Annotated in this window: 100 protein-coding genes, 1 tRNA gene and 2 pseudogenes (1 of these 103 cut by a window edge); 63 read left to right on the top strand and 40 right to left on the bottom strand. The window is 66.9% G+C overall.

Translation table 11 applies throughout. The features are described from left to right. The first annotated feature begins 48 nt into the window (after nt 1-48). Nucleotides 49-897 carry a TrmH family RNA methyltransferase gene (locus ACVT6V_RS11635; RefSeq protein ID WP_489899891.1) on the top strand — a complete coding sequence of 283 codons (849 nt, stop codon included), beginning with the start codon at nt 49-51 and terminating at the stop codon, nt 895-897. A gap of 13 nt (nt 898-910) precedes the next feature. Here the strand turns inward: ACVT6V_RS11635 and ACVT6V_RS11640 are convergent, their stop codons facing one another. Further along, nucleotides 911-1789, bottom strand: coding sequence for a universal stress protein (locus tag ACVT6V_RS11640; protein ID WP_489899892.1), 879 nt, complete (start codon nt 1787-1789; stop codon nt 911-913). 189 nt (nt 1790-1978) lie between these two features. On the opposite strand from ACVT6V_RS11640, the gene ACVT6V_RS11645 reads away from it, so the two are divergent. Both ACVT6V_RS11645 and ACVT6V_RS11650 read left to right on the top strand, forming a co-directional pair. Next, nucleotides 1979-2863, top strand: a complete 885-nt coding sequence (locus ACVT6V_RS11645) for a universal stress protein (protein WP_489899893.1) — start codon at nt 1979-1981, stop codon at nt 2861-2863. A gap of 90 nt (nt 2864-2953) precedes the next feature. Continuing rightward, nucleotides 2954-3544, top strand: a complete 591-nt coding sequence (locus tag ACVT6V_RS11650) for an Rv1733c family protein (RefSeq protein WP_489899894.1) — start codon at nt 2954-2956, stop codon at nt 3542-3544. An 81-nt stretch (nt 3545-3625) separates the two neighbouring features. Here ACVT6V_RS11650 and ACVT6V_RS11655 read toward each other — a convergent pair whose 3' ends face one another. After that, nucleotides 3626-4633 carry an Acg family FMN-binding oxidoreductase gene (locus ACVT6V_RS11655; RefSeq protein ID WP_489899895.1) on the bottom strand — a complete coding sequence of 336 codons (1008 nt, stop codon included), beginning with the start codon at nt 4631-4633 and terminating at the stop codon, nt 3626-3628. Between the two features lie 172 nt (nt 4634-4805). On the opposite strand from ACVT6V_RS11655, the gene ACVT6V_RS11660 reads away from it, so the two are divergent. Next, the gene (locus ACVT6V_RS11660; protein ID WP_489900781.1) at nt 4806-5105 is read left to right on the top strand and encodes a DUF2537 domain-containing protein; all 300 of its coding nucleotides are present in this window, start codon (nt 4806-4808) and stop codon (nt 5103-5105) included. A gap of 22 nt (nt 5106-5127) precedes the next feature. Here the strand turns inward: ACVT6V_RS11660 and ACVT6V_RS11665 are convergent, their stop codons facing one another. The 3 genes from ACVT6V_RS11665 to serC form a co-directional block, all read right to left on the bottom strand. Beyond that, nucleotides 5128-5919, bottom strand: coding sequence for a DUF6928 family protein (locus ACVT6V_RS11665; RefSeq protein ID WP_489899896.1), 792 nt, complete (start codon nt 5917-5919; stop codon nt 5128-5130). Between the two features lie 11 nt (nt 5920-5930). Next, nucleotides 5931-6917 carry a septation protein SepH gene (sepH, locus tag ACVT6V_RS11670; protein ID WP_489899897.1) on the bottom strand — a complete coding sequence of 329 codons (987 nt, stop codon included), beginning with the start codon at nt 6915-6917 and terminating at the stop codon, nt 5931-5933. 520 nt (nt 6918-7437) lie between these two features. After that, nucleotides 7438-8583 carry a phosphoserine transaminase gene (gene serC, locus ACVT6V_RS11675; protein ID WP_489899898.1) on the bottom strand — a complete coding sequence of 382 codons (1146 nt, stop codon included), beginning with the start codon at nt 8581-8583 and terminating at the stop codon, nt 7438-7440. 207 nt (nt 8584-8790) lie between these two features. Here serC and ACVT6V_RS11680 point away from each other — a divergent pair, with 207 nt between their 5' ends. From ACVT6V_RS11680 to ACVT6V_RS11690, 3 genes are read left to right on the top strand one after another with little or no spacing between them, the layout of a single operon-like run. After that, nucleotides 8791-9456: a TetR/AcrR family transcriptional regulator gene (locus ACVT6V_RS11680; protein WP_489899899.1), complete on the top strand. Its 666-nt coding sequence runs from the start codon at nt 8791-8793 to the stop codon at nt 9454-9456. After that, a complete protein-coding gene (locus tag ACVT6V_RS11685; RefSeq protein WP_489899900.1) occupies nt 9449-10357 on the top strand; it encodes an ABC transporter ATP-binding protein in 909 nt (302 codons plus the stop codon). The genes ACVT6V_RS11680 and ACVT6V_RS11685 overlap by 8 nt, the downstream gene beginning before the upstream one ends. Further along, nucleotides 10354-12000 (top strand): ABC transporter permease, encoded by a 1647-nt coding sequence (locus ACVT6V_RS11690; protein ID WP_489899901.1) that lies wholly within the window; start codon nt 10354-10356, stop codon nt 11998-12000. The genes ACVT6V_RS11685 and ACVT6V_RS11690 overlap by 4 nt, the downstream gene beginning before the upstream one ends. Here the strand turns inward: ACVT6V_RS11690 and ACVT6V_RS11695 are convergent. Then, the gene (locus ACVT6V_RS11695) at nt 11957-13816 is read right to left on the bottom strand and encodes a BCCT family transporter (RefSeq protein WP_489899902.1); all 1860 of its coding nucleotides are present in this window, start codon (nt 13814-13816) and stop codon (nt 11957-11959) included. The genes ACVT6V_RS11690 and ACVT6V_RS11695 overlap by 44 nt on opposite strands. Nucleotides 13817-14028: 212 nt before the next feature. Beyond that, nucleotides 14029-15159, bottom strand: coding sequence for a citrate synthase 2 (locus ACVT6V_RS11700; RefSeq protein WP_489899903.1), 1131 nt, complete (start codon nt 15157-15159; stop codon nt 14029-14031). 125 nt (nt 15160-15284) lie between these two features. Between ACVT6V_RS11700 and pdxH the strand changes: the two genes are divergently transcribed. From pdxH to ACVT6V_RS11715, 3 genes are all read left to right on the top strand, one after another. Next, entirely contained in the window at nt 15285-16010 is a 726-nt protein-coding gene (pdxH, locus tag ACVT6V_RS11705) for a pyridoxamine 5'-phosphate oxidase (protein WP_489899904.1), read from the top strand. A gap of 175 nt (nt 16011-16185) precedes the next feature. After that, nucleotides 16186-17460 (top strand): MFS transporter, encoded by a 1275-nt coding sequence (locus ACVT6V_RS11710; RefSeq protein ID WP_489899905.1) that lies wholly within the window; start codon nt 16186-16188, stop codon nt 17458-17460. A 68-nt stretch (nt 17461-17528) separates the two neighbouring features. Next, nucleotides 17529-18614, top strand: coding sequence for an isopenicillin N synthase family dioxygenase (locus ACVT6V_RS11715; RefSeq protein WP_489899906.1), 1086 nt, complete (start codon nt 17529-17531; stop codon nt 18612-18614). Nucleotides 18615-18963: 349 nt separating this feature from the next. Here ACVT6V_RS11715 and ACVT6V_RS11720 read toward each other — a convergent pair whose 3' ends face one another. The 3 genes from ACVT6V_RS11720 to ACVT6V_RS11730 are packed head-to-tail and all read right to left on the bottom strand — an operon-like array spanning nt 18964 to nt 21589. Next, nucleotides 18964-20004 carry an oxygenase MpaB family protein gene (locus ACVT6V_RS11720; RefSeq protein WP_489899907.1) on the bottom strand — a complete coding sequence of 347 codons (1041 nt, stop codon included), beginning with the start codon at nt 20002-20004 and terminating at the stop codon, nt 18964-18966. 56 nt (nt 20005-20060) lie between these two features. Continuing rightward, a complete protein-coding gene (locus ACVT6V_RS11725) occupies nt 20061-20948 on the bottom strand; it encodes a 5-oxoprolinase subunit C family protein (RefSeq protein ID WP_489899908.1) in 888 nt (295 codons plus the stop codon). Next, a complete protein-coding gene (locus ACVT6V_RS11730; protein ID WP_489899909.1) occupies nt 20945-21589 on the bottom strand; it encodes a 5-oxoprolinase subunit B family protein in 645 nt (214 codons plus the stop codon). The genes ACVT6V_RS11725 and ACVT6V_RS11730 overlap by 4 nt, the downstream gene beginning before the upstream one ends. Before the next feature lie 65 nt (nt 21590-21654). On the opposite strand from ACVT6V_RS11730, the gene ACVT6V_RS11735 reads away from it, so the two are divergent. The 5 genes from ACVT6V_RS11735 (at nt 21655) to ACVT6V_RS11755 (ending at nt 26907) form a co-directional block, all read left to right on the top strand. Next, nucleotides 21655-22599 carry a carbohydrate kinase family protein gene (locus tag ACVT6V_RS11735; RefSeq protein WP_489899910.1) on the top strand — a complete coding sequence of 315 codons (945 nt, stop codon included), beginning with the start codon at nt 21655-21657 and terminating at the stop codon, nt 22597-22599. 71 nt (nt 22600-22670) lie between these two features. Next, nucleotides 22671-23993, top strand: a complete 1323-nt coding sequence (locus ACVT6V_RS11740; RefSeq protein WP_489899911.1) for a citrate synthase — start codon at nt 22671-22673, stop codon at nt 23991-23993. A gap of 48 nt (nt 23994-24041) precedes the next feature. Next, nucleotides 24042-24410, top strand: coding sequence for an FKBP-type peptidyl-prolyl cis-trans isomerase (locus ACVT6V_RS11745; RefSeq protein WP_489899912.1), 369 nt, complete (start codon nt 24042-24044; stop codon nt 24408-24410). 20 nt (nt 24411-24430) lie between these two features. Continuing rightward, nucleotides 24431-25714, top strand: a complete 1284-nt coding sequence (locus ACVT6V_RS11750) for a cryptochrome/photolyase family protein (RefSeq protein ID WP_489900782.1) — start codon at nt 24431-24433, stop codon at nt 25712-25714. Between the two features lie 191 nt (nt 25715-25905). After that, nucleotides 25906-26907, top strand: coding sequence for an enoyl-CoA hydratase/isomerase family protein (locus tag ACVT6V_RS11755; protein WP_489899913.1), 1002 nt, complete (start codon nt 25906-25908; stop codon nt 26905-26907). Here ACVT6V_RS11755 and ACVT6V_RS11760 read toward each other — a convergent pair. The 5 genes from ACVT6V_RS11760 to ACVT6V_RS11780 all read right to left on the bottom strand — a co-directional run bounded on the left by ACVT6V_RS11760 (nt 26893) and on the right by ACVT6V_RS11780 (nt 31066). After that, a complete protein-coding gene (locus ACVT6V_RS11760) occupies nt 26893-28065 on the bottom strand; it encodes an ABC transporter permease (RefSeq protein WP_489899914.1) in 1173 nt (390 codons plus the stop codon). The two genes, ACVT6V_RS11755 and ACVT6V_RS11760, sit on opposite strands and share 15 nt — an antisense overlap. Next, nucleotides 28062-28967: an ABC transporter ATP-binding protein gene (locus ACVT6V_RS11765; protein ID WP_489899915.1), complete on the bottom strand. Its 906-nt coding sequence runs from the start codon at nt 28965-28967 to the stop codon at nt 28062-28064. The genes ACVT6V_RS11760 and ACVT6V_RS11765 overlap by 4 nt, the downstream gene beginning before the upstream one ends. Continuing rightward, entirely contained in the window at nt 28964-29554 is a 591-nt protein-coding gene (locus tag ACVT6V_RS11770; protein ID WP_489899916.1) for a hypothetical protein, read from the bottom strand. The genes ACVT6V_RS11765 and ACVT6V_RS11770 overlap by 4 nt, the downstream gene beginning before the upstream one ends. Further along, entirely contained in the window at nt 29551-29844 is a 294-nt protein-coding gene (locus ACVT6V_RS11775; RefSeq protein ID WP_489899918.1) for a helix-turn-helix transcriptional regulator, read from the bottom strand. The genes ACVT6V_RS11770 and ACVT6V_RS11775 overlap by 4 nt, the downstream gene beginning before the upstream one ends. A 94-nt stretch (nt 29845-29938) precedes the next feature. Then, complete coding sequence (locus tag ACVT6V_RS11780) at nt 29939-31066, bottom strand: NAD(P)-binding domain-containing protein (RefSeq protein ID WP_489899919.1); 1128 nt, start codon at nt 31064-31066, stop codon at nt 29939-29941. 43 nt (nt 31067-31109) lie between these two features. On the opposite strand from ACVT6V_RS11780, the gene ACVT6V_RS11785 reads away from it, so the two are divergent. Continuing rightward, nucleotides 31110-31841, top strand: a complete 732-nt coding sequence (locus ACVT6V_RS11785; RefSeq protein ID WP_489899920.1) for an enoyl-CoA hydratase — start codon at nt 31110-31112, stop codon at nt 31839-31841. Between the two features lie 268 nt (nt 31842-32109). Next, nucleotides 32110-33828, top strand: a complete 1719-nt coding sequence (locus ACVT6V_RS11790; protein WP_489899921.1) for a purine-cytosine permease family protein — start codon at nt 32110-32112, stop codon at nt 33826-33828. 112 nt (nt 33829-33940) lie between these two features. Here the strand turns inward: ACVT6V_RS11790 and ACVT6V_RS11795 are convergent, their stop codons facing one another. Beyond that, a complete protein-coding gene (locus ACVT6V_RS11795; protein WP_489899922.1) occupies nt 33941-34564 on the bottom strand; it encodes a TetR/AcrR family transcriptional regulator in 624 nt (207 codons plus the stop codon). A gap of 184 nt (nt 34565-34748) precedes the next feature. On the opposite strand from ACVT6V_RS11795, the gene ACVT6V_RS11800 reads away from it, so the two are divergent. The 3 genes from ACVT6V_RS11800 to ACVT6V_RS11810 are packed head-to-tail and all read left to right on the top strand — an operon-like array spanning nt 34749 to nt 38734. Beyond that, nucleotides 34749-35930: an MBL fold metallo-hydrolase gene (locus ACVT6V_RS11800; RefSeq protein WP_489899923.1), complete on the top strand. Its 1182-nt coding sequence runs from the start codon at nt 34749-34751 to the stop codon at nt 35928-35930. Nucleotides 35931-35935: 5 nt separating this feature from the next. Then, a complete protein-coding gene (locus tag ACVT6V_RS11805; RefSeq protein WP_489900783.1) occupies nt 35936-38398 on the top strand; it encodes an HAD-IC family P-type ATPase in 2463 nt (820 codons plus the stop codon). 57 nt (nt 38399-38455) lie between these two features. After that, nucleotides 38456-38734 carry an antitoxin gene (locus ACVT6V_RS11810; protein WP_489899924.1) on the top strand — a complete coding sequence of 93 codons (279 nt, stop codon included), beginning with the start codon at nt 38456-38458 and terminating at the stop codon, nt 38732-38734. A 25-nt stretch (nt 38735-38759) separates the two neighbouring features. On the opposite strand, the pseudogene ACVT6V_RS11815 reads toward ACVT6V_RS11810, so the two are convergent. Beyond that, nucleotides 38760-39347, bottom strand: a pseudogene (locus ACVT6V_RS11815) (DNA-3-methyladenine glycosylase); the annotation flags it as partial. Here ACVT6V_RS11815 and ACVT6V_RS11820 point away from each other — a divergent pair. Both ACVT6V_RS11820 and ACVT6V_RS11825 read left to right on the top strand, forming a co-directional pair. Continuing rightward, complete coding sequence (locus ACVT6V_RS11820) at nt 39325-39762, top strand: type II toxin-antitoxin system Rv0910 family toxin (protein ID WP_489899925.1); 438 nt, start codon at nt 39325-39327, stop codon at nt 39760-39762. The pseudogene ACVT6V_RS11815 and the gene ACVT6V_RS11820 sit on opposite strands and share 23 nt — an antisense overlap. 17 nt (nt 39763-39779) lie before the next feature. Then, nucleotides 39780-41720, top strand: coding sequence for a substrate-binding domain-containing protein (locus tag ACVT6V_RS11825; RefSeq protein WP_489899926.1), 1941 nt, complete (start codon nt 39780-39782; stop codon nt 41718-41720). Between the two features lie 54 nt (nt 41721-41774). Here ACVT6V_RS11825 and ACVT6V_RS11830 read toward each other — a convergent pair whose 3' ends face one another. Beyond that, entirely contained in the window at nt 41775-42668 is an 894-nt protein-coding gene (locus ACVT6V_RS11830) for a LysR substrate-binding domain-containing protein (protein WP_489899928.1), read from the bottom strand. Nucleotides 42669-42744: 76 nt separating this feature from the next. Between ACVT6V_RS11830 and ACVT6V_RS11835 the strand changes: the two genes are divergently transcribed. The 4 genes from ACVT6V_RS11835 to ACVT6V_RS11850 are packed head-to-tail and all read left to right on the top strand — an operon-like array spanning nt 42745 to nt 46200. After that, nucleotides 42745-43971 (top strand): acetyl-CoA C-acetyltransferase, encoded by a 1227-nt coding sequence (locus ACVT6V_RS11835; RefSeq protein WP_489899929.1) that lies wholly within the window; start codon nt 42745-42747, stop codon nt 43969-43971. After that, complete coding sequence (gene pcaD / locus ACVT6V_RS11840; protein WP_489899930.1) at nt 43968-44738, top strand: 3-oxoadipate enol-lactonase; 771 nt, start codon at nt 43968-43970, stop codon at nt 44736-44738. Before ACVT6V_RS11835 ends, pcaD begins: the two co-directional genes overlap by 4 nt. After that, nucleotides 44735-45517 carry a CoA transferase subunit A gene (locus ACVT6V_RS11845; RefSeq protein ID WP_489899931.1) on the top strand — a complete coding sequence of 261 codons (783 nt, stop codon included), beginning with the start codon at nt 44735-44737 and terminating at the stop codon, nt 45515-45517. Before pcaD ends, ACVT6V_RS11845 begins: the two co-directional genes overlap by 4 nt. Before the next feature lie 26 nt (nt 45518-45543). Continuing rightward, complete coding sequence (locus tag ACVT6V_RS11850) at nt 45544-46200, top strand: 3-oxoacid CoA-transferase subunit B (protein WP_489899932.1); 657 nt, start codon at nt 45544-45546, stop codon at nt 46198-46200. Between the two features lie 128 nt (nt 46201-46328). Here the strand turns inward: ACVT6V_RS11850 and ACVT6V_RS11855 are convergent, their stop codons facing one another. From ACVT6V_RS11855 to benA, 4 genes are all read right to left on the bottom strand, one after another. Further along, entirely contained in the window at nt 46329-48995 is a 2667-nt protein-coding gene (locus tag ACVT6V_RS11855) for a helix-turn-helix transcriptional regulator (RefSeq protein WP_489899933.1), read from the bottom strand. A gap of 52 nt (nt 48996-49047) precedes the next feature. Next, nucleotides 49048-51837, bottom strand: coding sequence for a benzoate 1,2-dioxygenase electron transfer component BenC (gene benC / locus ACVT6V_RS11860; protein WP_489899934.1), 2790 nt, complete (start codon nt 51835-51837; stop codon nt 49048-49050). 11 nt (nt 51838-51848) lie between these two features. After that, nucleotides 51849-52382, bottom strand: coding sequence for a benzoate 1,2-dioxygenase small subunit (gene benB, locus ACVT6V_RS11865; protein WP_489899936.1), 534 nt, complete (start codon nt 52380-52382; stop codon nt 51849-51851). A gap of 293 nt (nt 52383-52675) precedes the next feature. Further along, complete coding sequence (gene benA / locus ACVT6V_RS11870; RefSeq protein WP_489899937.1) at nt 52676-54061, bottom strand: benzoate 1,2-dioxygenase large subunit; 1386 nt, start codon at nt 54059-54061, stop codon at nt 52676-52678. Nucleotides 54062-54331: 270 nt separating this feature from the next. On the opposite strand from benA, the gene ACVT6V_RS11875 reads away from it, so the two are divergent. From ACVT6V_RS11875 to ACVT6V_RS11900, 6 genes are all read left to right on the top strand, one after another. Then, complete coding sequence (locus ACVT6V_RS11875) at nt 54332-55303, top strand: LysR substrate-binding domain-containing protein (RefSeq protein WP_489899938.1); 972 nt, start codon at nt 54332-54334, stop codon at nt 55301-55303. Continuing rightward, entirely contained in the window at nt 55300-56406 is a 1107-nt protein-coding gene (locus ACVT6V_RS11880) for a mandelate racemase/muconate lactonizing enzyme family protein (protein WP_489899939.1), read from the top strand. The genes ACVT6V_RS11875 and ACVT6V_RS11880 overlap by 4 nt, the downstream gene beginning before the upstream one ends. A 2-nt stretch (nt 56407-56408) precedes the next feature. Continuing rightward, on the top strand, nt 56409-56693 hold the full coding sequence (catC, locus tag ACVT6V_RS11885; RefSeq protein ID WP_489899940.1) for a muconolactone Delta-isomerase: 285 nt from the start codon (nt 56409-56411) through the stop codon (nt 56691-56693). Between the two features lie 54 nt (nt 56694-56747). Further along, on the top strand, nt 56748-57623 hold the full coding sequence (gene catA / locus ACVT6V_RS11890; protein ID WP_489899941.1) for a catechol 1,2-dioxygenase: 876 nt from the start codon (nt 56748-56750) through the stop codon (nt 57621-57623). Between the two features lie 121 nt (nt 57624-57744). Further along, nucleotides 57745-59328, top strand: coding sequence for an AAA family ATPase (locus ACVT6V_RS11895; RefSeq protein WP_489899942.1), 1584 nt, complete (start codon nt 57745-57747; stop codon nt 59326-59328). A gap of 19 nt (nt 59329-59347) precedes the next feature. Continuing rightward, nucleotides 59348-59890, top strand: coding sequence for a molybdenum cofactor biosysynthesis protein (locus tag ACVT6V_RS11900; RefSeq protein WP_489899943.1), 543 nt, complete (start codon nt 59348-59350; stop codon nt 59888-59890). A 230-nt stretch (nt 59891-60120) separates the two neighbouring features. On the opposite strand, the gene ACVT6V_RS11905 is transcribed toward ACVT6V_RS11900, so the two are convergent. Continuing rightward, nucleotides 60121-61071: a proline dehydrogenase family protein gene (locus tag ACVT6V_RS11905; RefSeq protein WP_489899944.1), complete on the bottom strand. Its 951-nt coding sequence runs from the start codon at nt 61069-61071 to the stop codon at nt 60121-60123. A gap of 8 nt (nt 61072-61079) precedes the next feature. Continuing rightward, the gene (gene pruA, locus ACVT6V_RS11910; protein ID WP_489899945.1) at nt 61080-62714 is read right to left on the bottom strand and encodes an L-glutamate gamma-semialdehyde dehydrogenase; all 1635 of its coding nucleotides are present in this window, start codon (nt 62712-62714) and stop codon (nt 61080-61082) included. 74 nt (nt 62715-62788) lie between these two features. On the opposite strand from pruA, the gene ACVT6V_RS11915 reads away from it, so the two are divergent. Then, nucleotides 62789-64426, top strand: coding sequence for a PucR family transcriptional regulator (locus ACVT6V_RS11915; RefSeq protein ID WP_489899947.1), 1638 nt, complete (start codon nt 62789-62791; stop codon nt 64424-64426). Here the strand turns inward: ACVT6V_RS11915 and ACVT6V_RS11920 are convergent. Then, complete coding sequence (locus ACVT6V_RS11920) at nt 64409-65062, bottom strand: PadR family transcriptional regulator (protein WP_489899949.1); 654 nt, start codon at nt 65060-65062, stop codon at nt 64409-64411. The genes ACVT6V_RS11915 and ACVT6V_RS11920 overlap by 18 nt on opposite strands. A gap of 90 nt (nt 65063-65152) precedes the next feature. On the opposite strand from ACVT6V_RS11920, the gene ACVT6V_RS11925 reads away from it, so the two are divergent. Together ACVT6V_RS11925 and ACVT6V_RS11930 are read left to right on the top strand one after the other, a co-directional pair. Then, complete coding sequence (locus tag ACVT6V_RS11925; RefSeq protein ID WP_489899950.1) at nt 65153-65551, top strand: VOC family protein; 399 nt, start codon at nt 65153-65155, stop codon at nt 65549-65551. Nucleotides 65552-65610: 59 nt separating this feature from the next. Further along, nucleotides 65611-65919 (top strand): TraR/DksA family transcriptional regulator, encoded by a 309-nt coding sequence (locus tag ACVT6V_RS11930; RefSeq protein WP_489900784.1) that lies wholly within the window; start codon nt 65611-65613, stop codon nt 65917-65919. 186 nt (nt 65920-66105) lie between these two features. Here the strand turns inward: ACVT6V_RS11930 and ACVT6V_RS11935 are convergent, their stop codons facing one another. After that, entirely contained in the window at nt 66106-68277 is a 2172-nt protein-coding gene (locus ACVT6V_RS11935; RefSeq protein ID WP_489899952.1) for a glutamine synthetase III family protein, read from the bottom strand. Nucleotides 68278-68585: 308 nt separating this feature from the next. Beyond that, nucleotides 68586-69893, bottom strand: coding sequence for an acyltransferase (locus tag ACVT6V_RS11940; RefSeq protein WP_489899954.1), 1308 nt, complete (start codon nt 69891-69893; stop codon nt 68586-68588). A 330-nt stretch (nt 69894-70223) separates the two neighbouring features. Between ACVT6V_RS11940 and ACVT6V_RS11945 the strand changes: the two genes are divergently transcribed. Next, nucleotides 70224-70296, top strand: a tRNA-Arg gene (locus ACVT6V_RS11945). A 146-nt stretch (nt 70297-70442) separates the two neighbouring features. Here ACVT6V_RS11945 and ACVT6V_RS11950 read toward each other — a convergent pair. Beyond that, complete coding sequence (locus ACVT6V_RS11950; RefSeq protein WP_489899956.1) at nt 70443-71609, bottom strand: FUSC family protein; 1167 nt, start codon at nt 71607-71609, stop codon at nt 70443-70445. A 60-nt stretch (nt 71610-71669) separates the two neighbouring features. Between ACVT6V_RS11950 and ACVT6V_RS11955 the strand changes: the two genes are divergently transcribed. Next, nucleotides 71670-72167, top strand: coding sequence for a MarR family winged helix-turn-helix transcriptional regulator (locus ACVT6V_RS11955; protein ID WP_489899958.1), 498 nt, complete (start codon nt 71670-71672; stop codon nt 72165-72167). A gap of 42 nt (nt 72168-72209) precedes the next feature. Continuing rightward, nucleotides 72210-72902, top strand: coding sequence for a nitroreductase family protein (locus ACVT6V_RS11960; protein ID WP_489899960.1), 693 nt, complete (start codon nt 72210-72212; stop codon nt 72900-72902). On the opposite strand, the gene ACVT6V_RS11965 is transcribed toward ACVT6V_RS11960, so the two are convergent. Then, nucleotides 72886-73572, bottom strand: coding sequence for an ArsR/SmtB family transcription factor (locus ACVT6V_RS11965; RefSeq protein ID WP_489899962.1), 687 nt, complete (start codon nt 73570-73572; stop codon nt 72886-72888). The two genes, ACVT6V_RS11960 and ACVT6V_RS11965, sit on opposite strands and share 17 nt — an antisense overlap. Next, nucleotides 73565-74998 (bottom strand): MFS transporter, encoded by a 1434-nt coding sequence (locus ACVT6V_RS11970; protein WP_489899963.1) that lies wholly within the window; start codon nt 74996-74998, stop codon nt 73565-73567. Before ACVT6V_RS11970 ends, ACVT6V_RS11965 begins: the two co-directional genes overlap by 8 nt. A gap of 238 nt (nt 74999-75236) precedes the next feature. Between ACVT6V_RS11970 and ACVT6V_RS11975 the strand changes: the two genes are divergently transcribed. From ACVT6V_RS11975 to cobF, 4 genes are all read left to right on the top strand, one after another. Beyond that, entirely contained in the window at nt 75237-75362 is a 126-nt protein-coding gene (locus ACVT6V_RS11975) for a hypothetical protein (RefSeq protein ID WP_489899964.1), read from the top strand. Between the two features lie 82 nt (nt 75363-75444). After that, nucleotides 75445-76305 carry a sunset domain-containing protein gene (locus tag ACVT6V_RS11980; protein ID WP_489899966.1) on the top strand — a complete coding sequence of 287 codons (861 nt, stop codon included), beginning with the start codon at nt 75445-75447 and terminating at the stop codon, nt 76303-76305. A gap of 35 nt (nt 76306-76340) precedes the next feature. Further along, the gene (locus ACVT6V_RS11985) at nt 76341-77162 is read left to right on the top strand and encodes an SDR family oxidoreductase (RefSeq protein ID WP_489899967.1); all 822 of its coding nucleotides are present in this window, start codon (nt 76341-76343) and stop codon (nt 77160-77162) included. Between the two features lie 8 nt (nt 77163-77170). Further along, a complete protein-coding gene (gene cobF, locus ACVT6V_RS11990; protein WP_489899968.1) occupies nt 77171-77926 on the top strand; it encodes a precorrin-6A synthase (deacetylating) in 756 nt (251 codons plus the stop codon). A 381-nt stretch (nt 77927-78307) separates the two neighbouring features. Here the strand turns inward: cobF and ACVT6V_RS11995 are convergent, their stop codons facing one another. Both ACVT6V_RS11995 and ACVT6V_RS12000 read right to left on the bottom strand, forming a co-directional pair. Then, nucleotides 78308-79177, bottom strand: a complete 870-nt coding sequence (locus ACVT6V_RS11995; protein ID WP_489896485.1) for an IS5 family transposase — start codon at nt 79175-79177, stop codon at nt 78308-78310. Between the two features lie 290 nt (nt 79178-79467). Continuing rightward, complete coding sequence (locus ACVT6V_RS12000; protein WP_489899969.1) at nt 79468-80208, bottom strand: 3'(2'),5'-bisphosphate nucleotidase CysQ; 741 nt, start codon at nt 80206-80208, stop codon at nt 79468-79470. A gap of 25 nt (nt 80209-80233) precedes the next feature. Between ACVT6V_RS12000 and ACVT6V_RS12005 the strand changes: the two genes are divergently transcribed. After that, nucleotides 80234-81133, top strand: coding sequence for an Fpg/Nei family DNA glycosylase (locus ACVT6V_RS12005; protein ID WP_489899970.1), 900 nt, complete (start codon nt 80234-80236; stop codon nt 81131-81133). Nucleotides 81134-81139: 6 nt separating this feature from the next. After that, on the top strand, nt 81140-81805 hold the full coding sequence (locus tag ACVT6V_RS12010) for a response regulator transcription factor (RefSeq protein ID WP_489899971.1): 666 nt from the start codon (nt 81140-81142) through the stop codon (nt 81803-81805). Between the two features lie 10 nt (nt 81806-81815). Here ACVT6V_RS12010 and ACVT6V_RS12015 read toward each other — a convergent pair whose 3' ends face one another. Then, the gene (locus ACVT6V_RS12015; protein WP_489899972.1) at nt 81816-83270 is read right to left on the bottom strand and encodes a sensor histidine kinase; all 1455 of its coding nucleotides are present in this window, start codon (nt 83268-83270) and stop codon (nt 81816-81818) included. Between the two features lie 155 nt (nt 83271-83425). Between ACVT6V_RS12015 and ACVT6V_RS12020 the strand changes: the two genes are divergently transcribed. The 5 genes from ACVT6V_RS12020 to ACVT6V_RS12040 are packed head-to-tail and all read left to right on the top strand — an operon-like array spanning nt 83426 to nt 88680. Next, complete coding sequence (locus tag ACVT6V_RS12020) at nt 83426-85159, top strand: thiamine pyrophosphate-binding protein (RefSeq protein WP_489899973.1); 1734 nt, start codon at nt 83426-83428, stop codon at nt 85157-85159. Next, the gene (locus ACVT6V_RS12025) at nt 85156-85821 is read left to right on the top strand and encodes an SRPBCC family protein (protein ID WP_489899974.1); all 666 of its coding nucleotides are present in this window, start codon (nt 85156-85158) and stop codon (nt 85819-85821) included. Before ACVT6V_RS12020 ends, ACVT6V_RS12025 begins: the two co-directional genes overlap by 4 nt. Continuing rightward, the gene (locus tag ACVT6V_RS12030) at nt 85818-86849 is read left to right on the top strand and encodes a 3-oxoacyl-ACP synthase III family protein (RefSeq protein WP_489899976.1); all 1032 of its coding nucleotides are present in this window, start codon (nt 85818-85820) and stop codon (nt 86847-86849) included. Before ACVT6V_RS12025 ends, ACVT6V_RS12030 begins: the two co-directional genes overlap by 4 nt. Next, the gene (locus ACVT6V_RS12035; protein ID WP_489899977.1) at nt 86846-87886 is read left to right on the top strand and encodes a pyridoxal phosphate-dependent aminotransferase; all 1041 of its coding nucleotides are present in this window, start codon (nt 86846-86848) and stop codon (nt 87884-87886) included. The genes ACVT6V_RS12030 and ACVT6V_RS12035 overlap by 4 nt, the downstream gene beginning before the upstream one ends. Before the next feature lie 44 nt (nt 87887-87930). Beyond that, entirely contained in the window at nt 87931-88680 is a 750-nt protein-coding gene (locus ACVT6V_RS12040; protein WP_489899978.1) for an SDR family oxidoreductase, read from the top strand. A gap of 189 nt (nt 88681-88869) precedes the next feature. Here the strand turns inward: ACVT6V_RS12040 and ACVT6V_RS12045 are convergent, their stop codons facing one another. Further along, nucleotides 88870-89541, bottom strand: coding sequence for a hypothetical protein (locus ACVT6V_RS12045; protein ID WP_489899979.1), 672 nt, complete (start codon nt 89539-89541; stop codon nt 88870-88872). 22 nt (nt 89542-89563) lie between these two features. Between ACVT6V_RS12045 and ACVT6V_RS12050 the strand changes: the two genes are divergently transcribed. Both ACVT6V_RS12050 and ACVT6V_RS12055 read left to right on the top strand, forming a co-directional pair. Continuing rightward, nucleotides 89564-90094, top strand: a complete 531-nt coding sequence (locus ACVT6V_RS12050) for a hypothetical protein (protein ID WP_489899981.1) — start codon at nt 89564-89566, stop codon at nt 90092-90094. 150 nt (nt 90095-90244) lie between these two features. Next, the gene (locus ACVT6V_RS12055) at nt 90245-91114 is read left to right on the top strand and encodes an IS5 family transposase (RefSeq protein WP_489896485.1); all 870 of its coding nucleotides are present in this window, start codon (nt 90245-90247) and stop codon (nt 91112-91114) included. A 254-nt stretch (nt 91115-91368) separates the two neighbouring features. On the opposite strand, the gene pgi is transcribed toward ACVT6V_RS12055, so the two are convergent. Together pgi and ACVT6V_RS12065 are read right to left on the bottom strand one after the other, a co-directional pair. Then, entirely contained in the window at nt 91369-93060 is a 1692-nt protein-coding gene (gene pgi / locus ACVT6V_RS12060) for a glucose-6-phosphate isomerase (protein WP_489899982.1), read from the bottom strand. Between the two features lie 74 nt (nt 93061-93134). Then, the gene (locus ACVT6V_RS12065; protein ID WP_489900785.1) at nt 93135-93428 is read right to left on the bottom strand and encodes a chorismate mutase; all 294 of its coding nucleotides are present in this window, start codon (nt 93426-93428) and stop codon (nt 93135-93137) included. Between the two features lie 88 nt (nt 93429-93516). Here ACVT6V_RS12065 and ACVT6V_RS12070 point away from each other — a divergent pair, with 88 nt between their 5' ends. After that, nucleotides 93517-95445 carry a hypothetical protein gene (locus tag ACVT6V_RS12070; protein ID WP_489899984.1) on the top strand — a complete coding sequence of 643 codons (1929 nt, stop codon included), beginning with the start codon at nt 93517-93519 and terminating at the stop codon, nt 95443-95445. A gap of 18 nt (nt 95446-95463) precedes the next feature. Here ACVT6V_RS12070 and ACVT6V_RS12075 read toward each other — a convergent pair whose 3' ends face one another. Further along, nucleotides 95464-97065 (bottom strand): hypothetical protein, encoded by a 1602-nt coding sequence (locus ACVT6V_RS12075; RefSeq protein ID WP_489899986.1) that lies wholly within the window; start codon nt 97063-97065, stop codon nt 95464-95466. Nucleotides 97066-97253: 188 nt separating this feature from the next. Here ACVT6V_RS12075 and ACVT6V_RS12080 point away from each other — a divergent pair, with 188 nt between their 5' ends. After that, the gene (locus ACVT6V_RS12080; RefSeq protein WP_489899988.1) at nt 97254-99782 is read left to right on the top strand and encodes a UvrD-helicase domain-containing protein; all 2529 of its coding nucleotides are present in this window, start codon (nt 97254-97256) and stop codon (nt 99780-99782) included. A 266-nt stretch (nt 99783-100048) separates the two neighbouring features. Here ACVT6V_RS12080 and ACVT6V_RS12085 read toward each other — a convergent pair whose 3' ends face one another. Then, nucleotides 100049-101164 (bottom strand): M23 family metallopeptidase, encoded by a 1116-nt coding sequence (locus ACVT6V_RS12085; protein ID WP_489899990.1) that lies wholly within the window; start codon nt 101162-101164, stop codon nt 100049-100051. 425 nt (nt 101165-101589) lie between these two features. On the opposite strand from ACVT6V_RS12085, the gene sucC reads away from it, so the two are divergent. The 4 genes from sucC (at nt 101590) to ACVT6V_RS12105 (ending at nt 104966) form a co-directional block, all read left to right on the top strand. After that, nucleotides 101590-102753 carry an ADP-forming succinate--CoA ligase subunit beta gene (gene sucC / locus ACVT6V_RS12090; protein ID WP_489899992.1) on the top strand — a complete coding sequence of 388 codons (1164 nt, stop codon included), beginning with the start codon at nt 101590-101592 and terminating at the stop codon, nt 102751-102753. Between the two features lie 13 nt (nt 102754-102766). Next, on the top strand, nt 102767-103657 hold the full coding sequence (gene sucD / locus ACVT6V_RS12095) for a succinate--CoA ligase subunit alpha (protein WP_489899993.1): 891 nt from the start codon (nt 102767-102769) through the stop codon (nt 103655-103657). Nucleotides 103658-103771: 114 nt separating this feature from the next. Further along, nucleotides 103772-104482 carry a hypothetical protein gene (locus tag ACVT6V_RS12100; protein WP_489899995.1) on the top strand — a complete coding sequence of 237 codons (711 nt, stop codon included), beginning with the start codon at nt 103772-103774 and terminating at the stop codon, nt 104480-104482. Further along, nucleotides 104475-104966 carry an RDD family protein gene (locus tag ACVT6V_RS12105; RefSeq protein ID WP_489899996.1) on the top strand — a complete coding sequence of 164 codons (492 nt, stop codon included), beginning with the start codon at nt 104475-104477 and terminating at the stop codon, nt 104964-104966. Before ACVT6V_RS12100 ends, ACVT6V_RS12105 begins: the two co-directional genes overlap by 8 nt. Before the next feature lie 27 nt (nt 104967-104993). Here ACVT6V_RS12105 and ACVT6V_RS12110 read toward each other — a convergent pair whose 3' ends face one another. Further along, entirely contained in the window at nt 104994-105452 is a 459-nt protein-coding gene (locus tag ACVT6V_RS12110; protein WP_489900786.1) for an SRPBCC family protein, read from the bottom strand. A gap of 77 nt (nt 105453-105529) precedes the next feature. On the opposite strand from ACVT6V_RS12110, the gene ACVT6V_RS12115 reads away from it, so the two are divergent. The 4 genes and pseudogenes from ACVT6V_RS12115 to ACVT6V_RS12130 all read left to right on the top strand — a co-directional run bounded on the left by ACVT6V_RS12115 (nt 105530) and on the right by ACVT6V_RS12130 (nt 108739). Beyond that, entirely contained in the window at nt 105530-106960 is a 1431-nt protein-coding gene (locus ACVT6V_RS12115) for a carboxyl transferase domain-containing protein (protein ID WP_489899998.1), read from the top strand. A gap of 59 nt (nt 106961-107019) precedes the next feature. Continuing rightward, nucleotides 107020-107253: pseudogene (locus ACVT6V_RS12120) on the top strand (NUDIX domain-containing protein); the annotation flags it as partial. A gap of 192 nt (nt 107254-107445) precedes the next feature. After that, a complete protein-coding gene (locus ACVT6V_RS12125) occupies nt 107446-108066 on the top strand; it encodes a nitroreductase family protein (protein ID WP_489900787.1) in 621 nt (206 codons plus the stop codon). Nucleotides 108067-108112: 46 nt separating this feature from the next. After that, on the top strand, nt 108113-108739 hold the full coding sequence (locus ACVT6V_RS12130) for a TetR/AcrR family transcriptional regulator (protein ID WP_489900788.1): 627 nt from the start codon (nt 108113-108115) through the stop codon (nt 108737-108739). 129 nt (nt 108740-108868) lie between these two features. On the opposite strand, the gene ACVT6V_RS12135 is transcribed toward ACVT6V_RS12130, so the two are convergent. After that, on the bottom strand, nt 108869-112432 hold the full coding sequence (locus tag ACVT6V_RS12135; RefSeq protein ID WP_489900000.1) for an indolepyruvate ferredoxin oxidoreductase family protein: 3564 nt from the start codon (nt 112430-112432) through the stop codon (nt 108869-108871). A gap of 231 nt (nt 112433-112663) precedes the next feature. Between ACVT6V_RS12135 and ACVT6V_RS12140 the strand changes: the two genes are divergently transcribed. Further along, the gene (locus ACVT6V_RS12140) at nt 112664-114277 is read left to right on the top strand and encodes a carboxyl transferase domain-containing protein (RefSeq protein ID WP_489900001.1); all 1614 of its coding nucleotides are present in this window, start codon (nt 112664-112666) and stop codon (nt 114275-114277) included. Nucleotides 114278-114282: 5 nt separating this feature from the next. Beyond that, nucleotides 114283-115343, top strand: partial view of an acetyl/propionyl/methylcrotonyl-CoA carboxylase subunit alpha gene (locus tag ACVT6V_RS12145; RefSeq protein WP_489900003.1) — the 5' portion only. It continues 994 nt past the right edge of the window; the window shows 1061 of its 2055 coding nt (coding positions 1-1061); the start codon lies at nt 114283-114285; its stop codon lies off the right edge, out of view.

The raw sequence follows: 115343 nt of genomic DNA on the forward strand, positions 1-115343 counted from the left end.
GGTCGGGGCGGTCACATCCGGACGGGTGATCCTTGGCAGACTGTCGAGGTGCCCAGCAAGCGTGTCGACGTCATCGACATCGACGACCCCGACGATCCGCGGGTCGACGACTTCCGAGATCTCAACTCCGTGGATCGGCGTCCGGATCTGCCCGCACTGCCCGGAGGCCGGATCGGCAAGGGCCTGGTCATCGCCGAAGGCGTTCTCGTCGCGCAGCGGATGATCGCGTCCCGCTTCGCCCCGCACGCGTTCCTCGGTGTCGACAAGCGGCTGGCCGAACTCGCCGACGACCTCGCCGACCCGTCGCTGGACGGCGTGCCGTTCTACCGGATGACCGCCGGCGCGATGGCCGACGTGGTCGGATTCCATCTCAATCGCGGCGTGCTCGGGGCAGCGCGCCGACCCGATCCTCTCGGGGTGGACGACGCCATCGCCGGTGCGCGCACGGTGGCGATTCTCGAGGGCGTCAACGACCACGAGAACATCGGCAGCATCTTTCGCAACGCGGCCGGCCTCGGCGTGGACGCGGTCCTGTTCGGCGCAGGGTGTGCCGACCCGCTGTACCGGCGGTGTGTACGCGTCTCGATGGGTCACGCACTGCTCGTTCCGTTCGCCCGGTTCGACGAGTGGCCGCAAGGTCTGGCGGCGCTGCGTGACAACGACTTCCGGCTCGTCTCCTTGACGCCGGGTGAGGGATCGGTGCCGCTCGCGCAGGCTGTGGACGCGGACCGGGTGGCGTTTCTGGTCGGCGCCGAGGGGCCGGGCCTCTCCGAAACCGTGATGCGCGCCAGCCATGTTCGGGCCCGCATCCCGATGAGTCGGGGCACCGATTCGCTCAATGTCGCGACCGCGGCGGCGATCGCGTTTTACGAACGTGCGAGAGCAGAGCCGGTATAGAGGCGAGGGACGATCAGCGGCCATCCGGCACGATCACGACCACACACTGTGCCGAGTAGAGGACATTTCGGCTGGTCGACCCCAACAACATCCCGCTGAAGCCGCCCCGCCCACGGTTTCCGACGACCAACATCTGGGCCCCCTGCCCGTGGTCGAGCAGGGCGCGTGCCGGACGGTCACGGACCACGACGGGCCTGATCGGCACGTCGGGGTATTTGGCACACAGATCGACCAGTTCGCTGTCGAGTCGGGACTTCTCCTCGGTGCGCTGAGTTGCCCAATCCCAGACTGGCAGTCCCTGACTCGCGTGAATCGCTGCGAGGTCCGCATCCGACCATGCGTGCAGCACGGTCAGGCCGACACCACGGGCACCGGCTTCTTCGAAGGCGAACTCCAGCGCCGGCCGACTCCCCGCCGAGCCGTCGGTGCCGACGACGATCGGTGCTTCGGCCGGCACGTCGCGTGAGTCCCGCACCACCGCCAGGGGGCAGTGGCTGTGCGCGGCGAGCGCGGCGCTGACCGAGCCGAGCAGTGCTCGACTCATCGTGCCTAGTCCACGGCTTCCGACGACGAGCATCCTGGCGGCCTCGGACCGGCGGAGGAGCTCGGGAATAGGCGCGCCCGCGATGATCTCGGAGGTGATCTCGACGGCGTCGGGCTGCGCGAGCGCAGCGCGGGCAATTGTTCGCGCATCGGCCACGTCACGCTCTGCCGCGGCCCGCAGAGCTTCGCCGTAGGACTGCGGTACCCGCGCACTCACCGGTGACGAGTACGACGACACCAGTCGGAGGCGATTCGAGTGCAGCGCTGCATGATGCGCTGCCCACGCCACGGCACGCTGGGCAGCCGGGGAACCATCCACTCCCACCACGATCTCGCCGGTTGTCGACATTGCCATCTCCTATCCACGTACCTGTGGCTATCAGTCAACGCTTCGCCGGCGGGTGGTACAGCGGCCTGAGATCACCGCACCGAGTGACCAAAGACCCCCGATGCGGGGCCGGATTACGGCAGCGATGGGGAGGGCGTCGGATCTACCGTCAAGGCGCGGGTAGCGGGATGATCCCGGAAGGGGATGGTCATGAATGACGGCGAAGCGGCACCGGTGATCGTGGGCGTCGACGGATCGGATACCTCGCTCGGCGCGCTGCGCTGGGCGGTCGCGGAATGTGTGCGCACAGGCTCACCGCTGCACCTCGTCCACGCCGTTCCCGAGTCGGCCTGGTACGCCGCATATGAAGGCGCGCTGTTCGGCGAAGAGAACGGTCGGAAACGTATGCATGACCTCGGCGAGGCCGCGATCGCCGGAGCGCGCGACGTCGTGCGGGAGCTCGCGCCGCAGGTCGACGTCGCCACATCACTGGTCGATGGATCGATCGTTGCACACCTGCACAATCTCTCCGCCCGATCGCGCATGGTGGCCATCGGATCGCAACACTCGGGACCGATACGTGACCTGGTGCTGGGCAGTCACGTGATGGCGATCGTCCATGCGGCGCAATGTGCTGTGCTCGTGTGGCGTGAGCGTCCGTCCCCCTCGGCCGACCGCAGACGGATCGTCGTCGGATTCGACGGCTCCGCCGCCTCCGAGGCTGCCTTGCTGACGGCACTCGACCACGCGCAGTCGAGCGAAACGCCGCTCACCGTCGCATCGTTCTGGCCGGTATCGGCGCTGGTCGGTGTCGGGTACGCCACGACCTTGGTCGACTGGGAAGCGATCCGACGCGACGGCCTGAGATGGCTCGAAACGCGGTGCGCCGACGCATGCGCGAAGTTTCCCGACGTCACAGTGGCTTTCGAGTATGGCGACAGCGCGGCGGCACGAGGTCTCGTCGACCTCTCCGCGAGAGCAGGGCTGATCGTCGTCGGCTCCCGAGGTCTGGGTGAGGTCAGTGGAGTCGTTCGTGGTTCGGTGAGTCAGAACGTGGTGCACCACTCCAGATGTCCCGTTCTGGTGGTGCGATGACAACCCTCACCGCCGGGAAGCCGATGCGGGGCGCACAGACCTCGGACTCCTCTCCGACGCGGATGTCCCAGCCCGTGTGAACGGAGGCCGATGATGCTCGATTCGCTTGCCCGGGAACTGCGTTGGTGGCGGGTGATGCATCTGTCGACGAACGGACTCGTCCGGCAGGTGGACCGTGTGGAGACGCTGACGTTGACCGTGCTGGGCATGATCGCGGCCCTGGGCATCATCGGCGGACTGATGATCGGGAGCAACGCGTTCGCCGAGGTGCAGCATGCCGTCAAAGTCGAACAGCAGGAACGACATCCGGTGACCGCGACCGTACTACCGCGGACCCCGGGGGCGCCGGTGACGGCCCGATGGACCGATACCGACGGTCGTGTCGTGACCGGGCGGATCGACCTCGCCGATCCGCGACCACTGTCGAGCCCCTCCGAATCGCAAGCTGCACCGGGAAGCACACAGACGATCTGGCTCGACCGGAGCGGAACGGTGGTGTCCGAGCCTCGGTCGGAAACCGACGCGCTGACCACCGGCCTCGTCGCCACGAGCTTGTCGATCGCCGTGGTGGCAGGTATCTGGTACTCGTTGGCCTGGTGGGTGCGACGGCTCGTGGACCGCCACCGCTTCCGCTTGTGGGAACAGGACTGGGCGGCACTGGACTCACCGACTCGGCGGTGATGGTCCCCGCCGGACGAGCGGCGAAACGTCGGTGCTGTCGGCCTTGCGCGTCGGCACCAGATCATCCTGGTCGGCACCAGATCATCCTGTAGCGAACACCTCGTCGACCGGCCGTCGCGGAGTGGACGGCGGCCGATGGCCTTCGCCGATGCCGACCCGGACCAGGAGCTGAGCGTGCTCGGCGCCGGCGCCGACCAGTCTGTCGACCATCGCCCTGCTGGCAGGTACCTCGAGCACATGGGACACCACGCAGGTGCCGAGTCCGGCGACGGTGGACTCCAAGAGGAGGTCCGAGAGTGCCTCACCGCAGGCGAGATGGTCGGCCACCGTGTCGTCCGGACCGGTGACAACCAGAACGTTCGCCCGGTCGACGGCCACGTCCGCGCGACGCGAACCGACTGTGGCAACGCTCGGGAAGTCTCGGGCAACCTCTACGCGCTCGATTTCGACCGGTGACGTCAGAGACGAAGCGGGTATCCCGTCGTCCCGGTCCTCGTCGTCCGACGTCCACCATCGCAACTCGTCCTGGTAGGACGCATCGTAGCGTCGGTTGAAGGCGCTGATCCGCGACGCGTGCGCCAGCGTGGGATGCACTTCGGCGGTGACGGCCACCAACCGGATATCCCACCGGCTCGAGACGTCGCCGATCACATCACGCAGGCGAGACTGCGGTGGCGCCTGCATCGGCAAGCGGTCGGTGAACCGGTCAGTGATCGCGGCTGCCCGCGCGCGATCTGCCGCCGAGGGTGGATGCCGGCTGACGAACTCGACCGTGGCGAGGTGCTCGGGGTGCGGCGGGCTGGGCAGTCGGGTGACCTCCGCGACCCACCCCTGTGCTGCAGCGGCGACACACAGATGGTGCAGCGCGGCGCCGACGCTGATGATCAGTTGCCTGCCGTGCGGATCGGCTACCGGAACCGCTCGCGCGTAGTCGGCGAACAGACGCAGCTCCGGACCGACCTGCCGCCAGGACCACGGCTGGCTGTTGTGTATCGACGGTGCCCGGCAGGCGAGCTCGATGATCTCGCGCAACGTCTGATCAGTGGGCATCTCACCGGACATCGGATTCTCCCGTCGGTCAAGTGCCATCCTTGTCGACGTTCGTGGACGGCCCAAGGGTCGCCCGCACCACCCACGAAGGCCTTTCGCCTCTCACTGTCGACCCCTGATCTCGGGAGATGGTCCGCGTGCCCGCGATTCACCCATCGGGGATGATGACAGGATGATCTCCGCCGACGACCGCGGTGCGTCCACGAGGCTAATGCTGCCCCCACCGGACGACGCGAGGACCGACGAACCCACGCCCTGGGTGCTCGGTCTGATCGTCACGCTCTTCTGCGCCCTCTTCGCGACGTTCCTCCTCGTGGGCATCTACGAACTGATCGGCGGTCTCGTCCGATGGCTCGGTCTCATCGCGGTACTGGTCGTCACCGTCGGGTTGGGATGGACGCTATGGGATCTGCGCGAACGCCCTGTCTGGCGGTGGATCGTGTGGGGTTTCATCATCGGCCTGTTGGCGGGGCTGGGTTCGTCGGTTGCGCTGTTGGCCCTCGGCCGGTGACGATGTCTCGCGTGTCGGTGGATCAACCGAACCCGAAATAGCGGGCGATCCGTCCCCGCCGCTTCGGCGTCGCGGCGGCCGCTTCCTCGGTGGGGGCGTCGTCGGGTCGCGACGGGTGGCCGCTGTTCTGGTATCGGAGCCAGTCCGATTCCGCAGGCTCGTAATCCGCCGGATGAATGGCGAACGCGGTCACCGGGATTCGTGTCGGATCGAGGTCCGTCTCGGCAAGCGGTGTGGTGAATCGGAAGCCGAGCCACTCGCGATTGGCCTGCTCGGCGAGTTCCTGGGGATGGAACGGCAACGCCAATGGTTCCGCGGCGACGCCGGGTGCATACCGCAAGGGGTGCTCGCCGGCCCAGAACGGGCGCTCGAATGGGTAGGGCAGTCCGGTGTCCTCGAGGATCGTGACGGGTTCGGCGGAGAACGACCGGCGCAGCTCACCGTTCTCCCAACGTGCGAATGCGCCGAGGGCCCGCTCGGGATCGGTGTGCAGCAAGGTGGCGGCCGCGCTGCGACGGATCGAGTTGATCGTCCGGGTCAGCGTCGAGGGTTCGGTCGCTGCGAACAACGAGCAACAGATGACGGAGATCGGTCCATACCAGCCCGCGTACACATGCGGGTCCTGCGCTGCCGCGGCCGTCGCGAGGTCGGTGTCGTGCATCGGAACGAGGACCCGGTCTCCGTATATCGCCCCGGCGAGCTTGTGGGCTGCGACGACGTCGGTGGCGGGGCCGTTGGTGGCCGGGAGATCACGGAGCAGCGCGACCGGGTCGTCGCTGTCGATGAACCAGAGGGTGACTGCGCGTGCCGACACGTCGTGCGGCTCTAGCTGTTGCCGTTACTGCGGACACCGAGCAACACGTCCTCCCAGGCCGGGACGGCCGGCTTGCGTGACCGGCGTCGCGGCTTCGGAGAGGAATCGGCCGCGGGGCCGTCGGGCGCGTGCTCGCCGGATGCGGTGGTGGCCGCCGGTTCCTCCCGGGTGTCGGCAGACGGCTTCGGGTCGTCGGTCGGTTCCGTCCACGACGAATCGTCGGGGGTTCCGAAATCGATCGCCACGGTGCCGTGTTCGTCGTGAGTCGGGGGCACCGAACCGTTGCGGGTGCGCTGAGCATCGATGAGGCGGTCGGCGTCGAAGGTGACCTCGTCGTGGCCGTCGTCCTGATGGGAGAGCTCGGGTTCGGGTGCCAGCTCGGGTGTCGCCACCGGTGTGAGCCGACGGCGTGGAGCGATGGATTCGGGGTGTGTCAGCTCGTCGGCGAGGTCGTCGAGCGGGTCGGCAGTTCCGCCGTGTGAGCCGGGCTGGAACCTCCAGTGCGCGTGGTTGTCGGTGCGTCCGATGTGCCAGGAGATCTGTACGACCCAGTAGCCGTCGTCGCCCTTCCACGCGTCCCACTCGACGTCCTGCTGGTGGTGGCCCAGCGCGGTCATCGCCTCGGACACGGTCTCGCCGAGCGTCGACACCGACGGCCCGTCTTCACGGATGGGGTGGGCCATCGACGCCAGTTCGGTGGCCCGGGTACGTTCGAGCAGCACGGGATGGGCGAATCGTTCGACCTTGTCGACCGGAACCCCGGCCGCAGCCGCGACCTCCGCGACCGTTGCGCCGGCCCGGATGCGGGCCTGAATCTCTCGTGGCCGTAGTGAGCTTTCCATTTCGATCTCGATCTGCCCCAATCGTGAGATGTCACCGCGAGCCGCGGCCCGGAGCCGTTCATCGGCAGCGATCCGGTACTTCTCACCCGACTCGGCGTCTCGACAGATCACATGGGTGCCGTCGGTCTCGACGCCGACGACGCGAAGCTCACGCATTCTGCTCCTCCTCCGGTGACCACGAGTGCGGGCATTGGGGTCAGGTTAATCCACGCTGTCGCCGCGGCCGTGCGGGACACGCGGCAAAACCGCAGATCAGCAAGGTTGTGGCGGGCGTGGCCACAGGGTCGGAAGTGGCCCATGGGATCCACGCTACCTGCTGGGTGGCGATGATCGGGCAGTCGTCGAGCTTGCTGATCCCCTTCGCTGGTCGAGTAGCTGTCGAGCCGCTTGTTTTCGCTGGTCGAGTAGCTGTCGAGCCGCTAGGCGAGGCGGTGTATCGAGACCTGGTGGGGTGTGCGGTGATCTCGATACGCGCGCTCGCCTGGCGGCTCGCGGGCTACTCGTCAGCAGGGGGTTGCTTTTTCGGTGGTCGAGTAGCTGTCGAGCCGCTAGGCGAGGCGGTGTATCGAGACCTGGTGGGGTGTGCGGTGATCTCGATACGCGCGCTCGCCTGGCGGCTCGCGGGCTACTCGATCGGCGGGGGGTTGCTCGCGGGCTACTCGATCAGCGGGGACTATCAGAGCTTCTCGACGACGAAGTCGATGCACTGGGTCAGCCGCGAGATGTCGTCGGGCTCGATTGCCGGGAACATCCCGATGCGCAGCTGGTTGCGGCCGAGCTTTCGGTACGGCTCGGTGTCGACGACACCGTTGGCCCGGAGCGTCTTGGCCACGGCGGCGGCGTCCACCTCGTCGTCGAAATCGATGGTGCCCACCACCTGGCTGCGCTGCGACGGATCGGCGACGAATGGTGTCGCGTAGTCGCTGGCCTCGGCCCAGGAGTACAGCCGTGAACTCGAGTCGGCGGTCCGTGAGACGCACCAGTCCAGGCCGCCCTGTCCGAGCATCCACTGGATCTGGTTGTCGAGCAGGAGCAGCGAGGCTACTGCCGGGGTGTTGTAGGTCTGGTTCTTGCTGCTGTTGTCGACGGCGGTCGGCAGTGACAGGAACTCCGGGCACCAACGGTCGGTCTCGGCGATCTGCGCGATCCGCTCGAGCGCACGAGGGCTCATCAACGCGATCCAGATCCCGCCATCGGAGGCGAAGCACTTCTGCGGCGCGAAGTAGTAGACATCGGCGTCGGCGACATTGACCGGGAGACCGCCCGCACCGGAGGTCGCGTCGATCGCGACGAGTGCGTCATCCGAGCCTGCGGGGCGTGTCACCGGCACTGCGACACCGGTCGAGGTCTCGTTCTGGGCCCAGCCGATCAGGTCGATACCGCCGAAGTCCTCGGAGGTCAGCGCGGCCGGGTCAGGGGCGGTGCCGGGATCGGTGGAGATCACCGACGGCGAATCCAGGAAGGGGGCCTTCTTGGCGACCGTCGCGAACTTGGACGAGAACTCTCCGTAGGTCAGATGCAGCGACCGCTGCTTGATCAGCCCGAAGGCGGCGGCGTCCCAGAACGCGGTGGTGCCGCCGTTGGAGAGGACGACCTCGTAGCCGTCGGGGAGCGCGAACAGTTCTGACATGCCGGCGCGGATGGACCCGACGACGTTCTTGACCGGTGCCTGCCGATGACTGGTGCCGAACACCGACGCGCCGGTGTCGACCAGGGACTGGAGCTGTTCGGGGCGCACCTTCGACGGCCCGCAGCCGAAGCGGCCGTCCGACGGCAGGAGGTCGGCGGGGATCGTGATCGGTGCGGTTGCGGTGTCACTCATGCTGGCAATTCTAAGGTTGTGGCGCCGACCACCCGGGCTGCGGCCCCTTGTGGGCGGATTCTCCTGGTCCCGGCGGCATGAGCTGTCGGCACCCGCGCACCCGCTGTGGTCGCGCACGCCTCGCGACGTGCGTGGACACGTGCCGGGTGCGCGGATGGTGCGAACGCGCTCTTGACCCGGGCTGAACGCGTGTTTAATGTGTTGAACATGCGTTTAGTCGACGCGGATGACCGCTCCACCCGGGCACGTCTACGCGACACCGCCGTCGAAGTGTTCGCTCGCGACGGGTTCTCCGCGACCGTGCGGACCATCGCCGACTCTGCGGGGGTCAGTCCCGGTCTGGTCATCCACCACTTCGGCAGCAAGGAGAAGCTGCGCGCCGAGTGTGATGCGCACGTGTTGCGCCAGACGCGGGAGGCCAACGAACGGGGTCTCGAGTCGCAGCCGGGTGCTTCGGCATTTTCCGGATTCCTGGCGAAGATGGATTCGATCGACACCGACGGTCCTCGCATCGTTTATCTGATCCGCAGTCTGCAGGCCGGTGGCGAGATGGCACGCCAACTGCTCGAGCACCTGGCGCAGGATGCCGAGGCAACGTTCCGTGGCGGTGTCGCGGCAGGCACGATACGGCCCTCGCGTGACGAGGCGGCCAGGGCGCGCTACATGGTCGCGCAGTCGATGGGTGCGCTGCTGGTCGATGTGGTGATGAATCCGCCGGACGACTGGTCCGACGCGGGGGCGATCCTGCGGTCCTACGTCGATCGGGTCGTGGTGCCGGCGACCGAACTGGCGGTGCACGGGGTCATGGCCGATGACTCCCTGCTCGACGCGGTGTTGACCTACCGGGAGGAACATGATGCTGAACATGGCTGATGTGGTGATCGAGGTATCCGGTCTCCGAAAGAGATTCGGTACATTCGTCGCGCTCGACGGGCTGGATCTGACCGTGCGGCGCGGCGAGATCGCCGGCTTCCTCGGGCCCAACGGCGCGGGCAAGTCCACCACGATCCGAACGCTGCTGGGGATGTACCGGCCCGACGGTGGGCACGTCGAGGTGTTCGGAATGAACCCGATGGTCGATGCGGTGACGATCCATCGACGGCTCGCCTACGTTCCGGGCGACGTCAACCTGTGGCCGCAGCTTTCCGGCGGCGAATGTATCGACCTGCTCCTGTCCCTGCGAGGCGTGCGTCGCGAATCTGCCGCGCGCAAAGCGGAACTCATCGATCGGTTCGACCTCGACCCGACGAAGAAGGCGTCCACGTACTCGAAAGGCAACCGGCAGAAGGTCGCTCTGGTTGCTGCGCTGTCCGCTGAGTGTGAGTTGCTCGTGCTCGACGAGCCGACCTCGGGACTCGACCCGCTGATGACCCGTGAGTTCACCGATTGTGTCCGCGACGTCGCGGCCCGCGGTGCCGCGGTGCTCATGTCGAGCCATCTGCTCGACGAGGTCGAGCAACTCTGCGAGTCGGTCACCATCATCCGTGCCGGGAAGACCATCCAGTCCGGTCCGCTGGTCGAGTTGCGGCATCTGCGCCGGTCCCGGGTCACCGCGACGATCCGTTCGGGCGCCACCGATCTGGAATCGGTCGACGGCGTGCACGATTTCGTCGTCGACGGCCAGGCGGTCACCTTCACGGTCGAGGACTCAGGGCTGGGCGGCGTCACCCGGGTTCTCGCACAACACGACGTCACGAGCCTTGCCGTGGAGCCACCCAGCCTCGAGGAGTTGTTCCTACACGTCTACGACGACCGGACGGACATGCCGGCATGACCGCGACCACCACACCGACCCCGGTGGGGGTCGGGACCGACGCCGGAGTGACGCGCGAGTTCGCGCGCTTCGGGACGTTGTTTCGACTCGGGCTGCGGCGCGAGCGGATCATCGCTCCGGTCACCATCGCCCTCTTCGTCATCATCGACCTGTCCACCGCGAGGGCGATCACCGCGATGTACGGAACCACAGGGCAGCGTGCCGATCTCCAGCTCGGCCCCGGGTCCAACGCCGCATTCCGGTTCCTGCTGGGCGAACTGGATCATCTCGAGCCCACCGCAGCGCTGGTCTCGTGGCGTGCGGGTCTCTTCCTGATCGCGGCCCTCGGCGTCTGCGCGGCGTTGATGACGGTCCGCCAGACCCGCAAGGAGGAGGAGCTCGGACGAACCGAGCTCATCCGGGCCGGCGCGGTCGGCGGGCTCGCTCCCGCGGCGGCAGCGGTCTGTGTCGCGGCCGGCTTCACCGTGATCGTGTCGCTGGCGATGTCGCTGATCCTGGTCCCGATGGGAGCCGGGCCGGCCGATGTGGCGGCCGTGTTCGCCCAGTACGCGGCCACCGGTTTCGCCGCCATCGCCGTGGCATTGGTCGCTGCCCAGATCGCGACCACGTCGCACATCGCCAATCTCGCCGCGAGTTCGGTTGTGCTCGTGGGATATCTGCTGCGTGGTGCCGCCGACGCGACTGACGGGTGGGGGTGGCTGCGATGGTCGAATCCGATTGGTTGGGCAGAGGAGATCGATCCGTTCGGTGCGGACAACCTGCTTCCCGCCCTCCTGTCGCTGGCGGTCTTCGTGTTCGGACTCGTCGTGGCGGGATGGGTGGCGGTGCGGCGTGACCTGGGGGCAGGCCTGATCGCCCCGAGGGCGGGTCCGGCCGAGAGTGCCGGACTGACCAGCATCGAGGCCCTCGGCGTGCGCCTGTCCCGACCGCTGCTCATCTCCTGGATGGGCGGGCTGTTCGTCTATTCGCTGATCGTCGGTTTCATGCAGCCCTCCGTTGAGGATCTGACGAAGGGCAACCAGCAGTTCGATCAGATCCTGCGCGCGGCCCTCGGGGATGCCACCTTGAGCACCTTGTTCGGCATGACGATGATGGGATTCCTCGCGGTCGCATCGAGCGCCTGGGGAGTGAATCTCGCCGAACGGCTGCGGGCCGAAGAGACCGGTGCCCGCACCGAGGTGTTGCTCGCCACGCCGACCTCGCGCACCCGCTACTACCGGACGTATGTCGCCATCGCGGCGGGAGGCGCGGTCATCCTGATGGTCACCGTCGGGCTGGGCATGGTGATCGGGTCCGGAGTCGCCGGTGGCGGGTGGAGTACACCGGCGGTCAACGCGGTGCAGACGGGTGCCGCACAGCTCCCGGCAATCCTGGTCGTCGTCACACTCGCGCTCGCGCTGTATGCGATCCGGCCGGTGTTGGCGCATGTCGGCTGGATCGTCGTGGTCGTCTCGCTGTTCCTCGGCCCGCTGTCGGGCATGTTCGATCTACCGCAGTGGGTCGATGACCTGTCGCCCTTCACTCATTCACCGTTGGTGCCGGTGGAGTCGATGAACTGGACGCCCGTCGTGGTGATGCTCTGTGTGTCAGCGGTTTTCGCTACGGTTGGCTGGGTGAGCTTTCGACGTCGTCAGATTGGTTGATCAGTTCGTCCTCCACCGGGCCGGCGAGGTCGACATGCTCACCGAGGGGATCCTCGGGCTCGTCGTAGGAGCCCATCGAGAACGAACCGGTGTCCGGGTCGACGGTCACGGCGTGATGGGGAACCTCGTGGACGGCGACGATCAGACCGTCGTGCTCGGGCTGGTCGGCCTCCTCGGGCAACCCGGCGAACGTCGCGGAGATGGGTACCCGGTGTCGCTCGTGCCGATGCGCGCCCGGCGCGGGCTCGGTCTGCGCGAGTGTCCCGGTCCCGTCGCCGAGACTGAGATGCAGATACCTCGGACGCACCGCGAGGTCGTAGTGGAACGCGCGTAGCAGGGAGATGCAGGCGAGCACCATGACGATGGAGAACGGGACGGCGGTGGCGATGGACATCGTCTGCAACGCGGTCAGTGAATCGGTGCCACCGACCAGCAAGAGGACGGCGGCACACACACCTTCCAGCGCCGCCCAGTAGACCCGCGTCACCCACGGGGTCTCCATCTTTCCGCCGGTGGCGAGCATGTCGACCACCAGTGACCCGGAGTCCGACGAGGTCACGAAGAACATCACCACGACGATGATGGCGATCACGCTGGTGACCGCGGCCAGCGGAAAACCGTCGAGCAATTGGAACAACGAGGTGCTCGCGTTGACACTCCCGTCGTCGAGCATGTTGCCTTCCTGTTGCTGACGGAGAATGCCGGAGTCACCGAAGATCGTGAACCAGATGGCGCTGATGAACGTCGGCAGTAGCAGCACGCCGCTCACGAACTGACGGATGGTGCGGCCTCGCGAGATGCGCGCGATGAACATGCCCACGAAAGGCGCCCAGCTGATCCACCATCCCCAGTAGAAGATGGTCCACGAGCCCATCCACCCGTCGTCGGCGAACGGGGCGGTCCGCAGCATCAGCTCGGGCAGGCTGGCGATGTAGTTGCCCATGTTCTGTACCCAGGACTGCAGCAAGAACAGGGTCGAGCCGAGGATCAGGACGAAAGCGGCCAGGATTGCCGCCACCGCCATGTTGATGTTGGACAGCCAGCGCAGACCTTTGGTGACCCCGGTGACGACGGAGAAGATCGCCAGCCCGGTGATCGCGGTGATCATGATCACGACGACCCAGTTGTTGACGGTCAGCCAGCCCAGATACTCCAGGCCCGCGGAGATCTGCTGGATGCCGAAGCCCAACGAGGTGGCGACGCCGAACAGGGTGCCGACGATCGCGACGACGTCGACGAGATGTCCGATCCAGCCCTCGACCCGCTCGCGCCCGATGAGCGGCTCGAGCAGCCAGCGCACCGCCAGCGGACGCCCCTTGCGGAAGGTCATGTACGCGAGACCGAGTCCGACCACGACGTAGATGCCCCAGGCGTGCAGCCCCCAGTGGAACAGGGTCAGTTCCATCGCCTGGTTGGCCGCGGCATCCGTGGAGCCCTCGATGCCGCCGGCCTCCGGCGGGGTGACGTAGTGCGACAGTGGCTCGGCCACGCCGTAGAAGACCAGGCCGATGCCCATACCGGCGGCGAAGAGCATCGCAAACCACGACAGCACACCGAACTCGGGTTCCTCGTCGTCCTTACCGAGCTTGATGCTGCCGATGCGGCTGATCGCGCAGTACAGCGCGAAAATGACGAAGCCGGTGACGATCAGGATGTACCACCAGCCGACGCCGGAGGTGATCCAGTCGTTGAGCTGTTGGAAGGCGTCGGCCGCCGTGCTCGCGTAGATCACCGCGAAGGTCAGCAACGCGAAGATGATCAGTGATGCGGTCACGAACACCGGTTTGTGTTGTTCCCGCCAGGCATGGGCAAACATGTTCCGCTCCCTCTAAGAGCACTGCGCGGTCCTCATTCGGCGCGTCACGTTCGACCGTACTGCGGCGAATGCGTGGTCAGGCGGTGGAAGACGGACAATCGTTACGTTTGCTTTACCGTTTCCACGGTCGCTCTTTACCGACCCTACGACATCGCCTGCCCTGACGCGCGGCGCGGGAGCACAGGCGTGTGCGGCGGCGACAAGGCCCCGGATCAGAGGCCGGGCGCGGGTTTCACGTCGTTCCAGCCGGTGACGTCCTCCGGGCGGCGCGGTCCGGGACCGGTGTAGATGGCCGCAGGCCGGACCAGTTTGCCGAGCCGTTTCTGCTCCAGGACATGCGCGCACCATCCGGCGGTTCGGCCGCAGGTGAACATCGCCGGCATCATGTGCGGCGGCACCTCCGCGAAGTCGAGGATCACCGCCGCCCAGAACTCGACGTTCGTCTCGATCGCGCGGTCAGGTCGCCGCTCGCGGAGCTCGGTCAGGGCAGCCTGTTCGAGTGCGGCGGCCACCTCGTAGCGCGGGACGCCGAGCTCCTGCGCGGTGCGACGCAGCACCCGGGCGCGCGGGTCCTCGGCCCGGTAGACCCGGTGGCCGAAGCCCATCAACTTCTCCTTGCGGTCGAGCACACCCTTCACCAGACCACGTGCGTCGCCGGTGGTCTCCACCTCTTCGATCATGGGCAGCACCCGCGCCGGCGCGCCACCGTGCAGCGGGCCCGACATCGCGCCGATCGCACCCGACAACGCGGCCGCGACATCGGCGCCGGTCGACGCGATGACCCGCGCGGTGAACGTCGACGCATTGAGTCCGTGCTCGGCCGCGCTGACCCAATAGGCGTCGATGGCGCGGATGTGCTTGGGGTCCGGATCGCCCTTCCATCGGGTCATGAAGCGAGCCGTCACCGTGTCGCATTCGTCGATGACGTGCTGCGGCACGGCTGGTTGATGAATGCCGCGCGCCGACTGGGCGACGTAGGAGAGCGCCATGACCGAGGCCCGGGCGAGATTGGCACGCGCGGTGGCGTCGTCGATGTCGAGCAGCGGCTGGTAACCCCAGATGGGGGCCAGCATCGCGAGCGCGGCCTGGACATCGACCCGGACGTCGCCGGTGTGGATGGGCAGCGGGAACGGTTCGGCCGGTGGGAGCCCGTTGCCGAACCTGCCGTCGACCAACAGCGCCCACACGTCGGCAAAGGTGACGTTGTTCTCCACGAGGTCTTCGATGTCGACGCCGCGATACCGCAGGTTTCCGCCGTCCTTGTCGGGTTCGGCGATCTCGGTGGTGAACGCGACCACACCTTCCAGGCCGGGTACGAAGTCGTCGGGAACTGTGTTGGACATCGATACCGCCTAACGTCGACGCTGTGCCGTGGTGGAGCGCGTGGGAAACACTGAGGACTCTAAATCAGGTGCCATGAGCCGTCATACCGGAGAGTAACAATGCCTCGCGGAGTAGCCTCTCGAAAATGGCGGATCAACCGATAGACCTGCCGAACATGCGTGTCGGCTATGGCGGTGGCATACCGCCGAACGTCGGGGAGGGGGACCGCGCCGCGGGTGCGGACGGTGTCCGTGAGAATCTCGATCCGTCCTGGCTGCGTGGTGATCCGCCCTGGCTCGACCTGTTCACCGTCTGGCTGCGCGAGGCGATCGACTCGCGGATCGCCGAACCCAACGCCATGGTGCTCGGGACCGCCGACGCCGGGGGCAGGCCGTCGACGCGCGCGGTCCTCTGCAAGGGTGCCGATGCCGGCGGGATCGTCTTCTACACCGGTTACGATTCCGACAAGGGCCAGGATCTCGCGGCCAATCCGTATGCCGCGGTGACATTTCCGTGGATCGCCCTGGAGCGCCAGGTGCACTTCCGGGGGCCGGTGGAACATGTCACACCCGAGGAGACCCAGGAGTACTGGTACATGCGGCCCCGGGGGTCGCAGCTGTCCGCGTTCGCGTCCGAGCAGTCGCAGCCGATCGGCAGCCGCGCCGAACTCGAGGCCCGTGCCGCCGCGGTGGCCGACCGGTTCGGCGGCTTCGATTCCGTCGACGAGGTGCCCGTACCGCCGACCTGGGGTGGGTACCGCCTGGTGCCACAGGTCGTCGAGTTCTGGCAGGGCAGGGCGAACCGGTTGCACAACCGGGTCCGGCTGACGTGGGTCGACGATGGTTGGCGGGTGCAGCGGCTGCAGCCGTGAGGTGCGCCCAGGCGACGTCGGGGTCCGCACTGACCTCCGCACCCAACTTCCCACTGAACTCCGCCCGGCACGGCGCCGCCGCCGGCGAAATGCCGACCGCCGCACTGTCTGGGGCGGTTTTGGGTAGGGGAGCCGTGCCGACCGCGGCAATCGTTACCTCCACTAAACTTCGCTGGTGCCCCGCTTGCTCGCCGACACCAGCCCGCTCGCCAACGCATATTTCCGTCGGCTGTGGACGGCGAACATCATCACCGTCATCGGTGCACAGCTCACGGTCGTGGCCGTACCCGCGCAGATCTACCAGATCACCGGCAGCTCCGCGTATGTCGGTCTGACCGGCGTCTTCGGCCTGGTTCCGCTGATCGTGTTCGGACTCTGGGGCGGTGCGTTGTCCGATGTCTTCGACCGCCGGCTGATCCTGATCATCAGCACCTTCGGCCTCATCGGATGCAGTGCGGTGTTCTGGCTGCAGGCGGCGCTCGATGTCGGGAATGTCTGGCTCTTGTTGTGCGTCTTCGCCGTTCAGCAGGCGTTCTTCGCGGTGAACCAGCCGACGCGAACGGCGGTGCTGCCGCGCCTGCTGCCGTTGACCGAACTTCCGGCGGCCAACTCCTTGAACATGACCGTCATGCAGGCCGGCGCCATCGCAGGACCGCTCGCCGGTGGTGCGCTGATCCCGGTCCTCGGCTACTCCACGCTCTACCTGGTGGACACGATCGGCCTGTTCGCCACGCTGTGGGCGGTGATCCGGTTGCCGTCGCTCAAGCCCGAACACACACCCGGTGAGCGTCGGCCCGTCGCCGGATTACGTTCGGTCCTCGACGGTTTCATCTACCTGCGCGATCATCGCGTGCTGTTGGCCAGCTTCCTCGTCGACCTGATCGCGATGATCTTCGGCATGCCGCGTGCCCTGTTCCCGCAGATGGCGAACGAGAACTTCGGCGGGCCGGAGGGTGGCGGATGGGCTTTCGCCCTGCTCTTCGCGGCGATTCCGCTGGGTGCGGTGATCGGCGGAGTGTTCTCCGGCTGGGTCGGGCGGGTGCGTCGGCAGGGGCTCGCGGTCATCGTGTGCATCCTGATCTGGGGTGCAGCGATCACCGTGGCCGGGTGTGCCCTGTTCTTCGCCCACGGAACCGCGTTGCCGATCCTGCCCGTGGTGGTCGTCGCGCTGATGGTGGGAGGGGCCGCGGACATGGCCTCGGCGGCGTTTCGCCAGACCATGTTGCAGGCGGCCGCGACCGACGAGGTGCGCGGCCGGTTGCAGGGCGTGTTCATCGTGGTGGTCGCCGGCGGCCCGCGAATCGCGGACGTCACACACGGGGCGGCGGCCGCGGTCGTCGGCACCGCGGTGGCGACCGCGGGCGGCGGTATCGGTGTGATCGTCTTGACCATCGTTGCCGCGCTGGCCATTCCGGCGTTCGTCCGGTACCGCGCCGGACAGCTCGCGTGACCTCGCAAGTCGTGACCGGCGTGCGCGGCGACCTGCCTGATCAGCGAGATCGCTGATTCGGTGCCACTATGGGAGCCATGAGCGCGGTAGTCGACCACCCCGCGGGGACCTTTTCGGTGCCGGTCATCGACATCACCCCGTACACGGCCAACGGGAGCGCGGCCGAGCGTGCGGTGGTGGCCACTCAGCTCGATGACGCGGCGAGTACCGTCGGCTTCATCCAGATCGTCGGCCACGAGATCCCGCCGGCCGTCATCGACGAGTTCACGGCGGTGATGGACGACTTCTTCGCGCTGCCACTCGACGCCAAGAAGGCCTATCGCACGCCGCCCGAGATCAATCGCGGTTATTCGCCGCCGAAGTCGGAGTCGCTGTCGTTGAGCCTCGGCGTCGAGCCGGCCGATCGTATGAACGATTTCTTCGAGGCGTTCAACGTCGGTGTGGAGGCGACGGCCTATCCCGACCTCGACCTCCCCGACGATCAGTACGCCGGCAACACCTGGCCATCGGTCGACCACTTCGAGGCGGCGGTGTCGGCCTATTTCGCCGAGGCCTCTCGCGTGGCCCACGCGCTGACCCGCATCTTCGCCGACGCACTCGACCTTCCGCCCGACTTCTTCGACAGCTACACCGATCATTCGCTCGACGTCCTGCGGATGAACAACTACGCGCTCCCGCCCGGCGAGGTGAAACTGGACGGGGACCTCACGGGTATGGGCGAGCACACCGACTATGGCATCGTCACGGTGTTGTGGGCCGACCAGGTGAAGGGCCTGCAGGTGCTCGACCGGCACGGTGATTGGCACGATGTGGAGCCGGTCGATGGCGCTCTGCTGATCAACCTGGGCGACCTGATGGCGCGCTGGACCAACGAGCGCTGGATGTCGACGTTGCACCGGGTCAAGCCGCCGGTCGTCGACGGGTCCATCGAGCGACGTCGTTCGGCGGCGTTCTTCCACGACGGCAACATCGACGCGACGATCTCGACCCTGCCGTCCTGTGTGGGTGCCGGCAGCCGATACTCGCCGATCACCGTCGGCGAGCACATCGGCGCCAAGCTTGCGGGTTCACGTGCCGGACAATCGAATCCATACGCCCGGCGGGAGGCGCAGCGGGTCCGTCAGGCGATGCAACGAGGGTTGGGCCAGCAGTAGGGGCAGGTGTGTGGGCGGGATCTCGATACGGCTCCTCGCTGCGCTCGTCGCCTACTCGATCAGCGGGGGAGGGCGTGATCTCGATAAGGCTGTCGCCTACTCGATCAGCGGGGAGGGTGGGATCTCGATAAGGCTGTCGCCTACTCGATCAGCGGGGAGGGCGTGATCTCGATACGGCTCCTCGCTGCGCTCGTCGCCTACTCGATCAGCGGAGAGAGGGGCGCTCGTCGCCTACTCGATCAGCGGAGAGGGGCGCTCCTCGCTTATCGATCAGCGGAGAGAGGCGCTCGTCGCCTACTCGATCAGCGGAGGATGGCTCAGCGGGGGAGGGAATCACAGGGCGGGACGCTCAACTGGTGCTGACCCGGCCCGGGTAGGTGGCCCGGCGCGCGGCGTGCACGGGGCAGTAGTGCATCGGGTTGTCGTGCTCGGCCTCCGGCGGGAGGTTACGGGTGGGGGTCTGCACCAGCGGCGCATCCGTGGCGACACGGCCGGTCACCCGATCCCAGGCGTCACGTGGTCGCGGATGGCGCAGGAGGCGTTTCGGCAGCGCACGGTGCATCACGAGATTGATCGCGCGGCCCAGCAGTCGGAACCGGCGTTCATCGCGTTCGGTCCAGGACAGGCCCATCATCTCGCGGACCGGCTCGTCGTAGAACCCGGTGGTGAGCCAGGTGAAGAAGCGCTGATTGGTCGGTGCCATGCGCCGGAACCAGATCGACTCCGGGATGAACCGGAGGAACGGGGGCGGCGGCAGCTGACCGATGTCGAGCACCGTGCGCACCGCTGGATGATCGCGAAGAACGTTGCGACACATGTGGTCCCAGTAGTCGAGGAAATCCTCGTAGGTCTCTGGGACGGGACGCATCGACACGCCGTACATCGCGTACCAGGCCTTGGACTCCTCGAACAGTTGACGCTTCTGATCGTCGCTGAGCCACGGGCCGAATCGTTCACACAAGCGGACGTTGCCGTACCAGAAGGTGGCGTGCGCCCAGTAGAAGACGTCCGGATCGAGCGCGTGATAGCGCGAGCCGTCCTCCATGGTCCCCTTGATGTCACGGTGATAGTCCCGGACCTCGCGTCCGGTCGTGTTGCCCACCGCAACGCTGTCGAACACCACGCCGCTGATGGGATAGAGCGAGCGCATCAGGCGCTGCCACCGCTCGCCGAAGAAGTCCGAGTGATCCCAGACGGCGGCGCCCAACTTCGGGTGCATGTTCTGCATCGAGCCCGCCCACAGCCCCTGGAACATGCCCGTCCAGGTGCCCCAGATCTGCCACGTCAGCGAGTCGGGGCCCAACGGCTCGTAGTCCTCGGCGCGTGGACCGCGCACGTCACGCGGGTCGTCGGTCGCGCCATCGGGAGTGGTCGTCAGCACCTCGGTCATGAGACGAAAGACTAGAATCGTCTCAGCGGGGTGTCAATCGGGAGGATGCCGGCGCGTCACCGTTCCCGGAATCGGACCAGCCGGCCGGCGACGAGCTGGGCGGTGAGGTCGATCGCGCCGGATGTCAGGACGGCGACCACCGGATAGCCGCCGGTCACCGGATGGTCGGCGAGGAACAGGACGGGACGGCCGCTGGGCGGGATCTGCACCGCACCGTGCGGCACGCCCTCCGAGGCCAACTCGTCACTATCGGATCGATGTGTCACGAGCGGCTCCTCCGAGCCGGTCGGACGATCGAGACGCACGCCGACCCGGTTGCTGTCGACGCTGACCTCCCACAACCCGCGCAGCAGGTCGCGGGGCGACGCCACCTGGTCGCGGCGGGGTCCGGCGGTGATCTCGAGCTCCGCGACGTCGGAATCGTCGTTGGCCACCGGCGCGGAGGACACCGTCGGCCACGCGCCGGCCACCACACCCACCAACAGTCGCGAGCCGGCGCGCAACGGCTCCGGTCCGAGGCCGGAGAGCGTATCGGTGGATCGTGACCCCAAGACCTGGGCGACGTCGATGCCCCCGCGCACGGCGACGTAGTTGCGACAGCCCGACCTCGGGATACCGACGGCGAGCTCGGACCCGTGGGGCACCGTGATCGCGGCGTCGGTACCGACCGGTGAGCCGTCGACGAGCACGTCGGCACGTGCCCCGGTCACCGCGGTCACGAGCACGCCGGTCGCGCGAATGCGTAAGCCGCCCATGGTCGTCTCGATGACGGCGGCGGATTCCGGATTGCCGACGAGACGATTCGCGAGGGTCATGGAGGTTCGGTCGGCGCCGCCCGACACGGGTACCCCGAGGTGGGAGTAGCCCGGCCGTCCCAGGTCCTGGACCGTGGCAAGCGGTCCGGGCTCGGCGACGATGAGCGCCTTCGTCTGTGCCTCGGTCATCCGTCGACGAACCTCACCAGTGATCCCGGCTCCAGCAGAGCTGGGGGAGTGGCGGTCTCGTCCCACAGGGTGATCGTGGTCGAGCCCAGCAGATGCCATCCGCCGGGGCTGACGCGGGGATAGACCGCACTGTAGCCGGCGGCGAGGGCGACCGAGCCCGCCGGAACCCGGGTCCTTGCCTCGTCGCGCCGGCCGACGTGCTCAAACGGATGGTCCGGAACATCGTGCGGCACAAGGTAACCGAACCCCGGAGCGAAACCCATGAACTGCACCCGCCACACCGTGGACCGGTGGATCTCGATGACGTCGTCGACGGTGATGCCGAGAATGTCGGCGACGCCGGCGAGGTCGGGGCCGTCGTAGGTCACCGGGATGCGGACCTCACGCGGCGTCGAATCCTCGTCCGCGATGTCGGCCAGACCGCGAAGAGCCCGATGAATACCGAGGATGTCGACACCGCTGCCGCGTTCGGACTGCACGAGGAGGGTCTGTCCACTCGGGATCAGGTCAGCGACCTGCAAGGCGCCGGACTCGACGGCGCGGCGCAGTGCCGACGCCGCACGGCCGACGGCAGCCTGTGGGGCCGGTTCGGCGGAGAAATCGAGCAACACCGCATCGAATCCGGCGGGCAACTCTCGCATATGCCCAACCTACCGGCGCCGATGCGCACAAGTGGCACCATGACACCAGCAACAGGAGGTCGTTGATGCGTGAGATCGTGGTCTGCGGAGAAGCTCTGGTCGACGTCGTCCAGGCCGAATCGGCCGCGGGCAACACCGGCAGGCTCCCGGCGCTGCAGCCTGCGCTCGGTGGCGGTCCGTTCAACGTCGCGGTGACGCTCGGCCGGCTCGGCAGCGCGGTCTCGTTGTGCTCCGCGGTGTCCACGGACACCTACGGCGACGCGATCATCGCGGCTCTGCATGCCGCGGGAGTCGGGACCACGCTGGTCCAGCGTCGGTCCGAGCCGACCTCGCTGGCACTGGCCACCATCGGAGCCGACGGTGCGGCCCAGTACTCGTTTTATGTGGAAGGCACCGCCGATCGGCTGGTCGAGCCGCCCCGAACACTGCCGTCGACGGTGGCCGCCGTCTGTTTCGGCACCTTGTCGATGGTGCTGGAACCCGGTGCGTCGGTGTATGAATCACTGCTGCACAAGTGTCACGAGGAGGGCCGTCTGGTGGCGATCGATCCCAACATCCGGACGGCGGTGATCGACGACGCGGACGCCTATCGTCGGCGGTTCGCGTCCTGGATGGATGCGGTCGACCTGGTGAAACTGTCCGATGAGGACGCCGACTGGCTGGGTGTCGGCCCGGACGGGACCGGGCCGCAGGATTGGCTCGCGGCAGGTGTGAGCGCGATCATAACGACCGCCGGCGCCGAGGGGATCACAGTCGCCACCAAGGCCGGAACGGTACGTTCGCCGGCCTCCGCGACCACCGTGGTCGACACGATCGGTGCAGGTGACAGCGTTATGGGTGGAGTGCTCCGACATCTGGACCGCACCGGCGCACTGTCTCCGCGGGCTCTCGCCGAGCTCGGTCCCGACCAGTGGCGGCAGACCGCTGAATATGCAGGTCAGGTGGCTGCGATCACCGTTTCACGTCCGGGCGCGGACCCTCCGTGGGCGAGCGAGCTGGCAAGCGACTAGGTTGATACCCAACAGCTTCCTTATCCGGATCTGCGTAGAACATAAACTCTCACCTGAGTAAAGGGGTTCGAGTGTCCGCTGAAACAGTCCCAGCTGACCAGGCGTCCGATACGGCATCAGCGACCTTTACCTACCCCGGTGGTCAGCTGGAGCTTCCGATCCTGAAGGCGACCGAGGGTTCCGACTCCGTCGGCCTCGGCAAGTTCCTCGCCGAGACCGGGTTGACCACCTTCGACGGTGGCTTCGTCAACACGGCGTCGACGAAGTCCGCGATCACCTACATCGACGGTGACGCCGGCATCCTCCGCTACCGGGGCATCCCGATCGATCAGCTCGCCGAGAAGTCGACCTTCATCGAGGTGAGCTACCTGCTGATCTACGGGGAACTGCCCACCCCGGCTCAGCTCGAGGAGTTCACCGACAAGATCCGTCGGCACACGCTGCTGCACGAGGATCTCAAGCGCTTCTTCGACGGCTTCCCGCGCAATGCGCACCCGATGCCCGTGCTGTCCTCCGCGGTCAACGCACTGTCGGCGTACTACCAGGACTCGCTGGATCCCAAGGACCCCGAGCAGGTGGAGCTGTCCACGATCCGTCTGTTGGCGAAGCTGCCCACCATCGCGGCCTATGCCTACAAGAAGTCGGTGGGGCAGCCGTTCCTCTACCCGGACAACTCGCTGAGCCTCGTGGAGAACTTCCTGCGGATGACCTTCGGCTTCCCGGCCGAGCCCTACGAGGTGAACCCCGAGGTCGCCAAGGCCCTCGACATGCTGTTCATCCTGCACGCCGACCACGAGCAGAACTGCTCCACCTCGACCGTGCGCCTCGTCGGCTCGTCGCAGGCCAACCTGTTCACCTCGATCTCCGGCGGCATCAACGCACTCTGGGGTCCGCTCCACGGTGGCGCCAACCAGGCGGTGCTCGAGATGCTCGACGAGATCCGTGAGTCCGGCGGCGACACCCAGGCCTTCATGAACAAGGTGAAGAACAAAGAAGACGGTGTGAAGCTCATGGGCTTCGGTCACCGCGTGTACAAGAATTACGATCCGCGCGCCGCCATCGTCAAGAAGACCGCCGACACGATCCTGGAATCGCTTGGCGTGCAGGACGACCTGCTCGACATCGCCAAGGGCCTCGAAGAAGTGGCGCTGTCCGACGACTACTTCATCGAGCGCAAGCTTTACCCGAATGTGGACTTCTACACCGGCGTCATCTACCGTGCGATGGGCTTCCCGACACGGATGTTCACCGTGCTATTCGCCCTCGGCCGGCTGCCCGGTTGGATCGCCCACTGGCGCGAGATGCACGAGGATCCGTCCGGGAAGATCGGTCGTCCGCGCCAGCTGTACACCGGCTACACCGAGCGTGACTACGTGGCCATGCAGCAGCGCTGACGCTCTGCTCGATCCGACCCTGATCCGACGACTCAAAGGAGAGTCCCGTTGACCAGTGCTGAGAAGCCAGAAGTCGATTTCCCCGAAGGCCCCGCCCCCAGTGAACTGCAGATCGCCGATCTCGTCGTCGGCGACGGCGCCGAGGCGCAGCGCGGCGGCGTCGTGGATGTGCATTACGTCGGCGTCGAATTCGAGTCGGGTGAAGAGTTCGACTCCTCGTGGGATCGCGGCCAGTCCGCCAATTTCCCGCTCGATCGGCTGATCCCCGGCTGGCAGGAGGGAATTCCCGGCATGAAGGTCGGTGGACGTCGACAGCTCACGGTTCCGCCCCAGCTCGCCTACGGTCCCGCCGGGGCCGGACATCGACTGTCGGGCAAGACCCTCGTGTTCGTGATCGATCTGCTGGGCGTGGGGTAGCGACGAGCGCACCGGCACTGCTGTGGCTCAGACGCGATCTGCGTCTGAGTGACCTTCCGCCGCTCATCGCCGCCGGTGAGGCAGGCGACGAGATACTGGTCTGCTTCGTCGTGGACCCGCGACTCGAACAGTCGTCGGGTCCACGACGTCTGAGTTTTCTGTTCGATTCGCTCCGCGACCTGGACGAGCAACTGTCCGGGCGGCTCCTCGTTGTACGCGGACGGCCGCAGGAGGAGATCCCTCGGCTGACGACAGCGGTGAACGCCACGTCGGTGCATGTGAGCGAGGACTTCTCGCCCTTCGGACGGCGCCGCGACGCTGCGGTGGCCGCGGCTCTCAAGGACGTTCCGCTCGAAGCCCTCGGGTCGCCGTACCTCGTATCGCCCGGCCGGGTCACCAAGCCGGACGGCGACCCGTACAAGGTTTTCACCCCGTACTTCAAGCAGTGGCGCGAGCATGGTTGGCGCAGCCCGGCGTCGTCGACGGTGAATCCGTCGGACCTGGTGAATCCCAGCGATATCCGACGTTCTGGGCGCATTCGTATTCCAGCAGCCCCGGTGACACTCGACCATCCGGCAGGGGAGAGCGCCGCGCTCGCGCGGTGGTCGGAGTTCGTCGAGGGCGGCCTCGCCGACTACGACACCGACCGTGACCGACCAGATCTCGATGCGAGCAGCCGGATGTCGGCCTACCTCAAGTTCGGCAACGTCCATCCCCGGACGATGGTCGCCGACCTCGGTCGCTCGAAAGGCGCCCAGGCATATCTCCGGGAACTGGCGTTCCGCGACTTCTACGCCTCGGTGCTGTTCCACTGGCCGGACAGTCTGTGGCACAACTGGAACAGCCAGTTCGACGACATCGATCTGGACACCGACTCCGATGCCCACCGACGTTTCGACGCATGGCGTTCGGGCCGCACCGGATTCCCCCTCGTCGACGCAGGCATGCGGCAGCTCGCCGAGACCGGGTTCATGCACAACCGTGTCCGCATGATCACCGCGTCGTTCCTGGTGAAAGACCTGCACCTACCGTGGTGGTGGGGTGCCCGGTGGTTTCTCGAGCAACTCGTCGACGGCGACATGGCCTCCAACCAGCACGGCTGGCAGTGGGCGGCGGGGACCGGAACCGATGCGGCACCGTACTTTCGGGTGTTCAACCCCGAGACCCAGCAAAAGAAGTTCGATCCCGACGGCGAGTACGTGCGACGGTGGGTCCCCGAGATCGATTCCGACGACTATCCGGAGAACATCGTCGACCACAAGGCCGAGCGCGAGGAGGCCCTGCGCCGCTTCCGGCAGATCTGACGGCACGGCTGGCTTCGCTGGTGGTGTGTCTCGGAAGGAGGTGGCCGGTATCCGGTGGAGCGATCGGCGTCTGGCAAGGCGGAGGAGGGAGTGATAGCGGCGCTATCTCGACCGACGACAACGCGGCCAGGCGTCGATCGAACGCCGGAGACCCGTCGCCTCCTTCCGAGACACACCACTAGGCTGACACGATGATCGGTTCACCTGCCCCGTTTCTCGCCGACGTCGCCGCTCATGCGGAGTGGGAACACGCGGAGTGGTCGCCGGATCGCTCCGCCGGAAACGTGCGGATCGGCTACCTCGGGGAGGCGGATCGCCCGGTTGACTGGGTCGAGGTCACGCAGCAGTGCGATGTCGTCTACGCGCACCCGGAGGTCGCCCTCACCCGACGAGCGATCGTCGGCGCCGACGACCCCCGCTCGGCGGCAGAGGAATTGGCTGATCACGTCGCACGCAACCCGCAGGCGGCCACGGTGCTGGCCGCGGTTCTGCGGGCCGGGGTCCGCGCCACGGTTCGCGAGGCGCTCGACATCGAGTCCTGGGCCTATTCGACCCTGCTCGGGGGTGCCGAGTTCGCTGCATGGCTCAGCGAGCGCGGCCCACGGCCCCTGCCACCGACACCGCTCGCCCCGCCGGTGCTCGCCGAGCGTGACGACCACCGGATGACCATCACCCTGAATCGGCCGGAACGCCGCAACGCGTTCGGCGCGGCGTTGCGGGATGCCCTCGTGGAAGCCCTCGATGTCGCGGTCCTCGACGATTCGATCACCGAGATCCATCTGCGCGGCACAGGCCCGGTGTTCTGTGCTGGCGGGGATCTCGACGAGTTCGGCACCACGCCCGACCCGGTGACGGCACACTTCATCCGCACGGTCGGCGGCGCCGGGGTGCGGATCGGCGAGACGGCCGATCGCACCACGGCATTTCTGCACGGCGCCTGTGTCGGTGCGGGCATAGAGCTGCCCAGCCTGGCCGGTCGGGTCGTCGTCGACCCCGGAGTCGCGATCCGCCTGCCCGAGGTCGGCATGGGGCTCATCCCGGGCGCCGGTGGCACCGTGGGGATTCCGCGGCGAATCGATCGCTGGCGTACCTTTCATCTCGCCGTGACGGGTACGACGATCGGTGCCGAGACCGCGCTCTCGTGGGGTCTCGCCGATGAGATCGCGACTGTCGAGCCATCATCGGGCCAGTGACACGACCTCCGACCACTTGACGCGCGTTCCGGTACGCAAGATCGTTCGTTCATAGATTCGGGAAGCAAACCAGGTGGCGGCCGCGCAGGCCGCCACCATCAGCGCAAATGTCACGATGACCTGCACGATCGTGGTGTCGCCGGTGGCGATCCGGATCGGCATGAGCGCCGCGCTGAACGGCGGAATCCAGGTCAGCACCTTGATGAAGGTGGAATCGAGCGCCTGGATCCCGAAGACCCCGGAGTACATCACCGCCATGGCCAGGATGGTGAGCGGCGCCGAACTGGCCGACAACTCCTCCTGTCGCGACACGAGCGCACCCGTTGCCGCATAGAGGGTGGCGAAGAACAGGAAGCCCAGGACGAACCAGGCGATCACCGCGGCGAACATGCTGATCGCGGCGGTCGGGATCGTCAGCAGACCGGTGATCCGACCGGCGATGAGCGCCGTCGCACCAAGAATCAGTACCTGCGCCAACGCGACGACGCCGATGCCGATGATCTTGCCCCACAACAGATGTAGCGGCTTGATGGTCGCGAGCAGCAGTTCGACGACCCGAGATGTCTTCTCTTCGACGACCCCCACGGCGACCATCGACCCGCCCATCATGATCGCGGTGATCAACAGAATCGTGCCGACCAGCGCGATCACGATCCGCTGACCTTCGTCCGGTTTGTCCGGGGTGGTCTGTTCGGTGGTGATCGAGGGGCGGGCCAGCGATGTCGCGTCGATGCCACGTTGCGTCAGAGAACTTTCGAGCTCGACCTGATTCACCGACGACCGCAGGACTCCGTCGACGGCGGGGCTCAGCCCGCTCTTGGAGATCGCCACATACGTGTGTGATGCCGGGCCCGCGACGAGTGCCGCCGCGAGGCCACCGGCGGCCACCTGGGCCCGGGCCTCCTCGGCCGACGAGACCGCGACCACGTCGACAGGGTTTCCGGTGGCCTCGCCGACCTGTTCGATGGTGCTCGTGAGTGCTGCATCGGTGCCGACCACACCGACCCGGTCGGGTTCGGAGTGCCCCGAGAACGCCGACCACACGACCGCGCCGACGATGATCACGACCATCAGCAAGCCGGTGCTGATCAGGAAAGATCGGGTTCTCGCGCGGGTCAGGATCTCGCGTTCCGCGACGAGTCGGATCGATGTCCTCATGCCGCGACCACCTCTCGGAACAGTTCGGTCAGCGATGGGGTCGACCGCGCGAAGCGGTGCACCGGGCCGATCCGCAGAGCAGCGGTCAGAATCGCCTGGTCGTCGGCGACGTCGGGGTCGATGCGCAGGGAGGTCGCGTCCCGCGACGTGTCGTAGTCGGCGTGCAGGACACCGGCGAGGCCGTCCGCCCACCGAGTCAGTGCGGGGGGCCCGTGAACCTCGAGGGTGACGCCGTCGCGTTCGCGCAGTTCGGCGACGGCACCGAGTGCACGCATCTGTCCGCGCACGACGATGCCGACGCGATCGCAGAGCCGTTGTACCAGGTCGAGTTGATGCGACGAAAAGATCACCGGAATACCCTCGGCTGCTTTCTCTTTGAGGACGTCGCTCATCACGTCGACGGCGACGGGATCCAGACCGGAGAAGGGCTCGTCGAGCACGAGGACCTGCGGGTCGTGGATCAGTGCGGCGGCGAGCTGGACGCGCTGCTGGTTGCCGAGGCTCAGATCGGCCACGTTGTCATCGACACGCTGCTCCACGCCGAGGCGGGTGGTCCAACGACGCATGCTCTCGCGGGCCTGGTCCGGGGACATCCCGTGCAAGCGGGCCAGGAACACCAGCTGCTCACCGACTTTCATCTTCGGATAGAGACCGCGTTCTTCGGGCATGTAGCCGATGCCCCGACGGGTCTGCAGATCGATCGCGTGATCACCCAGACGGACCCGCCCGCCGTCGGCGGCCAGTACGCCGAGGATGATGCGCATCGTGGTGGACTTGCCGGCGCCATTGCTCCCGACGAAGCCGAAGATCTCGCCGGGCTCGACGTGAAAGGTCATGTCCTGTAGAGCGATCAGATCTCCGTACCGCTTGTACAGGCCGTCGATGATCAACGGGTCGTTCATGGGGCACTCCGTTCGTCGTCGCGCGCGGCGAGGTCCTCGGGGTCGGGGTCGTTCATCCACCAGGCGGTGAGCATCGTCGGCAGGACCACCGCGGCCACGACGAGGGTGATGAGCAGAACGCCGGTGGCATAGACCAGGTCGCCGCTCACGCTGTCCTGGAAGCCGAGACCCAAGAGGATCACGTAGGGGATGAACATGAGTAGGTACAGGGCGACGAAGCCGATGGATCGGGCCGAATTCCGCTGGGCGAGTTGAATCTCGTCGAGGGCCGGGATCGGTGTGTCGGCGATCGAGCCGGTCACGATCCGCAGCGCGAACTGAGCAGCCAACGAGAGGACGACGCCGAGGATGAACGGAATCGCGAACCAGGGCGTGAAGTACGCCATCACCGCGCCCACCAGCGCCACGGCCACCGCGGCCGCCTGGAGCAGCACCAACCGTCGGGCTCCCCGGCGGTTGCGGAGTGCCGTCAACTTCCCGGAGTGCTTTTCGTTGAACCGCAGATGGCGCTCGGCGCGCCACTCGTCATAACGTCGCCACAGTGCCGGCGTCGCGTCCGCCGGGATGGCCGAATTCGGGTCGGTCATGGTTCACCTCCGGTTCGTTGAGCTTCGGTGGTTCCGCGATACAGCTCCGCCGACATGGCCCCGAACTCCGTGCGGGCGAACACCGCCTCGACCGGAAGGTCGAACACGGCGCAGATACGGAACGCCAGGTCCAGGCTGGGGTAGTTGTCACCGCGTTCGAGGGCGCCCACCGACTGGACATTGATGCCGACCAGGTCGGCGAGCTGTGCCCGTGACATCTTCCGCTCCGCGCGCAGTACGCCGATGCGGTTGAAAATCGGGAGCTTCTCTCCCCGTCGGACCGGACTCACCTAACCAAGTGTTGTGAAAACACAACATTCTGTCAAGGTTGGATCTCAGGAGAGGGGTCTCGATCCGTTCCCACTTCGTTCGTCGAGAGCGAGATCAGCCGCGATGATCGAGGTAGTCCGCGACGTTGCGCGCCGCCTCGCGTCCCGCACGGTTCGCCCCGATGGTGGAGGCCGACGGACCGTACCCGAGCAGCTGGATGCGCGGGTCGTCGGCGACGGTGGTGGCGAGTCGACCGGTCATGGTGATCCCGCCACCCGCGCCGCGAAGCCGCAGCGGGGCCAGATGATCGAGGGCGCTGCGAAATCCGGTGTTCCAGAAGATGACGTCGACGTCGAGGGCGTCGGCGCCCGAACTGTCGGCGACGCCGCAGTCCCAACAGACCCCGGTCTCGGTGATCCGGGTGAACATCGGCCGCCAGGCGAGGATGCCGTCGTCCTGAGCGGCCTTGATCGCCGGGGTCAGCGCGAGGCCGGTCACCGAGACCACCGACGTCGGTGGCAGCCCGGCGCGGACGCGCTCCTCGACCCGGGCAACGGCGCGCCGACCCTTCTCCGGGTCGAACGGAGTGGAGTCGAAGACGGGTTCGGATCGCGAGCACCAGAACGTCTGCACATCTGCGGCATTGCGCGCGATCTCGATGAGCAATTGGACCGCCGAGATGCCCGCGCCGACGACGAGTACCCGCTTGCCGGCGAACTCGTCGGGTCCGACGTAGTCATGGGTGTGCAGTTGCCGGCCGCGGAAGTCGCCGATGCCGGGGACATGTGGGACGAAAGGCCGTTCCCACGTACCGGTCGCGTTGATGATCGTCCGCGCGGCGACCTGCGCGCCGCTCGCGAGGGTGATGGCGAACCCGTCGTCGCTGCGCTGAACGGTCCGGACGTCCACGGGGCGGTATACCCGCAGCCCGAATTTCTGTTCGTATCTGCCAAAGTACTCGGGTACCGCGGTCGCGGCCGGAAAGGTGTTGCAGTCGCGGCCCAGCGCTTCGACCAGACCGTATCCGGGCAGGTCGTGCACCCGATTGGCGGCGGCCAGGGTCAGCGTCGGCCACCGAAACTGCCAGGCGCCGCCGGGGCCGGAGGCGTGATCGAGCACCTGGTAGCGGTCGTCGAGCCCGAATCGTTGAAGGAAGTAGGCGGCGGACAGACCCGCCTGGCCGCCTCCGATCACCGCGACGTCGCAGGAGGCTTCTGGTTCCGCATGGTCGGGGGCACCCACAATGGTTCAGTGTGTCATCACGACTCTGGGTAGGCTGCGGCACATGATTCACTCGTCTGCATCCGATGCCGTGATCACCATCGAGCTGGACCGTGTCGACAAACGCAATGCCCTCGACGAGGAGATGGTCGCAGGCCTGTCGAACGCCTTCGCGGCGGCGGTGGACGCCGAGGCCCGGGCGATCGTGATCACCGGGCGCGGGCCGGTGTTCTGTGCCGGGGCGGACCTCTCGGGGCCCGTCTACGACCCGGCTTTCCTCGACAAACTGGTGGCGACCTTGCAGCAGATCGAAGCCACACCCATCCCGGTGATCGCAGCCCTCAACGGATCTGCGCTCGGCGCCGGCCTGCAGTTGGCGATGGCCGCCGATCTGCGGGTGATGGCACCGGACGCGCTGGCCGGTATCCCGGCGGCAAGAATTGGTGTGGCCGTGGATGAATGGACGATCCGACGGCTGGTGTCGCTCGTCGGTTCCGGTCCTGCCCGTGGCATGCTGATCGGGTGCGACCCGCTGTCGGCCGACCGTGCGCACGCGCTCGGATTCGCCAATCGGATCGGTGATCTGACCGACGCGCAGCACTGGGCCGCGATGATCGCCGACCTGGCGCCGTTGACCCTCCAGCACTACAAGATGGTGCTCAACGACGACGGCGCCCGCGACCGACCCGCACCCGAACGGACTGCGGCGATGATGCGGGCATGGGAAAGCGACGACCTGGCCGAGGGTCGTGCCGCGCGCGCAGAGAAGCGTGCCCCGGTCTTCTCGGGACGCTGAATCCTCTCGGCGAAGCCTCGAACCGGCCATCGGCCTCGATGGGCGACACGGGAAGGCGAGGATGACCCCGTCGGTTGACCGGCGGCGAGCCGACGACGGCTGTGACCGGCGTCGGTGAAATCGGACATTCCGGCCATTGAAATGACTGCGGCGTCGCAGTTTTCGTGGTCGAAACATACCGGTCAACCGAACGAAACTGAGCATCCCTATCTTTCTGCAATGGCGTTCTCCACCCCGGGAGTGCGCCTGGAATCCTTCGAGGAGACGCATGTCGAAAGAGGCGGAATTCACCGCGGACATCGGTGAGATAGAGAACGCCGAACACAGCATCATCGCGACGGGCGCCCAGGCGGCGGCCGCCCGGGAGTCGCTCGAGGACTACACACTGCGGTTCGCGCCACGCAGCTACCGCAAGTGGGGTCCGGGCGTCGTCGCCATCTCGGCACTGGGTGGTATCGCTTACCTGGCCGACTTCGCGATCGGTGCGAACATCGGCATCGCGAACGGCACCGGAAACGCGCTGCTGGGCATCGGGTTCTTCGCGATCGTGATCGTGCTGACGGGGTATCCGCTCGCGTTCTACGCCGCCCGATACAACATCGACCTCGACTTGATCACGCGCGGTAGCGGATTCGGCTACTACGGTTCGGTTCTGACCAACGTGATCTTTGCGTCGTTCACGTTCATATTCTTTGCGCTCGAGGGCTCGATCATGGCCCAGGGCCTCGAACTCGGCCTGAGTATCCCGTTGTGGCTCGGGTACCTGTTGTCGTCGGTGTTGATCATCCCGCTGGTCATCTACGGCATGAACACGCTGGCGAAACTGCAGGTGTGGACCACGCCGCTGTGGCTGGTCATGATGGTTCTGCCGTTCGCGTACCTGGTGATCTCGCATCCTGACGCCATCGGCGATTTCTTCGCCTTCAGCGGTGCCAATCCCGACGGAAGCCCGGCCGGAAAGGGTGTCAGCTTTGCCGGCACGATGCTCGCCGCTGGTGTGTGCCTGTCGTTGATCGCGCAGATCGCCGAACAGATCGACTACCTCCGATTCATGCCTCCGCGGACCCCGGAGAACTCCCGCAAGTGGTGGATCGCGACCCTGACCGCCGGTCCGGGCTGGGTCTTCTTCGGCGCCATCAAGCAGATCGTCGGCCTGTTCCTGGCCGTGTACCTGATCGGTATCTCTGTCGACAACGCCGGCATCGCCAATCAGCCGGTGCACCAGTTTGTCGAGATCTACCAGGACTTCCTGCCGCACTGGCTCGCCCTTACGCTGGCCGTGATCCTGGTGGTCATCAGTCAGATCAAGATCAACGTCACCAACGCCTACTCGGGTTCGCTCGCATGGACCAATAGCTTCACCCGCGTCACCAAGACCTACCCGGGTCGCCTGGTCTTCCTGGTGTTCAACGTCGCCATCGCGATCGTGCTGATGGAGGCCGACATGTTCAGCTTCCTCAACAATCTGCTGAACTTCTACGCCAACTGCGGTATCGCCTGGATCGTCGCCGTGGCGTCGGACATCGCGATCAACAAGTACCTGCTGAAGATCTCGCCGAAGGAACCCGAGTTCCGTCGCGGTATGCTCTTCAACTTCAACCCGGTCGGATTCGTCTCCCTGATCGTGGCGGCCGGCGCGTCGATCCTGGTGTACTTCCACGCCTTCGGCGACACCATCCAGCCGTACTCGCCGCTGGTGGCGCTGATTCTCGCGTTGGTGCTGCCGCCGATCATCGCGTTGTCGACCAAGGGAAAGTACTACCTGCGACGCACCGACGACGGCATCGACATCCCGATGTACGACGACCACGGCAACCCGACCGATGTGCGGTTGACCTGCTGTGTGACCGGCATCGACTTCGAGCGCCCGGACATGATCGCCTCCGCGGTTCCAGGGCCGAACGGTGAGAAGCAGTACATCAGCTCGCTCGCACTGTCCTGTGACAAGACCGGCGAGCACGTGCTGCCCGCCCAGCCGGCGACGTAGCAGCTACGAGTTGGTCTCGGCGCGCCCCGGCGAAGCGATATGTCTCGTTTCGCCGGGCGCTGTCGATTCGGGCGGTCGCCGTCGTCGATGCGGCAGTCTGGGGTGGCGCCGCTCAGTCCTCGACGAGGTAGGTCATCAGGCCGGTCACCGTGACTTCGATGATCTTCCCGATGGCCACGTCGTCGGACGTACTCAGATAGGTGAGGGTGATCGTGTTCGTCGCCGCGATGATCACCGGACTGAGATTGGCGACCGGTTCGGTCCACCGCACATTCGCCTGCTCGGCGGTCACCTCGAGGCCGAGACCGGCCACCTCGTAGAGCCGTTCATACATCTGCTTGCCGACGGCCTGCAGTTCCGCGTGATTGTGCGCATAGATGCCGAGTGAGATGGTGGCCTGCATCCGCCCGGGATCAGCCTTGAGCAACGTGTAGAAGGCCTCGAGATGGCCCTGCATGTTCTTCCGCATCGCTTCCAGGCCACGAGCCTCGGTGCCGCCCGCCATCGGCAGGATCGTCTCGAGCATCCGGCTGATGTCGGATGGGACGGCGGTCTCCATCACCGCGCACAGCAGCGCCGTGCGGCTGTCGAACGCGTAGTGAAAGCTCGCCAGCGGCATGTTCGCATGGGCGCAGATACGACGCGTGGTCGCGCCTTCGACGCCGTGATCGGCGATCACGCGGTATGCGGCTTCGATCAGGGCCGCGCGCCGCTGTTCGACTGACATTCGTGCCAACGAGGCCTACCCCCATGAGCACACACGGCCTGCGCATGTGCGTGAATCTGTTCGCCGAAGAATATCAGTGCAGATCGGACACCGTGCGCGAGATGGCGGGGGCGAACCCGCCAAACGGGTCATCGGGCGGTGAACACGGACCCAACGGTCCCTCTCGCGCGCCCGACCGCACTAGGCTGACCTCGTGACCACGACGACCGGATTTGGGAGTGCGGGCCTGGCCCGGCGCGCGGTGTCGACGCTGTCGACGGCCGGCCGATCCGCAACGGAGTCGGCCACCGCCATGCTGGCCCGCCGCGGGGTGACCTCGGCGCGTGCATTCGGCGCCGACGCCGACGAGATCTTGACGCACACGGTCGGATCTCCCCAGCTGCGTGACGGCGCGTTCCGCAATCTGCACGACATCGAATCCGCGGTCGACGCCGACCTGCGGGTGATTCTGGACATGGCCCGTCGGCCCGGGCGCCCGAAACGGGCGATCCAGGTGCTCACACCCGGGTTCGGCGACGAACCCGGCGACCTGCGCGTCACATGGCTCGGGCATGCGTCGGTTCTCGTCGAACTCGACGGGACCCGGATTCTCACCGACCCGGTCCTGAGTCGCCGGTGTTCGCCTTCTCAGCTGGTCGGTCCGGCCCGGATGCACCCGTCGCCCGTGACCGTCGACGACCTCCCGCCCATCGATGTGGTCTTGATCAGCCACGACCACTACGACCATCTCGACATGGAGACCGTCGTCGAGCTCGCCACCCGGCAACCCCAGGCCAGATTCGTCATGCCGCTGGGTGTCGGTGCGCACCTGATGCGGTGGGGGATCGCGCCCGAACGCATCGACCAGGCCGACTGGTGGGACGACCTGGCGGTGGGCGTCGGGGACACCGACCTCACGTTCAGCTGCTATCCGGCACGGCATTTCTCCGGACGCTCCCTGACGCGCAATCTCACACAGTGGTCGAGCTGGGTGGTGGCCGGTCCGACGCATCGAATGTTCTTCTCCGGTGACACCGGATTCTCGGAGCACTTCGACGAGGTCGGTGCCCGTGCCGGTTCGGTCGACCTGACGCTGGTGGCGGTCGGCGCGTACGACCCGGTGTGGCCGGATGTGCACGTGAATCCCGAAGAGGCCGTCACCGTGCATCGCATGATGACCCGGGGCCACCACCGTGACTCGGTGATGCTGCCGATCCACTGGGGCACGTTCAACCTCGCCCGCCACTCGTGGGCCGATCCGATCGCGCGTCTGCTTCCGGCGGCCGCGGCGAACGCGACCACGGTGATGGTTCCACCACCGGGCGGCGCCATCGACCTCGTCTCCCGCGTCGGGACCGGACTCGATCACCCGGCGTGGTGGGAGGCGTCGGCGTGACCCAGGTGTCCGCCGCGACCACCGGTGACCCCGGCCTCACCGCCGACGAGGTCGCTGCACGGGTGGCCGACGGCCGGGTCAACCATCGCCCCGACCGCTCGGGCCGCACCGTTGGCGACATCGTCCGTGCCAACGTCTTCACCCGCATCAACGCGCTGCTCGGTGTGCTGTTCGCCGTCGTCGCCGCCACGGGATCATTCATCAACGGTCTTTTCGGGCTGCTGATCATCGCCAACAGTGGGATCGGCATCATCCAGGAGGTCCGTGCCAAACGAACCCTCGACAAACTCGCCATCGTCGGACAGGCCACCCCGATCGTGCGCCGCGATGGCACGGCGGCCGCACTCCCACCGGAGGAGGTGGTCCTCGACGACATCATCGAGATCGGTCCGGGTGACCAGGTCGTCGTCGACGGCGAGCTGGTCGAATCCCTGGCGCTCGACGTGGACGAATCACTGCTCACCGGCGAGGCCGATCCGGTGGACAAATCGCCGGGGGATCAGATCCTGTCCGGCAGCTTCGTCGTCGCCGGGACGGGTGCGTACCGGGCGACGAAGGTCGGTGCCGACGCCTACGCCGCCCAACTCGCCGCGGAGGCCTCGAAGTTCACCTTGGTGTCCTCCGAACTTCGCTCGGGAATCGATCAGATCCTCAAGGTGATCACCTGGCTGCTGATCCCCGCCGGCATCCTCACGATCGTCAATCAGCTGTTCATCAGCAACAGCGGTATCCGGGCGTCCCTGCTCGGCATGGTCGCCGCGTTGGTGCCGATGGTTCCCGAAGGTCTGGTGCTGATGACGTCGATCGCCTTTGCGGTCGGCGTGATCCGGCTCGGACAGCGGCAGTGCCTGGTCAACGAGTTGCCGGCGATCGAGGGCCTGGCCCGGGTCAACGTGGTCTGTGCGGACAAGACGGGCACCCTCACCGAGAACGGGATGCGTCTCGCCGAGGTCCGCCCGGTCGACGGCCCGGCGTCGGACCGGCTCGCCGACGTGTTGGCCGCCCTGGCTGCACACGATCCGCGGCCCAACGCCAGCGTGCAGGCACTCGCCGAGGCATACCCCGATCCGCCCGCTTGGACGATGAGCGCCATCGAACCGTTCACCTCGGCCAAGAAGTGGAGCGGCATGTCGTTCCGGGACGAGGCCGACCGGGACGTGGGCAACTGGTTGATAGGCGCCCCCGACGTTCTCCTGGACCCGGCGAGCGAGACCGCCTCGGTCGCCGGTGAGCTGGGCGCACATGGTCTGCGAGTCCTGCTGTTGGCGCAGACCGACGTCGTCGTGGACACCGAGCCGCCCAGCGGTGTCCCGGCACCCGGAAACGTCGCACCCGTCGCCCTCGTGGTGCTGGAGCAGCGGGTACGTCCGGATGCCCAGGAGACCTTGGAGTACTTCGGGAGCCAAGGAGTGGACGTCAAGGTGATCTCGGGCGACAACGCCCTGTCGGTCGGAGCGGTCGCGGCGTCGCTGGGCCTCGGATCGCCGGCGACGTCGGTGGATGCCCGCACCCTGCCCACTGACACCGGAGCGCTCGCCGACGTCGTCCGGCGATCCATCACCTTCGGCAGGGTGCGACCGGACCAGAAGCGGTCGATGGTCAAGGCCTTGCAGTCGGTCGGCGACACGGTCGCAATGACCGGCGACGGAGTCAACGACGTGCTCGCGCTCAAGGATGCCGACATCGGTGTGGCGATGGGGTCAGGCAGTTCGGCGGCTCGTTCGGTCGCGCAGATCGTGTTGCTGGACAACAAGTTCGCCACCCTTCCCTATGTGGTGGGCGAGGGTCGGCGGGTGATCGGCAACATCGAGCGGGTATCGAATCTGTTCCTGACCAAGACCGTCTACGCGGTCTTGCTGGCCTTGTTCGTCGGTCTCGGCGGCGTCTGCGGCAAGCTGTTCGGGTTCGGTTCGCTCAGCTATCCCTTCCAGCCGATCCACGTGACGATCTCGGCGTGGTTCACGATCGGCATCCCCGCCTTCGTCCTGTCGCTGGCGCCCAACAACGAACGCGCCCGCACCGGGTTCGTGCGGCGCGTGCTGTCACAGGCGGTACCGAACGGGATCATCGTCGGTCTGGCCACCTTCGCCACCTATGTGATCGTCAATCCGGGCGGTGATGGGATGAGCATCGGATCGCACGAATCGGTGGACTTCAGCCCTGCGCAGACCCAGGCCGCCACCGCGGCGCTGATCACGCTGCTCGCCGTCGCCCTGTACGTCCTTGCTGTGGTGGCCCGGCCGTACAACTGGTGGAAGGTGCTGTTGCTGGCGGTGTCCGTGGGTGCCTACGTCATCATCTTCACCTGGCCATGGACGCAGCACCTCTTCAAGCTCGACTCGTCGAATCTGCAGATGATCTCGGTGGCGTTCGTCTCCGCTGCGGTGGGTATCGCCGCGGTGGAGGCGGTGTCCCGCATCGTCCCGCGGATCATCGCGCGACGGGATGTGCAGCGGGCGGCTGTCTGACCGGGGTGTTTGCGCGCAGGAGCGAGCGCCCCGGCTCGTGTCTCTACACTTGGCCCCATGGATCTCAAGGGACTGGTGGACAAGGCGAAGGCCGCGATCAAAGGCAACCCGAGTTTGATCGACAAGGGCGGCGAGGCCGTCAACAAGGCGACCGGCGGCAAGTACACCGGACACGTGGACAAGGCGCAGGATGCGGTCAAGAAGGCGGTCGGCGTCGACGAGACGCCGGCGCCGAACGCGGCACCGCAGCCGTCTGCCGATCCGGTGAAACCTGAACCGCCGAAACAGGATTCGCCGACGCACGAGCCGCCGACGCAGGATCGGCCGCAGCCGTAGGAGGGGTCGGCTCGTTCGTGGCGTCGTCGGCGCGGGGATGTCGACGATAGGCCGACACGGTCGGATCGTCGAGCACCCAGAACCGCCAGGGGACGTCGGCGGCGAGACGAACGCCGACGCGCGGTCCGACACCGATGTCCGCCGGCACCGTCCGGTCGCCCCGATCTACGTAGACGGGTGAACCGTCGTCGAGGTGACTGTCGAGATCGTCCATCGTGATGCCGAGCGCCCGGGTGAGGTTTCCTGGTCCGCGCGCGAGGGCGTGGGTGTGCTTCGCGGTCGGACGCCGTCGGCGCGCCAGGTCCAGGCCGTCGACGATCTCTCCGGCACGGATCAACACCGCGGAACCCTGCTCGGTGGGACCCGTCACCACATTGGCGCAGAAGTGTCCGTGAATCCGGTAGACATACAGCCGCCCGGCGGGGCCGTACATGATCTCGGACCTGGCTGTCCGCTTGAATCCGTGCGACGCGGGATCGTCACGTCCGCCGTACGCTTCGACCTCGGTGATGCGTGCGGCGACCCCGTGCCCGATCAGAACGGTGCCCAGGAGGGCTCGGGCGTGGTCGCTGACGCTAGGCTCACTGACCATGGCCAAGACAAGTGACTCCATCGACGTGGACTTGTCCGTCGAGGATACCTGGGCGGCCGCGTCCGATCTGACGCGCTATTCGGAATGGCTCGTGCTGCACGACGGGTGGCGCTGCGCATTGCCGGCCCCGAACGAACTGGGCGAGGGCGTTGCGCTCGCATCGGTGGTCATTGTCAAGGGAACCCGGATACGGTTCGACTGGACGATCGAGAAGTACCGCCCGTGCGAGCAGGTCCGGCTCAAGGGGAACGGCAAGGGCGGCGTCAAGGCCAAGCTCGATCTCGGCATCCTTCCGACGGAGGCCGGGTCGACAGTAACGTTCACAGTTGATCTCGGCGGCCTGCCGTTGATCGGGCCGGCGGGCAAGGCCGCGGCCATGGCGGTATCCGGGGACCTGCGGAAGTCGTTGGCGACTTTCCGTGAGGTGTTCGGCTGATCTGAGGGGGGACGGCGATGGGGCGCCATAGTTCGGGCGGTGACCGCCCGGAGCCGGGAGCGGAGCGAGCGGGCCGTGTGGCCGGGGAGCCGGGAGCGGAGCGAGCGGGCCGTGTGCCTGGGGAGCCGGGAGCGCAGCGAGCGGGCCGTGTGGCCGGGGAGCCGGGAGCGGAGCGAGCGGGCCGTGTGGCCGGGGAGCCGGGAGCGGAGCGAGCGGGCCGTGTGGCCGGGGAGCCGGGAGCGCAGCGAGTGGGCGGGTCTGCGCCGCGGAGTGGACCGATCGACACCAGGTCGGGCCGTCGCGCATCCGCCGGCGATGACGGGTTCGGCTTCGAGCACCGGCGTGCGTCGTCGGGACGTCGGGCGGGCTGGATCTGGGGCCTTGCCGCGTTGGTGCTGGTGGTCGCGCTCACCACGGGCTTCGTCCTGTGGCGGACGGGCGCGGTGGGGTGCGCCGACCGCACGTCGGTCGCGGTCGCGTCCGATCCGGCGATGACCGGGGCGTTGCGCTCGGTCGCACAGAAGGCCTCGGAGGACAGCTGCTTCGATTTCAAGGTCACCGGAGTGGCCGGCGCCGAGGTGCCCGGCCAGCTGACCAGCGGCGACAAGTCGCCCGACCTCTGGGTTGCCGACTCGCAGATCCAGGCTCGCCGGGTGACCACGCAGGTTCGTCGCGACCTTAACCTGATCTCGCCGTCGATCGCGACGTCGCCGACCGTCGTCGTCGGCAAGTCCGTGCCCGAGCTGACGAGCTGGGTCGACGTGATGAAGCTCCAGGATCTGCGGACCGGTAGTCCGATCGACACCAGTACCGGCGATGCCCCCATCGTCGGTGCGCTCGCCGAGGAGAACAGTGGCGATCTGACCGACAATCAGCTGACATCGGCGATGACGGTGTTGGCCATTCAGCAGAACAATGCGCGCCTGGAGAACGACAGCGACGGCGTGCGGCTGAATCTGGCCAACACGTCCGACGTCCCGGTGGTCACCACCGAGCAGCAGTATCTGCTGTTCACCCGGACCCACAGTGGCTCGGCACTGAAGGCGTCGGTGCCGGCCGACGGCACCGTCATGTTGGACTACCCGATGGTGAACACGGCCGGTGCGGCGCGCAGTGATACCGCGGCCGAGGCCGGTAAGGCGCTCGCCGACAAGCTCGCGTCCGATGAGGGGGTCAAGGCGCTCAACGGGTCGGGGTACCGCGATGCCGCGGGCGATCCACTCCCGGACAACGCGGGCGTGGGCCAGGTGAAGGTTCTCCAGCTGAAGGATCCGACGCAGGTCGACAAGGCGATCCGTCAGTGGCAGGTGCTCGGTGTGCCGATCCGGACCCTCGTCGTCGAGGACACCTCCGGATCGATGGCTGCGCCGGCCGGGGACACGACGCGTGCCGGGCTGTTGACCGAAGCGTCGCTGACCGGGCTGAAGCTGTTCCCGAACAACACCATGATCGGTGCCTGGGCCTTCGGCATCGACAAGGGCGGGCCGGACCAGGACTGGAAGTGGATGTCACCGATCCGCAGGCTCGATGCGGACGCGGTCGGCGGCGGAACGCACCGCGACGAACTGGCCCGGGCCACGCGGCGCGGTCTGGCGCCGTCTCAGCTCGGGGGCGGCACGGGTCTGTACGACACGACGCTCGCAGCCTTCAAGGAGGTGCAGAGCAGCTACGACCCGAACTACTCGAACTCGGTCATCATCATGACCGACGGGCAGAACGAGGACCCCAACAGCATCAGCCTGGACACGTTGCTGTCCGAGCTGAAACGCCTCGAGGATCCGGCGCGACCGGTGCTCGTGCTGACCATCGGTATCTCCGACGACGCGGACACCGACGCGTTGAAGCAGATCGCGGATGCCACCCCGGGTGGCACCACATATGTCGCGAAGACCCCGGAGGACATCCAGAACGTGTTCGTCGATGCGATCCAGGCCAGGATCGAGGCGGCCGGCCGCTGACCGGCTTCCGATCGAGCCGGGATACCGAGATCGAGATCGGCGACGGATTCGCTGTCAATGGTCGTCGGCGGCCACCCGGCGCAGCACGGTGAGGACGTGCTCGATCATCGGCGAGGGCTCCGCGGCGACCCGTGCCACGGCGAGGTCGACCGTGGGCGCATCGGGTACGAGCGGTAGGTAGCGCACGCCGGCGATCCCGAGCGCCGCGGTCGGCTCCGGCACGATCGCCACCCCGAGGCCCGCGGCGACCAGCGTGACCAGTGTCGACGTCTCGGCGACCTCATGGCGGATCTGCGGGACGAATCCGGCGGCCGCGCAGATCGAGGCCACGATCCCGTTCATCACCGAGCGGCCCTGGCCGGCGTGGGCGATGAAGTCCGCATCGCGGAGATCGGTCGCCGTCACGGTGTCGCCCGCCGCACGCGGATCGCCATCGGGCATCGCGACGAAGAGCCGGTCGTGGCGGATCGTCTCGACGACGACCTCGGAGCCACCGACGGGTGGCCGGAGCAGGGCCAGGTCGATCTCGCCGGACAGCAGCGCCGAGAGCTGGGCCGGCGCGAGCATCTCGCCGCGCACACTCACATCCAGGTCCGGCAGTTCCTCACGCAGCGCGCGGACGAGCCGGGGGAGCAACGAGTAGGTCGCCGACCCCACGCACCCGATCGCCAGCGAACCCTGTCGACCTTGCGAGATCCGTTGCGCGTGCAGTCCGGCCAGGTCGACGGCGTCGAGGATCTCCTCCACCCGGCGGAGGTAGGACTCGCCGGCGGGGGTGAGCTCGACGCGACGGGTCGAGCGAACCAGCAGCTGCACGCCCAGCTCCTCTTCAAGCTGTCGGATCTGCTGGGACAGCGGTGGCTGAGCGATGTGCAGGCGTTCCGCGGCGCGGCCGAAATGCAGCTCTTCGGCGACCGCTCGGAAATACCGAAGGTGGCGCAACTCCATGATTAAGACTCTACGCATATCAAAAATGTCGAAATGGATACTTCTCAATATCGGCGAGCGTTCCTATCGTTGACGTATGACCAGCACCGCCTCCGACATCGTCATCTGTTCGCCGCTCCGCACGCCGGTAGGTCGGATGGGGGGCGCTCTCGCCCCGCTCACCGTCACCGACCTCGCCACCGGGCTGCTGCGGGAACTGGCATCCCGCACCGGACTGGGCGAGGGGGACGTCGACGACGTCATCCTCGGCCAGGGCTACGCCAACGGTGAATCGCCGGCGATCGGGCGGATCGCCGCCCTCGACGCCGGCCTGGGCGTCGGAGTCCCCGGCATGCAGGTCGATCGACGCTGCGGCTCGGGGCTGCAGGCTATCCTGAACGCTGCGTCGCAGGTCGCGACCGGGGGAGCGCGCCTGGTCGTCGCGGGTGGTGCCGAATCGATGTCCAACGTCGAGCACTATGCACTGGGCCTGCGGACCGGCATCCGGCAGGGCGGGGTCGAGCTGATGGACCGCCTCGACCGCGGCCGTCTGACCGCGGGTGGTGAGAGCCATCCGGTTCCCGGCGGCATGATCGAGACAGCGGAGAACCTCCGGGCCCGCTACGGGATCGGGCGGCAGGAACAGGACGAACTCGCCGTCACCTCGCACCAGCGGGCGATCGCGGCTCACGAGGCCGGGCGCTTCGCCGACGAGCTGGTGGCCGTGACGGTGCCCGGCAAGCGGGGCAAGCCGGACGTCGTCGTCGATCGCGATGAACACCCGCGCGCCGATGCCACCGTCGAATCGATGGGCAAGCTCCGGCCGATCCGCCTCAAGCTCGACCCCGAATCAACGGTCACCGCGGGCAATGCGTCCGGACAGAACGACGGTGCCGCCATGTGTGTGGTCACCACGCGCGCCGAAGCGGAACGTCGAGGCCTCGACCCCATGCTGGCGCTGACCTCCTGGGCGGTCACCGGCTGCGACCCCGAGACGATGGGCATCGGTCCCGTCGGTGCGACCGCAGCCGCGCTGGACCGCGCGGGCCTGACCCTCGACGAGATCGACCTCATCGAACTCAACGAGGCCTTCGCCGCCCAGGTGCTCGCCGTCCTCGCCGAATGGAAGGTCGACGCGACAGATGAACGCCTGAATCCCAACGGCTCCGGCATCTCGCTCGGTCATCCGATCGGGGCCACCGGGGCCCGCATCCTGGCCACCGCAGCCCACGAGGCGCGGCGCCGGGGCTCACGCCGGGTGCTGGAGACCATGTGCATCGGCGGCGGCCAGGGGTTGGCGGCGGTCTTCGAGGTGATCCGATGAGCGCCGTGGAGGTCGAAGCGGTCGTCAGCGGGCGGCCCGAGGGGCCCGCGGTCGTGTTGTCGAACTCGCTGGGCTCGACCTACCGGATGTGGGATGCGCAGCTGGCTGCTCTCGAAGAGCGCTTCCGCGTGGTCCGGTACAACACCCGGGGCCACGGGCAATCGCCGGTTCCGCAGGGACCGTACACGATCGACGATCTCGCCGATGACGTGATCGCCCTGCTCGACCGACTCGACATCGAACGCGCGCACATCGTCGGACTGTCGCTCGGGGGAATGACCGCCATGCGGCTCGGTGTGCGGAACCCGGAGCGGGTCGAGCGGCTTGCTCTGCTGTGCACGGGCGCCCAACTCACTCCGTCATCAGCGTGGACCGATCGGGCTGCTACCGTGCGCGAGCGGGGCAGCGGTGCCGTGGCCGAAGCCGTTGTGCAGCGCTGGTTCACTGCTGACTACCTTGCGGCACAGCCGGATTCCAAGGCCTACCACGAGCAGATGGTCGTCGACACGTCGGCCGAGGGTTATGCCGGATGTTGTGAGGCGATCGCGGTCATGGACCAACGTGCCGACCTGCCCTCGATCGTCGCACCCACGCTGGCGATCGCCGGCGCCGACGATCCGGCCACTCCGCCGCCCAAGCTCGAAGAGATCGCCGAGAGCGTGAAGAACGGCCGACTGCTGGTCGTCCCGCACTCCGCACACCTGGCGAACGCCGAACAACCCGAGATCATCACCCCAGCACTGACAGAGCATTTGGAGCACTCATGAGCATCGACAAACTGGCCGGTTCCGCCGCCGAGGCCGTCGCCGACATCCCCGACGGCGCCAGCCTCGCGGTCGGAGGGTTCGGTCTCGCCGGCATCCCGTGGTTCCTCATCGAGGCGTTGCTGGAACAGGGCGCCGGCAACCTCACCATCGCATCCAACAACTGTGGCGTCGACGGCGCCGGCCTCGGGTTGCTGCTGGAGGCACGCCGGATCGACAAGGTCATCGCGTCCTACATCGGTGAGAACAAAGAGTTCGGCCGCCAGTTCCTCGCCGGTGAGGTCACCGTTGAACTCACCCCGCAGGGCACCCTGGCCGAGCGGATGCGCGCCGGTGGCAGCGGCATCGGCGCCTTCTACACCCCGACCGGTGTCGGCACCCTCGTCGCCGACGGCGGACTGCCCTGGCGTTACAACCCCGACGGCAGCGTCGCCCTGGCCTCCGAGCCCAAGGAGGTGCGCACCTTCAACGGGCAGGACATGGTCCTCGAGGAGGCGATCGTCACCGACTACGCGTTGATCCGTGCGGCCGTGGTCGACAAGGCAGGCAACTGCAAGTTCCACGCGGCAGCCCGCAACTTCAATCCGCCGGCCGCGATGTCGGGCCGCACCACCATCGTCGAGGCGGAGAAGGTGGTCGAGGTCGGCGAGCTCGCGCCCGACGACATCCACCTGCCCGGCATCTTCGTCAAGCGCATCGTCGCCCTGACCCCGGAACAGGCGGCGCGCAAGGAGATCGAACAGCGCACCACACGTCCCCGCCCCGGCCAGACCGACGCCTGACCCGGCACACCAGTAGGAGAACTCTCATGACCTGGACTCGCACCGAGATGGCCGCCCGCGCTTCACGAGAGCTGCGGCCCGGTGACTACGTCAACCTCGGGATCGGTCTGCCGACACTGATTCCCGATCACCTGCCCGACGACTCCGGCATCATGCTGCACGCCGAGAACGGCATCCTCGGCGTCGGCCCGTATCCCTACGATGACGAGGTCGACCCCGACCTGATCAACGCCGGCAAGCAGACCGTCTCGGTCCTGCCCGGAGCGTCCTACTTCGACTCGGCGACCAGCTTCGCGATGATTCGCGGCGGTCACGTGGACGTCGCCGTGCTCGGTGGCATGCAGGTGTCCGGCAACGGGGACCTCGCCAACTGGATGGTGCCCGGCGCGATGGTCAAGGGCATCGGCGGCGCAATGGATCTCGTCAACGGGGCCGGCCAGGTCATCGTGCTGATGGAGCACAGCACCAAGAAGGGCGACCCCAAGCTGGTCGCACACTGCTCGCTGCCGCTCACCGGACGTTCCGTGGTCACCCGCGTCATCACCGACCTCGGTGTCTTCGACGTCAACGGCACCGGTTTCGACGTCGTGGAACTGGCTGACGGCGTGGACTTCGCACACGTCGAGGCCAAGACGGGCGCGCCGCTGACGGACCGCACGTCGGCCGCTGTCCCCGTCCCCTGACGGCCTGTTCCTCGGTTCTTCCCCCGGGTATCATCATATCCCCCAACTGCTTTCGGCGGATAAGACGAGACCCGGGGGAAGAACTGTGCCGAGGTCATCGGGCGACGCCGATTGGCGGGCAAGGCCGGTCACCGGCGTGCGGCGGCGAGCTCGGAGCGTGACCGCAGGCCGAGCTTCGCGTAGATCCGGGTCAGGTGGTATTGGACGGTCTTCGGCGAGATGTACAGTTCGGCGGCGACCTCCCGATTCGAGAGGCCGCGCGCGACAAGCGCGGTGACCGCTTCCTCCTGGGGGGTCAGCTCGACGATGCCGCGATCCGCGCGGGTCACGTTCAGGCCGCCCGCCTTGAGCTCGCGGTCGCAGCGCTGGACATAGGTGGTGGCACCCAGCGACAGGTAGATCTCGCGGGCGGTGGTGATGATCGCATCGGCCGCACGGCGTTTCCCCGCGCGTCGCAGGGTCTGACCGTACGCGAAGTTGACGCGAGCGAGGTCATAGCGCAATGGGAGACCGTCGAGTAATTCGAGTGCCTCCTCGAATGTCTTTCGGGCAAGTGGTATCTCGCCGGTTGCGCCGAGGAATCGCCCGCGAGCGTACTTGAGTCGTGCGCCGGCGGAACGGTGACCGCGCTCCGCCGCCCGCTGTTCGTGCGGTCGGAGCAATGCGTCCGCCGCGTCGAGTCGTCCGCCGATCACCATCGCGTTCGCCAACACGTCCACCCACGGCCAGAAGCCCGGTTCGGTGAGCGCGGGTACCTCGTCGGCCAAGCGGATCAAGGGATCGAGCACGCGCTGTACCCTGGCGTAATCTGCTGCCGCCTCCGCGATCTGGGCTCGGGCGAGCATCTCGGGAATGCGCATGATCTCGTAATCCCCGGCTCCGGTGGCGCCGAGTTCGACGCTGCGCTCGGCCTCATCCCAGTCACCGCGGAGCGAATGAATCGCCGCGGCAGTCCAATTCAACAACGGACTGGCCAGCTCGATACCACTGGCGCGGGCCAGCGAGCGGCCGGCGTCGACGGTGTGTAGCGCCTGTTCCCAATCCCCGGTGACGAACTGGGTGCGTGCCAGCCAGGCTTGCGCCCACAGTGAGATCCGTGTGGAACCGCCGAGGTTCGCCATCGACACCGCCGTTTCGAGATTGCTGCGCGCGGCGCCGACGTCATCGAGACCGAGCTGCAGCCACCCTCGACCCATCGTGGCGCGCTGGGCCTGGGCGCCGAAACGGATCCGTTCGGCAAGCCCGGCGTAGTCTGACGCCGCCTCCTGCGGGCGCCCGGACCACGCCAGGCCCAGACCCCGGATCACCGCAGCCTCCACGCCCGCGGGGGACTGGCTGCCCGCCATGGCGATCGCGCGATCGGCCCACTCCACGAGTTCGTTGCCTTGGCAACGCACCAGATTGTGCAGGACATAGCGTTGGGCGATGACGGCGGCGATGTCGGGATCACGGTCGAAATTGACGATGCCCCAGGCTCGGTCGAGACGTATCCGGGCTTCCGCCGAGCGTCCCCGGAGGATCGCGAGATATGCCAGAGACGCGTTGCGCAAAGGGGTTTCACGCATGCTCTCCACCACCGGTACCAGCGCGCCGGCATCGATGCAGTCGCCGGCCGCCAACAGTGCATCGACGGCGAGGGTTATGCGGGTGTCGCGAAGGACCGGGTCCGCGGTCAGGCGGCCGGCCTGCCGGTAGAGCCCGGCCGCCTCGGCCCATGCCCCGTCGGCGCCCCGGCGCTGTGCCAACTCATCGAGGTCGTCGGCCAGGTCCGGATCGAAGGTGGGGGTCGCGGCCACGCGATGGTGCAGTCGGCGTGCGGGGTCGGTGACGATGTCCGCGGCGCGGCGATGTGCGTCACCGACGGCACGCATGCCCATCACCTCGAGTACTGCTGCGCGGGTGAGTGAATCGATCAGGCGTGGTTCGGTTTCGGCTGGGGTGACCCCGGCGGGCCGCTCCAGCAGCCCGCTGCCGGCCGCGACGTCGAGGGCGCTGAGCGGGTTGTCGTCGATGCCGGCGAGCGCCACCGCGGCATCAAGCGGTTCGACCTCATCCAGCACGGCGAGAGCTTCGACGAGCGAACGTGCCTGCGGGGTACACCGTGTCAGCCGTTCGCGCACGTCGGCGACGGTGTGGTTGGGCGCCGGCAGCGTGTGGTCACTGCGTGCCCACACGCGGGTCGGGACCTCGTCGAAGAGGGCCAGGATGTCTCGCGGGTTTCCGCCGGTGTGCCGAACCAGGTGGTCGACCATCGACGGATGGAGCACCAGCCCCCGGATGCCGGCGAGTTCGCCGACCGCCGCACCACCCAGGCCGTCGAGGCGCATCTCGTCGGCGATCAGTCCGGGCCACAGGACCCCGGACCGCGACGTGGTCAGGACGACCAGAACCCGTAGGGACCGATGTGCGCGCGTCGTCGACAGGAGCATCTGCATCGATTCGGGATCGACGTACTCGGCGTCGTCGACGACGACGATCGCCGGCTCGGTGCCGTCGAGCCGTCCCACCAGTAGACGCGCGAGCTCGTCCGGGGATGCCGAGTCGGGGACCTGGAGCAGCTGACGCGCGACCGCGCAGGGGGAGTCGGTCTCCCAGGGCGCGGCCTGCGCCCACAACGCCCGGGTGTCGTCGTGGGCGTCGCGATGCCCGTGCCCGAGCCTTGCCACCAGGGTGGACTTCCCGATTCCGGGCTCGCCGCGGATGACGAGAAACTCGGGACCGGTGATCGACTGGGCGCGGGTGAGCAGGCCGCTGATCTCGGTATCCCTTCCCACGCACTCGGCCACGACGATCATCGCCTCATCGTATGTCCGATCCGGTCGACGCCTGCCCGAATCGGGTGCCCGGTCAGCCGAGGTCGCCGCCCGCCACCGGGAGCACGGTCCCGGTGATGTAGGACGCCTCGTCGGACGCCAGGAAACAGATCGCGGCGGCCTGCTCGTCGAGCGTGCCGTAGCGGTGCATCAACGACGCCGACAGGGTCTGGTCGATGTGCGCCTGGAACCAGTCCGCCTCGGTGGCGTTCGTGGGTGCCGGTGTGCCTCGTGAGATGCGCCGCGGGGGTGCCTCGGTACCACCGGGCGCGGTGGCCACCACACGGATTCCGGCGTCGGCGTACTCCATCGCGAGCGACGCGGTGATCGCGTTGATGCCACCCTTGGCCGCCGAGTACGGGATGCGGTTGATCCCACGTGTGGCCGCCGACGACACGTTCACGATCACGCCCGCACCCCGCTCCAGCATCGACGGCAGGGCGGCGCGACAGGCGAACAACGTCGTCATCAGCGATCGGTCGATCTCGGCGCTGATCTCCTGATCGGAGAACTCGGTGAACGGTTTGAAGTTGATCGCCCCGCCGACGTTGTTGATCAGCACATCGATGCGCCCGTAGGCGCGCAGTGCTGCCGTCACCACGGACTGCGCACCGTCGTAGGTCTCCAGATCGGCGAGCGCCGGAATGGCACCGGGACCGGTGGCGGCCAGCTCGTCGGCCAGGTCGCCCACGATGTCGGCGCGGTCGGCCAACACCACCTTGCCGCCCTCGGCACCGATGCGGCGGGCCGCCTGCTCGCCGATGCCCTGCGCGGCCCCGGTGACCACCACCACCTTGCCGGCGAATCGGCCGGGGGTGACGAAACGTGGTCTCTTCGCGGCCATCTCGTCGGCCATCGCACGTCGCATGGTCTGCTTGGAACGATCGGCGTGGGCCGAGATGAGCGCTCGCGCCGCATCGTGGTCGCCGGATTCGAACGCGGCCACGATGTCCACATGATCCTGCGCGCACAGTGGGTGGCACCAGGTCGCGTTGCGCAGCACCTCACTCATCCGGCCCTTCACGCCGAGGGCCTTGTAGGCCTCGAGCAGATGGCTGTTGCCGGTCAGCGTGAACAGGTAATCGTGGAAATTGGCGTTGGTCTCGGTGTATTCGGCGGCATCGACGAACTGGTCACCCTTCACGAACGGGAGCGTGGTCTCGGCGAGCAGACGGTATCCGGCCAGTTGCCGACTGGTCAGACGCCCGAAGGTGAGCTCGAGCGCACCGAGCTCCAGCGCTGCGCGCGCCTCGAACAGCGCGTCGGACTCGTGGATCTCCGGGTGTTCCTCGCCGATCTGGTAGCCCTCGGCGGTGACCGTCGTCGAATCCGGAGCGGCCGGGGAGTCCGGCGTCTCGGTCGACGAGGACGGCTGCTCGGGTGACGACGAAATCTCCTCTGCGACACGAGGGTGCAGTGGTGTGACGTCTCGGGGCGCGAACACCTCGTGGCCGGCGATCCCGCGGGCGGCGGCCGGGAGCAGTGTTCCCCCGTCCGGATCGAGAACGGCGTCGCCGCCGCTCGGGGACCAGACCTGCTGGCCGCCGATGCGCAGTCGCGAGTCGTCGTCTGCGGTTGCGGTCAGCGGTTCCGGCCACGGGGCGATGTCGCTGCGCGGCAGAGTGATCTGACCGGCGATGGCGCGCGCGTCGGACGCCGGGATCACGCCCTCGTCGGAGATCGCCGGCGATGTGGCAGCGGGGACGGCGTCTGCGGGTGCCTCCTCGGTGGCGGGAGCCGCACCGGCCGGGACCGCGAGTGCGAACTTCTCGTAGTAGAAGCCGGTCGGCTCGATACCGGCGTCGGCGACGTGTTTGCGCACCGACTCCACCATCGGTGGCGGTCCACACAGATAGATGGCGACGTCGCCGTCGTAGAGGTGGCCGGGTTCGATCAGGCTCATCACGTAGCCCTTGTTGACCGCTGTGCTGGCCGGATCGGAAACGCAATGGTCCCAGGTGAATCCGGGTAGCGCGCCGGCGAAGAACTCGATGTCGTCGAGTGCGACGAGGTCGGTGTCGGTGGACACGCCGTAGATCAGGTGCACCTTGCGGCGACTGTTGTCGTCATGCAGTTTGCGCAGCATCGACAGGATCGGGGCCAGGCCGGTGCCGCCGGCGAGCAGCAGGACCGGGCGGGTCGCCTCCCGCAGGAAGAATGAACCGTGCGGGCCGGTGAAGGTGATCGATTCGCCGCGGGTGGCCCGTTCGGTGAGGTAGGTCGACATCGCGCCGCCCGAGGTCAGCTTGACCAGGAAGACGAGACGTTCCTCGTGCGGCCCGTTGGCGAAGGAGTAGGAGCGAGACAGCAACCCGCCCTCACCGTCGTCGGTGCCCGGAACGGCGATGTTCACGTACTGACCGGGGAGGAAAGCCAGATCACCGCGGTTGGGGATCTCGATGCCCACCCGCATCGTCGACTCCGAGAGCCGATCGAGATCGACGATCGTGCCGGTGAAGGTGGCCGCCTGGGTCTTGGCGATGTCCGAGGTCGCCGAGATCTGCAGCACCAGATCGGATTGCGGTTTCATGCAGCACGGCAGCGCGTAACCGGCGTCCGACTCGTCGTCGGTCAGGGCGTCTTCGATGTAGGTGCCGCCGTCGTACTCGCCGGACTCGCAGAACGCCTTGCAGGTGCCACAGGCCCCGTCGCGGCAGTCGAGCGGGATGTTGATGCGTTGCCGGTAGGAGGCGTCGGCGACGGTCTGGTCCTCGCGGCAGGTGATGAACCGTGTGACCCCGTCCTCGAAGGCGAGGGCGACCTGGTGCGTGCGGGAATCGGCACTGCTCGACGCCGCGGCGTCGCGGTCTGTCGTGACGGTCATGGGGTGGACTCCTAGAAGTGGTAGATGTCGACCACGTGGTGGATGTAGTCGTTCTTGAGCACGATCGTCTTGCGCCGGATCAACGGTTGCTCACCGGAGAAATCGATCGTGTAGAACGAGGTGCCGTAATACGGGTCGACGGTGTTGTACCGGAAATACATGGTGTGCCAGTTGAATCGGACGTCGACGAGATCGCCACGCCGTTCGATGACCTCGACATTGGTGATGTTGTGGCTCGTGCGTGGTTCGGGCAGCGAGGTCGCCGAGGAGCGCTCGGTCCGGATGCGGAACACCCGGTCCTCGAGTCCGCCCTTGTTCCCGTAGTAGATCAGCGAGATCTCGCGTTGTGGGTTTTCGGTGAGCCGGTCGGAGTCGTCCCAGGACGGCATCCAGTAGACGACGTCGTCGGCGTAGCACTCGAGCCATTTCTCGAACTCACGGTCGTCGAGGTAGCGGGCCTCCCGGTAGAGGAATTGCTCGATCATGTTCTGGGTGATGAGCTTTTCGGAACTGGTGGATTGGTTCGCGGGCTGCGTGGTGGTCATCGGGTGATCCTGTTCGGAGTGTCTCGGGTCTCGGGTCTCGGGTCTCGATACGCCCTCGGCTGGCGCCTCGGGCTACTCGACCAGCGGATTGGAGAGTGGCGGCTTCCGCGGATCGAGTAGTAGCGAACGGAGTGAGTCGCGTATCGAGATCGAGGGTGGCGTGGTCTCGATACGCCCTCGGCTGGCGCCTCGGGCTACTCGACCAGCGGAGGGGCTGGCGCCTCGGGCTACTCGACCAGCGGAGGGGCTGGCGCCTCGGGCTACTCGACCAGCGGAGGGGCTGGCGCCTCGGGCTACTCGACCAGCGAATGGTTGGCCCCTTCCGCGGCGTCGGCCGCTTTGCGCATCGTCTCCAGCCAATAGCCGTGCTGCACCGGATAGAGACCCTCGTCCTCGTTCTTGACGCCGGCGGAGATGACGCCCGTCATGCCCAGGGTTTCCGCGACGGGATCGGGTCCGGTCAGCCAGTGCTCGGCGCCACGGCTCATGTCGTTCCACGGTGCGGCCTGGGCGCGGAAGGTGAGCTGGCAGGAGCGGAACTCTTCCAGATCGTCCGGGGTCGCCATCCCGGACGCGTTGAAGAAGTCCTCGTACTGGCGGATGCGATGTGCGCGGGCGGCATCGCTCTCACCCTTCGGTGCGATGCAATAGATCGTCACCTCGGTCTTGTCCGGTGCGATCGGCCGGAAGTGACGGATCTGCGTCGAGAACTGGTCCATCAGATACACATTCGGGTACAGGCACAGATTGCGTGACCCCTTGACCATGAACTCGCCTTTGGCGTCTCCGAATTTCTCCTTCAGCTCGTCCATCTTGTCCCACAGCGGCCGGTCTTGCGGGTTGGCCGCCCAGGTCCACAGGCAGAGATGGCCATTCGGGTACGACCAGTAGCCACCACCGGATTTGCCCCAGCCGCCGGCGTCGAGTGCCTTGGTGTCGTTCTTCGATTCGCCGGTGCTCCGGCGCGACGTGGTCGCCGCATAGTTCCAGTGTGTCGCGGTGACGTGGTAGCCGTCGGCGCCGTTCTCCGCCTGCACCTTCCAGTTGCCGTCGTAGGTGTAGGTGGACGCGCCGCGCACCACCTCGAGGCCCTCGGGGGACTGGTCGACCAGCATGTCGATGACGAGTCGGGTGTCACCGAGGTGATCGTCGAGCGACGCAACGTCGTCGTTGAGGCTGCCGAACAAGAATCCGCGGTAGCTGTCGAACCGGGCGACCTTGGTGAGATTGTGGGAACCGTTGACGTTGAAGGTGTCGGGGTAGCCGGCCCCTTCGGGGTCCTTCACCTTGAGCAGGGTGCCGTCGTTGCGGAAGGTCCAGCCGTGGAACGGGCAGGTGAGGGTCATCCGGTTGTCGGTCTTACGACGACAGATCATCGCCCCGCGGTGCGCGCACGCGTTGATCAGGCAGTGCAGCTCGCCATCCTTGTCGCGGGTGATCATCACCGGTTGCCGGCCGATATAGGTGGTGAAGTAGTCGCCGGGGTTGGGCACCTGGCTCTCGTGGGCCAGGTAGATCCAGTTGCCCTCGAAGATGTGCTTCATCTCGAGTTCGAAGATGTCCTCGTCGGTGAAGATGCGACGATTCGCTCGGTAGACGCCGGATTCCCGGTCGTCGATGACCGCATCGGACAGGATCGACTGCACATGCTGCAGGTTGTCGGTGATCGACGCGGTCATATTTCTACCTCCAGGTGGTCTGTGGGCTGTCCCTTGACTCTGGCACCGCGTGTTGCCGATCACACCAGGGCAATTCCCAGTCCTGACCAAGCATCCTATTGATCGATGAGATTGATCAATAGAGAGAATCTGTGTCCTTGTGTCGTATGTATGGCGGATCTACCGTGGATGCAGACGTGGTGCCGGTCACAGTGATCGCCACGTGGCGACGAGGCAGACCGGACGAGACAGATCGACGGCGAGACGCAGTACAGGAGGTGCGCAGCGACCATGGAGCTCCGCCATCTTCGCTACTTCGCAGCCGTCGCCCAGACCTGCCATTTCGGACAGGCCGCGACACAGTTGCATGTGGCTCAGCCGGCGTTGTCGTACACGATTCGCCAGCTGGAGTCGGAACTCGATGTCACCCTGTTCACCCGGACCACCCGCCAGGTCGCACTGACGCCCGCCGGGGAATACCTCAAGGTCGAGGCCGAGCGCATCCTGGCCGGTGTCGAGGATGCCGTCGACGGCGTGCGCCGCATCGCGGCGGGTCGCAGCGGCCTGGTTCGGCTGGGGATGACCGGGATCGCCGCGTTCTCGCACCTGCCGCGGATTGCGCGGGTGATCAAGCGCGAGCTGCCCGACGTCGACCTGGCGATCCAGTCCGACATGCTGACGCCGGTCCAGTGTGAGGCGCTGCGCGATTTCTCGCTCGACCTCGGTGTGCTCCGCCCGCCCGTGGTGGGTGACGAGGTCGCGATGCGCACCATCGACATCGAGCCGATGGTGCTGGCCGTCTCGGCGGATCATCGACTCGCGGTCGAACCGGTGGTATCGGTCGAGGACCTCCGCAACGAGCTGTTCGTGATGTACGACAGTCGCGATTCGGCCGTCAACGATGCCGCCATCCGGACCTGCCATCGCGCGGGGTTCGTTCCCCAGCGCGCCCACGAGGCGCCCGGGACGGCGGTGCTCCTCGCGCTCGTCGCCGCCGGACTCGGGGTCGCCGTTCTGCCGGCCTCGGTGCGATCCCTGCCGCTGGACGGCCTGGTCATCCGAGACCTGGTCGACGGCGGCACCGTCGAACTCGCGCTCGCCTGGCGCAGCGATCAGGACAACCCGGTCGTCGAGGCCGTCGCAGCCGTCATTTCTTCCGCTTTCACCGTTCGGACCGACGTCGCGGCCCCGGTTGGAACCGGTCCCGCCGGGATCGGCTTCGCAGGCCTGCCGTCGGATCCCCAGTTTGGAGAACACCTATGAAAATCACTGCGGTCGAGGCGATCCCCTTCGCGATTCCGTACACGAAGCCGCTGAAATTCGCTTCCGGCGAGGTGCACGCGGCCGAGCACGTGCTGGTGCGGGTGCATACCGACGACGGGATCGTCGGTGTCGCCGAGGCGCCGCCGCGCCCGTTCACCTACGGCGAGACCCAGGACGGCATCGTCGCGGTCATCGAGAAGGTGTTCGCGCCACAGGTGATCGGTCTGCCCCTGCTCGAACGGGAAGTGGTGCTGGGCCGGGTGTCGCGGACCGTCGGGAACCCGACGGCGAAAGCGGCTCTGGACATGGCGATCTGGGACGCCCTGGGCAAGTCGCTGGGCCTGCCGGTGGCCGAACTGCTCGGCGGTTTCACCGACCGTATGCGGGTCAGCCACATGCTCGGCTTCGACGACCCCGCGACGATGGTCGCCGAGGCCGAGAAGATGCGCGACACCTACGGGATCAGCACCTTCAAGGTCAAGGTCGGTCGCCGGCCCGTGTCGCTGGACACCGACGTCGTGCGCGCCCTGCGTGACCGGTTCGGCGACGACATCGAACTGTACGTCGACGGCAATCGCGGCTGGACGGCGTCGGAATCGTCACGCGCCATGAAGGAGATGGCCGATCTCGGGCTGCTGTTCGCCGAGGAGCTGTGCCCGGCGGATGACGTGATGAGCCGACGCTGGCTGGTCGGACAACTCGACGTTCCCTTCATCGCCGACGAATCCGTGCCGACTGCAGCCGATGTCACGCGCGAGATCCTCGGAGGCTCGGCGACCGCGATCAGCATCAAGACCGCCCGCACCGGTTTCACCGCGTCGCAGCGAGTGCATCACCTCGCCGAGGGGCTCGGCGTGGAAGTGGTGATCGGCAACCAGATCGACGGACAGGTCGGCACCGCGTGCGCGCTGGCGTTCGGCACCGCATTCGCATCGACGTCACGCTATGCCGGCGAACTCTCGAACTTCCTCGACATGAGCGACGATCTGCTGGCCACGCCGTTGCAGATCAGCGATGGCCACCTGCACCGTTCATCAGCCGCCGGGATCGGTTTCGAGATCGATCCCGACAAACTCGACCACTATCGACTCGATCGGAGCTGACGATGCTGTTCCACGTCCGCATGGATGTCAACATCCCGCACGATCTCGACGCCGAGACCCGGGCCGAGACCGTGGCCCGGGAGAAGGGCTACTCGCAAGACCTGCAGCGCAGCGGCAAATGGCCACACATCTGGCGCATCGTCGGCGAGTACTCCAACTATTCGATCTTCGATGTCACCGACAACGACGAACTGCACGAGATCCTTTCCGGATTGCCGCTTTTTCCCTACATGAACATCTCGGTGACCCCCCTGGCCACCCATCCATCGGATATCGCTGCGGGCTGAGTCGGCCCTCACCCACAGCGTCAGCCCAAGGCCACACAAGAAGGAGCACGACCCATGACCGACATCAGTTTTGACGCCGAAGTCACCGCGAAGGCCGCCGAATCCGGCGCCAACGCCTCGGCCCGATTCCGCGAACGCATGGAATCGGCGGGAACCCGGGCCGGCGTCGTCGACACCGAGCGCGTCAACTACCTCGCGTCCAAGGTCATCAAGGGCCTCAACGACATCATCATCGAGGACAAGGTCAGCTACGAGGAGTACAACGCTCTCAAGGCATGGCTGATCAAGGTCGGCGAGGACGGCGAGTGGCCGCTGTTCCTCGACGTGTGGCTCGAGCACTCTGTCGAAGAGGTCGCCAGCGCGCACCGCGAGGGCAGCAAGGGCACCATCGAGGGTCCGTACTACATCGACGGCTCACCCGAGCTGTCATGGAACGGCACCATCCCGATGCGCGACGACGAGCCCGGTACCCCGCTGGTGTTCGCCGGTCAGGTGCGAGCCGTGGACGGCACGCCGCTGACGGGCGCGAAGATCGAGCTCTGGCACGCCGACGATCTCGGCTTCTACTCGCAGTTCGCCCCCGGACTTCCGGAGTGGAATCTGCGTGGCACCTGGACCGCGAACGAGGACGGACGCTTCGAGATCCACACCCTGCGTCCCGCGCCCTATCAGATCCCGACCGACGGAGCCTGCGGCCAGCTCATCGCCGCCGCCGGCTGGCACGCATGGCGTCCGGCGCATCTGCACTTCAAGGTCAGCGCCTCCGGCTACGAGCTGATCACCACCCAGCTCTACTTCCCCGGCGACCCGCACAACGACGACGACATCGCATCGGCCGTGAAGCCCGAGCTCATGCTCGACCCGCACGACAACCCCAACGGTGAGGGCGTCGCCGTCGACTACGATTTCGTGCTCGACCCCGAGCACTGACACGTCGCGTCACCCTCGGTCGATCTCCGCGCTCACGCTGCGGAGATCGACCGACTCGTGACGGCCGCCGGCCGGAAGCCGTCACGAACAGCTCGAAACCCATGCTCGCCGAAGGACCCTCATGCTCGTCGCACCCACCACGCTGGTCGCCGCCACCGCATCGGACGATCTCGCACCCGCCCGCCGGCAGGCACAGTCGTGGCGTTCACCAGAGATCGCGATCGCCGATCGCGACCTGACCGATGCGGCGCTCGCCGACCTCGTGGCCACCGCGGAGTCCACCGGCGAGGATTCGTTCGCGCGGGCGGTGACCGCGATTCAGTCGGCCCGTTCCGGACGCTTCCCACGGATTCCCCATATCGACGCGGCGACCGAGATCTTCCACAGCTTCTTGCGGCATGACCTCATCGACGGATGGCTCTACGTCCGTGAGTCGGATGGCTATCTGCACCCGTACCTCGTCATGGACATCACGATGGAGCATGCCGACCGCACGCATGGCCCACGGATCAAATTCACGATGGAGGCGGACAACGCCACGGTGAAGCGCCCGTCGCGCAAACCCCGGGTGCTGTATTTCGAGGAGACCGAAGTCGTCGGCAAGGTACCTGCCGACGTCCTGGTCGCCGGTGGCGCCTACAAGGAGTCGCCAGAGCTCAAGGCGGAGTACCAGATTCGCCGTGACGAATATCAACGGATCATCGACGAAGGATTCGGCAAGCAGTTCAGGTTCACCGGCCGGGTGATCCGTACCGACGACTACCGTTCGCCGAACAAGCGGGAGAACCGCAAGGTGGTTCACGACGTTGCACCCGGGGAGATCGCGGCCCTGCGGTTGGTGGCGTCGTCGATCCTGTTCGACGGCGATGACTACGGCCCGGTTCCGGTGATCACCGCCGTGCGGGTCTTCGACCTCGGCGCCCAGGACTTCCTGGATGTGAACACCGGAGACCTCACCGACTACGTCTACGATCCTCACCTGCAGGACAAGTTGGTGCTGCCCGAGGAACAGCGCGAGTTGCTCAACATCCTCACCACCGACATCACCGTGTTCACCGGCGACATCATCGACGGCAAATCCGCGGGCAACGTCATCCTCGCCAAGGGCCGGCCAGGCGTCGGGAAAACTCTCACCGCCGAGGTGTATGCCGAGGTCACCGGCCGTCCGTTGTATTCCATCCACTCCGGCTCGTTGGGGGTCACCCCGGAACTGGTGCGCAAGAACCTCGAGGTGATCTTCGATCGCGCCAAGCGCTGGGATGCCGTGCTGCTGCTCGACGAGGCCGACGTCTTCGTGATGGAACGTGGCCTCGATCTGTCCCAGAACGCGATCGTCGCCGAGTTCCTGCGCACCCTCGAGTACTTCGACGGCCTGCTGTTCCTCACGACGAACCGCATCGACGGTGTCGACGAGGCCATCCTGGCCCGATGTGCGGCGGTCATCGAATACCAGCCACCCGGTCCGAAGGATGCGCGTCAGGTCTGGCAGATTCTCGCGGCCGGCAATGACGTTCTGCTCGGTGAGGACCTGCTCGACGACCTCGTGGGCGGCTTCCCGGACATCACACCGCGCGACATCAAGATGTTGCTGCGGATGGCGTTGCGAATGGCCCGGCACCGCGGTACCGAACTCGACGCGTCGGTGTTCGCTGCCGGCGCGGTGTTCCGAGGATTGCACTACGTGCCGGTGGCCGAACGGCGCTGACGCCCTACCCTCGGAAGTTGTGGAGTACCGATTCGAGATCGTCTCGTTGTTGGTGTCGTCTCGGCACGCCTATTTCGGGCGTCCGAAGGACGGACCGGCCGGCGAGGTCGAGACCCTGACCCCGGACGGGGTAGAGATCGTCGCCGACAAAGGGATTCGGGGCGACCGGTTCTTCGGGGTGCGTGCTCATACCGAGGCCGCGGTGACGTTTCTCGCCCTCGAGGCGTGGCATGCGGCTGCCGGCGATGTGAACCCGTCGGTCGCGCGGCGCAATGTCGTCGTCCGCGGCCTCGAGCTCGATCCGTTGCGTGGTCGGGAGTTCGAGCTCGACACGGGTGACGGGCCGGTCCGGTTTCGCGGTGGTCGCCCCGCGCACCCGTGCTCGTGGATGGACACGGTGGCCGGCGAGGGTGTGCGCAAGGCCCTCATCGGGCGCGGTGGCCTGCGGGCACAGCCGTTGACGTCGGGCATCCTGCGGGTCGGACCGGCGGTGATCCGCACCGATGCCGAACTCGATGCCGCGCGCGCGGCCGACCAGGTGCGGCGCGCTCAGCCGTCGTAGGCCAGAGTGCGTGCACTCCTGGTGATCTCGATACGGTTCCTCGCCTAGCGGCTCGTCGCCTACTCGATCAGCGGTGGGTGTGGTGATCTCGATACGGTTCCTCGCCGCCGGAGTCGGAGGCTGCGCCCTTCGCTGGTCGAGTAGCCCCTGGAGTCGGAGGCTGCGCCCTTCGCTGGTCGAGTAGCGCCGGGCGAGCTTGCGAGTCCGGAGCGTATCGAGACCACGTGCGGTCAACCTGCCAGCGCGCGCAGGAAGAACCCGAGGTTGGCCGGCTTCTCGGCGAGGCGGCGGACGAAGTAGCCGTACCATTCGCTGCCGTAGGGGATGTAGACGCGGACGCGATGCCCTTCGGCGGCCAGGCGCTGCTGTTCGTCGGTACGAATGCCGTAGAGCATCTGGTGTTCCCATGAGTCCGACGACCGCGAGAACTCGGCAGCCAGCTCATGCGCCGCCCCGATCATGGTCGGGTCGTGACTGGCGACCATCGGATATCCGTTGCCCTTCATCAGAATTCGCAGGCAGCGGAGGTACGCCTCGTCGATCTGGCCACGATCGGTGAACGCCACGGTCGGCGGTTCCGCATAGGCGCCCTTACATAGGCGGATCCGTGCCCCGGATGCGGCGAACTCGCGGCAGTCGTCCTCGGTGCGGCGCAGATAGGCCTGCAGCACGGTGCCCAGATCGTCGAACTCGTGGCGCAACGACCGCACGATGTCGAGTCGCTCGTCGACCGTGTGATGGTCCTCGGCGTCGATGGTCACCGACGCCTCCGCCGCACGCGCCGCCGCACAGATGGTGTGGGCGTTCTCCTCGGCGATCTTTCGACCGTGCCGTGGCAACGACTGGCCCAGGGCGGTGAGCTTGAGCGACACCTCCAGGGCATGCGGCACGCTCGTCGTCAGTCCGGACATCGATCGCAGCAGAGACAGATACGCCTCGACGGTCGCCGTTGCGCTCGCCTCGTCGGTGGTGTCCTCGCCGAGGTGGTCGATCGACACCGCCAAGCCGGAATCCAGCGACGTCCGGATCGCCGACAGCACATCGGCTTCGGTTTCGCCCGGGACGAAACGCTCGACCACGCGCTGGGTCATTGTCAGGCGTTGCGAGGTCTCCTTGATGCGATCGCTGCCCGCCGCCGCGGTGATGATCGGGCGCAGGGCGGTGTCGAAGAGTTTGCTCATCGCGGGTGTCACTCCTTCGCCATGTGCGGGTAGTCGGATGCGGTGGGCGGCACGAAGGTCTCCTTGATCGTGCGCGTCGAGGTCCAGCGCATCAGGTTGGCTTTCGACCCGGCCTTGTCGTTGGTGCCCGAGGCGCGGGCACCGCCGAATGGTTGTTGTCCGACGACGGCTCCGGTCGGCTTGTCGTTGATGTAGAAGTTGCCGGCCGCTTGACGCAGGGTCGCGGCCGCCGCGTTCACCGCGTCGAGGTCGGTCGCGATGATCGATCCGGTCAGCGCGTACTTCGCAGTGGAGTCGACGAGTCGGAGCGTCGAGTCGAAGTCGGCGTCGTCGTAGACGTGCAGCGACAGCACCGGACCGAAGTACTCGGTGGAGAAAGCCTCGTCGGTCGGGTCATCGGACAGCAGCACGGTGGGCCGGATGAAGTAGCCGACGCTGTCGTCGCAGTGTCCGCCGACGGCGACGGTCATGTGCGGAACCGTCTTCGCGCGGTCGATGGCCGCCACATTCTTGTCGAATGCCCGCCGATCGATCAGCGCACCGCCGAAGTTCGACAGGTCGTGCACATCGCCGTAGGTGAGCTCGCTTGCCTCGGAGAGGAAGTCGTCGCCCATCTTCTCCCACACCGACCGCGCCACATAGGCCCGCGACGCGGCCGAACACTTCTGTCCCTGGTACTCGAATGCGCCGCGCACCAATGCTGTGCGTAGGACATCCGGATCGGCCGAGGAATGCGCGACGATGAAGTCCTTGCCGCCGGTCTCGCCGACGAGCCGCGGATAGTTGCGGTAGCGGTCGATGTTGGCACCGACCTCGCGCCACAGGTGCTGGAAAGTCCTCGTCGATCCGGTGAAGTGGATGCCGGCGAGATGTTCGTCGGCCAGTACCACCTCCGACAGTTCGGCTCCGTCGCCGTGCACCAGGTTGATGACACCGTCGGGCAGGCCGGCCGCCTGCAGCAACTGCATGGTCTGTTGCGCGGCGAAAGCCTGTGTGGGCGATGGCTTCCAGATCACGGTGTTGCCCATGAGCATCGGGGCCGTGGGCAGGTTGCCGGCGATGGCGGTGAAGTTGAACGGGGTGATCGCATACACGAACCCGTCCAGGGCACGGTGGTCGATCCGGTTCCACACCCCGGGCGACGAGATCGGCTGCTCGGCGAGGATCTCGCGCGCGAAGGCGACGTTGAACCGCCAGAAGTCGATGAGCTCACACGGTGCGTCGATCTCGGCCTGCTGCACGGACTTCGATTGCCCCAGCATCGTTGCTGCCGCGATTCGTTCGCGCCAGGGGCCGCTCAGCAGGTCGGCGGCTCGCAGCAGTACGGCGGCGCGCTCGTCGAACGAGGTGGCCGCCCATCCGGGTGCCGCGGCCCGGGCTGCCGCGACGGCGGCCCGTCCGTCGTCGTGGGTGGCAGTGCGGATGACGCCGAGCACCTCGTGATGCGCGTGCGGCTGGACGACGTCGACCCGCTCGCCGGTGCCGGCATGTTCCTTGCCGCCTATGACGTGGGGCAGGTCGACGGGCTCGGCCGTCGACTGGCGATTGAGTTCATCGAGGATGCGCCCACGTTCGGCGGTGCCCGGGGCATAGGAGTGGACTGGTTCGTTCGATGGTCGTGGGGGTGTGGTGATGGCGTCCATACAGGCAGTTCATCGTGCTTCGGCCCGCCAGTACATGGCCGATGGGACAACAAAGGAGGTTAGGCTTTGTCTGTATGAACAACGGTGTCGAATTGGGTCGTCTCCTCTTGGCCCTCGATCGGACGGTCGCGACGTTGTCGACCGCCCCGAACGGCCTTGACCAGGTGGTCTCGTCGGCTGCACTGCTCGATGTCGACGACATCCACCTCGGTCTGGGCCGCGCCGCCCGCGGCGCCGAGCTGTTCCTGTTCGTCGGGGTGCCCGACGACGTGGTCCTGACCTGGCTGTCCGGATTGGGCACACATCAACCGGTGGCGATCCTGTGCAAGTCGCCGTCGGACCGTCTCGTCGAGCGGGCCGGGGCTGTCGGGGTCGCCGTGATCGCCATCGACCCACACGCTCGCTGGGAACGCATCTACCACCTGGTGATGCGTGTGCTCGAAGGAGTCCCGTCGCTCGCGGAGTCGGGACTCGGCGGCGATTCGATGCGGTCGGGGACCATCGGCGATCTGTTCGATCTGGCCGGCGAGGTCGCGCGACGCACCGGCGGTCTGGTCAGTATCGAGGACGAACGTTCACATGTGCTCGCCTACAGTACGGCCGGCGACGAAGCCGACGAGCTGCGCAGGCTGTCCATCCTGGGCCGCGAGGGACCGCCGGAGATGCTTGCGTGGCTGCGTCAGTGGGGTGTGATGGACGCCCTTCGGACGTCGAACGACGTGATCGTCGTCGACGAACGCGCCGATCTGGCGTTGCGTCCCCGAAGGGCGATCGCGATCCGCCGACCGTCCTCAGGCGAGTCAGGCGAGTTCCTCGGCGTCCTGTGGTTGCAGGAGGGGCGAGTCGCGTTGGCAGCCGACACCGATGAGGTGCTGAAGGGCGCCGCAGCCGTTGCGGCGCGGATGATCTCACGCCGACGTGCTGCCGGCACCGCGCACGACGATGTCGTCCGGCGGCTGCTGGGCGCGCGGGGAGAGGTGGTCGACGCCGACTACCTCGGCGGACAGCTCGGTATCGCCGTCGACGTCGCGGTCACCGTGGTCGGCTTCGCTCCGACGGACGCGGCGTCGAAGTCGTTGCGTGCGTTCGGTGCTCCGGGCCAGGTGTCCGCACTCACGCTGCACGCCAGCGCGTTGAGCCCATTGTCGGTGACGGCGACGATGGGGGAGCGCGCCTACGTCATCCTGCCGAAGGTGGACACCGATGCGGCGGTGGCCTGGGGCCGCTCGGTTGTCGGCGCGGCCGAGCGACAGTTCGGCGTGAGTTTGCGTGCCGTCGTCGCTGGGCCGGAGCGTGGCCTGCACGCCGTGCCCGACTTGCGCACCCAGGTGGACCGGGTGCTCGACGCCGCCGAGCGCGAGGGCGAACTGATCGCGGATGTGACCACGGTCGGTGCGTCGCAGACCGGAGTGCTGCTCGGTGAGATCGTCGCCCATCTGACGGCCAATCCGGAACTCGTCGACACCCGTGTTGTGGAGCTCGCAGAACTGGATGCGCAGACAGGTAGCGAGCTCACCGCGTCGCTACGGACCTACCTCGACAACTTCGGCGACGTCCGGTCGGCGGCCGCGGAACTCCACGTCCACCCGAACACGCTGCGCTATCGCGTCCGTCGGCTGCAATCGGTGACCGGGATGGATCTCGACGACCCGGCCACCCGCCTCGTCGTCGCACTGTCTTTGCGGGCCATCGGATCAGGGGGGAGTGTGTGACGTGACCGAGGTATGCGGGCCGGGATCTGGTGTGCTGTCCGTGCCGAACGCGTCCGGTGGTGTGATGGCACCCTCGTCGGGGCTCACGCCGCTCCAGTCCGCGGTGGCGGCCTCCGCCCACGCAGCCCATCGCGCGAGCGCCGAGGCCTGCTCGGCGAACCAGCGTTGCGCCAGTGCGATGATCGGCAAGCGGTCCGGGAAAGGGCCGCCGGTTTCCGCGTATTCCCGCGCGCGCTCCTCACTTTGCGCGACCTCGGACAGCGCGTGCTGTCCGATCGCCGCGATGTTGGCGCGCAGTCCGTCGAGGGAGCCGTGGTCGGCGAAGGCCACTTTGAGCAGACCCTCGAACTCGGTTCTCGGCGGCGCACCCGGTTCGTCGAGCCAGGCGTGCAGCGCTCGTCGACCCTCCGGCGTGATCGAGTACACGGTGCTTCGACGATTGCCGGTGTGCTCGGTTCGGGAATCGGCCAGGCCGAGCGTGACGAGACGTTTGGGTTCGTCGTAGACGACGCTCTCGGCTCGCGGCCACATCGCGCCCACACTGCGCTCCATCTGCCTGGCCAACTCGTACGTGGTCCATGGTCGCACCGCGAGTAGGCAGAGGATGGCATACGAGGTCGTCGTCGGCTTGGTCATGAACGACTCCTTCCACGATACTCCGATCCGGAGTATCGTGGAACACATCAGACGTGCTGTCAATGCACGCGAGATCAGGAGGTGCACACCATGCCCACCCACGCCGGTTTGTCCCACCTTTCGTTCTCGGTGAGCGACGCCGAGAAGAGCGCCCGATGGTGGAAAGAGGTCTTCGGGCTACGCGAGTTCACACGTCTTGACGACGAGGATGGATGGCACGCGATCCTGCTCTGGCTCACGCCCACATTCCCGATCGAGTTCCAGGAGCACACCGCCAACCGCGGGGAGACCTTCGACCCCACTCGAACCGGCCTGGATCATCTCGGGCTCGCCGTCGACAGCCGCGAGGACCTGTTCGAATGGCAAGCGCATTTCGAGGCACACGGGGTCGAGTACACGCCGGTTGTCGACCGTGAGTACGGGGCGGTGCTGACGTTCAAGGACCCTGACCGCATCCAGTTCGAGATGTTTTATGCGGCAGACAATTGACCGGTCGGGATGCCGATGTGGCCCGTGCTGCTCTGCGTGCCGAGCGAGCTGAGGCGCTGATGCTGATCGACTCGTTGACGGCGCGGTTGCAGGCCGTGATCGAGGCGACCGCCGACGCCAGTTCCGACGACGAGCACGACCCGGAAGGGTCGACCCTCGCCGTCGAACGGGGACATCTGGTGGCACAGCTGGAGCGATCGCGAGTTCGCCTCGATGAGCTCGACGAGGCGCAGGGGAGGCTGGACCGCGGCACCTATGGCCGGTGCGAGATCTGCGGTGACCCGATCGCCCTCGCACGGCTGGAAGCACTCCCGGCCGCGCGGCTCTGCATCGGCTGTGCGACGCGGAACCCGACCCGGAGGTGGTGACCCGCCGGCTGGTCATCCGTTGCCCGACCCGCCGACCCGCCGCCCGGCCCATACGACAAGCGCCCCAGAAAAGAACCCTCCTCAGGGTGGCCGCGAACACTCTGTTCACGGCCACCCTGAGGAGGGCGTATCTCTGGGCGCTTTTCGGCAGGGGAGCGGGCCGGTGCGGGCCGGCCCGCACCGCGATCAGAGAATCGTGAGCATCTCGTGGTAGGTCGGCAGCGGCCAGAGGTCGTCGGCGACCATGCTCTCCAGCTTGTCCGCGACGGTCCGGACATCGGTCATGGCGGGGATCAGCGCCTTCAGCGCGTATTCCGCCTCTCCCTCGACGGTATCGGCGTGGAAGCCGTCGATGGCCTCCTCGAGCACCAACATCGCCGCGTAGAGATCCTTGATGTTCTTGGTCAGCGACAGCAGGACCGGATGATCGATCTCGATGCCCGCGGCCTTGAGGCTCGCCGCGGTCCCGGCCAGCTCACCCTGATAGCGGTTCGCGGCGGGCAGGATCATCGTCTTGGCGATCTCCAGGGTCTCCTTCGCCTCGACGAGCAGTGCGAGGGCGTACTGCTCGAGCACGACCTCCTTGCGGGCCTTGAGCTCACGGTTGCTCAGGATGCCGTACTTGCTCATCACATCCATGATCTCGGGCTCGTCGAGTTGCGCCATCGCATCGACGGTGGTGCGCAGGTTGAGCAGGCCGCGGGTCGCCGCCTCCTCCTGCCACTCGTCGGAGTAGCCGTTGCCGTTGAACACGACCTTGCCGTGCTCGACGATGATGCTCTCCAGAACCTTCTGCACAGCCACGTCGAACTCGACGCCGTCGGCCATCTCCTTCTCCAGGAAAGACGCGACATAGTCCAGGGATTCGGCCAGCATGGCGTTGATCGCCACCATCGGGTCCGCGATCGACTGATTCGATCCCGGCGCGCGGAACTCGAATCGGTTGCCGGTGAAGGCGAGCGGGCTCGTCCGGTTGCGGTCCCCGGCGTCGGCCTTGAGTGGCGGCAGGGTGTCGACGCCGAGTTCGAGAACGCCGGTCTCCTTGCTTGCCTTGGCACCGCCCTTGGCGATCTGATCGAACACGTCCATCAGCTGCTCACCCAGGAAGATCGAGATGATGGCCGGGGGAGCCTCGTTGGCGCCGAGGCGATGATCGTTGGACGCCGAGGCGATCGATGCACGCAGCAGCCCGCCGAACTTGTGCACACCGCGGATGATCGCGGCGCAGAAGACCAGGAACTGCTCGTTCTCGTGCGGGGTGTCACCGGGGTTGAGCAGGTTGCCCTGATTGGCGTTGCCCAGCGAGAAGTTGACGTGCTTGCCGGATCCGTTGACCCCCGAGAACGGCTTCTCGTGTAGCAGACAGACCATGCCGTAGCGCTCGGCGACGGACTTCATGGTGGTCATCATCAGCTGCTGGTGGTCGTGAGCGAGGTTGGATTTCTCGAAGACCGGGGCGAGCTCGAACTGGCCGGGGGCCACCTCGTTGTGCCGGGTCTTGGCGGGGATGCCCTGCTTGAACAGTTCGCGGTCGAGCTCGATCATGAAGGCCAGCACGCGGTCGGGGATGGCCCCGAAGTAGTGATCGTCGAACTCCTGTCCCTTCGACGGTGCGTCGCCGAACAGGGTTCGATTCGTGGTCATCAGGTCGGGACGTGCGAAGTAGAAGTGGCGGTCGATCAGGAAGTACTCCTGCTCGGCGCCGGCGTAGGAGACGACGGTGTCGACGTCGGTGTGACCGAAGAGCTTGAGCACGCGCATGGCCTGCTTGCTCATCGCCTGCTGGCTGCGCAGCAGCGGGGTCTTCTTGTCCAGGGCCTCACCGGTCCAGGAGATGAAGATCGTCGGGATGCACAGCGTGTTCCCGTTGGGGTTCTCCAGGATGTAAGCCGGGCTGGTGACGTCCCAGCCGGTGTAGCCGCGGGCCTCGAAGGTGCCGCGGAGGCCGCCGTTGGGGAAGCTCGATGCGTCCGGCTCGCCCTGCAGCAGGGTCTTGCCCTGGAACTCGGCCAGCGATGCGCCCGAGGAGTCGGGTTCGAGGAAGGAATCGTGCTTTTCGGCCGTGAAACCGGTCAGCGGATAGAAGACGTGCGCGTAGTGCGAGGCACCCTTCTCGATCGCCCAGTCCTTCATCGCCGATGCGACGTAGTCGGCGAGCGTCGGGTCGAGCGGTGCGCCTTTGTCGATGGTCGCCGACACCGCCTTGAAGACGTGCTTGGGAAGTCGCGACTTCATCACCGAAAGCGTGAAGACGTTGCGCCCGAAGGTGTCTGCCAACGGCTCGGGGAAACCGTCGGTCTCCACCGAGTAGGTCGTCACGGCCTCGATGGCCTGACGGCGAGACATGCTGCCACTCATGGTCACTCCTGGGTTCGTCACCTGCCGGATCGATCAACGGGCAAGGTCGTTGTGTGAGCGTTTCGACGCTATGAGCAGGAGGTACCTGGGTCATTTCTCGGATGTGACGGCCGTGAAAACACGAGTCACTTGTGTGAATTCTGTGTGCTCGTGGTGTGTCTCGGAAATAGGTGGCCGGTATCCGGTGGAGCGATCGGCGTCTGGCAAGGCGGAGGAGGGAGTGATAGCGGCGCTATCTCGACCGACGACAACGCGGCCAGGCGTCGATCGAACGCCGGAGACCAGTCGCCTATTTCTGAGACGCACCACTAGGCCGAGGGGCGCAGCGGTATCCGTGAGCGTGCGACTAGCCACCGGGACAACGGTGTGCGCAGCAGCAGGTCGACCAGCACCAGAGACAGGGTGAGCGTGACGGTGACCAGTACCGTCGAACGTGTTGCCGCGGAGTTGGGGAACCAGTCGAACAGGGCGCCCATGAAGCCGAAGCGGCCGAGAACATCGAGGATCAGCGGGTGCACCGCGAACACGCCGAAGGCGCGGATGGTTGCGGCGCTCACGACCCTGGATCCGACGCGTCGGCCGGACGCACGGAGATCGTTCCAGGCCATCGCCCCCAGCCACAGCAGCGCCAGCCCGCCCACCAGCCAGGGCAGCGTCGCCGGGTTCCACGGGGTGTTGGCCGGTAGCGGCACGTTGCCCGGTGAGGTCGCGAGCAGGTACGCGGTGATGCTGACCGTGGTCGCGGCGAGGGCCGCGACCACCACGGGGATCACGTGCGCCCGCAGCCACTGCTCGACGACCTCGTGGTGGTAGGCCGCTAGGGCTCCGATCGCAACGAACAGGGCGTACATCGGGAGGGTCTTCCAGAGGTTGTCGTAGACCACGGTCCAGGCGTGGCCGCCGGGGTGCGGCACGTACTGGTAGATCACGAACATCGTGAGCTGAATCGCACCTGCGACGCCGAGGAGCGTCCAGTGGCGTTTCTCGGTTCGGCGGAGCAACCAGGCGATGGCCGGGAAGGTCAGATAGATCTGCATGGAAATCAGCAGGAAATACAGCTGATATTTCCCCTCGCCGTCGATGATGTCGAGGCCGAGGTCACCAAAGAACTGTGATGGCGACCCGAACGGATTGCCGGCGATGATCAGGTGGTCGGTGACCGCGTAGATGAGCGTCCACAACAGATACGGAGCAAGGACCAGGCCGAATCGCCGACGCCAGAACGTCACGGGGGACATCGGGCGGTTGCGTGTGCTGAGGACCAGGACGAACAGTGTCACCGCGACGAACCCGTAGCGGGTGAGATGCAGCAGTGTGCCGACCAGATTGCTGGCCCGGACCACATCGGGGGTGTTGTTGATGCCGTTGATGCTGTGCGCCACGACCACGCCGGTGAACAGGACGACCCGAACCAGATCGGCGGTATGTGCGCGACCGGCCCTGGACGACGCGGTGCCCGACGACGCGGTGCCCGACGACGCGGTGCCCGACGACGCGAGATTGCCGCCCTCGATCGGCGCGGCGGGTGCTTCGACGGTTGCAGCATCCGATGCCGTGACCACCCCCGCTCTGGCGAGGTTGTCGGCCGATACGTCTGCCGCGTCCGTGTTCGTCATGCCGGCGCCCTGCTGCAATTCCGCCCTCCCCTGCGACGTCTGACCATGCCGCCGGGCAGTGTACGGGCCGTTCCTGGCAGTTCGATCAGAAAGGTCTCGTCTCGGTGCGAGAACCCCCGCGCTGACCAGCGTTGAGGAGTATCTCCTCGACGATGTGACGCGCCGACGCCGTGAGGTACCTCATCGTCTCCGTCGGCTGCTGACGTACACTCCCGATGTCGGCAACCACGCCCAGCGTGGCGGTCGACGGGACTGAAACGGGGCGGGCAGGTAGCAGTCGAGCGCAGGCGAGACATCGTAAAGCCTCCCGGACACGTCACCCGGTCCCTCGCCTCAGTAGCTCAGGGGATAGAGCATTCCTCTCCTAAAGGAAGGGTCGCAGGTTCGAATCCTGCCTGGGGCACCGTGACATCCCTGCCGGCCTCCGGCCGGTGTGCGCCTACTGTGTGTGAAAGAGACTCATGCAGGCGCACCGTGACATCCCTGCCGGCCTCCGGCCGGTGTGCGCCTACTGTGTGTGAAAGAGACTCATGCAGGCGCACCAGTTGCCTATGCCGCACGTCCGACGATGTGGTGGTCCGCGACCTTCCCGCCGTCGCCGACCTCACCCCGCGCGATCGTCAACGCGGCGACGAGCACACCCACGACGACGCCGATAACGGTGTCGGCCACCCGATCGAACGCAGCGGCCGGTGACAGGCCGGCGCTCAGAGCTGTGAGCAACAGGGCCATCGGTGTGACGACGGTCGACGTGATCGCGTAGTTGACCGTCGCCCACGTCTCCGCCGCGATCTGACAGATCACGATGACCACGACGGCACCCCAGTAGCCGAGGCCCACGCCGAGCAACACCGCGGCGATCACCGCACCCGCTACGTTGCCGAGCAGGCGCTGGACCCCGCGTTGCACGGTGACGTGATACGCGACGCCCTGCATGGCCGCGACGGCGCCCATGGCCGCCCACATCGGGTGCGAGAAGCCGGCCGCGGTGGCCACCGCCGCGCTGACGGTCATCGCCACGAAGATGCGGATGCTGTTGGCCACCAGTTCATGTCGAGGTCGGCGGCGTAGCGTGGTCCAGATCGTCTCGTAGTGGGGTGCCGCGTGTGCACCCTCGGCTGTGGCATCGATCGATGGCCGTACCAGCGACCGCACGCCCTGCCACAGCCATGGGGCGAGTGAGGCGAGGGCGCCGCAGATGCCGCCGAGGACGGTCGCGATCAGCCCGCGGGCGAGGTCACCGCCCGCGGCGGCGAATCCCATCGCGCCGGTGGCCGCGAACACGAACACGACGGCACCGGGCCCGACGATGCGCAACGTTCCGAGTAGCAGGGCGGCCATGCTGCCCAGTACGGAGATGACCACGATCTCGACCATCGTCGATGCGCCGGCGAGGCCGAGAAGAGCGCCGACGCCCACCGACGCGGTGATCCCGACGCCCAACACGGCCAGGCGCCCGACGCGCACACGGTAGGGGTCGGGACGACAGAACGCGGAGATGAGCGCACCGAGGGCGGCCAGTCCGGCGACGTCGCGATATCCGGTCAGCCCACCGACCACGAGTGCCAGTCCGACGGCGATGCCGACCCGCACGGGTGCGCCGACATCGGCGCGGGCCCCGTTGAGTGCCAGCGAGGATCGCCACACAGTCGGGTGGGCGGCCTGCGCGAGCGCGTCGCGGCGACGGCGTGCGTGATCGGCGAGGGCAACGTGCATGAAAGTACTTTATCACTATTTTATAAGTGAAATAAATGTGACGGTGCCTACGATGTTCCTGTGAGTAGCCCCGATGCGCCCGATCTCGTCGACCGGATTCAGCAGGAGTGGGCCGAGGCGTACCCCGACCACGACGTCCGGCCGATCGGCATCATGGGTCGCATCCAGCACATCGCGACACTCAGCAGCCATCGTCTGGATCGCAATCTCGAACCGCATGGTGTGTCGCGATCGGAGTACGACGTCCTGAGTGCGCTGGCGCGTTCGCGGCGTCCGCTTCGCGCCAGTGAGGTCGTGTCGACCACCATGCTGAGCGGGGCGTCGATCACCAAGATCACCGAGAATCTGTCGCGCAGAGGTCTGCTGCTCCGGCGCAAGTCGGAGCGCGACGGTCGCGTGGTGTTGCTCGAGGTGACCGACGAGGGACGTCGCCTGGTGGAGGCCGAGCTGCCGCGCCGGCTCGCCGACGACGAAAGCGCACTGTCGGGGCTCACCCCCCAGGAACGTGCGGAGCTCACCGTGTTGCTTCGGAAGGTGTCGGCTGCGGTGCGGCTGTAGGCAGCTGTCCGGGCCCGCGCGGGCCGGGGGCATAGTGGGGTCATGGAGCTCTACGACGTCATGCGGACCACCTTCGCCGCCCGCGACTACACCGATGACCCGCTACCCGACGATGTGCTGGGGCGCATCCTCGACAATGCCCGGTTCGCGCCCAGTGGTGGGAACCGGCAAGGCGCGCACATCGTGGTGGTGCGTGACGCCGGGACCAAGCAGCGGCTCGGCGAGTTGGGCGAACCGACGGTGCGCCGCTATGTCGCCCAGCGAAAGGCCGGCGAGAACCCCTGGAATCCCGTTGTGCCCACAGCAGTTTCGCAAGAGGATATCGATCGTACCGCGGTGCCGGCCAGTTTCGTGGAGCCCATCCGCACCGCGCCGGTCGTGCTGGTCGTGTCGGTGGACCTGCGCCAGGTGGCCGCCGTCGACCAGTACCTGGACCGCGTGGGAGTCGTGAGCGGCGCGTCGGTGTACCCGTTGATCTGGAACATCCTCCTCGGGGCTCGCAGTGAGGGATTCGGGGGGAACCTCACCTCGATGGCCATTCCGGAGGAGTCCGCGATCCACGATCTGCTGGGCATCCCGGAATCCCATGCCGTCGCGGCGGTCGTCACCTTGGGCAAGCCGGTACGGCAGCTGACGAAGCTGCGACGACAGGCCGTCGACGAGTTCGTCACGCTCGAGCGCTATGACGGTCCGGGCTTCGGAGCAGACCCGACGTCGGTCAGCTCGACCGACTGAGCTCACGGCCGGATCTGATCCAGGCGGTGAGGCCTCCGGCGACGATGTCGGCGTCACGGTGGGCGTCTCGAAGCCGGCGCGCGGCGTTCGGCGACGCCAGGCAATACGGCCCCTGGCAGTACGCGATGATCCGGCGGTCGGTGGGCTGTGTGTCGAGCAGCTCGCGGATGCGATTCTGCGGCACCGAGATCGCGCCGGGAATGTGGCCTCGCTCGAACTCGTCGGGCTCGCGGACGTCGACGACGAGCACCGAGCCGTCGTCGATCAGCGCGGCGAGGTCATCGGCGGTGACCGGTGTCAGATCCCGATGGCCGGCGAAGTAGGTGTCGATCTCGGCGCGCACCGCCGCGACGTTGTTGGCTGCGAACCGATGGAACACCCCGAGCAATCGCGAGACCTCCGGCGAGGCGATGCGGTAATGGATGCGGACTCCGTCGCGGCGATTGCTGACCAGTTGCGCCGACCGCAGGATCTGTAGTTGCGACGACGTGTTCTTCAGGCCGAATCCGGCCGTTGCGGAGAGCTCTTCGACGGTTCGTTCGCCCTCCTCGAGAATGTCGAGCAGGCGTAGTCGGACGGGACTTGCGAGCGCTTTGCCGACTCGGCTCAGCTCGGTGTAGATGCCCGCCTCCGAGAACTCCTGGTCGTCGGGGTGGCCGTCGTCAGACACGGCGGACTCCTTCCCATCGGTGTGTGCGGGGTGCGGTCGACGGCGCCCGGCGGACCGAGGCGACGGCCGCGAACACTCCGGCCAGCGCCAGACCGGCGAAGCCGAAGGCGAGGAATCGGGCCGACGTGACGTCGGGATCGGCGTCGGCGCCGATGACCGCGCCGACACTGACCAGCAGCCCGGCGGTTGCCGACCCGAAGGTGTTCGCGACCATCTGAACGGTGTTCACACCGGCCGATGCCCGCGCGGCCTCGGCATCGTCGGACGTGATGGTCATCGCTGCGGTGGCGATGTGTGGGAAGGCCATTCCGATGCCGGCTCCCGCCACGAACAACGCGATGAACCATCCCAGTACCGCCCAGCCGGACGAGGCGAACTGCAGCGCTCCGTAGGCGGCCAGCCCCGCGGCCAGCAGTGCCGGTCCGGCGATGCGCACGATGCGGGACCGGGCGCCGTCTGCCCACGTCGTGCTCGCGATCTGGGCACTCGTCCATCCCCAGGAGAGCGCCGCACCGAGCATCCCGGCGAACAGCGGCGCCATGCCGGCGATCCGCTGACCGAACAGCGGGATGAAGGCCTCGGAGGTCGATCCGATCGCCAGGATGGCGATCGATACGTAGATCCACTTCAGCGGACTGCCGGGCGTATAGGTCAGCCGGGGAAGGAGTCCGTCGGCGCGACGTCGGTCGACCGCGATGAAGACGACCGCGGTCACGGCGGCGACGGCGATCAGGACCAGCACCGTGCGGATGTCGTCGACAACCCCGGCGATCGACACCGCGACGGTGGCGATGACCAGGATCGCGAGCGACCCGATAGGCAGTGGGGCGCTCTGTCCGGTGTCGCGCCGGCGTGCGGGCAGCGCACGAACCAGCCCGGCCATGATCGCGGTGGCCACCACCAGCAGCCAGAATGACCCGCGCCAGAAGCCGATCTGGGCGAAGCACCCGCCGAGGACCGGTCCGATCAGGTTGCCGACCCCCCACATCGCCGAGGTGAGCCCGACTGCGCGCACCCAGAGACGCTCGGGCAGGGCAACTCGGATGACCGCGAAAGCGAGACCGGTCAGCAGGCCGCCGCCGAGGCCCTGGACGGCTCGGCCGGCCAGCAGGATCGGCATCGTCGGGGTGACCGCGCACACCAGTGAGCCCACGCCGAACAGGCCGAACCCGATCAGGTATGCACCACGTGCCCCGTAGCGGGTCAAGGTGCGGGTGACGATCATCGACGAGAACACCGAGGTGATCAGGAAGACCGTCATGACCCACGCATAGAGGCGTGATCCGCCGATGTCGGCCACGGCGCTCGGCAGCGAGGCCGCGGTCAGATACGTGTTGATGGCGAACACCGCGATACCGCCGGCGAACACCGCCACCGCGGTCCGGTGGGCCGGGTGGAACAGTTCGCGCCACGTGCCAGGGCTCACCGCGGCGGGGTCAGGACCGCGCGCATCCGACTCGTCGGGCCTTCGCGCCACATTCTAACGAATATCGGAATATCGGCAGAAGGTCAAGCGCCGCGAGGGTGGGTTGGTCGGAATCTCGCCCGGCGGGCCACACGTCTGGCTGCATCCGAAATCCCGTTGAGAAGCGTTTCATTGTCGGAGGAAATCGAGGCTTTGATCGATCGCGCATTTCTCGCGCGATGCGGTTTGCATTCCTCCGGTGATCGGTGAATCGGCGTATGTGCGTCCCCACCTGCTCAAGCGCTGCGGCACGGTGGAAGAAATGGTTTCCGGCACGCCGGTGGAATCACTTTCTGCGATCGGCCCGCGTCCGGGGCTCAATTGAGGCAAATTGGTATTTCGGGCGGATCGATCCGCCTCGGAATGACGAGTTCGATCACAACTTCGATGGGCGAGGTCGGGGTGCCATGGCGACGACATCACGGATTCGGCCGCAGCGAGTCGGCGCACTGGCGCTCGGCCTGGCCGTGGTGGCGGGCGCGGCGCTGCTGTCGGCGTCACCGGCCGCCGCGCATTCGCTCGCGGAGGCCCGGACCGTGAACGCCGCCGATGAGGACGCCGGTTCGGATTGGTGGTGGCTGTTGATCCCGTTCCTGCTGATCCTCGCCGGTCTGCTGATCGTCTGGCTCGTGCGCAGGCTGCGTCTGTCCCCGGCGGAGGAGTCGACGGTCGTGGGCGATGGGCGTGAACCGGACGAGGGTGCCGCCGCGGTGGAGACCGAACCGGCCCGAGAGGTCGAGATGGCGACCGCCGGCGGGGGAGTGGGCGGTGACGAGGCCACGGTCGGGGCGGAAGCCGATGCGGAAGTCCACGCGGACGTCGAAGCGGACGTCGAAGGTGATGCCGAAGCCGACGTCGACGCCGATGCCGAGGTCGAACGGGATGTCGAAGGAGCCGGGGACGATGAACCCGAACCGGCACCCGGCCCCGAGTCACTCGACGAATTGATGAACGTCGACATCGGCGAGGTGATGTCGCCGCCCGCCGATGCCGAACTCGGCGTCGGCGACACCACCCACCACGGTTCAGGGGACGGCGTGGGGTCCTACCACCGAAACGGCGAGGAGTTGCCGGTGCCGTTGGGTGCACACCTGCCGGTGCCCGACACGGCCGACCCGCCGGACGGCTATCCGATCAAGGCCGACGCAGACGCCGGTGTCTATCACACCCCCGACCTTCCCTCATACGCCGACGTCGCGCCGGAGATCTGGTTTGCCAGCGAATCGGCCGCCGAAGCCGCCCACTTCCGGAAGGCCGACGCTGTCTGACCGGCCGTCCGGGGTGACGCGCTACGGTGTTCGGCGTGGCTGATGCAGCAGATCCCAAGGTCGTGCTCGTGACCGGCGCCTCGAGTGGCATCGGCGCGGAGGTCGCCCGCCAGTTCGTCGAGCGCGGCCACACCGTCTACGGCACGAGTCGTCGGCCCGACGCGGTCGCCGCTCCGGTCCGTGGAGTCCACTATGTGCGCCTGGACAACACGGACTACTCGAGCGCCGACGAATGCGTCGACAAGGTGGGTGTCATCGACATCCTCATCAACAACGCCGGTGAGAGCCAGGCCGGCGCACTCGAGGACACCCCGATGGATGCGATCGAAAAGCTGTTCGCGGTCAACGTGTTCGGTCCTGTGGCGATCACAAAGGCTGTGCTGCCGGGGATGCGTGAGCGCGGTGGCGGGACGGTGGTGATGGTCGGATCGATGCTGTCGAGCTTCCCGGTGGCATTCAGGTCCAACTATGCCGCAACGAAATCGGCGCTCAAGGCGTTCGCACTCGCCACCCGACGGGAGGTCGCGCCCTACGGCATCCGGATGATCTCGGTCGAGCCCGGCACGATCGCCACCGGTATCGGTGACCGTCGCAGCATTCACATCGGCGATCGATCGCCCTACAAGGCCGAATACGACACCCTCGCGCGAGCGACCCGCAAGAACGAGGACGAAGGAATCGATGCGCCCACCATGGCCCGGGTGATCGTGGATGCGGCGCTTGCCGAGCATCCCAAACCCTTCTACGCCAAGGGGAATCAGGCCGGAGTGGTGTTCTTGCTGCGGAGGCTGATCCCCCGCCAACTGATCCTGGACATGACCGCGCGCAAACACGGTTTGCGTAAGGTCCGGATCTGACCGGTCCGATGCGAATCACCCTGCGTGTCATCGGCATCGGGCCGGGCAACCCGCGGCAGATCACCCTCGAGGCGATCGACGCGCTCGCCGACGTCGACGTGTTCCTGATGCTCGACAAGGGCGGTGTCAAAGAATCGTTGGCGACTGCGCGCCGGGACATCCTGGCCCGCCACGCGGCGCCCGGGCATCGGGTGATCGAGGTACTCGACCCGCCGCGGGACCGCGATCCCGACGACTACGACGCCGAGGTGCGGCGCTGGCACGCCGCCCGGGCGGCGATCTTCACCGATGTGCTCACCGCGGAGGTACACGACGCCGGGGTCGCGGCGTTCCTCGTGTGGGGGGATCCGGCGCTCTACGACAGCACCCTGCGCATCGTCGACGACCTTTGTGAGCATTCCGACCTGTCGATCGACGTCGAGGTCATTCCCGGAGTGACGAGCGCGAGTGCACTCACCGCGGCGCATCGCATCGCCGCCAACCGCATCGGCGAACCGATCCACATCACCACCGGGCGACGCCTCGCCGACACCCCTGCCGGTGCGGATTCGAACCAGATCGTGATGCTCGACGGCGACCTCGCCTTCCGGAACACAGCCGACCCGGACGACCACATCTGGTGGGGCGCCTACGTGGGGACCGACGACGAGATCCTCGTCAGCGGGCGTGTCGCCGACGTGGCCGACCGGATCGTCGCGCTGCGAGCGGAGGCGCGGGAGCGAGTGGGCTGGATCATGGACATCTACTTGCTGCGTAAGGGTTGATCTCGCGGTGTGCGGGTGTCGCCCGGTCGCTGGTCCGAGGGGTGACTCGGTCCCTGAAGAGCCTCCGCGGTTGGGGGCGTGACCCTGGTTGCTGTGGAGCGTCCGAGGTTGGGGGCGTGACCCCGGTCCCTGAGGAGCTCCGTGCTTGGGGGCGTGACCCCGGTCCCTGAGGAGCCTCCGTGCTTGGGGGGTCACCCCGGTCCCTGAGGAGCTCCGTGCTTGGGGGCGTCACCCCGGTCCCTGAGGAGCCTCCGAGCTTGCGAGGATGCGTCACGAAGGGCCCTTCGTGACGCGTCGCTCGTTCCTCGCGAGGCTCCTCAGGGAGCGGTGGGTGACGCGTCGCTCGTTCCTCGCGAGGCTCCTCAGAGCGTGTTTGAAAACTCAGGCAAGTTTGGCCAGTCGTCGTGACATGGTAGCGATGAGGGCGATGTACACCATGTTTTCGTGGTGGTCGGGTCGGGTTTCGTAGTCGCGGACGCAGCGGCGGTGTTTGACGATCCAACCGAAGGTGCGTTCGACGACCCACCTGCGCGGTAGGACGTGGAATCCAGTCATGTCGTCGGTGCGTTTGACGATCGTAACGGTTAGTGCCAGAACGTTTTTCGCCCAGATAAGCAGTCTGCCGCGGTAGCCGCCGTCAGCCCAGACCATAGTGATGGTGGAGAACTGGGCGCGCAGCGCGGCCAACACTCGGGCACCACCGTCGGCGTCCTGGATGTTGGCGACGTGGACCACGATCGCCAGCAGCAGACCGGTGGTGTCGACGGCGATGTGGCGTTTGCGTCCGTTGACCTTCTTGCCGGCGTCGTAGCTGCGACTGGCACCGGGCACGGTATCGGCGCCGGGGATCGATTGAGCGTCGATGATTGCCGCGGTCGGCAGCGGGTTGCGGCCGTCGGCCACGCGCAGCATGTCGCGGAGGCAGTTGTGGATGCGGCGCCACGCTCCACTGGTGACCCAGCGGTGGAAGATCGCGTAGACGGTCATCGCGGGTGGGAACTCCGAGGGGAGTTGTCGCCAGGCGATACCGCCGCGGACAACATAGAAAACGGCGTCGAGAACGGTTCGGCGACACCACTTCTCGGGTCGGCCACCGCGTCCTGCGGTGTTCCCGGCCGGTGGCAGGAGCGGTTCGAGGACCGCCCACTGGGCATCGGTGACACTGGAGGACGGATAGACCTCGCACCGATGACCAGACCCGTGGGTGGGGGTCGGGCAGGACGGGCACGCACCGATGGGTGATGATGGCATGGTGAACTCCTGGTGAGTACGTGTTGTTAGCACTCACTGACCTACCAGGAGTTCACTCAAATCCCATCCGTCACACGCCGCACATCCGAGTTTTCAAACACGCTCTCAGGGATCGGGTGGTGACGCGTCGCTCGTTCCTCGCGAGGCTCCTCAGGGAGCGGTGGGGTGACGCATCGTTTGTTCCTCGCGAGGCTCCTCGGGGAGCGGTGGGTGACGCGTCGCTCGTTCCTCGCGAGGCTCCTCGGGGGCCGTAGGTGACCTTTGTACCCTCCCGCACCTGGTTCGACCGGTCACCAGATCTCGTCGAGTGCGGCGAGGATGTCGTCGCGAATCTCCTTGCGGCAGATGACGAAGTCGGGCATGTAGGGCTGTGGCTGGTTGTAGACGATCGGCGAGCCGTCGAGTCTGCTGCAGTGCAGATCGGCGGCCAGGGCCACGCCGACCGGCGCGCAGTTGTCCCACTCGTACTGGCCCCCGGAGTGCACGTAGGCGTCGACGTCGCCGCGGACCACGGCCATCGCTTTCGCGCCTGCGGAGCCGATCCCGATCATGTTCAGCGAGAGCCGGCGCGACACCCACGCGCTCTCGTACGACCCGCCGTGACGGGACGCAGCCATCCGTCCGGTGAGCGGGCCGCTGGGGGGTTTGACGGTATCGGAGCGGAACACCTCGCCGACCGCGGGAAGTGCGACCGCCGCCGACGTCACGTCGCCGTGCTCGGTGAGCGCCACGTGAACGGCCCAGTCCGCAGTGCCGGACGCGAACTCGCGCGTGCCGTCGAGCGGATCGATGATCCACACACGCTCGGCGGTCGAGCGGTCGCCGATGTCGGCGCCCTCCTCGGACAGCACCGCGTCGTGCGGGCGATGCCGGACGATCACGTTCGCAATCCAGGCCTGCGCCATCGCATCCCCGACATCACCGAGGTGGCGGCCCTGCAGTAGCTCGCCGTGCCGGACGCCCACCAGGATCTCGCCCGCGCCTTCGGCGAGGCGCGCCGCCAGGTCGACGTCAGAAAGGCGCGAGATCATCCTCCTACTAGAGCACACTGGAGTCATGCCTGAGCTTCCTGAGGTGGCGGCGATCGCGGAGTACGTGGACGGTCGCGCGGCCGGGTTTCCGATCCGGCGTGTGGACGTCGCATCGCTGGCGGTGCTCAAGACCGCGGACCCGCCCTACACCGCGTTGACCGGACGCCTGATCGAATCGGTCGGCCGGATCGGAAAGTACCTGGTCATCCGCACAGTTCCCGGTGGGGCGGGGAACGGGTCCGCCGACGCGGAGCCGGTGATCAACCTCGTCATCCATCTCTCGCGGGCCGGCTGGCTGCGCTGGAGCGATCACCTGTCGCAGACGCCACCGCGGCCCGGCGGTAAAGGGCCCATCGCCATCCGGGTCCATTGTGGCCTGCCCGGTGAGGGTTTCGATGTCACCGAGGCCGGCACGCAGAAGCGACTGGCCGTGTGGGTCGTCCGCGACGTCACCGAGGTGGAGCGGATCGCCACGCTGGGCCCGGACGTGCTGTCGGTCGGACGAGACGAGTTCGCCGCGATCCTGGCCGCGTCATCCGGCCGGATCAAGAACGTACTGACCGATCAACGTGTGCTGGCCGGCGTCGGGAACGCCTACTCCGACGAAATCCTGCACACCGCGCGGCTGTCGCCGTTCGCTTCGGCGAAGTCACTGACCGACGCACAGTTCGAGGCGCTTTTCGAGGCGGTACGCTCGGTGCTGACCGACGCCATCGGTCGGCTCGAAGGTCAAGAAGTGGCCCGTCTCAAGTCCGAGAAGCGGACCGGACTACGAGTGCATGCCCGTACGGGGTTGCCGTGCCCGGTGTGTGGGGACACGGTTCGCGAGGTCTCGTTCTCCGACCGATCCTTCCAGTACTGTCCGACCTGTCAGACCGGTGGCAAGGTGTTGGCCGACCGCCGGATGTCGCGACTATTGAAATGAGCTGCCGTGCATGCCCTTGTCGTAGACGACGACACCAGGGCCGCGGAGACGATCCGACGCATGCTGGTCAGCGATGGCTGGGCGGTCACCGTTGCGCACGACGGTACCGACGGGCTCTGGCGGGCCACCGAAGGTCACTTCGACGTGATCCTGCTCGACATCCTCATGCCGGGTTTGAACGGCTTCCAGGTGCTCCAGCAGCTGCGCGCCCGTGACATCTGGACCCCGGTATTGGTTCTGAGTGCCAAGGACGGTGAATACGATCAGGCCGAGGCGCTCGACTGGGGCGCGGACGACTATCTGATCAAGCCGTTTTCCGTGGTCGTGCTCAAGGCGCGATTGCGCGCCCTGCTGCGGCGCGGTGCGCCGGAGCGCCCGGCGCAGCTCGTGGTGGGTGACCTGGTTCTCGACCCGGCCGAGCACTCTGTGCGCCGAGGGGACACCCCCATCTCCTTGACCCCGCGAGAGTTCGCCGTGCTCGAATACCTGATCCGGAACACGGGCACCGTGGTCTCGAAGTCCGACATCCTCCACTCGGTCTGGGACACGAACTTCGAGGGCGATCCCAACATCGTCGAGGTGTATATCGGCTACCTGCGCAAACGGGTGGATGCGCCGTTCGGTGTGCGCAGCATCGAGACCGTCCGGGGTGCCGGCTACCGGATCCGATAGTCGGCCGGCGTCACGTGCTCGGCGGTGCGAGTTCCGCGCCGACCGCGGTGTCGTCGACGGTGGTTCGAGCGGCGGTCGGCAGCGAGATCACGAAGGTGGTGCCGTGACCGAACGAAGCCGGAGGATCCTCGATCGTGACCGTCCCGCCGTGGGCGCGGATGATCTCGTGGACGATCGACAGCCCCAGCCCCGAGCCGCCGCGATTGTTCCGATCGACGTCGAGCCGCGTGAAGCGTTCGAACACCGCGGCCCGCTGATCGGGGGCGATACCCGGCCCGTCGTCGGTCACCGAGATCGTCGCGATCGGCTGGTCGTCGTCGGCGTGCATCTCGAACCGGACCCGTGACGTCGCGTGCCGCGCTGCGTTCTCGGCCACGTTCCGCACACACCGTGCGAGTTTGTCCCGGTCACCGGACACCCGGATCGGGGTGATCGAGGTCTCCACGCGGGCCAGTCCGAGCGCCCGGAGCCGACGTACCTCGTCGACCACGAGATCGTCGAGATCGACGTCCTCGCGTTGTAGCGGCACGCCGCGCTCGTCGGCCCGCGCGAGAAGAAGCAGATCGTCGACCATGTTCTGCATACGGCGGGCCTCGGGCAGCAGGATCGTGCGCACCGTCGGCAGGTCGATCTGCGAGTCGGTGTCGTCGGCCAGGTCGAGGATGCCCACCACGGTGGTCAGCGGACTGCGAAGCTCGTGCGATGCGTCCTGGACGAACCGAAGCTGCGCCTGCTGGCTTTGGTCGAGCCGGCCGAGCATCGCATTCATGGTGGTGGCCAGCTCGGTCACCTCGTCGTCGGTGGTGGGAACCGGAACCCGAAGCGACAGATCCGAACTCGTGATCTGGTTGACCTGATGGGTGATCTTGCCGACCGGCCGCAGGCCGCGGCCGACGAAGTAGTAGATCGACACCCCGCTGAGCACGACGAGGATGGGTATCCCGATCGCGAGGAGCAGCGCCGTGTTGACCAGGCCTTCGCGGTAGGGGCCGGCGTAGATGGCGGCGACAACGGTGTAGCGATCGGCGCCGTGTCGTGCGCCCACGATCGTGCCGCAGTAGTCACCCTGGTCACCGGGAATCATCTGGCCTTTGACCGTCACCGAGGTCCAGGGGCTCGGCCGCCGGTCGGTGAGCGGCACCTGGGGCGCGCCGGGAGACGACGTGGCGATCCGCCCGTTCGAGTCGATGACCTGGATCATGTCCACCCCGGACCCGACGATCAACTCCTCGTGCGGGATGGCGCCCACTCCACCCTGCCGGATGTAGTCGGCGATTTCATAGGCTCGATAGCTGGTCGAGTCGTACATCGAACGACTGTCGGCGCGGTGCAGCATGAACAGCATGGCCACCGCTCCGAGGGCGAGTGCCAGGGCGACGAGGCAGGTCCCGACAACGGTGGAGCGCACACGCACGCCCTGGCGCCTGCTGAACAGGGCCCGCCATCCGGGCAAAGTGCCAGACATCAGAGCTCCTCATGGTGTGTCGACTGATCCGGCCGCTGCCGGTTGAGGCGATCGCACCTGTTCGTCTCATCGTAAATGTCATGTGAACGTCCGACAAAGATCTTGGCGCTGCGGCTTTCAGCGGACCTTCAGGTAGACCGACGCACAGTTGGCACATGACCGTGATCGCGAGCCGCACCCCGACGCCCGAACAGGCGAACCCGGCTTCAGCCGTTTCCTGCACTGTAGCGGAATACATTGTGCAGCAACTCCTCTGCGAGTCGATCACCACCGTGTTCGGAGTCCATGGCGCCAACGTGGAGGATCTCTACGACGCGGCGGTCCGTGCGGAGGGCATGACGCCGGTCGTCGCCAAGCACGAGTTCGCGGCCGGCGCGATGGCTGACGGGGTCGCACGGATCACCGGACGACCCGCCGCCGTGATGACCACGTCGGGCGGCGGGGCGATGAACGTCGTGCCCGCGCTGGCCGAGTCCTACGACAGTCGCGTCCCGGTGCTCGCGCTGATCGGGACCGCGCCGACGACGTTGGTCGGGCGAGGGGCATTTCAGGACATGCTGTCCCCGCCGGACACCATCGACATCACCGGCGTCATGTCCGCAGTCGCCGGATCCTGTTCGGTGGTGTCCGAACCGGCCGAGGTGCCGGCGGCACTCGCCACCGCAATCGCGACACTGCACCGAGGACAACCTGCCGTTGTCTTGCTGCCCAAGGATGTTCAGCGTTCGGCACTGCCCGCCGGGGCAGATCCAGGGCACCATGTCCGGCACACACGGCCGCCCCACGATGAGGTCCGGGCCGAACTGAGCCGGATAGCCGACGACCTCGCCTCCGTCGTCCGTTCGGGCGGCCGGGTGGTCATCTGGGCGGGGGACGAGGCATCGGTTGCCGGTCTCGGCGAGCAGATCGCAGCCCTCGCCGCGCTGTTGGGTGCCGACGTCGTCGCGTCGCCCGGGGGCCGCGACATCCTGGCCGACGCAGAAGGAAACGCGGGAGTGACCGGGGTGATGGGTCACCCCTCGGCGCATCGGTCGGTCGAGCAAGCCGAGCTCTGCCTGGCGATCGGCTGTCGCATGACGATGACCGATCGCGCCGGCCTTGACGACGCCCTTGGCCGGATACGGGTGATCCACCTGGGTGCCGAGCCACCGCGATCGGCACAACCAGTCGACCACCTGTCCTGCGGCGACCTCCGTGGTTGTCTGGATGCCCTGACCGATCGCATCCGGGAATCGGTCGCCACACCGCCACACCGCCCGCCGATCGAGGTGACCCGTCTCCCGGTGCCCGCCCCTCGCGTCGACCTCGACATGCAGACCGCGATCACCGAGATCGGCGCTGCGCTGCCGCCGGACACGGTCGTCTTCGCCGATGCCGGGAATGCGGGGGCGGCGGCGATCCACCATCTGCCATTCGGCCGGGGCCGATTCGTCGTCGCGCTGGGCATGGGCGGCATGGGTTACGCTCTCGCGGCGGGCGTCGGCACCGCCATCCACTCGACGACGACCGGACAGCCGACGCGCACCGTGGTCATCGCCGGGGACGGTGCATTCTTCATGCACGGCATGGAGATCCACACCGCCATCGAACACAACGCGCCGGTCACCTTCGTGCTGCTGAACAACAATGCACACGGAATGTGCATCACCCGTGAGCACCTGTTCTTCCCGAACGTACCGAGTATCAACCGATTCCGGCCCACTGACCTTGCTGCCGGGCTCGATGCGATGTTTCCGGATCTCGGCGTCGCGCATGCGACGGACCGCAGCGGGCTTCGTTCCGCGGCGGCGGATCTGCTGTCCCGACACGGCCCCAATTGTCTCGTCATCGACGTGGATCCCGACGAGATCCCTCCATTCGCACCATTGATCCCGAAAGGCCACTCATGACCTCAGTATTGCCCGCTCTGTCCGATCTCGGAGACGATGCGGCCGGCCTCGAGGGGCTGACGCGTATCGAGACGCATCCGCGCAAGATCGCCACACCGATCCTGTTGGATCGGCTGCGGTCGGTCTACCCACACGACCAGATCTACGGCGAGTTCTGTCCGGTCCAGAGTTTCGTGGCCGCGCCACCGCGCGAGCTCTTCGAATGGCTCGCGGACACAAGGTCGTTGGAGGAGTGGACGTATAGCCTGCGCGGATTCACCCGGACCGAGGAGGACGGGCTGTGGGTCGCACAGGACCGGCTGGGCTCGGACACGAAGATCTACACCCGTACCGTCGCCAACGCCGAAGCGATGACGGTCGATTACCACTGCGCGTGGGATCAGGGCCGGCACCTGTGGATGATCTACCTCATGCGGGTCGTCGACGCGCAGGTGGTGTTCGACCGGCCCGGCTCGGTGGTGTTGTGGACCAACTGTCATCACCCGTTCTACGACGAGAACCCGTACCCGGAAACCGCTCCACCGGAGCGCCCGGTCTGGGTGGGCGACTTCTGGGAGACGTTCTCCGGGGGCCACCAACTCGAACTCGAGAACCTCAAGGCCATCGCGGAGTACCGACACCGCAACGGCCTGCCCATCACCCCCGATTGGATGCGCTCATGACAGTCACCGACATGCCGACGACCTTGGTGGATCTCGCCACCTACCTGCCCGAGAATCGGGTACCGGCAGAGTATTTCGCTCAGTACGCCGAAGAAGGCGACCTGAGCGGCAACGCGATGTTCCGGTCACCGGCCTTCCGCCATCACGCAGCCGACGGTGAGACGTCGGCTGACATGATGATGTCTGCGGCGCGCGTTCTCGCCGAGCGGCACGGCGCCGACATCTTCGACGACGTCGATGTGGTGCTCACACACAGTCAGCTTCCCGAAGTGCCCGTGCGGGGATGTGGCGGGGAAGTGGCCCATCGACTCGGCCTGCGTCCGACGACGGTTCTCGACGTCCACAACGGCGGGTGCGCGGCGTTCATCCACATGATCGATCTGGCCGGAGCGCTGCTGCGCGCCAACGGCGGCCGCACCGCGCTGATCGGTCTGGCCCAGAACAGCGCGGGCCAGGTGTTCACGCAGGAACAGGTGCGTGGCAAGCCGCAGGCCTGTATCCCGGGCGATGGTTCGGCAGTGGCGCTGGTGCGTATCGGTGGTGAGGGCGGGAGCCCGATACTCGGGCTGACCTGTCACTCGTACGGTCAGTATTCCGCCGACATGACCGGCGTCTCGAATCCGCCGCGTAAGTACTGGGAGGCCGGGCCCGGCCAGATCCACATCGGCTTCAACGAGGCCAAGATCGCCAAGGTGCTGGCCCGTGGAAACCGGATGGTGCCGGAGGCGGCCATCGAGGTCGCCGACGGCATCGGCATCGCACCCGCGGACCTCGATTGGTTCGTGACCAACCAGCCCAACCGGATATTCCTGCGCAACTGGCGTGAGGCCATGGAACTCCCGGAGCAACGACATCCCGACACCTTCGACGAGTGCGGCAATCTGTTCGCCGTCGGCATCCCGGTCACCCTCGACACGGCGATCACCGACGGTCGTATCCAGGAGGGCGACGTGGTGATGACCGCGGCCTTCGCCCACGCCGGCGATTTCGCGGCGGCCGCCGCGCTCCGGTGGGGTGGCCGCTCGTGAGTCCTCCGTTCGACTGTGGAACGGTTGCGGTTCCGTCCGTCCGGCTGAACCTCAACGAATCCGCGTATGGGCCGCTGCCATCCGTGTCAGCGGCGTTGCGGGACTGCCTGACCGACGTCAATCGGTATCCCGACTTTCGTCCCGACCGCACGCGCAGCCAGATAGCGGATCATCTGCGATTGCCGTCCGGCCAGATCACGGTGGGAGCCGGCGCCACCGGGGTCGCCCTGTCCGCGCTCGAGATGTGTCGCCGTCGGGCGGCCGCGTGTGGAATCGACTCGCCCGCGATCGTGACCGCGATGCCGACCTTCGACGGCTACCCGATCCTCGCGTCCATGGTCGGCCTGCGCGTCGACGCGGTACCGCTCGCCCTTGACGGCAGCCCCGACCTCGACGCCCTCCAGGCCGCCGTCTCCGCGGACACGGTGGCCGTCATCGTCTGCACTCCACACAACCCGACCGGCGCCGTCGTGGACACCGCCGAACTCCATGCGTTCATCGGTGCGCTGCCACCCGGTGTGCTTGCCATCGTCGACGAGGCATATGTCGAATTCTGTGACAACCCTCCCGATCTCAGGGCTCTGCTGACGATCAACGCCGACGTCCTGGTCCTGCGCACGTTCTCGAAGGCCTATGGTCTCGCTGCCCTCCGGGTCGGCTACGGTATCGGCGCCCGCGACCTGGTGTCGGCACTGCACCGACACGAGGTCCCGTTCGCGGTGGGCGCCCCGGCGATGGCCGCCGTGCCCGTCGCGCTGGCTGCCGAAGAGCAACTCGCCGAGCGTGTTCGGGCGATGCAGACCGAACGTCGCCGGATGGCGGACATGCTGGCCGCGATCGGATGCCCGACCCTGCCGAGCCAGGGCAACTTCCTGTTCGTGCCCGGCCCGGAGGGCGTGGACATCGGCAGACTGCTGCGCAGCTGCGGTGTCGCGACCAAAGAATGTGCGACCGACGGAATCCGCATCACGGTCGGCGATCGCGCGAGTACCGATCACCTGATCGCGGTGCTGCGCATGACCGCGATGACCGCCTGACCGGTCGACCTGCGAGCCCTCCGTTGCGGGTAGGTTGGGGTGCCGTGACCGCAACGACACGGCAGAAGATCCTGATCACCGGCGCCAGCTCCGGGCTCGGTGAAGGAATGGCACGCATGTTCGCCGCCCGGGGTCGGGCGCTGGCCCTGTGTGCCCGACGTCTCGATCGGCTCGATGAGCTCGCACTCGAATTGCGGCCGGCCGCCGCGCAGGTGGCCACCGCGCGGCTCGACGTCACCGACACCGACTCGGTCCCCGGGGTTTTCACCGCACTGGCCGACGAACTCGGTGGTCTCGACCGGGTGATCGTCAACGCCGGCCTGGGGAAAGGGGCGCCGTTGGGAACCGGCAACGCCGCTGCGAACATCGAAACGATCCAGACGAACCTCGTCGGGGCACTGGCCCAGGCCGAGGCGGCCCTGGAGATCTTCCGCGCCCAGGGGCACGGACATCTGGTGTTGGTCAGTTCGATGAGCGCGATCCGCGGCCTGCCCAAGGCCCAGGCCGCGTACTCGGCGTCGAAAGCCGGACTCTCGGCACTCGGCCAGGGGCTGCAGGCCGAGTTCGCCGGATCGCCGATCACGGTGTCGGTCCTTCTGCCCGGGTACATCGAGACCGACATCAACCGAGGTGTGCAGACGGCGATGATGACCGGCACCGACAAGGGGGTCGCGGCGATGGTGGCCGCCATCGAGAAGGAGTCCGCCTGGGCGCCCGTCCCGACCTGGCCCTGGCTGCCGATCGCGGCTGCCCTGCGCTATCTACCGTCGGCGATCACCCGTCGGATGGTGTGACGCGGTTCGGTGCGCCCCTGCATTGACATGCTTCGCTGAGAAGCGCCCCTGAGAAGCGCCCCCACAGGAGGCGGCCGCCGACATTATTTCGCCGGCCTCGTTCCACAGGGCGCATGTCGAGGGCGCTTTTCATGGTGCTGTCGGAGGTAGATCCCGGGCCGTTGGTCCGGTTCGCACCGCGATGGGGTGTCAGCCCGCGGCCGGGCCCGCGCTCGGAGAGGCGGATGCGGGCAATCCGGCCGGTGACCACACGACGGGCGCGCTCTTGTAGTCGAGCGCTTCCTGGCCGGCGGTGTCGGCCCAGTAGATCACCCGTTGGAGGCGTTGCCCCCGATCCGCCACGGACACCAGGCAGGTGGAGTACGACTCGCCCCGTCGCATCTGTTCGGGCGGCGTCGAAGCAGGACAGTCGGGCAGCCCGGGTGTAGGGGAGAACGTCAAGGCCGGGGTCTTTCCGTCGGCGCTGGCGCTCAACCCGAAAACGTCGGGTGCGGACGCCGGACGCGTCGACAACGAGGTCACCGTGACGTAGAAGAAGTAGGCGGTGCCGCCGTTGGTGGCGTCGTCGGGAACACCCTCGGCGGGGGTGATCCCGGTGACGGTGAACATCGCGTGCGGGCCGGTGGCCGCGAAGGTGTGGGCGGGCAGGACGGCGGATTCGCCGAAGGTGAGTGGGGTCCCGGTGGCGGAGAGATCGGTCTGGCCGCGCGGCGCCGCGACGGCAGCACTGGTCGGAACCGAGGTGGGCGTCACCTCGTCAGAGGTGGATGACGATGTGCACCCGGCAGTGACGACCGCGATCGCGGCGCACGCGAGCAGACTCACACGCCGTGCCACCTGCGTCGCGGTCTGTGATCCCATCACCCTGCGTAAGGTAGCCGATGTGTCGGCAAAGCAGGGGCAGGTTGTGGCCCATGGCGCGTTTCAATTGTTCGGTGAGCGGCGCTGTGACGAGGTCAGCGAACTGCTGATCGACGTCTTCGGGCGCGATGACGTGGCGGCGCTCGGCGCCGATTGGCGGGGGATCGTGTACTTCACCCTCGCCGACGATCCCGATATCGGCGGCGACACCGTGGTCGGTTTCGATCCGTCGAGCGGCAGCAGCGGGCCGTTGGCGTCGGTGGGTGAGGTGCTCGCCGCGGTGCGCAACGGCGACATCGCCGAAGCCGTGGATGCCGCGAGCTTCGACGCGTGGCGCACGGCGACTGGTCTGCGAGCGATCGACATGGGGGACTGTGTGCCGCCGGCCGTGCACGAGTTCATGGGCGGCGATCCCGCCGAACGCTCCACGGAACCACAGGATCTGATCACTTTCATCGCGGTGGCCGCAGCGTTGATGGGCCGTCTCGAGGCGCTCGGTGTGCAACCGGGCGACGAGATCCCCGACGAGGTCTTCGACGAATCACGCTGGTAGCCGGGCCCTTCGTGACGCTTCGCTCGTTCCTCGCGAGGCTCCTCAGAGCGTGTTTGAAAACTCGGATGTGCGGCGTGTGACGGATGGGATTTGAGTGAACTCCTGGTAGGTCAGTGAGTGCTAACAACACGTACTCACCAGGAGTTCACCATGCCATCATCACCCATCGGTGCGTGCCCGTCCTGCCCGACCCCCACCCACGGGTCTGGTCATCGGTGCGAGGTCTATCCGTCCTCCAGTGTCACCGATGCCCAGTGGGCGGTCCTCGAACCGCTCCTGCCACCGGCCGGGAACACCGCAGGACGCGGTGGCCGACCCGAGAAGTGGTGTCGCCGAACCGTTCTCGACGCCGTTTTCTATGTTGTCCGCGGCGGTATCGCCTGGCGACAACTCCCCTCGGAGTTCCCACCCGCGATGACCGTCTACGCGATCTTCCACCGCTGGGTCACCAGTGGAGCGTGGCGCCGCATCCACAACTGCCTCCGCGACATGCTGCGCGTGGCCGACGGCCGCAACCCGCTGCCGACCGCGGCAATCATCGACGCTCAATCGATCCCCGGCGCCGATACCGTGCCCGGTGCCAGTCGCAGCTACGACGCCGGCAAGAAGGTCAACGGACGCAAACGCCACATCGCCGTCGACACCACCGGTCTGCTGCTGGCGATCGTGGTCCACGTCGCCAACATCCAGGACGCCGACGGTGGTGCCCGAGTGTTGGCCGCGCTGCGCGCCCAGTTCTCCACCATCACTATGGTCTGGGCTGACGGCGGCTACCGCGGCAGACTGCTTATCTGGGCGAAAAACGTTCTGGCACTAACCGTTACGATCGTCAAACGCACCGACGACATGACTGGATTCCACGTCCTACCGCGCAGGTGGGTCGTCGAACGCACCTTCGGTTGGATCGTCAAACACCGCCGCTGCGTCCGCGACTACGAAACCCGACCCGACCACCACGAAAACATGGTGTACATCGCCCTCATCGCTACCATGTCACGACGACTGGCCAAACTTGCCTGAGTTTTCAAACACGCTCTCAGGGATCGGGGTGAAGTTCGCGAGCGCGCTCGCTCCACAGGGAGGCCCTTCGTGACGCTTCGCTCGTTCCTCGCGAGGCTCCTCAGGGATCGGGGTGAAGTTCGCGAGCGCGCTCGCTCCACAGGGAGGCCCTTCGTGACGCTTCGCTCGTTCCTCGCGAGGCTCCTCAGGGATCGGTGGGTGACGCCTGCTCGCTGCTCAGGGATCGGCGGGTGACGCTTGCGAGCGGCGCAGCGTCAGGCCTTGCGGCCGCGGTGTTGGCGGTACCAGCGGACCAGCGCGTCGGTCGATGAATCATCTTGGGGCGCTGGGGAAGTGTCGTCGACGAGGACTCCCAGCAGTTCCTTGGCCTGGGTCTTGCCCAATTCCACACCCCATTGGTCGAAGGGGTTGATGCCCCAGATCATGCCCTCGACGAACACCTGGTGCTCGTAGAGGGCGATAAGCTGCCCGATGACCGAGGGGGTCAGCTCCGGCGCGAGGATCGACGTCGACGGTCGGTTGCCGGGCATCACCTTGTGCGCCACGACGTTTGGAGCGACTCCCTCGGCGGCGATCTCGTCGGCGGTCTTGCCGAACGCCAAGACCTTGGTCTGGGCGAAGTAGTTGCTCATCAGCAGATCGTGCATCGAGCCCGAGCCGTCCGCAGTCGGCAGATCGTCGGTGGGCTGAGCGAAGCCGATGAAGTCCGCCGGGATCATCCGCGTGCCTTGATGCAGCAACTGGTAGAACGCGTGCTGACCATTTGTGCCGGGCTCACCCCAGAACATCTCTCCGGTATCCGTCGTGACGTGATGTCCGTGAGCGGTCACCGATTTGCCGTTCGACTCCATCGTCAACTGCTGCAGATACGCCGCGAACCGTGCCATGTCGTCGGAATAGGGCAGCACCACGCGTGATTGGGCATCCCAGAAGTTGTTGTACCAGAGGCCGATCAGACCCAGGATCACCGGCGCGTTCTGCTCGAGCGGTGCAGTGCGGAAGTGTTCGTCGACGACGTGGAACCCGGCCAGGAAGTCGGCGAACCGCTCCTTGCCGATCGCCGCCATGACCGAGAGGCCGATGGCCGAGTCCACCGAGTAGCGCCCGCCCACCCAGTCCCAGAACCCGAACATGTTGACGGTGTCGATGCCGAACTTCGCGACCTCGTCGGCATTGGTGCTGACGGCGACGAAGTGCTTGGCAACCGCGTCATCCCCGGCACCGAGCTTCTCCAACAGCCAACTCCGTGCCGCCGCGGCGTTGGTCAGCGTCTCCAATGTGGTGAATGTCTTGGAGGCGATGATGAAGAGTGTGGTCTCCGCGTCCAGATCGGCGAGGGTGCCGACCATGTCGGCGGGGTCGACGTTGGACACGAAGTGGCAGCGGATGTTCGAGTCGACGTAATGGCGCAGCGACCGGTACACCATCACCGGTCCGAGGTCGGAGCCGCCGATCCCGATGTTGACGACGTCGGTGATGGCTTTTCCGGTGTGTCCCTTCCATTCCCCGCTGCGCAGCTTGTCGGTGAACGCGCCCATCGCGGTCAGGACCTCGTGCACGTCGGCGACGACGTCCTGCCCGTCGACGGTCAGGGAGGCGTCGGCCGGAAGACGTAACGCGGTGTGCAGGACCGCGCGGTCCTCAGAGGTGTTGATGTGCTCGCCGGCGAACATGTCGTCGCGCCGGTCCTCCAGCCCGACCTCGCGGGCCAGACTGGTGAGCAGTTCCAGCGTCTCCCGCAGCACGCGATGCTTGGAATAGTCGATGTGCAGGTCGCCGACGTCGATGGTCAGTTCCCGGCCACGCTCCGGGTCCACGGCGAAGACCTCACGCAGATGCATCGCGTAGACGTGCGGCTGATGCGCGGCGAGGGCCTGCCAGGACTGGGTGGCGGTGATGTCGTCGTGGTCACTGATGTCGAAGTCGCTGCCGGAGACGTCACTCATGGCCTTCACCCTATGCTGTCGCCGGTGGACCCGCGACGTCATGCGCGGACCGTGACCGGGTCGGAGTCACCCCGCTAACGGCCGAGCGGACCGCGGCCCAGTCGCAGCAGGAGCATGGCCAGCGTGTGGCCTTCCTGACCGAGTTCGGCGAACCGATCGAGCACCTTGACCTCACGGCTGTGCACCAGGCGCGGACCGCCCGACGCCATGCGCATGGCACCGATCTTCTTCGAGACCGCCGAGCGTCGCTTGACCGACGCGAGAATCATCGCGTCGAGCCTGTCGATCTCCAGACGGAGGACGTCGATGTCGTCGGCCAAGCCCGAGACGTCGTCAGACAGGTCGTAGTCATCCGCGTCGAACGGCATCGCGGCACCGGCCGTCTCGTCAGGTGTGTTGGCGTGAGTCACCAGACCGATTTTGCCACGGGCGGTTCACGCCGTGAGACTGGACCGCATGCTGAGCAGCCGGACGGTCTCGTGGGTGGCCATCGCTCTGATAGTGGCACAACTCGTGATCCGTGGCTGGCTTGCCCTGTCGAGCAACTTTTACTGGGATGACCTGGTCCTCATCGGACGTGCATCGTCGAACCCGATCCTCAGCTGGGACTACCTCGGGCACAGCCACGACGGTCACTTCATGCCGGCGGCGTTCCTCGTGGCCGGGGTGTCGACGCTGATCGCACCGGTCAACTGGATCGTCCCCGCGATCACTCTGATCGTGCTGCAGGTACTCGCGTCGCTGGCGGTCTGGCGGATGATCCGGGTTCTCGCCGGTCCCGCCGCGGGACTCGGTGCGCTGCTCGCGCTGGCGTTCTACCTCTTCACGCCGATGACGGTGCCGGCCTTCGCCTGGTGGGCGGCGGCACTCAACTCACTGCCGATGCAGGCCGCGATGGCCTGGATTGTTGCCGATGCGGTGCTGTTGGCGCGGTCGACCGGTCGACGCCCGGACGCCCGATCGATCCTGATCCGATCGACGGTGATCTTCGTGGTGGCCTTGGCGTTCTTCGAGAAGTCGTTGTTCATCCTGCCCGTGGCGTTCGCGGCGGCGGTGCTGGCCGTGCGGTTCTCCGGCAGCATGGACGCCCCGCGTGTACCCGGTGCCTCCGGCGGTGCCGTCACGACTCGCGTCGCCGACGATCCCGACTCGGCCGCAGCCACCGCCTACCCGGAGTCCGCACTCGTCCGAGCGTTCACCCGTGGGCGCGCCCTCTGGGCATCGATGGGCGGGATCTTCGTGGTGTGGACACTGATCTTCTTCTCGGTGTCCGACGCCACGGCCGGTGAGCATTCCGTGGCGCAGACGGCGCGATTGGTGTGGCGGACGATCAACGATGCGGTTGTCCCTTCGTTGGTGGGCGGACCCTGGGAGTGGGAGCGCTGGGTCCCGAGTCCGCCGATGGGCTTCCCTCCCGTCTGGATGATCATTCTCGGGTGGCTGGTCGTGGCGGCGCTGGTGGGGTGGGCGGTGGCGCGGCGGCGCGGTGCGCTCGCCGTCGTCCTGTGTGCCGCCGGGTACATGATTGCCGCACAGATCCCGGTGATGTGGAATCGCTCGAGTGCCAACACGGCACTCGAACTGGCGCAGACCATGCGCTATCTGCCCGATACCGCACTGGTCTTCACCATCGCGATCGCGCTCATCGTCGGGTCGCCGGCCGTGGCGTCGCGCACGGAGGGCGCGCGTGCGGCGGCGTCGGGTCGGCACGCCGGCCAGCGAGCGGAGCGCGGTCAACTCGTCGGCGTGGGTGTGGCGATCGCGGCCGGCCTGGCGATCGCATCGGCGATGATCTCGCTGGCATCGTTCGCGACCTCGTGGCGTGACGACCCGACCGGCGACTACCTCGCGAACGCGAAGCGTTCACTCGCTGCCAATCAGGACCACACGATGTTCGACCAGTCCCTGCCGCTCGAGGTACTGCTGCCCGTCGCCTACCCGAACAACCAGATCAGCCACACCTTCGGGCGGCTGCGTGACCGACCCGAGTTCGGCGTGACGACCGACCGGCTGAACGTCCTCGACAGCAGCGGCACCATGGTGCCGGGGGCGGTGACCCCGGCACGCACGATCAGGCCCGGTCGGGGCGCATGCGATCGACCGGAGATAACCGGTCCCGCGCGGCTGACCCTCGACGGCCCACTTCTGCAGTGGCGATGGACCATCGCCGTGAGCTACTGCGCCAACACCGCCGGTCAGATCGACCTGTCACTCGACCACGGCACCCCCGTACGGGTGGCTGTCGAGCCGGGTCTGCACGTCGCCTACGTGCAGTTGGAGGGTCGCGGCCGCAGCATCTCGGTGCGTCCTGTCACCGATGGGCTGGCGCTGCACACCGGTGAGGGCCGGGTGGGGGAAGTCGCCGAGGCGCGGCTGGTCGGCTGATCGCCGAGTCCGCTCGACCTAGGACGTCTCGACCGGTGCGGAGAACACTGTCACCTTGTCCAGACCGATCCCTTCGAGGAGCGCGAGCCGGCGCAGCGCGGTTGCCAGTTCCTCTTCGGCGGTCACGTAGGTGATCGGGCGGTCGCCGGCGGCGGTCACCTGCGCCCGGAGTTGGTCGGTGAGCAGCGCGGTTCCGGACCAACTCGGGTCGAGGCGGCCGGCGATGACGTGCGTGGCCGCGTAGCCCGGTGCGAAGGCGACGAACAGATTGCCCTCGGGACCGACCCCGTCGAAGGTGTAGTTGCCCGCCTTCACCCCGTAACTGCTCGGGAAGCCCGCCTCCTGGTCGTTGTAGCGAGCCGCTTCGGGCTTCTTCGATCCCGTGCGCACCATGGTGATCGGCAGGGTGCTCGACTTCTCCTGACTGACGATGTAGTCGTCGAGATCCGATGCGGCGAGGTCGATGAACGGCAGGTATTGGATCGTCGTGTCGGTCCGGACGTTGCGGGAGCCGGGCGGGAGGTCGGTGGCCGAGCACTTCGTCTGGGCTTGCCCGCCGAACGGTGTCGTCAGCACTCGCGTGCAGGTCCCGCCGCGTTCGCCGGGCCGGAAGTTGTCGACGGCGAACCTGACGGTCAGTCCGAAATTGACGTGGCCGTTCACCCCGCGCATGTCGGCGGCCACGTCCGCTGCGACGGTGCCGTTCGCGGTGAGTGCGAATTCGCATGCGGCAGTCGTACATGAGCCCGTGCCCCGTGCGACGACCGCGTTGTCGGCAAGGGGAACCGCGGGTGCCGGAACGCTGACGAGGTCGTCGACGAGCTCATGCTCGTCGGCGAACAGCGTGGTGAGATCTTCCGGCTGCAACGGCGTCACCGCGGTGTCGATGGACACCCGATAGCCCCCGCGGACGAACTCTCCCTTGATGTGGGTGACCTTCTTCGAGGTCGGGTCGAACGTGGTCTCCATCGATCCGACCCGGACCTTGTCATCGCCGACCGCGGTGATCACCGGGTCACTGGTCGGCCAGTAGCGGGCGTCGGGCAGGCCCGCGTTGGGCGCGGGCAGTTGCAGGCCCAGTTCGGGCGCCTCGACCCGCTCGGTGTTGCCGATCCGGCCGGCGAGCAGAGCCGGGGACAGCAGATAACCCAGGTCGGGAAGCCCGGAGTAGCGCAGGTCGGTCCACTTGTTCTCGGTCGGGCCGAGATCGACCCGGCCGGCACCTGCGGAGCCACCGAACAGGTCGGTCCACAACTGCGACGGGGCGTTGACATACCGGTAGTTGCCGATCTGGCGATACTGGGCGGCGGTCGAGCGGTAGGTGATCTCACCGTCGGCATTCTTTGTGGATGCGACCGTCAGATCGTCGAATTCCACCGACTTCGGTGTCGCGCCCGGTTCCTCGCCGGTCGTTGTCAGCGTGCCCGTGTACCGCGCCCCCGGGCTGCTGCCGAGCGCGAAGGCGACCTCGTCGAGTTCCTTCTGGGCGGTGAACGCCGACGTCGGTGCCGACGACCCGTCGGTGGGGAACGGTACGAAGGTCACCACCAGCGCCGCGATCAGCGCGAGTGCGCCCAGACCGAACATCAGAGCGGGGACGGTGTTGGACCGACCGTTCATCACCCAGACCCTCCGAAACCGAGACGATCTCCACGATCGTCGATGTAAACAGCAGATCATGCCGTACCCGGTCGGCGACATGGGCCGGATGAATGACCCGACCCCACCCCCGATTCGGGCACATCGTAACGCCTGGGCAACGGCGCGGCGCGGGAGTTGTCCGCCGTCGGGGGTAGCCTTGTCTCCTGATGACAAGCTCCACCCGAGAGACGGCGCAACGCTCCCACGGAGCCGGCGTCGCCACGTCCGATGACCCCACGGCCCGTTTGCTCGACGGTCTCAACCCGCAGCAACGCGCGGCGGTTCTGCATGCCGGTTCGCCCCTGCTGATCGTCGCCGGTGCGGGGTCGGGGAAGACGGCTGTGCTGACGCGCCGGATCGCCTACCTGCTCGCCGAGCGTGACACATCGCCCGGGCAGATCCTCGCGATCACCTTCACGAACAAGGCCGCCGCCGAGATGCGTGAGCGGGTGATCGATCTGGTGGGCCCGCGTGCTGCGTACATGTGGGTGTCGACGTTCCACTCCACCTGCGTACGCATTCTGCGCGCCCAATCGGCGCTGTTGGGGGCGCGCAATTCGAACTTCTCCATCTATGACTCCGACGACTCGAAGCGGCTGCTGGGCATGATCATCCGCGATCTGGAGCTCGATCCGAAGAAGTTCAGCCCGCGGGGTGTCGCGGTGAGCATCTCGAACCTCAAGAACGAGCTGATCGACCCCGACGAGGCGCTTGCGAAGGCAGGCGACGGGGAACCGTCGGTGGTGGTCGTCGCGCAGATCTATGCTGAGTATCAGCGGCGCCTGCAAGCGGCCAACGCCTTCGATTTCGACGATCTGATCGGTGAGACGGTCTCGTTGCTGCAGCGTCACCCGGAGGTCGCCGAGTACTACCGTCGCCGGTTCCGCCACGTGATGGTCGACGAGTACCAGGACACCAACCACGCCCAGTACGTCTTCGTCCGCGAACTCGTCGGAGACGAGCAGACGGATTCGCCGGTGGGGCCGTCGGAACTCTGCGTGGTTGGGGACGCGGACCAGTCCATCTACGCGTTCCGTGGCGCGACGATCCGCAACATCGAGGAGTTCGAACGGGATTATCCGAACGCCGAGACGATCCTGCTCGAGCAGAACTATCGGTCCACCCAGACCATCCTGTCGGCCGCCAATGCGGTGATCTCTCGCAACGAGAACCGGCGGGAGAAGCGGCTGTGGACCGATTCCGGGGACGGTGAGCTGATCGTCGGCTATGTCGCCGACTCGGACCGCGACGAATCGTTGTTCATCGCAAAGGAGATCGAGGATCTCACCGATTACTCGATCGGTGGGTTGTCCCGGGCGCCGGGAGCGGAGCGAGCGGGCCCTCTGTCGCCGTATTCCTACTCGGACATCGCGGTTTTCTACCGCACCAACACCGGCTCGCGGCCCCTCGAAGAGGTCTTCGTGCGGCACGGCATCCCGTACAAGGTGGTCGGCGGGACGAAGTTCTATGAACGCAAAGAGGTTCGCGACGTCGTCGCCTATCTGCGGGTGGTGGCGAACCCGGACGACGCGGTCAGTTTGCGACGCATCCTCAACACGCCGCGACGCGGCATCGGCGACCGCGCCGAGGCCTGTGTCGCCGTACATTCGGAGAATCGAGGCATCAGCTTCTACGAGGCGTTGCTGGAGGGTGCCGAAGGCAAGGTCGGATTGCTGAACACCCGTGCGGTCAAGCAGATCGGTGGCTTCGTCGATCTGATCGAAGGGCTCCGCAACGACTTCCTCGCGACCTTCGGCGCGGCGGGCGAGGCGAGTGAGGACGTCGCCGTCGTGGACGCCACCGAGGAGGGTGCCGACATCGGCGAACTGGTCGACGCCATCGTCGAACGCACCGGCTACCGTGCCGAACTCGAGGCGTCGCGCGATCCGCAGGACGGTGCCCGACTCGACAACATCAACGAGTTGGTCGCGGTGGCAAGGGAATTCAGCGCCGACGCGGCCGGACTCGCGAGCCCGGCCGACGAAGTCGACGAACTCGACGAGGATGTTCCCGTCAACGACGGCGAACCCGAGCCGGGCTCGCTGGCCGCGTTCCTGGAGAAGGTCTCGCTCGTCGCCGACGCCGATCAGGTTCCCGACGAGGGCGACGGTGTGGTCACCCTCATGACGCTGCACACCGCGAAGGGCTTGGAGTTCCCCGTCGTGTTCGTGACCGGTTGGGAGGACGGACATTTCCCGCACATGCGGGCGCTGGGGGATCCCGCCGAGCTCAGCGAGGAGCGTCGCCTGGCCTACGTCGGCATCACACGTGCCAAGGAGCGTCTCTACGTGACCCGGTCGATGACCCGGGCCTCTTGGGGGCAGCCGGTCTCGAATCCGGAATCCCGCTTCCTACAAGAGATTCCGCAGCATCTGGTGGACTGGCGCCGCACCGAACCGCGCCGGTCCGCGAGCCGACACCTCGGATCGTCGGGCGGGGTCTTCGGCCGTGGCGACTCCGGGTTCGGGGGCAGTGGCCTCGGGCGTTCGTCGTATTCGACCGATCCGACCCGCGGCCGGAACAAACAGGTGAACTACGAGGTGGGCGACCGCATCAATCACCCCAAGTACGGACTCGGCAAGGCCGTGGCGAAGGAGGGCAGCGGGGCGACCGAACGCATCACGTTCGACTTCGGCGGAAACGTCGGGCGGGTCACTCTCCTGACCGCCGGCGGCCTGCCAGGCGACAAGATCTAGCCCCCGCAGCGCGGCCGCACCGCCACCAGCGCAGCCGCACCATCCCTCTCACGCCACCAGCATGGAGGCCGAGAGAACCCAAAATTTCGCCGAGAGAACCCGCCGCGCTGATCATCCGCGCGAAATCGCGAACTGCGGGTTCTCTCGGCGAAATTTTGGGTTCTCTCGGCAGTCGCCTGAGGAGGTGGCGCGGCAGTCGCCTGAGGAGGTGGCGCGGCAGTCGCCTGAGGAGGTGGAACGGCAGTCGCCTGAGGTGCCGCCGAGCCCTATCCGCCGGTGTAGGCCGCCAGCTTGACGCCGTGCTCTGCGAGCCACGGGGCCGGATCGATCTTCATGGTCCCGTTCTTCCAGACCTCGAAGTGGCAGTGCGGTCCGGTGGAGAAGCCTTCGCTGCCGACGAGGGCGATGACGTCGCCGGCGGTGACGCGCTGGCCCTTCTGCACCAGGACGCCGGAGGACGCCATGTGCCCGTACATCGTGACCGTGCCGTCGGCGGCGCGGATCTGGACCCAGTTGCCGTAGCCGGACGCGGGGCCGGCCTCGATCACGACACCGTCGGTCGCGGCGTGGATCGGGGTACCGAGCGGCGCGGCCAGGTCGATGCCGCCGTGGAAGCTGCCCCAGCGCATCGCGAACGTCGATGTGAAGTCGTACTTGCCGAGCGGGATGGGCGACTCGAACATCGGGCGGCGGGCCAGCGCTTCGCGTTGTGCCTCCGCGTCCGCCATCTGCTTGCCGACGGCGAGTTGGTCGGTGAAGGTGCCCAGGTCCTTCGTCGGGGCGGTGGCGGCGAGTCCGGGACCCAGGTCGGTGGCCTCGCCGGTGGTGCCGACGTTGGCGGCGTTGGTGGGGGTGGCTGTCGTGGTGTCGGTCGAACCGACCTGCGCGACGGCGGCCACGGCAGCGCCGGCAGCCATCGCGATGAGTGCGGCCCGGCCACCCTTGAGGGCCGTGGGCGGCGCACTGAGGCGGTGCTTGCCCCGTTGGCGTGTGGCGCCGGAGGCGGGCTTGGTCCGAAACGGCTTTTCGCCGTCGATCCGCAGCGGGAGCTCGCCGCTCTCGGTGCTGCTCAGGGAGAAGGTGTCGGGGCGGGCGCCGTCGACGTCGAACGGCTCGTCGTGCTCGTAGGCGTCGAACTCGCTCTCGGGGATCAGGATGTCCTGGGTGATCTCCGAGCGGGTGGGCCGGTAGTAGCGTTCCCACGACCCTGCATCCCACGCCTCGTCGGTGGAGTCCCAGGTGGTCGACTCGTCAGCGAACTCGTCGATCGGGATGATCGTGGTGACTTCCGACGCAGACTCGTCGTCGACGAGGCGCGCGGCGGATTGCCCGGCGGTCGTGACCGGTCGGCCCGGATAACCACGTCCCGTCAAATCGTCCACCCCATCTCTTCACCAACGAGGATTACCCGTTGTTGCCCGTAATCCTTTTGTGACCAACTGCCAGCCGACGGTAACGAAATGATTGCGGCAAGTCCAACGCTACGGGGGTAAAACCCGTGCGTATGTGAGATGCATCACAAGATGGCCACAGTGGAGATGACTTGAGCGAACGGTGGATTCGCTTTGCCAAACCCTCTCGGATCGTTCCGACCAGCGACAGTACATGAACGCTCGAGCCGCCCCGGCGGTCGGGTCCGGATGTGGCTGCCGATGTATACAGAGCCGACCGAGCGAGTGATCTGTCGCACAAGCGGCGGGTGCGGCGGCAAAGCCCATACGCGGCAGGTTTAGAGTCCGATATGGCCCGCAATACACCCCGCGGTGTTACATCCTTCTGCGGACGAACCTACGAGATGGTGAGCTGAATGGATCTCTTCGAATACCAGGCGAAGGAACTTTTCGCCAAGCATGAGGTGCCCACCTCGGCCGGCCGTGTTACCGACACGGTTGCCGGGGCACGTGAGATTGCCGAGGAAATCGGCAAACCCGTCATGGTCAAAGCACAGGTCAAGGTCGGCGGCCGCGGCAAGGCCGGCGGCGTCAAGTACTCCAAGGACGTCGACGAGGCGGTCGCGAACGCCGAGGCGATCCTCGGCCTCGACATCAAGGGCCACGTCGTCAAGAAGCTGCTGGTCGCAGAGGCGAGTGACATCGCCGAGGAGTACTACATCTCCTTCCTGCTCGACCGCACCAACCGCACCTACCTGGCCATGTGCTCGGTCGAGGGTGGCGTCGAGATCGAGGTCACCGCCGAGGAGAACCCCGACGCGCTGGCCAAGATCCCCGTCGATGCCGTCAAGGGCGTCGACCTCGCCTTCGCTCGCAGCATCGCCGAGGCCGGCAAGCTGCCCGCCGAGGTGCTCGACGCCGCGGCCGTGACCATCCAGAAGCTGTGGGAGGTCTTCATCAACGAAGACGCCCTGCTGGTGGAGGTCAACCCGCTGGTTCGCACCCCCGACGATCAGATCCTGGCGCTGGACGGCAAGGTCACCCTCGACGCCAACGCCGACTTCCGTCAGCCCGGACACGAGGCCTTCGAGGACCGCGACGCCACCGATCCCCTCGAGCTCAAGGCCAAGGAGAACGACCTCAACTACGTCAAGCTCGACGGTCAGGTCGGCATCATCGGCAACGGCGCAGGCCTGGTCATGTCCACCCTCGACGTCGTCGCGTACGCCGGTGAGGCGCACGACGGCGTCAAGCCCGCAAACTTCCTCGACATCGGTGGCGGCGCCTCCGCCGAGGTGATGGCCGCCGGTCTCGACGTCATCCTGAACGACGAGCAGGTCAAGAGTGTGTTCGTCAACGTGTTCGGCGGCATCACCGCGTGCGATGCGGTCGCCAACGGCATCGTCGGCGCCCTGGACAAGCTGGGTGACGAGGCCAACAAGCCGCTGGTTGTCCGTCTCGACGGCAACAAGGTCGAAGAAGGCCGCAAGATCTTGGCCGATGCGAATCACCCGCTGGTGACGCTCGCCGAAACCATGGACTCCGGCGCCGACAAGGCCGCCGAACTGGCGAGCAAGTAAGGGAACCAGAGCAATGTCGATTTTTCTGAACAAAGACAACAAGGTCATCGTCCAGGGCATCACCGGCGGCGAGGGCACCAAGCACACCGCACTCATGCTCAAGGCCGGCACCAACATCGTCGGCGGCGTGAACGCCCGTAAGGCCGGAACCACGGTGAGCCACGAGGGCGGCGTCGAGCTGCCGGTGTTCGGCTCCGTGGAGGAGGCGATCAAGGAGACCGGCGCCGACGTCTCGATCGCGTTCGTGCCGCCGAAGTTCGCCAAGGATGCGATCATCGAGGCCATCGACGCCGAGATCCCGCTCCTGGTGGTCATCACCGAGGGAATCCCGGTGCAGGACAGTGCTTATGCGTGGGCGTACAACGTGTCCAAGGGCAACAAGACCCGCATCATCGGCCCGAACTGCCCCGGCATCATCACCCCCGGTGAGTCGCTGGTCGGCATCACCCCGGCCAACATCGCCGGCACCGGCCCGATCGGCCTGGTGTCCAAGTCGGGCACCCTGACTTACCAGATGATGTACGAGCTGCGTGACATCGGCTTCTCGACCGCCATCGGCATCGGCGGCGACCCGGTCATCGGCACCACTCACATCGATGCGATCGAGGCCTTCGAGAAGGACCCCGACACCAAGGTCATCGTGATGATCGGTGAGATCGGTGGCGATGCCGAGGAGCGTGCAGCCGACTACATCAAGGCCAACGTGTCCAAGCCGGTCGTCGGCTACGTCGCGGGATTCACTGCGCCGGAAGGTAAGACGATGGGTCACGCGGGCGCCATCGTGTCCGGGAGCTCGGGTACCGCGCAGGCCAAGAAGGAGGCCCTCGAGGCCGCCGGTGTGAAGGTCGGCAAGACCCCGAGCGAGACCGCCAACCTGGCGCGCGAGCTGTACCAGGCTCTGTAGCCGCACCGCTCGCCGAGATCCGTAGCCGTTGTCCCCGTCACGCGGGGACAACGGCTACATCTTTCTTCGATGCCAACGCCGTTGTTCGGCTTCACCTGTGACTACGATTCATGCGTGGGTCGAGACAACGAGGTGCCGCGAGAGATCGTCGTGGCCGTCGGTGCGGTCGCGGTCGGTACGCGCGCAGCGATCGCGTCGGCACGGCTCGCGGCGGCGGGAGCCCGATTCGTGCTGCGACTTCCCGTGGTGGGCCCGGCCGGGCGACGCGGGGTGGCCCGACTGGCGGTCGAGGGGGAGCGGGTGCTCGAGACCGCGCCGGTCGTGGTCGAGCGCGTGCAGGCGATTGTCGTGGCGATCATCTCGGCCATCATCGCCGAGATGGACCTGACCACCCTGGTGCGCGAGAACGTCGATCTGAACGCGGTGGCGGCCGGCCTCGACATCGAGGCGATCCTGGACCGCGTCGATCTCGACGCCGTCATCCGCGACCGGGTCGACCTGAACGCTGCAGTCGCCCACGTCGACCTCGACGCGATTGCCGGCACCCTCGACATCGACGCGATCGCCGCCCGCATCGACGTCGAGGCGATCCTCGATCGGGTCGACCTGATCGGCCTCGCCAACGACATCATCGAAGGCGTTGACCTCACCGACATCATCCGGGAGGCGAGTACCTCGGTCACGGCCGACGTGATGACCGACGTGCGCAGCAGCGGCGAGCGCGCCGACGATGCGGTCGCCAACATCGTCGGACGCGTCTTGCGTCGGCGCGTCAATGGTGTGGCGGATGAGCCGCCGCAGGTCGGTGGAAGCGCGGATGACTGACGCGAAGGACGCCGGGACCAATCGGGTTCCCGGGTCGGGTGAGCATTCGCACCATGAACTGCACGACACCGACAAGACGGCGGGCATCGTCAGCCGCGGTATCGCCGCCTTCATCGATCTGGCCACCGTCTGGGCGCTTCTCGGCAGCGCCTATGTCGGTTTCGCGATCGCCATGCTGATCGTCAACGCCTCGACCTTCAGCTTCCCCAACCCGGGGCCGTTGTTCACCGCGACGGGCCTGATCGGCGGATCGATCGCTTACAACACGCTGTGCTGGGCGATCTCCGGTCGTACGCTCGGCTGCGTCGTGATGGGACTGCGGGTGCGTGGCCGCAAGCGAGATGTGATGCGCCCCAGCGTTGCTCTTCTGCGCGCGGTGTTCTACACATTCTTTCCGGTCGGCCTCGTCTGGGTCGCCGTCGATCTGCGGCGTCGGTCCATCCAAGATGTCGTGCTGGGGACCCGGGTCGTGTACTCGCGCTGAGACCGTGACCCGGCCACCCGGCCGCGATCAGACCTCCGCCACGGACTTCAATGTCGCCAAGCCCTTTTCGAAGTCCTTGCCGAGCATCTTGTCGAACAGGCCCAATGGTGCCGCAACGCGGGAGAACAGGGAGTGCGGTCCGGTCATGGTCCAGGTCACCTCGGTCTGCGCTCCGCGGGGAGCCAGCGTGAAAACGCTTGTGCTGGTCGACTTCATCGGCTTCTCGAAAGCGACCTGTACGGCAACCCTGGTCGGCTCGGTGACGTCGGTGATCTCCATGGTGCCTTTGCCCGCCTTACGATTTCCCGACCACGCATACTTCGCGCCGATGCCCTTCTCGGCGCCGGAGTATTCCCGGCTCAGATCGGGATCGATGTCCTCCCAGGGTGACCATCGACGCCACTCGTGGAGATCGACGATGAGTGGATGGATCTTCTCCGGCAGCGCAGCGATGGTCTCGGTCCGGGTCACGGTGTAGTCGCCCATGTGGATCTCCTGTCGTGGATGGTTTCGTGCAGTATGACCGAGGACGATCGCCGAGTTCATCGGTCTAGGGTGAAAACGTGACCAACCCACAACGCGTCGACGCTCGCACAGTGGTCGACCTCATCGTCGACGAGCACAGCTGGGAGTCGTGGGACCGGGCGGTCGACTGGGAGCCGGACAGTCTGGAGTACAGATCAGCTCTGGAACGTGCACGTGAACGAACGGCCATCGACGAGTCGATCGTGACGGGCAGCGGACGCATCCACGACATCCGGGTCGCGATGGTGATCAGTGAGTTCGGTTTCCTCGGTGGTTCGATCGGACGCAGTGCCGGGCAACGTGTGGTCGCCGCCGTGGAACGGGCGACGGCCGAGCAGCTCCCGCTGCTCGCGCTACCCGCATCGGGAGGCACGCGGATGCAAGAAGGCACCGCCGCCTTCTTGCAGATGGTCGCGATCACGGGGGCGGTCAACGCGCACAAGGCAGCCGGGCTGCCGTATCTGGTGTACCTGCGCCATCCGACGACCGGTGGGGTGTTCGCGTCGTGGGGGTCGCTCGGCCACATCACCTGGGCACAGCCCTCGGCGCTGGTCGGCTTCCTCGGGCCCAGGGTGTACGCGGGTCTGTACGGCGAGCCGTTCCCCGACGGCGTCCAGACCGCGGACAACCTTCACGCCCACGGCGTCGTCGATGCGCTGGTCCCGCTACCCCGACTCGGTGCCGAGCTGGGCCGCGTTCTCCGACTGCTCCGGTCCGCCGGAGACCAGACGGCATCGACGGCGCACACCGACCATCGGGTCCCGGGGACCTGGGCCGCCGTGGTCGCGACCCGTGCGGCAGGGCGCTCCGGTCTCACCGAGGTCCTCGACCCGGACCACTCGGTCGTGCTGCGCGGCGACGCCCCGATCTGGTTGGCGCTGAGCCGATTCGGTGGCACAACCGCGGTGGTCATCGGCCAGGACCGCGACCGGCAGGCCGCTGGTGAGCTGATCAGGCCCGTCGACCTCCGGATGGCCCGTCAGGGGATGGCAATGGCCGCCGACCTACGGCTGCCCGTGGTGACGGTCATCGACACACCCGGCGCGGAGCTGTCGGTGGCCGCCGAGGAAGGTGGACTCGCCGGCGAGATAGCGCGCTGCATGGCGGAATTGGTGCAGCTGACGGTGCCGACCGTGTCGGTGTTGCTCGGGCAGGGTGCCGGCGGGGCCGCGCTGGCCTTGTTCCCGGCCGACGTGCGGGTGGCCGCGGTGGACGCATGGCTGTCGCCGCTGCCGCCCGAAGGTGCGAGCATCATCGTGCACCGCGACACCGAGCACGCCGCGCAACTGGCCGACGAGCAGGGCATTGCGGCGGCGGCCCTGCACGCGAACGGAACGCTCGACCACCTCGTCGACATCACCGCCCCAGACGGCTTCGTCGCACTGCGCACGGTGATCGGCGAGGAACTCGGCCGGCGCAAACGGCCGTCGATGCGACGGCGCACCCGGACTCCGGGCGGTGAGCGGTGACCCGTCGGATCGTCGGCGTCGGCGCCATCGTGTGGGACGCCGACGACCGGCTGCTGCTCGTGCAGCGGCGGCATCCGCCGCAGGCCGGTCGATGGACTGTGCCCGGCGGCAAGGTCGAGCCGGGCGAGAGCCTGCTGGGGGCGGTGGAGCGGGAGGTCGTGGAGGAGACCGGACTGCACGTCGACGTCGGGGACAAAGCCTGGGTGGTGGACATTCCCGGCGACGACGGCGTGGTCTTCGAGGTGCACGATTTCGTCGCCGAGGTGCGGTCGGGGACATTGCAGGCCGGCGACGATGCGGCCGATGCACGCTGGGTGTCGGTTCCCGAGCTCGCCGAACTGCCGTTGACGGCGGGACTGATCGAACATCTCGATCGCCACGGTCTGATGCGTTCGACTGCGACGGCGACGTCGACAGAGCCGGACGGCGTGGCGCAAGCTGGGCAGGTGACCGACGTTGTCGGCCACTGTGACGGAAAGGACGACATGACCGAACTGCTGCCTCTGGATCCCGATGAGTTGCTGACCACCACCCGATCGGTGCGTAAACGTCTCGACCTGGAACGACCGGTTCCGTTGGAGGTCGTGAAAGAGGCACTCGAGGTGGCGTTGCAGGCGCCGAGCGGCAGCAACAGCCAGACCTGGCACTGGATCGTGCTGACCGATCCAGAACTCAAGCAGAAGGTCGCCGACCTGTATGCGAAGTCGTTCGCCACGTATTCGGCCAACCAGCCGAGGCGAGACGACACCGCCCGTCGCGTCGCGTCCAGTGCCCAGTATCTCGCCGACACGATGGCGCAGGTTCCGGTGCTGGTGATCGGCGCCATCTACAGCGGCGGTGAGCTGCCGGAGGGCAATCAGGCCGGTCTGTGGGGATCGCTGCTGCCCGGTGCATGGAGTCTGCAACTGGCACTGCGGGCACGCGGGCTGGGGTCGGCGTGGACCACCTTGCACCTGGTGTACGAGAAGGAGGTCGCCGAGATCCTGGGCATCCCGCCCACCGTGCACCAGGGGGTGCTGCTTCCGGTGGCCTACTACACGGGTACCGATTTCAAGCCGGCCGGACGCAAACCGCTCGACGACATCCTGCACGTCAACGGTTGGTGAGACGTCGCCGGGGCGAGCGGCGGTGGCGGTAGAGTTCGAGTTCACCATGACCACCTCGCCGTCGCCGTCCCCCGAGCCGCCCGCTCGCACACGTCGTGGTCAGGCCAAGGCGGCGAGGCGGGCCGAACTGCTCGAGGCCGCCGCCCGACTCATGGCCGAACGTGGCTTCTCGGGTGTGACACTGGAGGACATCGGCCGGGCGGTCGGGGTGAGTGGGCCGGCGATGTACCGGCACTTCTCGTCGAAGACCGATCTGCTCGACCAGATGCTCGTCGACATCAGTCAGCGCCTGCACGAGGGCGGGGCCGAGGTGGTCGCCCGCGGCGCCGGCCCCGAGCAGACACTGAGTGACCTGATCCGGTTTCACATCGATGTGCTCGTCACCAAACCGGATCTGATCTCGGTCCAGGACCGCGATCTCTCGTCGATGACGGCGGAGGCCAACCATCGGGTGCGGTCGTTGCAGCGACGCTACGTCGAGCAGTGGGTGGACGTGCTGCTCGACGTCGTCGCCGATTCCGACCGGGTGCTGACCCGGGAAGAGGCGCGGGTCCGGGTCCATGCGACCTTCGGGTTGTTGAACTCGTCGCCCCGACTTCCCCCGTTCGGCGGAAGCGACCTGCGGGCAGTGCTGAGCGCGATGGCGTGGTCGGCGTTGCTGGCTGCGCGATAGGCCACCTGCACGGTGCGGTGGTCTCGATACGCTCGCTCGTTCCTCGCGCGCTACTCGACCAGCAAACAGCTGGTCGAGTAGCGCAAACGCAGTGAGTGCGTATCGAGACCGCCCGAGTGTGACCCGAGGTCAAAGCCCCAGCGCAGCTCGCTGCTTCGTGACCTCCTCGCGGTAGCGCTCGACGTTGGCCATCTTGATGCTCTCGTAGCCGCGGACCATGTCCGGCAGATCGGCCAGCGTGACCATCGCGGAGAGCTGGTCGGTGCTCAACCGGCCGTCGTGCAGGGCCGAGAGCAGGGTTTCGATCAGCTCCCGGTACTCCACGATCAGCGCGCGTTCGGTGCGTCGGATCTCGTTGCGGCCGAACGGGTCCAGCTTGGTGCCGCGGAGCCGCTTCATCTTGGCGAGGCCGGCCAGAGGGCGGTCGGCCCATGCGCCCAGCGACATCTTCTCCTTCATCCCCATCTCGCGCAGCGTCGGCGGGTGCAGGCGAATGGCGACCTTGGCGTCGTCACCGAACTGCTCGGCGATGCGGGCCGCGAATGCCTCGTCCTGCGTGAGCCGGGCAACCTCGTACTCGTCCTTGTAGGCCATCAACTTGTACAGATTGCGGGCCACGGCGTCGGTCAGATCATCCGCCGGACTGGTGCGGTGCACCCGGTCCACCAGGTCGAGATACTCACGGGCGTACCGTTCATCGGCATAGGCGATCAGTTCGTCATAGCGGATGGCGATGGTGTGGGCCAGGTCCTCGGTGAGGTTCCCGAGCGTGCTCACCGCCGACGTGGCCCGAGAACTCGGGCCCACCTCCACCGTCGAGACACCGTGCAACGCCGACAACGCGCGCGTCACCGCGTCCGGGTCGTCGACAATCTGCCGACCGCGCCGGAACGCCTGGATGTTCGCATCCACCGCGACGCCGTTCAGTTCGATGGCGCGTTCGATGGATTCCGCCGAGATCGCCAGCGCCCCGGCCTGATACGCGGCACCGACCATCAGCATGTTGGCGTACTGCTCGTCGCCGAACAGATCCGTCGACAGCGTGCCCGGGTCGAGATACACCGCGCGCGAGACCTTCGCGTCGATCGCCGAGTGGACCGCGGCGTCGGCGGGGAATCCGACACTCGTGTCGATGACCATCGAGCCGGTGGGGATCTGGGTGGTCGACACGACGGCCACGGTCTTCTCCGGCGCCGCGACCTTGAGGTTGGCCGGGTCGGTGCCGACCAGCGAATCGCACACCAGATAGAGGTCGCAGTCGTCGGAGGCCACCTTGCCGGCCTGTTCGACGACGCTGCGCGTCACCTTCACATCGCTGACGACGGCACCGCCCTTCTGCGCGAGCCCCGTCATGTCGACGGTGCGCGCGGCGTGACCGTCGAGCACCGCCGCTGTCGCCACGACCTGCGAGACGGTCACCACTCCGGTTCCACCGATTCCGGTGACACGGATGGCGAACGACTCCCGGAGTGCGGGAAGTGCCGGTGCAGGCAGGATCGCAGCCGAGATGGCGTCGGCGCGGCGGCCGGCGCGTTTGGTCCCGGGCGTGACGGTCACGAACGACGGACAGTCACCCTTGAGGCAGGAGAAGTCGAGATTGCACGAACTCTGGTCGATCTGTGTCTTCCGGCCGAATTCGGTCTGCACCGGGTGCACCGACAGGCAGTTGGACTTCTCGCCGCAGTCGCCGCAGCCTTCGCAGATGCGCTCGTTGATCATCACCCGCTGGTTGGGCGTACTCATGGTGCCCCGCTTGCGCTTACGGCGCTTCTCGGCTGCGCAGTGCTGATCGTGGATGAGGACGGTGGTCCCGGGCACTGCTGCGAGCTCGGTCTGCACCTCGAGCATGTCGTCGCGCGAGCGCACCTCGACCTGCCCCGGGAGGCGCAGCGCCCGTGTCCGTTCCGGATCGTCGGAGGTGACCACGATCCGTTTCACCCCTTCATCGAGCAGCAGGGACGTCAGTCGCGGCAGGCTCATCGCGCCCACCGGGTCCTGTCCGCCGGTCATCGCGACGGTGCCGTTGTACAACAGCTTGTAGGTGATGTTCTCGCCCGATGCCACCGCGGCGCGCAGCGCCAGAGAACCGGAGTGCATGAATGTTCCGTCGCCGACGTTCTGGACGAAATGATCGGCGGTCACGAACGGCGCCATCCCGATCCATTGGGCTCCTTCCCCGCCCATCTGGGTGACGCCGGCGATGTCGCCGACCTGGCGCTCGTCCATCAGGAGCACCATCGCATGACATCCGATCCCGGCGCCGACCAGTGTCCCGTCGGAGACCTTGGTCGAGCTGTTGTGCGGGCACCCCGAGCAGAAATAGGGCGTGCGGACCGCGAGCGGCAGCTCGATCCGCCCACGCCGCTTCGACTTCCGGTCCAGCCAGTCCTGTGCGGCGTCCACGTGGTGGTGCTTGGCGAGCCGCTTGGCAAGTCCGCGGGCCACCGCGTCGGTGTCGAGTTCGCCGAAGCGGGAGAACAGCGTCGAGCCGTCCTCATTCGTCTTGCCGACGATCCGCGGTGCGCGTGGATGCCGGAACAGGATGTCGCGCATCATCGTCTCGATGAAGTCGCGCTTCTCCTCGACGACGATGACCTCGTCCAGGTCCCCGCCGGCCGTGTCGAACATGAAGCGGTTCAGGATGTCTCGTTCGATCGGGTAGACCATGCCCAGTTTCAGGATGCGGATTCCCAGGCGGTTCAGGTCAGAGTCGGTGATGCCGATGAGCCGCAACGCCTCACGCAGATCCAGGTAGGTCTTGCCCGCGGTCACGATGCCGATGCGGTCGTCGGGGCTGGAGACCACGATCTTGTTCAGGCCGTTGAGGCGGGCGTACTCCTGGGCTCGGGGAATGCGGGTCGTGAGCTGATTCTGTTCCAGCTCCATGAGACTCGCGCCCAACAGCCGCCCACTCGGCACGTGCGGGCTGCGTCCCAGGTCGCCATAGACCGGCATGATCCGGTTCGGGTCCACCTCGGCGGTCGACGAGCCGTCGGCGACGTGCGCGGAGATCTTCATCGACGTCCACAGCCCGCTGACCCGGCTCATCACCGCCGCATGCACGCCGAGGTCGACGATGTCCTGCGAATCGGCGGGATAGATGATCGGCATGTAGAGATCGGCCAGCGCCATCTCCGAGGCGCACGGGATGGTCGAGCTCTTGGCGCCCGGATCGTCGCCGACGATCGCGACGGCTCCGCCGCAGGGATGGGTGCCGATCATGTTCGCGTGCCGCAATGCGTCGGTGGCGCGATCGAGACCGGGTGCCTTGCCGTACCAATAGCCGACGACGCCGTCACGTGTGGTGCCTTCGGCGTCGGCGGCGAGTTCAGCCACCTGTCCGGCGACCTGTGACCCCATCACGGATGTCGCGGCGAGCTCCTCGTTGAGGCCGGGACGGTGGACGATGTCGAACGGCTCGAGGTATTCCCGGCGGCGGGCGATCTCGAGGTCGTAACCGGCGAGTGGTGAGCCCTCGTATCCGGAGATGAACGACGCGGTGTGCAGATTCTGTCGCCGGTCGATGTAGGCGCGGTCGCGGACCATCCGGACCAGGGCCTGAATGCCGGTGAGATAGATGGTCCCGGTCTCCCGGGTGTAGCGCTCGTCGAGTGAGAACGAGGCGCCGGTGAATCCGGCGGTGTCGTCGGAGCGGGCACCGAGTCGGTGCGCACGATCGTCTGCGAGGGTCATGGGGTTACCTGGCCTTCTGTCATATGTCGGTCCGCGACCACCGGGGGTGTGGCGGCGCGGGCGTCGGGTTGTGCGGGCCCGTGGGTGGTGGGCCTGCCTTCACACTACGCAATACACGTGAGCCACGTCACGTCGGCTGCGACAATGAGATGGCGGTCCACGTGAGGCGTGACAAGTCGCCGGACTGTGTCGTACGATGCATTCAGTTAATCGCTACTAACTGAAAGGTCGATGGTGACCAGCACGTTCAGTACTGAAGCGGCCGATACCGCCGACTCGGCCGCGGGATTTCGCGCGGTCCATCTCGCCGGTGTCGCCCGGTTGCGCGAGCTGCTTGCGCAGGCTCGGCGGGGCGGCGGCGACAAGGCCCGCGACCGGCACATCTCCCGCGGCAAACTGCTCCCACGCGATCGCGTGGATCGACTCATCGACGTCGGTTCGCCGTTCCTGGAGGTCGCGCCACTCGCGGCTCATGAGATGTACGACGGTCGTGTGCCCTCAGCCGGGGTGGTCGCCGGTGTCGGGCGGATCGCCGGACGCGAATGCATGATCGTCGCCAACGACGCGACGGTCTCCGGCGGCACCTACTACCCGGTGACGGTGAAGAAGCATCTGCGCGCGCAGGAAATCGCGGCGGCCAACCGGCTGCCCTGCATTTACCTCGTGGACTCGGGTGGGGCGATGCTGCTGCAACAGGACGAGGTGTTCCCCGACCGCGATCACTTCGGCCGCATCTTCTTCAACCAGGCGACGATGAGCGCGGCCGGCATCCCGCAGATCGCGGCGGTGCTCGGGTCGTCGACAGCAGGCGGCGCGTATGTCCCGGCGATGAGCGACGAGACGGTCATCGTGCGCAATCAGGGAACGATCTTCCTGGCCGGCCCGCCGCTGGTGAAAGCGGCCACCGGCGAGGATGTGACCGCCGAGGAGCTCGGCGGTGGCGCCATGCACTCGTCGGTCTCCGGTGTCACCGACCATCTCGTCGAGAACGACGAGCAGGCGCTGGCCAAGGTCCGCGAGATCGTCGCGACGCTCGGTCCGCGTGATGACGCGCAGTGGGAGACCATCGGGTCGCGCGAGCCGCGTCGCCCGCAGACCGACCTCTACGACGTGGTGCCCACCGATTCGCGGACACCTTACGATGTGCGGGAGGTCATCGAGATCCTCAGCGACGCCGGCGAATACACCGAGTTCAAGGCCAACTACGGCACCACCCTGGTCACCGCCTTCGCCCATGTGCACGGACACCCGGTGGGCTTCATCGGAAACAACGGGGTGTTGTTCAGTGAATCCGCGCTCAAGGGGGCGCATTTCATCGAACTCTGCGACCAGCGGCGCATCCCACTCGTCTTCCTGCAGAACATCACCGGGTTCATGGTGGGCCGTGCCTACGAGGAGGGCGGCATCGCGAAGAACGGCGCCAAGATGGTCAACGCCGTGGCCTGCGCGCGGGTGCCCAAGCTCACCGTCATGGTCGGCGGATCGTTCGGCGCGGGCAACTACTCGATGTGCGGTCGGGCATATTCGCCGCGATTCCTGTGGATGTGGCCGAACGCCCGCATCTCGGTGATGGGCGGCCCGCAGGCCGCCGACACCTTGGCCACCGTCCGTCGCAACCAGGTCGAACGCTCCGGCGACGAGTGGGCGGCCGAGGACGAGGAGGCGTTCAAGGCGCCCATCCGCGACCAGTTCGACCGCCAGTCGGACGCGTACTACTCGACTGCGCGCCTCTGGGACGACGGGATCATCGATCCCGCACAAACCCGGACAGTCCTCGGATTGGCATTGGAGACATGCCGATACGCCCCCCTCACCGAACCGCGCTACGGCGTCTTCCGGATGTGATCACCGTGAACCAGACCACTCTCACCACAACCAGGCCCATCCGCAGTGTGCTGATCGCCAACCGCGGCGAGATCGCCTGCCGCGTGATCGACACGCTGCGCCGCATGGGCATCCGCAGCATCGCGGTCTATTCCGACGCCGACGCGGACGCACGTCATGTCCGCGAGGCCGACGTCGCCGTCCGGATCGGGCCCGCTGCCGCGACCCAGAGCTACCTCGACATCGATGCGGTGGTGCGCGCGGCGGTCGACACCGGTGCGGACGCGGTGCACCCCGGCTACGGGTTCCTGTCGGAGAATCAGAAGTTCGCCGCGGCACTCGCCGACGCCGGTGTCACCTTCATCGGTCCGCCGGCCGAGGCGATCGCGACGATGGGTGACAAGATCACCGCACGCGCAGCGGTCACCGAACGCGATGTGCCGGTGGTGCCGGGTCTGTCCCGGCCGGGCCTGACCGACGAGGACCTGATCGCCGCCGCACCCGACATCGGATTCCCGGTGCTCATCAAGCCGAGCGCCGGTGGTGGCGGTAAGGGTATGCACCGCGTCGAGAACGCTGCGGAGCTACCCGCTGCACTGCAGCGCGCACGCCGCGAGGCCGGGTCGGCCTTCGGTGACGATGCCCTGTTCCTCGAGCATTTCGTCGACACCCCGCGACACATCGAGGTGCAGGTTCTCGCCGACGAACACGGCAATGTCATCCACCTGGGCGAGCGCGAATGCTCGCTGCAGCGTCGTCACCAGAAGGTGATCGAGGAGGCGCCGTCGGCACTGCTCGACAACCAGACCCGTGCTCGCATCGGCGAAGCGGCGTGTGACGCGGCGCGCAGCGTCGGCTACACGGGCGCGGGCACGGTCGAGTTCATCGTGTCGGCGCATCGCCCCGACGCGTTCTTCTTCATGGAGATGAACACGCGCCTGCAGGTCGAACACCCGGTCACCGAACTGGTCACCGGCGTCGACCTCGTCGAGCAGCAGATCCGGGTGGCCCGCGGGGAGGTCCTCGGCCTGGCCCAGGACGACATCGTGTTGCACGGGCACGCCATCGAGGCGCGCGTCTACGCCGA

Source organism: Gordonia sp. LMA167 (genome assembly GCF_058130025.1).

Coding starts and splice junctions, on each gene's coding strand:
- ACVT6V_RS11845 (WP_489899931.1), top strand. CDS start 44,735: ATGAGCATCGACAAACTGGCCGGTTCCGCCGCCGAGGCCGTCGCCGAC.
- ACVT6V_RS12030 (WP_489899976.1), top strand. CDS start 85,818: ATGACAGTCACCGACATGCCGACGACCTTGGTGGATCTCGCCACCTAC.
- sepH (WP_489899897.1), bottom strand. CDS start 6,917: ATGCGTGAGCTTCGCGTCGTCGGCGTCGAGACCGACGGCACCCATGTG.
- ACVT6V_RS11790 (WP_489899921.1), top strand. CDS start 32,110: ATGTCGAAAGAGGCGGAATTCACCGCGGACATCGGTGAGATAGAGAAC.
- ACVT6V_RS11915 (WP_489899947.1), top strand. CDS start 62,789: ATGAACAACGGTGTCGAATTGGGTCGTCTCCTCTTGGCCCTCGATCGG.
- pcaD (WP_489899930.1), top strand. CDS start 43,968: ATGAGCGCCGTGGAGGTCGAAGCGGTCGTCAGCGGGCGGCCCGAGGGG.
- ACVT6V_RS12130 (WP_489900788.1), top strand. CDS start 108,113: ATGACCACCTCGCCGTCGCCGTCCCCCGAGCCGCCCGCTCGCACACGT.
- ACVT6V_RS11725 (WP_489899908.1), bottom strand. CDS start 20,948: ATGACCGAGGCACAGACGAAGGCGCTCATCGTCGCCGAGCCCGGACCG.
- ACVT6V_RS11995 (WP_489896485.1), bottom strand. CDS start 79,177: ATGCCATCATCACCCATCGGTGCGTGCCCGTCCTGCCCGACCCCCACC.
- ACVT6V_RS11960 (WP_489899960.1), top strand. CDS start 72,210: ATGGAGCTCTACGACGTCATGCGGACCACCTTCGCCGCCCGCGACTAC.
- pruA (WP_489899945.1), bottom strand. CDS start 62,714: ATGGACGCCATCACCACACCCCCACGACCATCGAACGAACCAGTCCAC.
- ACVT6V_RS11835 (WP_489899929.1), top strand. CDS start 42,745: ATGACCAGCACCGCCTCCGACATCGTCATCTGTTCGCCGCTCCGCACG.
- ACVT6V_RS11755 (WP_489899913.1), top strand. CDS start 25,906: ATGATCGGTTCACCTGCCCCGTTTCTCGCCGACGTCGCCGCTCATGCG.
- ACVT6V_RS12110 (WP_489900786.1), bottom strand. CDS start 105,452: ATGGGCGACTACACCGTGACCCGGACCGAGACCATCGCTGCGCTGCCG.
- ACVT6V_RS11830 (WP_489899928.1), bottom strand. CDS start 42,668: ATGGAGTTGCGCCACCTTCGGTATTTCCGAGCGGTCGCCGAAGAGCTG.
- ACVT6V_RS11695 (WP_489899902.1), bottom strand. CDS start 13,816: ATGTTTGCCCATGCCTGGCGGGAACAACACAAACCGGTGTTCGTGACC.
- ACVT6V_RS12065 (WP_489900785.1), bottom strand. CDS start 93,428: ATGCCGTTCGACGCGGATGACTACGACCTGTCTGACGACGTCTCGGGC.
- ACVT6V_RS11770 (WP_489899916.1), bottom strand. CDS start 29,554: ATGACCGACCCGAATTCGGCCATCCCGGCGGACGCGACGCCGGCACTG.
- ACVT6V_RS11895 (WP_489899942.1), top strand. CDS start 57,745: ATGCTCGTCGCACCCACCACGCTGGTCGCCGCCACCGCATCGGACGAT.
- ACVT6V_RS12015 (WP_489899972.1), bottom strand. CDS start 83,270: ATGTCTGGCACTTTGCCCGGATGGCGGGCCCTGTTCAGCAGGCGCCAG.
- benB (WP_489899936.1), bottom strand. CDS start 52,382: ATGACCACCACGCAGCCCGCGAACCAATCCACCAGTTCCGAAAAGCTC.
- ACVT6V_RS11810 (WP_489899924.1), top strand. CDS start 38,456: ATGGATCTCAAGGGACTGGTGGACAAGGCGAAGGCCGCGATCAAAGGC.
- ACVT6V_RS11820 (WP_489899925.1), top strand. CDS start 39,325: ATGGCCAAGACAAGTGACTCCATCGACGTGGACTTGTCCGTCGAGGAT.
- ACVT6V_RS12055 (WP_489896485.1), top strand. CDS start 90,245: ATGCCATCATCACCCATCGGTGCGTGCCCGTCCTGCCCGACCCCCACC.
- ACVT6V_RS11880 (WP_489899939.1), top strand. CDS start 55,300: ATGAAAATCACTGCGGTCGAGGCGATCCCCTTCGCGATTCCGTACACG.
- ACVT6V_RS11715 (WP_489899906.1), top strand. CDS start 17,529: ATGGGAGCCATGAGCGCGGTAGTCGACCACCCCGCGGGGACCTTTTCG.
- ACVT6V_RS12080 (WP_489899988.1), top strand. CDS start 97,254: ATGACAAGCTCCACCCGAGAGACGGCGCAACGCTCCCACGGAGCCGGC.
- ACVT6V_RS11660 (WP_489900781.1), top strand. CDS start 4,806: ATGCTGCCCCCACCGGACGACGCGAGGACCGACGAACCCACGCCCTGG.
- ACVT6V_RS11905 (WP_489899944.1), bottom strand. CDS start 61,071: ATGAGCAAACTCTTCGACACCGCCCTGCGCCCGATCATCACCGCGGCG.
- ACVT6V_RS11925 (WP_489899950.1), top strand. CDS start 65,153: ATGCCCACCCACGCCGGTTTGTCCCACCTTTCGTTCTCGGTGAGCGAC.
- ACVT6V_RS11950 (WP_489899956.1), bottom strand. CDS start 71,609: ATGCACGTTGCCCTCGCCGATCACGCACGCCGTCGCCGCGACGCGCTC.
- ACVT6V_RS11920 (WP_489899949.1), bottom strand. CDS start 65,062: ATGACCAAGCCGACGACGACCTCGTATGCCATCCTCTGCCTACTCGCG.
- pgi (WP_489899982.1), bottom strand. CDS start 93,060: ATGAGTGACGTCTCCGGCAGCGACTTCGACATCAGTGACCACGACGAC.
- ACVT6V_RS11875 (WP_489899938.1), top strand. CDS start 54,332: ATGGAGCTCCGCCATCTTCGCTACTTCGCAGCCGTCGCCCAGACCTGC.
- ACVT6V_RS11720 (WP_489899907.1), bottom strand. CDS start 20,004: ATGACCGAGGTGCTGACGACCACTCCCGATGGCGCGACCGACGACCCG.
- ACVT6V_RS12135 (WP_489900000.1), bottom strand. CDS start 112,432: ATGACCCTCGCAGACGATCGTGCGCACCGACTCGGTGCCCGCTCCGAC.
- ACVT6V_RS12045 (WP_489899979.1), bottom strand. CDS start 89,541: ATGGGATCACAGACCGCGACGCAGGTGGCACGGCGTGTGAGTCTGCTC.
- ACVT6V_RS11825 (WP_489899926.1), top strand. CDS start 39,780: ATGGGGCGCCATAGTTCGGGCGGTGACCGCCCGGAGCCGGGAGCGGAG.
- ACVT6V_RS11935 (WP_489899952.1), bottom strand. CDS start 68,277: ATGAGTGGCAGCATGTCTCGCCGTCAGGCCATCGAGGCCGTGACGACC.
- ACVT6V_RS12020 (WP_489899973.1), top strand. CDS start 83,426: ATGACCGTGATCGCGAGCCGCACCCCGACGCCCGAACAGGCGAACCCG.
- ACVT6V_RS11760 (WP_489899914.1), bottom strand. CDS start 28,065: ATGAGGACATCGATCCGACTCGTCGCGGAACGCGAGATCCTGACCCGC.
- ACVT6V_RS11735 (WP_489899910.1), top strand. CDS start 21,655: ATGCGTGAGATCGTGGTCTGCGGAGAAGCTCTGGTCGACGTCGTCCAG.
- cobF (WP_489899968.1), top strand. CDS start 77,171: ATGCGAATCACCCTGCGTGTCATCGGCATCGGGCCGGGCAACCCGCGG.
- ACVT6V_RS11930 (WP_489900784.1), top strand. CDS start 65,611: ATGCTGATCGACTCGTTGACGGCGCGGTTGCAGGCCGTGATCGAGGCG.
- serC (WP_489899898.1), bottom strand. CDS start 8,583: ATGAGTGACACCGCAACCGCACCGATCACGATCCCCGCCGACCTCCTG.
- ACVT6V_RS11850 (WP_489899932.1), top strand. CDS start 45,544: ATGACCTGGACTCGCACCGAGATGGCCGCCCGCGCTTCACGAGAGCTG.
- ACVT6V_RS11685 (WP_489899900.1), top strand. CDS start 9,449: ATGGCTGATGTGGTGATCGAGGTATCCGGTCTCCGAAAGAGATTCGGT.
- ACVT6V_RS11690 (WP_489899901.1), top strand. CDS start 10,354: ATGACCGCGACCACCACACCGACCCCGGTGGGGGTCGGGACCGACGCC.
- sucD (WP_489899993.1), top strand. CDS start 102,767: ATGTCGATTTTTCTGAACAAAGACAACAAGGTCATCGTCCAGGGCATC.
- ACVT6V_RS12005 (WP_489899970.1), top strand. CDS start 80,234: ATGCCTGAGCTTCCTGAGGTGGCGGCGATCGCGGAGTACGTGGACGGT.
- ACVT6V_RS12000 (WP_489899969.1), bottom strand. CDS start 80,208: ATGATCTCGCGCCTTTCTGACGTCGACCTGGCGGCGCGCCTCGCCGAA.
- ACVT6V_RS11940 (WP_489899954.1), bottom strand. CDS start 69,893: ATGACGAACACGGACGCGGCAGACGTATCGGCCGACAACCTCGCCAGA.
- ACVT6V_RS12125 (WP_489900787.1), top strand. CDS start 107,446: ATGACCGAACTGCTGCCTCTGGATCCCGATGAGTTGCTGACCACCACC.
- ACVT6V_RS12075 (WP_489899986.1), bottom strand. CDS start 97,065: ATGAACGGTCGGTCCAACACCGTCCCCGCTCTGATGTTCGGTCTGGGC.
- ACVT6V_RS12140 (WP_489900001.1), top strand. CDS start 112,664: ATGGTGACCAGCACGTTCAGTACTGAAGCGGCCGATACCGCCGACTCG.
- benC (WP_489899934.1), bottom strand. CDS start 51,837: ATGACCGTCACGACAGACCGCGACGCCGCGGCGTCGAGCAGTGCCGAT.
- ACVT6V_RS11680 (WP_489899899.1), top strand. CDS start 8,791: ATGCGTTTAGTCGACGCGGATGACCGCTCCACCCGGGCACGTCTACGC.
- ACVT6V_RS11765 (WP_489899915.1), bottom strand. CDS start 28,967: ATGAACGACCCGTTGATCATCGACGGCCTGTACAAGCGGTACGGAGAT.
- catA (WP_489899941.1), top strand. CDS start 56,748: ATGACCGACATCAGTTTTGACGCCGAAGTCACCGCGAAGGCCGCCGAA.
- ACVT6V_RS11650 (WP_489899894.1), top strand. CDS start 2,954: ATGATGCTCGATTCGCTTGCCCGGGAACTGCGTTGGTGGCGGGTGATG.
- benA (WP_489899937.1), bottom strand. CDS start 54,061: ATGACCGCGTCGATCACCGACAACCTGCAGCATGTGCAGTCGATCCTG.
- sucC (WP_489899992.1), top strand. CDS start 101,590: ATGGATCTCTTCGAATACCAGGCGAAGGAACTTTTCGCCAAGCATGAG.
- ACVT6V_RS11980 (WP_489899966.1), top strand. CDS start 75,445: ATGGCGACGACATCACGGATTCGGCCGCAGCGAGTCGGCGCACTGGCG.
- ACVT6V_RS11785 (WP_489899920.1), top strand. CDS start 31,110: ATGATTCACTCGTCTGCATCCGATGCCGTGATCACCATCGAGCTGGAC.
- ACVT6V_RS11655 (WP_489899895.1), bottom strand. CDS start 4,633: ATGGCACTTGACCGACGGGAGAATCCGATGTCCGGTGAGATGCCCACT.
- ACVT6V_RS11855 (WP_489899933.1), bottom strand. CDS start 48,995: ATGATCGTCGTGGCCGAGTGCGTGGGAAGGGATACCGAGATCAGCGGC.
- catC (WP_489899940.1), top strand. CDS start 56,409: ATGCTGTTCCACGTCCGCATGGATGTCAACATCCCGCACGATCTCGAC.
- ACVT6V_RS11700 (WP_489899903.1), bottom strand. CDS start 15,159: ATGTCCAACACAGTTCCCGACGACTTCGTACCCGGCCTGGAAGGTGTG.
- ACVT6V_RS11730 (WP_489899909.1), bottom strand. CDS start 21,589: ATGCGAGAGTTGCCCGCCGGATTCGATGCGGTGTTGCTCGATTTCTCC.
- ACVT6V_RS12105 (WP_489899996.1), top strand. CDS start 104,475: ATGACTGACGCGAAGGACGCCGGGACCAATCGGGTTCCCGGGTCGGGT.
- ACVT6V_RS12070 (WP_489899984.1), top strand. CDS start 93,517: ATGCTGAGCAGCCGGACGGTCTCGTGGGTGGCCATCGCTCTGATAGTG.
- ACVT6V_RS12025 (WP_489899974.1), top strand. CDS start 85,156: ATGACCTCAGTATTGCCCGCTCTGTCCGATCTCGGAGACGATGCGGCC.
- ACVT6V_RS11645 (WP_489899893.1), top strand. CDS start 1,979: ATGAATGACGGCGAAGCGGCACCGGTGATCGTGGGCGTCGACGGATCG.
- pdxH (WP_489899904.1), top strand. CDS start 15,285: ATGGCGGATCAACCGATAGACCTGCCGAACATGCGTGTCGGCTATGGC.
- ACVT6V_RS11640 (WP_489899892.1), bottom strand. CDS start 1,789: ATGTCGACAACCGGCGAGATCGTGGTGGGAGTGGATGGTTCCCCGGCT.